Source organism: Corallococcus sp. RDP092CA (assembly GCF_041903675.1).
Lineage (GTDB): Bacteria > Myxococcota > Myxococcia > Myxococcales > Myxococcaceae > Corallococcus.
The window spans coordinates 1-114,329 of record NZ_JAYESI010000023.1 but is presented as its reverse complement, the minus strand read 5'-3'; the positions used below and the strand labels follow the sequence as shown (position 1 = coordinate 114,329).

General features: G+C 71.3%; 90 protein-coding genes and 1 pseudogene (1 of these 91 running past the window's edge). 39 read left to right on the top strand and 52 right to left on the bottom strand.

Going from position 1 to position 114,329, the window contains the following annotated elements; genetic code table 11:
• Both U8525_RS23675 and gluQRS read right to left on the bottom strand, forming a co-directional pair.
• A protein-coding gene (locus U8525_RS23675) for a hypothetical protein (RefSeq protein ID WP_374268569.1) crosses the window boundary here: on the bottom strand, positions 1-213 show its start. The gene continues 735 nt to the left of window position 1, outside the view; only the first 213 of its 948 coding nucleotides appear in the window; the start codon lies at positions 211-213; its stop codon lies off the left edge, out of view.
• A 156-nt stretch (positions 214-369) separates the two neighbouring features.
• Complete coding sequence (gene gluQRS / locus U8525_RS23670) at positions 370-1,308, bottom strand: tRNA glutamyl-Q(34) synthetase GluQRS (RefSeq protein WP_374268568.1); 939 nt, start codon at positions 1,306-1,308, stop codon at positions 370-372.
• Between the two features lie 88 nt (positions 1,309-1,396).
• Between gluQRS and U8525_RS23665 the strand changes: the two genes are divergently transcribed.
• Positions 1,397-2,251: a metallophosphoesterase gene (locus U8525_RS23665; RefSeq protein WP_374268567.1), complete on the top strand. Its 855-nt coding sequence runs from the start codon at positions 1,397-1,399 to the stop codon at positions 2,249-2,251.
• Between the two features lie 33 nt (positions 2,252-2,284).
• Positions 2,285-3,895 carry an adenylate/guanylate cyclase domain-containing protein gene (locus tag U8525_RS23660; RefSeq protein ID WP_374268566.1) on the top strand — a complete coding sequence of 537 codons (1,611 nt, stop codon included), beginning with the start codon at positions 2,285-2,287 and terminating at the stop codon, positions 3,893-3,895.
• 15 nt (positions 3,896-3,910) lie between these two features.
• On the opposite strand, the gene U8525_RS23655 is transcribed toward U8525_RS23660, so the two are convergent.
• Together U8525_RS23655 and rlmN are read right to left on the bottom strand one after the other, a co-directional pair.
• On the bottom strand, positions 3,911-4,297 hold the full coding sequence (locus U8525_RS23655; RefSeq protein ID WP_374268565.1) for a hypothetical protein: 387 nt from the start codon (positions 4,295-4,297) through the stop codon (positions 3,911-3,913).
• Between the two features lie 200 nt (positions 4,298-4,497).
• The gene (gene rlmN / locus U8525_RS23650) at positions 4,498-5,574 is read right to left on the bottom strand and encodes a 23S rRNA (adenine(2503)-C(2))-methyltransferase RlmN (RefSeq protein ID WP_374268564.1); all 1,077 of its coding nucleotides are present in this window, start codon (positions 5,572-5,574) and stop codon (positions 4,498-4,500) included.
• Between the two features lie 167 nt (positions 5,575-5,741).
• On the opposite strand from rlmN, the gene U8525_RS23645 reads away from it, so the two are divergent.
• Both U8525_RS23645 and U8525_RS23640 read left to right on the top strand, forming a co-directional pair.
• Positions 5,742-7,229, top strand: a complete 1,488-nt coding sequence (locus U8525_RS23645) for a glutamate--cysteine ligase (RefSeq protein ID WP_374268563.1) — start codon at positions 5,742-5,744, stop codon at positions 7,227-7,229.
• 105 nt (positions 7,230-7,334) lie between these two features.
• Positions 7,335-8,801 (top strand): hypothetical protein, encoded by a 1,467-nt coding sequence (locus U8525_RS23640; protein ID WP_374268562.1) that lies wholly within the window; start codon positions 7,335-7,337, stop codon positions 8,799-8,801.
• Between the two features lie 349 nt (positions 8,802-9,150).
• Here U8525_RS23640 and U8525_RS23635 read toward each other — a convergent pair whose 3' ends face one another.
• The 3 genes from U8525_RS23635 to hemG form a co-directional block, all read right to left on the bottom strand.
• On the bottom strand, positions 9,151-9,927 hold the full coding sequence (locus U8525_RS23635) for a LytR/AlgR family response regulator transcription factor (protein ID WP_374268561.1): 777 nt from the start codon (positions 9,925-9,927) through the stop codon (positions 9,151-9,153).
• Positions 9,924-10,982 (bottom strand): sensor histidine kinase, encoded by a 1,059-nt coding sequence (locus tag U8525_RS23630; RefSeq protein WP_374268560.1) that lies wholly within the window; start codon positions 10,980-10,982, stop codon positions 9,924-9,926. The genes U8525_RS23635 and U8525_RS23630 overlap by 4 nt, the downstream gene beginning before the upstream one ends.
• 255 nt (positions 10,983-11,237) lie before the next feature.
• Positions 11,238-12,638, bottom strand: a complete 1,401-nt coding sequence (hemG, locus tag U8525_RS23625) for a protoporphyrinogen oxidase (RefSeq protein ID WP_374268559.1) — start codon at positions 12,636-12,638, stop codon at positions 11,238-11,240.
• Positions 12,639-12,763: 125 nt separating this feature from the next.
• On the opposite strand from hemG, the gene U8525_RS23620 reads away from it, so the two are divergent.
• Complete coding sequence (locus tag U8525_RS23620; protein WP_374268558.1) at positions 12,764-13,453, top strand: SDR family oxidoreductase; 690 nt, start codon at positions 12,764-12,766, stop codon at positions 13,451-13,453.
• A gap of 148 nt (positions 13,454-13,601) precedes the next feature.
• Here the strand turns inward: U8525_RS23620 and U8525_RS23615 are convergent, their stop codons facing one another.
• Both U8525_RS23615 and pdxH read right to left on the bottom strand, forming a co-directional pair.
• Positions 13,602-15,431 carry a hypothetical protein gene (locus U8525_RS23615; RefSeq protein WP_374268557.1) on the bottom strand — a complete coding sequence of 610 codons (1,830 nt, stop codon included), beginning with the start codon at positions 15,429-15,431 and terminating at the stop codon, positions 13,602-13,604.
• Positions 15,432-15,490: 59 nt separating this feature from the next.
• Entirely contained in the window at positions 15,491-16,090 is a 600-nt protein-coding gene (pdxH, locus tag U8525_RS23610) for a pyridoxamine 5'-phosphate oxidase (RefSeq protein WP_374268556.1), read from the bottom strand.
• Positions 16,091-16,161: 71 nt separating this feature from the next.
• Here pdxH and glgA point away from each other — a divergent pair, with 71 nt between their 5' ends.
• From glgA to U8525_RS23595, 3 genes are read left to right on the top strand one after another with little or no spacing between them, the layout of a single operon-like run.
• Complete coding sequence (gene glgA / locus U8525_RS23605) at positions 16,162-17,595, top strand: glycogen synthase GlgA (protein ID WP_374268555.1); 1,434 nt, start codon at positions 16,162-16,164, stop codon at positions 17,593-17,595.
• A 35-nt stretch (positions 17,596-17,630) separates the two neighbouring features.
• A complete protein-coding gene (locus U8525_RS23600) occupies positions 17,631-18,548 on the top strand; it encodes a serine/threonine protein kinase (protein WP_374268554.1) in 918 nt (305 codons plus the stop codon).
• Entirely contained in the window at positions 18,548-19,039 is a 492-nt protein-coding gene (locus U8525_RS23595; protein ID WP_374268553.1) for a hypothetical protein, read from the top strand. Before U8525_RS23600 ends, U8525_RS23595 begins: the two co-directional genes overlap by 1 nt.
• A 4-nt stretch (positions 19,040-19,043) precedes the next feature.
• Here the strand turns inward: U8525_RS23595 and U8525_RS23590 are convergent, their stop codons facing one another.
• A complete protein-coding gene (locus U8525_RS23590; RefSeq protein ID WP_374268552.1) occupies positions 19,044-20,402 on the bottom strand; it encodes a hemolysin family protein in 1,359 nt (452 codons plus the stop codon).
• A 55-nt stretch (positions 20,403-20,457) separates the two neighbouring features.
• Here U8525_RS23590 and U8525_RS23585 point away from each other — a divergent pair, with 55 nt between their 5' ends.
• The 4 genes from U8525_RS23585 to U8525_RS23570 all read left to right on the top strand — a co-directional run bounded on the left by U8525_RS23585 (position 20,458) and on the right by U8525_RS23570 (position 23,332).
• A complete protein-coding gene (locus U8525_RS23585; RefSeq protein ID WP_374268551.1) occupies positions 20,458-21,258 on the top strand; it encodes a hypothetical protein in 801 nt (266 codons plus the stop codon).
• A gap of 60 nt (positions 21,259-21,318) precedes the next feature.
• Complete coding sequence (locus U8525_RS23580; protein WP_374268550.1) at positions 21,319-22,326, top strand: hypothetical protein; 1,008 nt, start codon at positions 21,319-21,321, stop codon at positions 22,324-22,326.
• A 79-nt stretch (positions 22,327-22,405) separates the two neighbouring features.
• The gene (locus U8525_RS23575; protein WP_374268549.1) at positions 22,406-22,606 is read left to right on the top strand and encodes a hypothetical protein; all 201 of its coding nucleotides are present in this window, start codon (positions 22,406-22,408) and stop codon (positions 22,604-22,606) included.
• A 126-nt stretch (positions 22,607-22,732) separates the two neighbouring features.
• On the top strand, positions 22,733-23,332 hold the full coding sequence (locus tag U8525_RS23570; RefSeq protein ID WP_374268548.1) for a hypothetical protein: 600 nt from the start codon (positions 22,733-22,735) through the stop codon (positions 23,330-23,332).
• A 1,111-nt stretch (positions 23,333-24,443) separates the two neighbouring features.
• On the opposite strand, the gene U8525_RS23565 is transcribed toward U8525_RS23570, so the two are convergent.
• Complete coding sequence (locus U8525_RS23565; protein WP_374268547.1) at positions 24,444-24,806, bottom strand: hypothetical protein; 363 nt, start codon at positions 24,804-24,806, stop codon at positions 24,444-24,446.
• Between the two features lie 165 nt (positions 24,807-24,971).
• On the opposite strand from U8525_RS23565, the gene U8525_RS23560 reads away from it, so the two are divergent.
• A complete protein-coding gene (locus U8525_RS23560; protein ID WP_374268596.1) occupies positions 24,972-31,814 on the top strand; it encodes an RHS repeat-associated core domain-containing protein in 6,843 nt (2,280 codons plus the stop codon).
• 10 nt (positions 31,815-31,824) lie between these two features.
• The gene (locus U8525_RS23555; RefSeq protein WP_374268546.1) at positions 31,825-32,241 is read left to right on the top strand and encodes a DUF6896 domain-containing protein; all 417 of its coding nucleotides are present in this window, start codon (positions 31,825-31,827) and stop codon (positions 32,239-32,241) included.
• A gap of 374 nt (positions 32,242-32,615) precedes the next feature.
• Here U8525_RS23555 and aat read toward each other — a convergent pair whose 3' ends face one another.
• Both aat and U8525_RS23545 read right to left on the bottom strand, forming a co-directional pair.
• Complete coding sequence (gene aat, locus U8525_RS23550; RefSeq protein ID WP_374268545.1) at positions 32,616-33,314, bottom strand: leucyl/phenylalanyl-tRNA--protein transferase; 699 nt, start codon at positions 33,312-33,314, stop codon at positions 32,616-32,618.
• Between the two features lie 14 nt (positions 33,315-33,328).
• Complete coding sequence (locus U8525_RS23545; protein ID WP_374268544.1) at positions 33,329-34,171, bottom strand: LEA type 2 family protein; 843 nt, start codon at positions 34,169-34,171, stop codon at positions 33,329-33,331.
• A gap of 56 nt (positions 34,172-34,227) precedes the next feature.
• Here U8525_RS23545 and U8525_RS23540 point away from each other — a divergent pair, with 56 nt between their 5' ends.
• The 4 genes from U8525_RS23540 (at position 34,228) to U8525_RS23525 (ending at position 38,112) form a co-directional block, all read left to right on the top strand.
• Positions 34,228-34,872 (top strand): hypothetical protein, encoded by a 645-nt coding sequence (locus U8525_RS23540; RefSeq protein WP_374268543.1) that lies wholly within the window; start codon positions 34,228-34,230, stop codon positions 34,870-34,872.
• A gap of 10 nt (positions 34,873-34,882) precedes the next feature.
• Positions 34,883-35,371, top strand: a complete 489-nt coding sequence (locus tag U8525_RS23535; protein WP_374268542.1) for a hemerythrin domain-containing protein — start codon at positions 34,883-34,885, stop codon at positions 35,369-35,371.
• A 741-nt stretch (positions 35,372-36,112) separates the two neighbouring features.
• Positions 36,113-37,291 carry a hypothetical protein gene (locus tag U8525_RS23530; protein WP_374268541.1) on the top strand — a complete coding sequence of 393 codons (1,179 nt, stop codon included), beginning with the start codon at positions 36,113-36,115 and terminating at the stop codon, positions 37,289-37,291.
• A complete protein-coding gene (locus tag U8525_RS23525) occupies positions 37,288-38,112 on the top strand; it encodes a hypothetical protein (RefSeq protein ID WP_374268540.1) in 825 nt (274 codons plus the stop codon). The genes U8525_RS23530 and U8525_RS23525 overlap by 4 nt, the downstream gene beginning before the upstream one ends.
• Before the next feature lie 105 nt (positions 38,113-38,217).
• Here the strand turns inward: U8525_RS23525 and U8525_RS23520 are convergent, their stop codons facing one another.
• The 8 genes from U8525_RS23520 to U8525_RS23485 are packed head-to-tail and all read right to left on the bottom strand — an operon-like array spanning position 38,218 to position 49,917.
• The gene (locus U8525_RS23520; protein ID WP_374268539.1) at positions 38,218-40,125 is read right to left on the bottom strand and encodes a tetratricopeptide repeat protein; all 1,908 of its coding nucleotides are present in this window, start codon (positions 40,123-40,125) and stop codon (positions 38,218-38,220) included.
• A complete protein-coding gene (locus tag U8525_RS23515) occupies positions 40,125-40,763 on the bottom strand; it encodes a hypothetical protein (protein WP_374268538.1) in 639 nt (212 codons plus the stop codon). The genes U8525_RS23520 and U8525_RS23515 overlap by 1 nt, the downstream gene beginning before the upstream one ends.
• Positions 40,760-41,266 (bottom strand): hypothetical protein, encoded by a 507-nt coding sequence (locus U8525_RS23510; protein WP_374268537.1) that lies wholly within the window; start codon positions 41,264-41,266, stop codon positions 40,760-40,762. The genes U8525_RS23515 and U8525_RS23510 overlap by 4 nt, the downstream gene beginning before the upstream one ends.
• Positions 41,257-44,523 carry a tetratricopeptide repeat protein gene (locus U8525_RS23505; protein ID WP_374268536.1) on the bottom strand — a complete coding sequence of 1,089 codons (3,267 nt, stop codon included), beginning with the start codon at positions 44,521-44,523 and terminating at the stop codon, positions 41,257-41,259. The genes U8525_RS23510 and U8525_RS23505 overlap by 10 nt, the downstream gene beginning before the upstream one ends.
• Entirely contained in the window at positions 44,520-46,133 is a 1,614-nt protein-coding gene (locus U8525_RS23500; RefSeq protein ID WP_374268535.1) for a tol-pal system YbgF family protein, read from the bottom strand. The genes U8525_RS23505 and U8525_RS23500 overlap by 4 nt, the downstream gene beginning before the upstream one ends.
• A complete protein-coding gene (locus U8525_RS23495; RefSeq protein WP_374268534.1) occupies positions 46,130-46,765 on the bottom strand; it encodes an outer membrane beta-barrel domain-containing protein in 636 nt (211 codons plus the stop codon). Before U8525_RS23495 ends, U8525_RS23500 begins: the two co-directional genes overlap by 4 nt.
• 59 nt (positions 46,766-46,824) lie before the next feature.
• Positions 46,825-49,467 carry an AgmX/PglI C-terminal domain-containing protein gene (locus U8525_RS23490; RefSeq protein WP_374268533.1) on the bottom strand — a complete coding sequence of 881 codons (2,643 nt, stop codon included), beginning with the start codon at positions 49,465-49,467 and terminating at the stop codon, positions 46,825-46,827.
• Positions 49,468-49,506: 39 nt separating this feature from the next.
• Complete coding sequence (locus U8525_RS23485) at positions 49,507-49,917, bottom strand: hypothetical protein (protein WP_374268532.1); 411 nt, start codon at positions 49,915-49,917, stop codon at positions 49,507-49,509.
• 230 nt (positions 49,918-50,147) lie between these two features.
• Here U8525_RS23485 and U8525_RS23480 point away from each other — a divergent pair, with 230 nt between their 5' ends.
• Entirely contained in the window at positions 50,148-52,499 is a 2,352-nt protein-coding gene (locus tag U8525_RS23480; protein WP_374268531.1) for an MtsA protein, read from the top strand.
• A 3-nt stretch (positions 52,500-52,502) separates the two neighbouring features.
• On the opposite strand, the gene U8525_RS23475 is transcribed toward U8525_RS23480, so the two are convergent.
• The 3 genes from U8525_RS23475 to U8525_RS23465 form a co-directional block, all read right to left on the bottom strand.
• Entirely contained in the window at positions 52,503-53,462 is a 960-nt protein-coding gene (locus tag U8525_RS23475) for a hypothetical protein (protein ID WP_374268530.1), read from the bottom strand.
• Positions 53,459-53,989: a hypothetical protein gene (locus tag U8525_RS23470; protein WP_374268529.1), complete on the bottom strand. Its 531-nt coding sequence runs from the start codon at positions 53,987-53,989 to the stop codon at positions 53,459-53,461. The genes U8525_RS23475 and U8525_RS23470 overlap by 4 nt, the downstream gene beginning before the upstream one ends.
• Positions 53,990-54,089: 100 nt before the next feature.
• Entirely contained in the window at positions 54,090-54,398 is a 309-nt protein-coding gene (locus U8525_RS23465; RefSeq protein ID WP_374268528.1) for a hypothetical protein, read from the bottom strand.
• Positions 54,399-54,653: 255 nt separating this feature from the next.
• On the opposite strand from U8525_RS23465, the gene U8525_RS23460 reads away from it, so the two are divergent.
• From U8525_RS23460 to U8525_RS23440, 5 genes are all read left to right on the top strand, one after another.
• Positions 54,654-56,291, top strand: coding sequence for a calcium-binding protein (locus U8525_RS23460; protein WP_374268527.1), 1,638 nt, complete (start codon positions 54,654-54,656; stop codon positions 56,289-56,291).
• Positions 56,292-56,462: 171 nt separating this feature from the next.
• Positions 56,463-57,788: a thrombospondin type 3 repeat-containing protein gene (locus U8525_RS23455; RefSeq protein ID WP_374268526.1), complete on the top strand. Its 1,326-nt coding sequence runs from the start codon at positions 56,463-56,465 to the stop codon at positions 57,786-57,788.
• 35 nt (positions 57,789-57,823) lie between these two features.
• Positions 57,824-59,809 (top strand): VWA domain-containing protein, encoded by a 1,986-nt coding sequence (locus U8525_RS23450; RefSeq protein ID WP_374268525.1) that lies wholly within the window; start codon positions 57,824-57,826, stop codon positions 59,807-59,809.
• Complete coding sequence (locus U8525_RS23445) at positions 59,806-61,596, top strand: VWA domain-containing protein (RefSeq protein ID WP_374268524.1); 1,791 nt, start codon at positions 59,806-59,808, stop codon at positions 61,594-61,596. The genes U8525_RS23450 and U8525_RS23445 overlap by 4 nt, the downstream gene beginning before the upstream one ends.
• Positions 61,597-61,616: 20 nt before the next feature.
• Positions 61,617-63,920, top strand: a complete 2,304-nt coding sequence (locus U8525_RS23440; protein WP_374268523.1) for a hypothetical protein — start codon at positions 61,617-61,619, stop codon at positions 63,918-63,920.
• A 59-nt stretch (positions 63,921-63,979) separates the two neighbouring features.
• On the opposite strand, the gene U8525_RS23435 is transcribed toward U8525_RS23440, so the two are convergent.
• Positions 63,980-64,417 carry a hypothetical protein gene (locus U8525_RS23435; RefSeq protein WP_374268522.1) on the bottom strand — a complete coding sequence of 146 codons (438 nt, stop codon included), beginning with the start codon at positions 64,415-64,417 and terminating at the stop codon, positions 63,980-63,982.
• 79 nt (positions 64,418-64,496) lie between these two features.
• Here U8525_RS23435 and U8525_RS23430 point away from each other — a divergent pair, with 79 nt between their 5' ends.
• Entirely contained in the window at positions 64,497-64,946 is a 450-nt protein-coding gene (locus U8525_RS23430) for a hypothetical protein (RefSeq protein WP_374268521.1), read from the top strand.
• A gap of 16 nt (positions 64,947-64,962) precedes the next feature.
• On the opposite strand, the gene U8525_RS23425 is transcribed toward U8525_RS23430, so the two are convergent.
• Positions 64,963-66,615: a GMC family oxidoreductase gene (locus tag U8525_RS23425; RefSeq protein ID WP_374268520.1), complete on the bottom strand. Its 1,653-nt coding sequence runs from the start codon at positions 66,613-66,615 to the stop codon at positions 64,963-64,965.
• Positions 66,612-67,265 (bottom strand): gluconate 2-dehydrogenase subunit 3 family protein, encoded by a 654-nt coding sequence (locus tag U8525_RS23420; RefSeq protein WP_374268519.1) that lies wholly within the window; start codon positions 67,263-67,265, stop codon positions 66,612-66,614. Before U8525_RS23420 ends, U8525_RS23425 begins: the two co-directional genes overlap by 4 nt.
• A 179-nt stretch (positions 67,266-67,444) precedes the next feature.
• On the opposite strand from U8525_RS23420, the gene U8525_RS23415 reads away from it, so the two are divergent.
• Positions 67,445-68,764 carry a hypothetical protein gene (locus tag U8525_RS23415; RefSeq protein WP_374268518.1) on the top strand — a complete coding sequence of 440 codons (1,320 nt, stop codon included), beginning with the start codon at positions 67,445-67,447 and terminating at the stop codon, positions 68,762-68,764.
• Positions 68,761-69,312: a hypothetical protein gene (locus U8525_RS23410; protein WP_374268517.1), complete on the top strand. Its 552-nt coding sequence runs from the start codon at positions 68,761-68,763 to the stop codon at positions 69,310-69,312. Before U8525_RS23415 ends, U8525_RS23410 begins: the two co-directional genes overlap by 4 nt.
• Before the next feature lie 51 nt (positions 69,313-69,363).
• On the opposite strand, the gene U8525_RS23405 is transcribed toward U8525_RS23410, so the two are convergent.
• The 4 genes from U8525_RS23405 to U8525_RS23390 all read right to left on the bottom strand — a co-directional run bounded on the left by U8525_RS23405 (position 69,364) and on the right by U8525_RS23390 (position 76,462).
• Positions 69,364-70,011 carry a DUF3332 domain-containing protein gene (locus U8525_RS23405; protein ID WP_374268516.1) on the bottom strand — a complete coding sequence of 216 codons (648 nt, stop codon included), beginning with the start codon at positions 70,009-70,011 and terminating at the stop codon, positions 69,364-69,366.
• Positions 70,012-70,069: 58 nt separating this feature from the next.
• Positions 70,070-71,434, bottom strand: coding sequence for a sigma 54-interacting transcriptional regulator (locus tag U8525_RS23400; protein WP_374268515.1), 1,365 nt, complete (start codon positions 71,432-71,434; stop codon positions 70,070-70,072).
• Between the two features lie 92 nt (positions 71,435-71,526).
• Positions 71,527-74,343: a right-handed parallel beta-helix repeat-containing protein gene (locus tag U8525_RS23395; protein ID WP_374268514.1), complete on the bottom strand. Its 2,817-nt coding sequence runs from the start codon at positions 74,341-74,343 to the stop codon at positions 71,527-71,529.
• A 433-nt stretch (positions 74,344-74,776) separates the two neighbouring features.
• Positions 74,777-76,462 carry a hypothetical protein gene (locus U8525_RS23390; protein ID WP_374268513.1) on the bottom strand — a complete coding sequence of 562 codons (1,686 nt, stop codon included), beginning with the start codon at positions 76,460-76,462 and terminating at the stop codon, positions 74,777-74,779.
• 218 nt (positions 76,463-76,680) lie between these two features.
• Here U8525_RS23390 and U8525_RS23385 point away from each other — a divergent pair, with 218 nt between their 5' ends.
• Positions 76,681-77,379: a class I SAM-dependent methyltransferase gene (locus U8525_RS23385; RefSeq protein ID WP_374268512.1), complete on the top strand. Its 699-nt coding sequence runs from the start codon at positions 76,681-76,683 to the stop codon at positions 77,377-77,379.
• Between the two features lie 9 nt (positions 77,380-77,388).
• On the opposite strand, the gene U8525_RS23380 is transcribed toward U8525_RS23385, so the two are convergent.
• Together U8525_RS23380 and U8525_RS23375 are read right to left on the bottom strand one after the other, a co-directional pair.
• Positions 77,389-78,102, bottom strand: coding sequence for a response regulator transcription factor (locus U8525_RS23380; RefSeq protein ID WP_374268511.1), 714 nt, complete (start codon positions 78,100-78,102; stop codon positions 77,389-77,391).
• Positions 78,099-79,628, bottom strand: coding sequence for a sensor histidine kinase (locus U8525_RS23375; RefSeq protein WP_374268510.1), 1,530 nt, complete (start codon positions 79,626-79,628; stop codon positions 78,099-78,101). The genes U8525_RS23380 and U8525_RS23375 overlap by 4 nt, the downstream gene beginning before the upstream one ends.
• Positions 79,629-79,881: 253 nt before the next feature.
• On the opposite strand from U8525_RS23375, the gene U8525_RS23370 reads away from it, so the two are divergent.
• On the top strand, positions 79,882-81,918 hold the full coding sequence (locus tag U8525_RS23370) for a c-type cytochrome (protein ID WP_374268509.1): 2,037 nt from the start codon (positions 79,882-79,884) through the stop codon (positions 81,916-81,918).
• Positions 81,919-82,041: 123 nt separating this feature from the next.
• Here U8525_RS23370 and U8525_RS23365 read toward each other — a convergent pair whose 3' ends face one another.
• Positions 82,042-82,830: a hypothetical protein gene (locus U8525_RS23365; RefSeq protein ID WP_374268508.1), complete on the bottom strand. Its 789-nt coding sequence runs from the start codon at positions 82,828-82,830 to the stop codon at positions 82,042-82,044.
• A gap of 185 nt (positions 82,831-83,015) precedes the next feature.
• On the opposite strand from U8525_RS23365, the gene U8525_RS23360 reads away from it, so the two are divergent.
• Both U8525_RS23360 and U8525_RS23355 read left to right on the top strand, forming a co-directional pair.
• A complete protein-coding gene (locus U8525_RS23360; protein WP_374268507.1) occupies positions 83,016-83,978 on the top strand; it encodes a hypothetical protein in 963 nt (320 codons plus the stop codon).
• A 35-nt stretch (positions 83,979-84,013) separates the two neighbouring features.
• Positions 84,014-85,021 (top strand): NAD(P)H-dependent glycerol-3-phosphate dehydrogenase, encoded by a 1,008-nt coding sequence (locus U8525_RS23355; protein WP_374268506.1) that lies wholly within the window; start codon positions 84,014-84,016, stop codon positions 85,019-85,021.
• Positions 85,022-85,036: 15 nt separating this feature from the next.
• Here the strand turns inward: U8525_RS23355 and U8525_RS23350 are convergent, their stop codons facing one another.
• Entirely contained in the window at positions 85,037-85,498 is a 462-nt protein-coding gene (locus tag U8525_RS23350) for a hypothetical protein (protein ID WP_374268505.1), read from the bottom strand.
• A gap of 50 nt (positions 85,499-85,548) precedes the next feature.
• Positions 85,549-87,204 carry a GTPase HflX gene (gene hflX / locus U8525_RS23345; RefSeq protein WP_374268504.1) on the bottom strand — a complete coding sequence of 552 codons (1,656 nt, stop codon included), beginning with the start codon at positions 87,202-87,204 and terminating at the stop codon, positions 85,549-85,551.
• Between the two features lie 170 nt (positions 87,205-87,374).
• On the opposite strand from hflX, the gene proB reads away from it, so the two are divergent.
• Positions 87,375-88,499, top strand: a complete 1,125-nt coding sequence (gene proB, locus U8525_RS23340; RefSeq protein WP_374268503.1) for a glutamate 5-kinase — start codon at positions 87,375-87,377, stop codon at positions 88,497-88,499.
• Positions 88,500-88,525: 26 nt separating this feature from the next.
• On the opposite strand, the gene U8525_RS23335 is transcribed toward proB, so the two are convergent.
• Complete coding sequence (locus U8525_RS23335) at positions 88,526-88,999, bottom strand: hypothetical protein (protein ID WP_374268502.1); 474 nt, start codon at positions 88,997-88,999, stop codon at positions 88,526-88,528.
• 359 nt (positions 89,000-89,358) lie between these two features.
• Here U8525_RS23335 and U8525_RS23330 point away from each other — a divergent pair, with 359 nt between their 5' ends.
• The 5 genes from U8525_RS23330 to acnA all read left to right on the top strand — a co-directional run bounded on the left by U8525_RS23330 (position 89,359) and on the right by acnA (position 97,153).
• Positions 89,359-90,387, top strand: a complete 1,029-nt coding sequence (locus U8525_RS23330) for a helix-turn-helix transcriptional regulator (RefSeq protein WP_374268501.1) — start codon at positions 89,359-89,361, stop codon at positions 90,385-90,387.
• Complete coding sequence (locus U8525_RS23325) at positions 90,384-91,313, top strand: helix-turn-helix transcriptional regulator (protein ID WP_374268500.1); 930 nt, start codon at positions 90,384-90,386, stop codon at positions 91,311-91,313. Before U8525_RS23330 ends, U8525_RS23325 begins: the two co-directional genes overlap by 4 nt.
• Before the next feature lie 7 nt (positions 91,314-91,320).
• Entirely contained in the window at positions 91,321-92,928 is a 1,608-nt protein-coding gene (locus U8525_RS23320; protein ID WP_374268499.1) for an FHA domain-containing protein, read from the top strand.
• A 101-nt stretch (positions 92,929-93,029) separates the two neighbouring features.
• The gene (locus U8525_RS23315) at positions 93,030-94,289 is read left to right on the top strand and encodes a phosphatidylserine/phosphatidylglycerophosphate/cardiolipin synthase family protein (protein WP_374268498.1); all 1,260 of its coding nucleotides are present in this window, start codon (positions 93,030-93,032) and stop codon (positions 94,287-94,289) included.
• Between the two features lie 128 nt (positions 94,290-94,417).
• Positions 94,418-97,153: an aconitate hydratase AcnA gene (acnA, locus tag U8525_RS23310; RefSeq protein ID WP_374268497.1), complete on the top strand. Its 2,736-nt coding sequence runs from the start codon at positions 94,418-94,420 to the stop codon at positions 97,151-97,153.
• 84 nt (positions 97,154-97,237) lie between these two features.
• On the opposite strand, the gene U8525_RS23305 is transcribed toward acnA, so the two are convergent.
• From U8525_RS23305 to U8525_RS23270, 8 genes are all read right to left on the bottom strand, one after another.
• On the bottom strand, positions 97,238-97,660 hold the full coding sequence (locus U8525_RS23305) for an HD domain-containing protein (protein WP_374268496.1): 423 nt from the start codon (positions 97,658-97,660) through the stop codon (positions 97,238-97,240).
• Between the two features lie 31 nt (positions 97,661-97,691).
• Entirely contained in the window at positions 97,692-98,318 is a 627-nt protein-coding gene (locus tag U8525_RS23300) for a hypothetical protein (RefSeq protein ID WP_374268495.1), read from the bottom strand.
• A 26-nt stretch (positions 98,319-98,344) separates the two neighbouring features.
• Positions 98,345-99,448 (bottom strand): PilW family protein, encoded by a 1,104-nt coding sequence (locus U8525_RS23295; RefSeq protein ID WP_374268494.1) that lies wholly within the window; start codon positions 99,446-99,448, stop codon positions 98,345-98,347.
• Complete coding sequence (locus U8525_RS23290; RefSeq protein ID WP_374268493.1) at positions 99,445-100,044, bottom strand: type II secretion system protein J; 600 nt, start codon at positions 100,042-100,044, stop codon at positions 99,445-99,447. Before U8525_RS23290 ends, U8525_RS23295 begins: the two co-directional genes overlap by 4 nt.
• On the bottom strand, positions 100,041-104,279 hold the full coding sequence (locus tag U8525_RS23285) for a hypothetical protein (RefSeq protein WP_374268492.1): 4,239 nt from the start codon (positions 104,277-104,279) through the stop codon (positions 100,041-100,043). The genes U8525_RS23290 and U8525_RS23285 overlap by 4 nt, the downstream gene beginning before the upstream one ends.
• Before the next feature lie 197 nt (positions 104,280-104,476).
• Positions 104,477-104,869 carry a peptide chain release factor-like protein gene (locus tag U8525_RS23280; RefSeq protein WP_374268491.1) on the bottom strand — a complete coding sequence of 131 codons (393 nt, stop codon included), beginning with the start codon at positions 104,867-104,869 and terminating at the stop codon, positions 104,477-104,479.
• A 55-nt stretch (positions 104,870-104,924) separates the two neighbouring features.
• Positions 104,925-105,638: a hypothetical protein gene (locus tag U8525_RS23275; protein ID WP_374268490.1), complete on the bottom strand. Its 714-nt coding sequence runs from the start codon at positions 105,636-105,638 to the stop codon at positions 104,925-104,927.
• An 84-nt stretch (positions 105,639-105,722) separates the two neighbouring features.
• Positions 105,723-106,754, bottom strand: coding sequence for a histone deacetylase (locus U8525_RS23270; RefSeq protein ID WP_374268489.1), 1,032 nt, complete (start codon positions 106,752-106,754; stop codon positions 105,723-105,725).
• Here U8525_RS23270 and U8525_RS23265 point away from each other — a divergent pair.
• Positions 106,753-108,129, top strand: coding sequence for a VWA domain-containing protein (locus U8525_RS23265; protein WP_374268488.1), 1,377 nt, complete (start codon positions 106,753-106,755; stop codon positions 108,127-108,129). The genes U8525_RS23270 and U8525_RS23265 overlap by 2 nt on opposite strands.
• A 6-nt stretch (positions 108,130-108,135) precedes the next feature.
• Here U8525_RS23265 and U8525_RS23260 read toward each other — a convergent pair whose 3' ends face one another.
• The 5 genes from U8525_RS23260 to U8525_RS23240 form a co-directional block, all read right to left on the bottom strand.
• A complete protein-coding gene (locus tag U8525_RS23260; RefSeq protein ID WP_374268487.1) occupies positions 108,136-109,800 on the bottom strand; it encodes a hypothetical protein in 1,665 nt (554 codons plus the stop codon).
• A complete protein-coding gene (locus U8525_RS23255) occupies positions 109,797-110,636 on the bottom strand; it encodes an ABC transporter ATP-binding protein (RefSeq protein ID WP_374268486.1) in 840 nt (279 codons plus the stop codon). Before U8525_RS23255 ends, U8525_RS23260 begins: the two co-directional genes overlap by 4 nt.
• A gap of 72 nt (positions 110,637-110,708) precedes the next feature.
• Positions 110,709-111,089, bottom strand: coding sequence for a response regulator (locus tag U8525_RS23250; protein ID WP_374268485.1), 381 nt, complete (start codon positions 111,087-111,089; stop codon positions 110,709-110,711).
• 102 nt (positions 111,090-111,191) lie between these two features.
• Positions 111,192-112,220 (bottom strand): amidohydrolase family protein, encoded by a 1,029-nt coding sequence (locus U8525_RS23245; protein ID WP_374268484.1) that lies wholly within the window; start codon positions 112,218-112,220, stop codon positions 111,192-111,194.
• Entirely contained in the window at positions 112,217-112,456 is a 240-nt protein-coding gene (locus tag U8525_RS23240) for a hypothetical protein (protein WP_374268483.1), read from the bottom strand. Before U8525_RS23240 ends, U8525_RS23245 begins: the two co-directional genes overlap by 4 nt.
• Positions 112,457-112,780: 324 nt before the next feature.
• On the opposite strand from U8525_RS23240, the gene U8525_RS23235 reads away from it, so the two are divergent.
• Entirely contained in the window at positions 112,781-113,056 is a 276-nt protein-coding gene (locus U8525_RS23235; RefSeq protein ID WP_374268482.1) for a hypothetical protein, read from the top strand.
• 146 nt (positions 113,057-113,202) lie between these two features.
• On the opposite strand, the gene U8525_RS23230 is transcribed toward U8525_RS23235, so the two are convergent.
• Both U8525_RS23230 and U8525_RS23225 read right to left on the bottom strand, forming a co-directional pair.
• A complete protein-coding gene (locus U8525_RS23230; RefSeq protein WP_374268481.1) occupies positions 113,203-113,985 on the bottom strand; it encodes a TatD family hydrolase in 783 nt (260 codons plus the stop codon).
• 21 nt (positions 113,986-114,006) lie between these two features.
• Positions 114,007-114,329, bottom strand: a pseudogene (locus tag U8525_RS23225) (hypothetical protein); the annotation flags it as partial.

Genomic DNA, 114,329 nt, shown 5'->3' with positions numbered 1-114,329 from the left:
GATGCCGGTGAAGATGCCCGCGGACTTCGCGCTCGCCGCGTTGGCGGGGTTCACCGAAGACAGGCCCAGCGCCAGCCCCAGCGTGTAGAGCAGGATCCAGACGCCCAGCGCGACGAAGGTGCCACCGAAGATGGCGCCCCAGCTCAGCTTGTACGCACTGCCCGGCACCGCTGGGATGATGCCGGCGCGTTCGCTCTCGACAATGGCTGCCATAGGACTTCACCCTCGCTTCCCGTGTGCCGTCCGGCCGCGCTCGGGCACGGCTGGGACGGACGTGTCTGGAGGGAAGGTGTGCACGGTGCACGGCCCTTCTTTCCACCGCCTCACGGTCGCTCCACCCCGGAGGGTGGGGTGGACGGCCGGGGCGCCTCAGCGCAGGCCGAGCGCGTCGAGGAGCAGTGCCTCGCGCGCCACCACCGGCGCGCGAGGCAGCGCGTCCGTGCGGTAGCGCGCGACGAGCGCGGGCAGGGTCACCGGGCCGCCGTCGCCCAGGCCGCTCCAGGCGGCGAGCAGGCCCAGGACCTGCTCGGGAGGCCGGCCGCGCGCCCGCAGCTCCGCGAGCGCGAACGCCCCGTCGCGCTTCGCCAGCCGCTTGCCGTCCTCGCCCAGCACCAGCGGCACGTGGAGGAACGCGGGCGCGGGCAGGCCCAGCGCGGCGTAGAGCTGGAGCTGCCGGGGCGTGGAGGGCAGCAGGTCGTCCCCGCGCAGCACGTGGGTGATGCCGCTGGCCGCGTCGTCCACCACCACCGCCAGCTGGTAGCTGGCCACGCCGTCGTTGCGGCGCACCACGAAGTCCCCCACCAGCGCCCGCACGTCCTGGACGTAGGGGCCCATCAGCTCGTCCACGAAGCGCACCTCGCCTTCGCGCGCGCGGAAGCGGTACGCGGGGGGGCGCGTGCGGGCGCGCTCCGAGGCCTGCGCGGCGGTGAGGCGCGCGCAGGTGCCCGGGTAGCGCGGGCCCTCGTCGGACAGGCCGTGGGGGGCGCTCGCCGCGCGGGCGATCTCCGCGCGCGTGCAGAAGCACGGGTAGATGAGCCCCTCTCGCGCGAGCTGCTCCTGGGCCTCGCGGTAGACGCCGTCGCGCTCGCTCTGGATGAGCGGCGGCTCGTCCCAGTCCAGGCCCAGCCAGCGCAGGTCCTCGTAGAGGTCCTGGAGGAACTGGGGGCGGCAGCGCGCGCGGTCCAGGTCCTCGATGCGCAGGAGGAACGCGCCGCCCGCGGCCCGCGCCTGGAGCCAGCCCAGCAGCGCGCTTCTCACGTTGCCCAGGTGCATGCGGCCGGTGGGGCTGGGGGCGAAGCGTCCTCGCATCGTGGCGGGGACCATAACGTCCCCGCCCGCGGGGCAGGGAGAGAATGCCCCGTTGCTTCCCTCCGTTGCTTGGGGTGTGACTCCCTCCATGCGCTTCCTGCACTGCTCCGATGTCCACATCACCGAGGACTACTTCGCCCTGCCGCTGCGCAAGCTGGGCTGGCGCCGCTGGGTGGCGCTCGTCGAGCTGACGGCGGGGGGCCGGGCGAAGGCCTACCGGAACGCGCGGGCCACGCTGTCCACCATCGCCCGCGAGGCGGGCGCGCACGGCGTGGACCACTTCATCCTCTCCGGCGACCTCACCGCCTACGCCCTGGAGGGCGAGTTCCGCGCCGCCCGCGTCGCGCTCTCGCCCCTGGCGCCCACGCCCGCGCGCTGCACCGTCATCCCCGGCAACCACGACGTCTTCACCCCCGGCGCCGCCCGCGAGGGCCGCTTCGCCCGGCACTTCGGGGACCTGCTCCAGAGCGACCTGCCGGAGTACCGCCGCGAGGGCGCGTTCCCCTTCGTGCGCCTGGTGGGCGAGGGCGCCGCGGTGGTGGGGCTGTGCTCCGCGCGCCCGCTGCCCACGCCGGGCCTGTCCTACGGCACCGTGGGCCCCGCGCAGCTCGAGGGCCTGGCGGCCCTGCTGAAGGACGCCCGGCTGGACGGCCGCGCCATCCTGGTGGTGGTGCACCACGCGCCCCGGAGCTCCGCGAACCACGCGGACGGCTGGCACCACGGCCTGCATGACGCGGACGCCCTCCTGAAGCTCCTGCCGGGCCCGCGCTTCGCGGTGCTCCACGGCCACATCCACCAGCGCTACCACCACCCGGCCACGCGGGACCGGCCCCACCTGTTCGGCGCGGGCTCCTCCACCCAGGCGGGGAAGGAGGGCTACTGGCTCATCGAGGTCGAGGGCGGCGTCGTGGTGGGCGGCACCCAGCACGTCCCGGCGCTGTGACAGTTCCCCCGGGCGGCGGTACAAGGGGCGCACATGACCCCGGCGCCCACGTCCCCACCCGCTGAGCTGTCCCTGGAGGAGCACCGCTTCCTGCGCGAGCTGGGCCGCGTCACGGACGACCTCCTGGAGGAGAGCCTCCGGGAGCGCGAGACGCTCACCCAGTGCTTCCGGCGCTGCTTCCCCACGCTGCTCTCGCGCCTGGGCGCGCGCGCCATCGCCCTCACCACGCGCGACGAGGAGCTGGTGGAGCAGACCTGGGGCGAGGGCGACTGGGGCGGCGTCTTCCCCGGCGGGCTGCTGGCGGGGCCCGTGGGGCAGCGCGTCCACGACACGGGCACGCTCATCACCCAGACGCTGGACGTGGCGGGCTCACCGGTGGGCACGCTGGGCGTGCTCTACGCGGGGCCGCCCGGCGATGCGGGCACCACCGCGGGGCGCCTGCGCGCGCTGGACGTGGTGGCGGAGGAGCTGGACACGGTGCTGATGCTGGTCCACACCGCGTCGGAGAAGCACCAGCTCATCCTCCAGTGCAACGAGCACCTGGCCAACCCCGTCTTCGAGGCGGGCATGGACCACGCGGTGCGCACGCTGTCGCAGCGGGTGCGGCTGCCGGGCTTCCTGCTCCTGTACCGCGACGCCGTGCAGCCGCAGGTGCTGCACTACCGCACGTACCGCCACGGGCAGCTGGAGTACGAGAGCGGAGAGCAGCCCAGCGCCCCGCTGGAGACGCTGCTGCACCAGCACGGCACGCGGCTGCTGCACGGGGACGCGGGCGTGCTCAAGCGCCTGTTCGACGGGCGCACCACGGAGGCGGTGCTCATCTCCGCGGCCGCGCGCAGCGAGCCCCTGGGCAAGATCATCGTCTGGAGCAACGAGGGCTTCTCCGCGTACGCGATGGACCTCATCCGCGTGCTGGCCTCCACGCTGAGCCAGCGCCTGCTGGACTACAACCGCGAGCGCATCCACCTGTCGCAGTTCTTCCCCACGGTGGCCATCGACGCGCTCCTGGAGGACCCGGACTACGCGCGGCACCTGCGCGCGCAGGAGCAGGAGGTGGGCATCCTGTTCGCGGACATCAACGGCTTCACCCGCATCTGCGAGCAGGGCTTCGACAGCCCGCGCAGCATCGGCCGCTTCGTGGACGAGTGGAGCGCGCGCGCCGTGGACCGCATCTGGGCGCACGGCGGCGTCTTCGACAAGATGGTGGGCGACTGCGTCATCGGCCTCTTCGGCCCGCCCTTCTTCCAGACGGACCGCGTGCGCCGCGCGGAGGCCGCCGTGCGCGCCGCGCAGGACATCCAGGCCTTCACCGCGGAGCTGAGCGGACGCGAGGAGGTGGCCGCGCTGTGCCGGCGGGTGAAGCTGCCGGGGCTGGGCGTGGCGGTGGGCGTGAACCTGGCCACCGCGAACTGCGGCCTCTTCGGGCCCAACCGCAACTACACCGCGTTCTCCAGCGGCATGAACCAGACCGCGCGCCTGCAGTCGCTGGCGGGCTTCCGTGAGACGCTGGTGATGGAGAGCGTGCACGAGGCGCTGAAGCAGTCCCAGGAGCCCTTCGTGCGCAAGCTCCACTTTGGCCCCCTCACGGAATCGCCGGTGAAGAACGTGGCCCAGCCGCTGCGGCACTACCGGCTGCTGCCGTAGCGCGCGCGGGCCGCTTCAGGCGAGCAGGTGCGTGCCCGCGTAGCGGCGGGAGAAGTGGATCCACCGGCGCTCGTCCACCTCCACCTGCCACTCGCTGTTGGGCGTCAGCGGCAGGCGCTGCTTGAGGAAGTTCTCCAGGTGGTCCGCCGCCTTGAGCGGCGTGAGCCCCGGCGCGCGGAAGGCGATGTGCAGCACCACGTCCAGGGACGGGGCCACGTCCACCGACGCACAGATGCGCAGCGGGCCCACGCGGCGCTGGTACTGGGTGTCCTGCGCCGGCCACGCGGCGGAGCCCTCGGGCTGCGCGGGCGCCTGCTCGAGCCAGTTGTCGGGGATCAGGATGAAGTCGAGCAGCTCGCTGCTCGCCTCTTCCACCGTGCCGTGCTCCTGGATGGAAAGCATTGCCCACCTCCGCCGGAGAAGCCGTTGGGGTTGCGTGGAAGCCGTCGTCAAAGAATGTGCCCACGAGCCCATGCCACGCAAGGGCCCACGAACATCCGCGTCCCGCACACACCTCGTGACGCACGTGCGGGCGGGGCGGACGCTAGCGCTTCAGGGTGACATGGCGGGGCGGGGGTGTGCCATGCGACCCCGCACGCTGCTCAGGAAGCGACGGGGAGGGAGCGGCGGGGCTTGCGCTCCACGGCGGCCTTGAGCTGGCCGCAGCCCGCGTCGATGTCGATGCCCCGACGCTGGCGCACGGTGCTGGGCACGCCGTGCGACGTGAGCACGGCCTGGAACGCGCGCACCGCGTCAGGGACGCTGGGCCCGCCGTCATAGCCCACCGTGGGGTTGAGCGGGATGACGTTCACGTGCGCGTCCATCCCCTGGAGCAGCCGCCCCAGGTGGTGCGCGTGCTCCGCGGTGTCGTTGCGGCCGGCGATGAGCGTCCACTCGAAGAAGATGCGGCGCCTGCGCCTGGCCACGTAGTAGCGGCACGCGTCCATCAGCTCCTGGAGCGGCCAGCGGCGGCCCGCGGGCACCAGCGCGGCGCGCTCGGCGTCCGTCGCGCCGTGGAGGCTCACCGCGAGCTGCACCGGGCGGGCCTCGTCCGCGAGCCGGAGGATGCCGGGCACCACGCCCACGGTGGACAGGGTGATGAAGCGCGGCGCGAGCGCCAGGCCCTTGGGGTCCACGAGGATGTCCACCGCGGCCATGGTGTGCTCGTAGTTGTGCAGGGGCTCGCCCATGCCCATGAGCACGATGTTGCGCAAGGACTCCCCTCGCGCGCGCAGCAGGCGCGTGACGTGGAGCACCTGTCCCACGATCTCTCCCGGCGTCAGGTGGCGCGACAGGCCCATCTGTCCGGTGGCGCAGAAGACGCAGCCCATGGCGCACCCGGCCTGCGTGCTCACGCACACGGTGGCGCGGCCCTTGAAGCGCATCAGCACCGTCTCGATGGTCTGCGCGTCGCGCAGGCGCAGGAGCAGCTTGTGGGTGAGCCCGTCGCTGCTGAAGCTCTCGTGGTGCGTGCCGAGCGCGCCCAGGTGCGCGCGCTCCTGGAGCGCGGCCTGGAGGTCCGGGCGCAGGCCCGCCACGTCGCCCAGCGCGGTGACGCCGTCGCGGTACAGGCCCGTCCACACGCGCTCGCGGTACTGGGGGCTGAAGCCCCAGCCGGCGAGCCGCGCGTCCAGCGCGGGGCGGGGCAGGTCGTAGAGGTTGACGGTGGCGTCCGGCATGACGGGACCTGGGATAACACACCCGACGCCCGCGCACCCGGGTCCGCCGGCCTGGGGGGCGGCCGGGGGAGCGCGGAGGCCGGGCGCGTCCCCGTGGAACGTGGCGGCGTCCAGCGGGTGACACCTCGCGTGCCAGCGCGCCGCGCCGTGCCAATCGTGGAGGGCCTATGGGTCTGGCCATCCAGCAGGAGGCGTTCACGCCGGAGGAGCACGAGCGGTTCGTGGCGCGGCTCGCGGAGAGCCTGGAGGCGCTGCGGCAGGTGCTCGTGCGTCCCGGCTTCGGTGCGGGGCCCGCGACGCTGGGCGCGGAGCTGGAGGTGGCGCTGGTGGACGGCGCGGGCTCGCCGCTGCCGGTGAACCAGCAGGTGCTGGCGCGGTCGAGGGACGACCGGCTGACGCTGGAGCTCGACCGCTTCAACATGGAGATGAACCTGCGCCCCTCGCCGCTGGCGGGGCGGCCGTTCACCGGGCTCCAGGCCCAGCTGGAGGACGTGCTGACGGAGCTCCGGCGCGCGGCGGCGACGGAGGGCGCGCGCGTGGCGGCGGTGGGCATCCTGCCCACGCTGCGGCAGGCGGACCTGGGCAAGAACGCGCTCACGCCGCGGCCGCGCTACCGGGCGCTGTCCGCGGCCATCCGCAAGCGGCGCGACGGGCCCTTCCAGGTGGCCATCGCGGGCGACGACACGCTCAACCTCGCCTGGGAGGACGTGACGCTGGAGGGGGCGAACACGTCGCTCCAGCTCCACCTGCGCGTGGCCCCGGAGGACTTCGCGCGCGTCTACAACGCCGCGCAGCTGGCCACCGCGCCGGTGCTGGCCGCGTGCGGCAACTCGCCGGTGTTCCTGGGCAAGCGGCTGTGGGAGGAGACGCGCGTGGCGCTCTTCCAGCAGGCCACCGACGACCGGAGCGAGAGCGACGAGGCCGCGCACCTGCACCCGCGCGTGACGTTCGGACACGGCTGGGTGCGCGAGGGGCCGCTCGAGCTGTTCGCGGAGGCCGTGGCGCTCTACCCCGCGCTGCTGCCGGTGCTGGGGCGGGAGTCCCCGCTGGAGGTGGTGGCCGCGGGCGGCCTGCCGAAGCTGGAGGAGCTGCGGCTGCACCAGGGGACCGTCTGGTCGTGGAACCGGGCCATCTATGATCCGCACGGAGCGGGCCACGTGCGCATCGAGTTCCGCGCGCTGCCCTCGGGCCCCACGCCGGTGGACATGGTGGCCAACGGCGCGTTCCTGCTGGGGCTGACGCTGGGGCTGGCGGAGCGCGTGGACGCGCTGTTGCCGGCGCTGCCGTTCTGGCAGGCGCGGCGCAACTTCAAGCAGGCGGCGCATCACGGCCTGGGCGCGACGCTGCTCTGGCCCGCGGAGACCGCGCCCAGCCCGCGGGTGATGCCGGCGGTGGAGCTGGTGAAGCAGCTGCTGCCGGTGGCGCGGCGCGGGCTGGTGGGGGCAGGGGTGGAGGCCTCGGAGGCGGAGGCGCTGCTGGACCTCATCGCCCAGCGCGTGGCGCTCCGGCGCACGGGGGCTCGCTGGCAGCGGGCGGTGCTGGAGCGGCTGGAGGCCCACATGCCCCGCCAGGACGCGCTGGCGGCCATGCTGGAGCGCTACCTGGAGCTGTCGGAGGAGGGGCTGCCGGTGCACACCTGGCCGGTGGAGCGCTGACGGCCCGGGGGCCTTGTCGGGACGGGGCGGTCGCGGTGAATAATCGCGGCCAGCCGTGGGTCAGCCTGCGGTGCCTCGCGCCTCGCGCTGAAGGGTGCCGTTCCCGTGATTGCTTCGCTCCTCGCTTCGTTCCGCTCCGGCGCGCGCCGGAGGCCCCTCCTCGCGCCCGCGCTCCTGTGCGCGGGCCTGCTGTCCGCGTGCTCGACCCTCCGGGGCAAGGCCAACGACCTGGCGGAGAAGGGCCGCTTCGTCGAGGCGGCCGAGGTCTACGTGAAGCTGGTGCAGGACGAGCCCAACAACCCGGAGTACCGCGCGTCGCTGGCGGACCTGCGCTGGCGCGGCCTGTCACAGCTGCTCACCCAGGCCCGCCAGGCGCGCGTGGAGGGGCGGGACGAGGACGCGGAGAGGGACCTGGAGCAGTTCTTCTCCTACAAGGTGAAGTGGAGCTCCAAGCTGGATGGCGGCATGGAGAGCTCGCTGCTGGAGGAGATGGCGGGCACGCACCAGCACCTGCGCCAGCTCATCATCGAGCCCGCGAGGCAGGGCCACGCGCTGACGGCGGAGTCGCACCTGGCGCGCAAGCGCGCGCTGCTGGCGAACCCGGAGATGGCGCCCATCCGCCGCGACGTGGAGGAGGCGGTGGCGCAGGGCGGCGTGGAGACGTGCGCGAAGCTGAAGCAGTCGCTGTCCGGCGGCGCGCAGCACTGGGCGGAGCTGGTGGCCCGCTACTGCGGGCACTACCAGCAGCCCGCGCCTCGCGCGGACATGTTCCCGGAGGCGCTGGGCGTGCCCACGTGGCAGGTGTCCGTGGAGGGCATCAGCGACGACGTGGTGCGGTACCTGACGACGCGGCTGTCGGGCGCGTTCGAGGCCTCGCCCTGGTACTCGGAGGCGTCCCCGCGCCACGCGCCGCTGACCATCGCCGGCAGCCTGAGCGAGCGGCGCATCAGCGAGCCGGTGACGCTGACGGCGCCGTGGACGGAGCAGGTCCCGTACACGGACCACGAGGACCGCACCGCGACGGCGGAGGTGCCGTACACGGTGGAGGAGTCCTACGAAGAGCAGGGCGTGATGAAGAAGCGCCTCGTCCGCCAGACGAAGACGGTGGAGTACAAGACGACGGTGGAGGTGACGCGGTACCGCGACGTGTCGCGCTCGTTCGACTACCACGCGCAGCTGCGGGGCGTGGAGTACCACTTCGCGGTGGTGGCCCAGGGCCTCCTCCAGGAGCGGCACGCGCCGCTGGCGGTGAAGGCCGAGCGGTCCCTGGCGGCCTCCGGCTACGAGCACGACATCACCTTCGAGCCCGGCGGCGTGCGGCCGCAGCGCTTCGAGCGGCCCGACAAGGAGGGCTGGCTGGACGGCCAGCTGCGCGGCTACGAGCAGACCTTCTTCGCGTCGCTCATCGAGCGCTGGCGGGACGCGTACTGCAAGGCGCCCACCTTCGCCGTGGAGGAGGCGGCCCGCTGCGCGCGCGGCGGCGTGGAGCTGCCCGGCCCCGCGAAGCTGGCCCTGATGGACGCGCTGGGCGACGACGCGGCGCAGGTGCACCGGCTGTTCGTCTGGAACTGAGGTGCGCGGCGCCGAGGGTGGGGCGCTCGCGGCGCCCGCCTCTCCGGTGCTGGCGCCGCCTTGGCTGGGGCCGCGAGAGGTGCTTGAGCAGGACGCCCGCGAGAGGGCTGCCGCATCGTGCGGGCCGGACTCGGCTCGGGTCCTCCGGGCCCGTGCGCGGGCCCCGGGGCAGCTGGCTCCCACGCCCCGCGGGTGCCCGCACCTCGGCTTTCGCTCTCGGGGCCCGTGCGCAGGCCCCGCGACATCCGGTTCCCGCGCTCCACGGGCGCCTGCACCTCAGCCTTCGTCCTCCGCGCCCTTGCGCAGGCCCCGCGACATCCGGTTCCCATGCTCTGCGGGCGCCTGCACCTCAGCCTTCGTCCTCCGCGCCCTTGCGCAGGCCCAGCATGCGGCGCAGCTCGCGCGCGGACTGACGGCTCACCTCCACCGCGTGACCTCTCGCCGTGCGCGCCAGGTAGCCGCCCGTCTCCAGCGGCTCCAGCCGGGTCACGTGCGCCAGGTTGAGCAGCGCGCGGCGGTGCACGCGGTGGAAGTGCTCCGCGGGCAGCTTGTCCGCCAGCTCGTTGAGCGTGAAGTCGGTGAGGAAGTCGCCCTGCGCGGTGAACACCGTCACCAGCTCGTCCTCCAGCGACGCGTGCGAGATGGCGTCCGGCGACACCAGCACCAGCCCCTGCCGCGTCGGGATGGGCAGCCGCGTCAGGGCCGGCTTCTCCGCCGCTGTCGCCACCGGCGCCGTCACCGGGACGGGCTTCAGCCGCGAAGGCAGCCGCGCCCGCGCGCGCTCCAGCGCCTTCTGCAAGCGCGCCGCCTCCACGGGCTTGAGGACGTAGTCCACCGCGCCGTGCTCGAAGGCGTTCACCGCGTGCTCCGCGTGGGCGGTGCAGAAGATGACGTGCGGCCCGCCTTCCGGCAGCAGCGCCATCGCGTCCAGCCCGCTCAGGCCCGGCATGTGGATGTCCAGCAGCACCACGTCAACGCCGCCCGCGCGCACCGCCGCGAGCACCGAGTCCCCATCCACCGCCTCGCCACAGACGCTCACGTCCGGCAGCGCGGCCAGCAGGCGCGTCAGGCGCTTGCGGGCCAGCAGCTCATCGTCGGCGATGAGGACGCGCAGGGGCTCTCTCACGTGAGGACTCCGGGTTGGGGGCCCTGGCGGGGCAGGGTGACGGTGACGCGGGTGCGCCCGTCGGCGCTCTCCAGGGACAGGAGCGCGCGGCCGCCATAGGCCAGCGCCAGCCGCCGCTCCACGGTGGGCAGGCCCACGCTGCCCTCGCGCGGACCCCTGGACGCCCCCGGGTTGTCGATGGAGACGACGACCGCCCCCTCGCGCGCGGCCACGTCCACGCTGAGTGCGCCCCGGTGGCCGGCCGCCGGGCCGTGCTTCACCGCGTTCTCCGCCAGGGGCAGCAGCACCAGCGGCGGCACGGGCACGTCCGAGAGGCCGTCCGCCACGTCCACGCGCAAGTGGAACAGGTCCGGGTCGCGCAAGAGGTGCAGGTCGAAGAGCGTGCGCATCAGCTCCAGCTCCTGCGACAGCGGCCAGGAGACGCTGCGCACGCCCGCGAGCACCGAGCGGAGCATCGTGGACAGCCGCAGCACGGCGGCCTCGGCGACGGCGCCGTCCTCGCGGCACCACTCCGCGATGGCGTTGAGCGTGTTGAAGAGGAAGTGCGGATCCAGGTGGCTGCGCAGCGCCAGCAGCTGCGCCTGCTCCGCCTCCCAGGCGAAGCGGGTGGCGCGGGCCCGCTCGCGGGCCAGCGTCTCCTCGAAGCCGATGTCCCGCCCCAGCCCCCAGCCCGCCACGAGGAACAGGCCGCCGCAGATGGCCAGGTTGTACGGCTCCGACAGGAACGTGGGCTGCATCTGCGTGACGCGCGGCAGGGCGTAGCCCACGGACAGCACCACGCCGCTGCCCACCGCCGCGTAGAGCAGCAGGCGGATGCCGCCATGGCTCAGGTCCAGCCCCTCGGGGAACAGCACCCGGTACGACACGGGCGCGACCGCGACGCACAGGAGGCACAGCAGGAGCCCGATCCAGATCGCGCGAGGATCCACGCTCCAGCGCACCTGCGCCGCGAGCAGCGGCAGCGACACCAGGACGATGGGGACCAGCCGCCACGGCGCGACGAGGGCGCGCAGCGTGGCGCGAACGATGGAGCCTTCCGACGGCGTCTCGGGCATGCGGAAGGCGGAGGCTACACCGTCCCGCGTCCTAGCGCCGGGGGACGGGCGCGGGGACGAGCTCCAGGACGAGCGTTCCGGCGAGGAGCGCGGGGAAGAAGACGACGGCGAGCATGGACAGGAGCGGCGAGTGAAGTGAGAACATGGGGGGCGCCTCCGGTGTCCATGAAACATGCCCACGCACTCTGCCGGCGACCCAGGGGCCTTTCGGGGAGGGAGGCCCCCGGCCGTCGCGGGGCCTGGGTGAGCGGTCGCTCAGGCGCTCCGGGTGGTTGCCGCCGCGGGCCCTCCCAGCACCTCCGCCAGCCGCGACGCCTCCCGGATGCAGTCGTTGACGCCCACGCCCCGGTACGCGTTGCCGGCGAGGTGCAGGCCGGGCCAGCGCTTCAGCCGCGCCTCCATCGCGGACAGGCGCTCCAGGTGTCCCACGGTGTACTGCGGGATCCCGAGCGGCCAGCGGATGACCTCCGTCAGCTCCGGCGTCGCGGTGAGGCCCGCCATCGCCTTCAGCTCCTCGCGCGCCAGCGCCACCAGCGCGGCCTCGTCCCACGCCACGAGGTCTGGCCGGCGCGCGCCGCCCATCAGGCACGTGAGCAGCACGCGCCCGCCCTCCGCGCGGAAGGGGAACGTGGTGGAGACGTGGATGGTGCCCAGCACCGCCTTGCCCTCCGCCGCCGGCACCAGGAACCCGAACCCGTCCGGCGTCGGCACCGTGCCCGGCGCGAAGCCCAGGTGCACCACGGCGATGGGCGCGTAGGGGATGGCGTCCGCCTTCGCCGCCAGCTCCGCGTCCAGCGGGCGCACCAGCGACGCCGCCACGGGCGCGGGCACCGCCAGCACCACGTGCGACGCGCTCAGCTCCGCCGGCTGGCCGCGCTCCAGGAAGCGCACCCTCCAGCCGTCGGCCGAGCGCTCCAGTCCCTCCACCTTCGCGTCCGTGCGCACCACGTCGCCCAGCGCCTTCGCCAGCGCGTCCACCAGCACGCCCAGGCCGCCGTCGAACGTGCTCATCTGCCCGCTGAGCCGGGGGCCCGCCTCCACCGCGCCCGAGGCCCTCGCCCGGCGCGCCGCTCGCTGCGCGCGGATGGCGCCGAGGATGAGGCTGCGGTGCTCGCGCTCGAGCTTCACGAGCTGCGGGAACGTGGCCTCCGCGCTGAGCTGCTCCATGTCTCCCGCGTAGGTGCCGGTCTGCATCGCGTCCAGCAGCACCGACGTCGCCTCACGTCCCAGGTGGCGCCGCCCCAGCTGCGCCAGCGACTCGTCCGCACCCGTGGGGTTGCGTCCGCTGAGCAGCTCCCCGACCACCCGCGCGCGGGAAGCAAGGGGGAGGATGTCGGATTTCAGGAACGCGGGGGGGGACGTGGGCAGGGTCCGCAGCGCGCCGCGCGTGAAGACGTAGCGGTTTTTTGCCGCTGCATCCGCCGGACGAATGCGAGCTGACACTCCCAGCGACTCCGCCAGTTCACGCATCGTGGGTTCGCGGTCCAGGAAACTGTTGGGTCCCGCCTCCAGCACGTAGCCCTCGCGTGCGTGGGTTTGCACGTTTCCACCCACGCGTGACGTCGACTCCAGCACCACGGCATCAGTACCGCGAGCCCGCAATCGATAGGCCAATGCGAGCCCGGTGATGCCTCCTCCAATGACCGCGACCGTCATGTCGTTCGACTCCTGCCGACGTCCTGGGTAATTCCTACCCGTGTCCTGGGGTGAGCATGTCCGGGCGCCTGGGTGCGAAGGCAAGAGCTTTGCCAAGGAGCGCCACCCGGCGCGTTAATACAGGCATGCGCTATGTCATCACGGGAGCGAGCCGTGGCATCGGTTTCGAGTTCGTGCAGCAGCTGCTGCGGCGGGGAGAAACGGTGGACGCGGGTGTGCGAGCTCCGGAGCTGGCGCGCCGGCTGGAGCCGCTGCTCCTGGAGGCCGGCAACCGCCTGAGGATCCACACGCTGGACGTCACCCACGGGGACAGCGTGCGGGCCTTCGCGGAGCGCGTCTGCCGTGAGCCGGTGGACGTGCTGATCAACAACGCCGGGGTGGCCGGCCAGTGGGTGGGGCTGCACGAGCTGGACTACGAGGACCTGGCGCGCACCATCGAGGTGAACGCGCTCGGGCCGCTGCGGATCACCTCCGCGCTCCTGCCCGCGCTGCGCCAGGGAATGGGGCGCAAGGTGGCGAACGTCACCTCGCGCATGGGGTCGCTCTCCAGCAACACGGAGGGCGGCGCGTATGCCTACCGCATGTCCAAGGCCGCGCTGAACATGGGCGTGCGCTCCATGTCCAACGACCTGCGACGCGAGGGCCTGGCGTTCGTGCTGCTGCATCCGGGTTGGGTGCAGACGGACATGGGCGGCCAGGACGCGCCGCTGCCGGCGGAGGAGTCCGTGCGCGGGATGCTGCAGGTGATCGACAGCATCTCGCTGGAGCACTCCGGCCGGTTCTTCGACTACGAGGGCGCGGAGGTGCCCTGGTAGTGATCCGCGGGACAGGGTCACTGTCGTCCGCGGCGCGCGCGCCTGCCCCTGGGGACAGGCAGGCAGCGGCCCCCGGGGACGAGGCCCGCGCTGGCGCTTGACCGCCCTCGTCCCCGGCTCGTCGTGCGCGGCGGTGGAGGGCGGAGGGCTACACCCAGGTCCGCTTCAGGTGGGTGTTGTCCATCACCCGGGTGGACAGCAGCCGGAGGCGGAGCAGCTTCGCGAGCTGGGCCTCGGCCTCGCCGGCGTGGGTGGCGGTGACGTCGATGCCGCGCATGACGAACCGGTACCACTTGAGGATCGTCTTGAGCTCCTTGTACTGCACGACGTTGAGCTCGCTGTCGCTGGTGGGCGTGGCCACGTCGTAGCCGCCCAGGGACATGGAGGCGGAAGGGGACATGGGCCACTTCCCCGCCCACAGCGCCTTCACCGGGGAGGTGTGGAACTTGGGGGGCGCCTGGTTCTTCAGGGTCGTGTCGAACTGATCCCAGCGGTCGGCCTTGTCCGCGTCGACGACATCCCAGCCCCCGCGCGGGTTCTCCTGGTAGCCCGTCTTGCGCTCGATGTACCGCGCCTCGCTCTCCCCGGTGTGGAAGTTCGAGCCGAGGATGAGGCTCCAGGTATAGGACTTGTCGTTGCCGTACTTGACCTCGTTCTCCACCAGGTCGAGCAGCATCAGGCCCACGCCATAGGAGCGGGGGTTGCGGGCCGTCTCCGCGCCCAGCATGGCCAGCGCGGCCTCCATCTCGATGTCGTCCACGCCGGTGAGGTCGCCGGTGAGCACCTTGCGGATGCCCTTCGCCCGGTCCTTCGCGCTCTTCACCAGGGCGAGGCCGTCACCCAGGTCGTTGTAGCGCGTGGCCCGGTCCGTGCGCCCGACCTTGACCCAGAGCTTCTCCTCGATGAAGTGCGGCTTGGTGCCGTTGATCTGCACCTGTCCGATACAGGGAAAGCTCTCGCCCGAGACCTTCGCGGGCTTGTCCCGCCTGTCCTGTGAGGCGTACAGGTCCTTCCACGCGAGCTTCGCCCACGCGGTCAGCCAGCCGTCCCGCGTGGGGTGCGTGTCCACCTGCACCAGGTGCTTGTTTCGCGGGATGGCGGGCTTGTGCGCGTCCTCGTAGAACAGCTTGAGCGTGTCCTTCACCACGGCGATGTAGACCGCCAGCACGCGGTGGCCCGGCAGCGTCACGGTGCTGTTGATCTTCAGCGCCGGGCTCTTGACGCTCCGCGAGTCCTCTTCCTGGTCGTCGTAGAACTTGAGGGTGGCCTGATACTTCTTGCGCTGGACCCACCCCCGGAACGCGGACTGGATGACGGTGGCGCTGTCGTTGCGCAGCTTCTCCTCCTTCAGCCGCGCGAGCTCACGCCGGGCCTCCCAGGCCCGCAGCTGGGCCTGGAGCTTCACCGTGGCGGTCTTCAGCTCCTGGAACTCCTTGCGCGCCTGATAGGACCGCACGAGCGCTTGGAGCTTCGTCGCGGCGTCCCGCTGCTCCTGGAGCTCCTTGCGCGCCTGATGCCCGCGGACGAGCGCTTGGATCTTCGTCGCGGCCTCGCGCTGGGCCTCCAGTTCCTTGCGCGCCTGATGCCCGCGGACGAGCGCTTGGATCTTCGTCGCGGCCTCGCGCTGGGCCTCCAGCTCCTTGCGCGCCTGATGCCCGCGCACGGCGCTCTGGATGACGGTGGCCGCCTGTTCCTGGCGCTCCAGCTCCCGGCGGGCCAGCCAGCCGCGGACGGCGGCCTGCACGGTGATGGCGGCCTGTCGCTGGGCCTCGCGCACGGCGTCCTGGATGTACTGGCCGAACAGCGCGGCCCGGTCCTCCGCGATGCACTGGACGTACATCTCCAGCCAGGCGACGGTCTCCTCCTCGCCGTCCCGCTCCACGCGCTCCAGGGCTTCCTGTACCAGGGCCTCCGCGCCCTCTTCCTCCAGGCCCGCGGCCCACGCGGCCAGCCTCGCCACCATGTCCATGTCCAGCATGGCGGCATGCTACGGGGAAGCGGCGAGCGCCTGGAAGCCAGGGCCTCCCGGTCCCCTGCTCAGGGAAAGAGCAGCTGCGTCTTCCAGCCCGCGCCGTCGCGCAGGTACACGTTGCGCTCGTGCAGCCGGCTGGGGCGGGCGTGCCAGAACTCGATGCGGTCCGGCACCACGCGGAAGCCGCTCCAGTGCGGCGGGCGCTCCACCGGGCGACCCTGGAAGCGCGCCTCGACCTCCGCCACGCGCTGATCCAATAGTTCGCGTGAGGGCAGCTCCTCGCTCTGGAGGCTGGCCCACGCGCCAATCTGGCTGCCGCGCGGACGGCTCTGGAAGTACGCGTCCGCCTCCGCGTCCGACACCTGCTCCACGCGGCCCTCGATGCGCACCTGCTGCTCCAGGGGCTGCCAGTGGAAGCACAGGGCCGCGAACGGGTGCGCGGTGAGCTGACGCCCCTTGCGGCTGTGGAGGTTGGTGAAGAAGACGAAGCCGCGCGCATCGAAGTCCTTGAGCAGGACCACGCGTGAGCTGGGGCGGCCCTGGTCGTCCACCGACGCCACCACCATGGCGTTGGGGTCCACGGGGATGGCCGCCTTCGCCTGGGCGAAGAGGTCCGCGAAGCGCTGGAGGGGGTCGGGAGGGATCGTCGTCACGCGGCGCACCATAGGAAACCGCGCCCCCGCGCGCACGTTCGCGGTTGACTCCCTGTCGGGACTCGCACGCAATGGCGGGCCTCATGAAGATCCTCTTCATCGCCTCGGAGGTCACCCCCTTCTCGAAGACGGGGGGACTGGGCGACGTGGCCGGGGCCCTGCCCACGGCGCTCGCCGGCCTGGGGCACGACGTGAAGATCGTCACGCCCCGCTACCAGGACGTGCGCAACACCGGCCAGCTGCTGCCCACCGGCCAGTCGCTGGTGCTGCGCTTCCCCTTCGGCGAGTCGGGCGGCCCCATCCTGTCCGCGCGCCTGTCCGAGCGCCTGGAGGTCCTCTTCCTGGAGAACGAGGCCTTCTTCGGCGGCCGCAAGGGCCTCTACGGCGACGCGGGCGGTGAGTTCGCGGACAACCCCCGCCGCTTCGCCTACCTGTGCGTGGGCGCGCTCCAGGCCGCGCAGCGCCTGCGCTTCTTCCCGGACATCATCCACCTGCACGACTGGCAGACGGGCCTGGTCCCCGTGGCCCTGCGCCGGGGCTTCCAGGGCACGCCGCTCGCCCGCGCGAAGTGCGTCTTCACCATCCACAACCTGGCATACCAGGGGCAGTTCCCCAAGCGGACCATGGAGGACCTGGGGCTGCCGTGGGACCTCTTCACCCCCGAGGGCGTGGAGTTCTACGACCACGTCAACTTCCTCAAGGCGGGGCTCGTCTACTCCGAGGCGCTCACCACCGTGTCGCCCACCTACGCGCGGGAGATCCAGACGCCGGAGCAGGGCTACGGGCTGGAGGGCCTGCTGCGCCGCCGCTCGCACGCGCTCACCGGCATCCTCAACGGCATCGACGCGCACGAGTGGAACCCCCAGACGGACTTCTTCCTGCCGGCGCGCTACGGCCCGGACGACATGACCGGGAAGGCCGTGTGCAAGCGCGCGCTGCTGGAGCGCTTCGGCCTGCCCACGCAAGGCACCGCGCCGGTGTTCGGCATCGTCAGCCGGCTGGCGTGGCAGAAGGGCGTGGACCTGCTCCTGGAGACGCTGCCCGCGGCGCTCCAGGCGGACCTGAGGTTCGTGGCGGTGGGCAACGGCGATCCCGTCCTGGAGGAGGGGCTGCGGACGTTGCAGGCCCGCTTCCCGAGGCAGGTGGGCGTGCGCATCGGGTTCGACCCGGAACTGTCACATCTGGTGGAGGCCGGATCGGATTTCTTCCTCATGCCCAGCCGCTACGAGCCGTGTGGGCTGAACCAGATGTATTCCCTGCGCTACGGCACGGTGCCCATCGTCCGGGCCACGGGCGGGCTGGTGGACACGGTGGAGGGGGGGCTGGACGGCAACGGCATCCTCTTCGAGGCCTTCCACCGCGCGGCGCTCCTCGCGGCCATCCGCCGGGCGCTCTCCCTGTACGCGGACCCCGCACGGCTGGGGAACTTCCAGGTGCGGGGCATGGGCAAGGACTTCTCCTGGACCGCGTCCGCCCGGAAGTACGACGCCCTCTTCCACGCGCTGGTGGATGAATAGTGGGGCCCCTCCTGGATCCGCGTTAAACTTGCTCCGTGGCGGAAGCTCCGGACCTGGGTGGCTATGAAGTGGTCGGCCGGCTGGCGGTCGGTGGCATGGCCGAGGTGTATCAGGCGCGTGCCCGTGAGACGACCCAGCGCTCCCCGGGCGAGCCCGAGGAAGTGGTCATCAAGCGGCTGCACCCGTCCTTCCGCAACGACCCCGCGTATGTGAAGGCCTTCGTCGACGAGGCGAAGCTGACGGTGCGCCTGCGCAACGCGCACATCGTGCGGACGTACCGGCTGTTCCGCGCCGGGCCGGACTACCTCATGGTGCAGGAGCTCGTGAGCGGCCGGACGCTGGGCTACATGCAGGAGCTGCTGATCAAGGCGGGCGCCGCGATGCCGCCGGAGTCCGCCTGCTACATCGCGTGGTGCGTGCTCAAGGCGCTGGACTACATCCACCGCGCCAAGGTGGGGGAGAACGGCGCCACCATCGTCCACCGCGACGTGAACCCCGCCAACGTGCTCCTGGGCGTCCAGGGCGACGTGAAGCTCACCGACTTCGGCGTGGCGGAGGTGGAGGGGATGATGCGCGGCGACTCGGGCGCGCTGCGCGGCACGCTGCCGTACATGAGCCCGGAGCAGGTGCTGGGGCAGGCGGTGGACGCGCGCACGGACCTGTACGCGGTGGGCGTCATGCTGTGGGAGCTGTGGGCCGGCCGCCGCCTCTTCACCGGCGACAACGAAGCGCAGCTCATGCACCAGGTGCGCGACGCGCGCGTGCCGCTGCTGTCCTCGCTGGCGCCGGACCTGCCGGACTACGCGGCGCGGGTGGCGCGCAAGGCGCTGTTCGCGGACCGCGCGCGCCGCTTCCAGACCGCGGCGGAGTTCATCAAGGCGCTGGAGGTGCTGGCGCGCCGCGCGGGCTGGCCCCTGACGGTGGAGGCGCTGCAGCCTCTGTTGGGCGGCTGATGCGCTCGCGCCGGGCGGTGCTCGGGCTGGGGCTGGGCTGCGCCCTGGGCCTCTCCGGCTGCCTGGGCGTGGTGCCCTTCAGCCCGCGCGCCTACGACGAGGCGGTGCGGGTGGAGGCGGTGGACGTGGCCTTCACGCGGGAGGGCGCCGGGGTGCTCACGCTGAAGCTCCAGGTGAAGAACCCGTCGTCGGACGCGGCCACGCTCGTCCGCGTGGACTTCGACCTGCGCGTGGACGGGCGGCGCGTGGCCACGGGCGAGCAGGTGATGGGCGTTCCCCTGGACGGCCACGGCGAGGTCCCCCTGGAGGTCCGCTTCCCGCTGGCGGTGGCGCGCGGCGGCGGCCGCCCGGAGCGGGGCTCGCACGCGGTGCGGGTGGCGGGGGGCGTGGTGCTGCGCTTCGGCGGCTCCGAGCGGCGCGCGCCCTTCCAGGACGCGCGCTCGCTGGACATCGCGTGGATGCCGGGCGGGGAGTCCAGCCCGGCGCCCTGAGCCCTCAGCCCTTGGCGTCCGGAGCCGCGCCGGGGTCGGAGGCCTGTCGCGGCGGGCCCGCCTGTCCGTCCCCGCCGGGGGCGAGGCTCTTGATGCGGGACATCCGCACGCGGTCGATGCGGGCGCCCTCCTTGGTGGCCACGACGAACTGCCAGCCGTTGTAGGTGAAGCGCTCGCCCACGTCCGGCAGGTGGCCCGCGAGCGAGGACAGGTAGCCGCCGAGCGTGTCGAAGTCGCCCTCCGGCAGGGGGAAGCCGAAGACCTGGGTGAACTGATCCACCTCCATGGCGGCGTCCACCAGCGAGCTGCCGTCGGCCATCTTCTCGACGAGCTTCTCCTCCACCTCGAACTCGTCGCCGATGTCGCCCACGATCTCGCGGAGGATGTCCTCCAGGGTGACGACGCCCATGAAGCCGCCGTACTCGTCGACGACCATGGCCATGTGGATCTTCCGCTTCTGCATGTCGCGCAGCAGGTCGCCCACGGGCTTCATCCACGGCACGAAGTGGGCGGGGCGGATGATGTCCTGCAGGACGATGAGCTCCGGGTGCTGGAGCAGCGGGATGAGGTCGCGCGCGTGCAGCACGCCGACGATGTGGTCCACGTCGTCCTTGTAGATGGGGATGCGCGAGTGGTTCTCCTCCGCCAGGATGCGCAGCACCTCGTCCGGCGGCGTGGTGACGTCCACGGAGACGACGTCCGTGCGGTTGACCATCACGTCGCGGCAGCGCTTGTCGGACAGCTCGAAGATGGAGCGGATGAGCTGCGGGGCGCTCTTGTCCACCTCGTTGCGCGCGGCCTGGGCGGCGAGCAGCTTCTCCAACTCCTCCAGGGGCGGCGGGGGCGGCTCGAAGCGCAGGGGGCGGCCCATGGTGCGGGCGCCCAGGTTGAGCAGGCCCAGCATCAGGCGCATGGGCGGGTAGAGCACGGCCACCAGCAGGGACACGAGCCCCGACAGGCGCAGGGCCCAGCGCTCCGCGTTGCCGTTGGCCAGGCCGCGCAGCGTCACCTCCATGAGGCTGGCGAGCACGCCCACGAAGAGGGCGCCCGCGCACACCGTGGCGACGGGCACCCAGGCGGCCTCGGCGTAGTGGCTGAAGTCCAGGAGGCGCGGCGGGACGAAGGCGCCGATGGCGGCGGCGAGGAAGCCGGACAGCACCATGCCCAGGCGCAGGGCGGTGGCGGCGGGTTCACGGTCCGTCTTGTGGCGGAGCACCCGGCGGGCGGAGACGCTCTGGCTCTCCTCCGCGAGCTCCTGGGCGCGCAGTTCGGACGTCCCATAGAGCGCGGACTCCGCGGCGGCGACCAGGGACCTCATGAAGCAGAGGGCCAGGCAGGCGACCCAGAGGGTCCAGGTAGGCATAGGGAGAGGTTCTTATCCCGTGCTAGAGGGGCATACCACCCTGGCGGGAGGCACCATGCGGGGACGTCGGATGTACGTCATTGGCGGACTGCTGGGCGCGCTGGCGGCGCCCTCGGCGGCCAGGGCCTGGCCGGTGGACCAGGCCCTGACGCTGGAGCCCGGCAAGGAGACCTTCCAGAAGCTCACCGCGGTGGACTGGGCGGAGTCGGACGCGCCCGGCGTGGTGACGGCGGAGGCGCTGCCCCAGAGCGGCGAGCTGCTGCTGACGCCCCACGCCGCGGGCATCGCGCGGGTGCTGCTGTATGCGGAGGGGCGCTTCGCCGTGTGGCGGGTGATGGTGGGCCCCATCGAGCTGCAGAACACCGGGGCGGAGCTGGCGGCGGCGAAGAAGGCGTGCCCGGACCTGAAGGCCACGGAGGGCGCGGAGCCGAGCCTGACGGCGACGGTGAACGACACCGCGTGTCGGCTGGCGCTGCGCACGTTCCTCAAGACGCACGCGTACCTGGCGAAGGAGCTGGAGCTGACGTTCGCGGTGCCGCAGCTCCAGGCGCAGCTGGAGGACTTCGCGGCGGGGATGCCGCCGGGGCTGACGGTGCGCTACAGCGGCGCGGGGCTGGTGCTGTCCGGGAAGACGGACCGCGAGGGCCACCGCAAGGCGCTGTGGGAGCTGTTCAACCGCGCGGTGGGCCGCGTGCCGCTGGAGGACCGCACGGAGGTGGAGGCGCCGCCGAAGCCGGATGACGCCGCGAAGCAGGAGGCGCTCGACGCCACGGTGGCGGACGTGCCGGCGGACGCCGGGGTGCCGCCGCCTCCAGCGCCGGTGAAGCGCAAGGCGGCTCCGAAGAAGCCGCGCTGAGCGAGGGGGCGCGCCGAGGGCTTCCGCTTGCGGTATGACCGGGGGTGGAGGTCCGACGGAATGACGAACGGAGTGAAGCGCGCGGGGCTCGCGCTGGTGCTGGCGCTGACGGTGGGGCCGGGGGCCGCGTGGGCGCAGACGGATGATGTGGATGACGGCTCGGCGGTGGTGGTGGACCTGCCGGAGCCGGACCGGGGCTGCCCGGCGAAGCCGGAGTTCCTGCCGATGACGCCCATGGGGCAGGTGGGCATCGACCGGCTGGGCTGGCTGGTGCACCAGGCCATCATCCCGCCCTCGAAGGACAAGTTCTTCCAGGCGGGGGCGCGCAGCCGCTCCGGGGTGAAGCCGGTGCCCATGGAGCAGGCGAAGAAGCTGGGCGCGCTGGACACCACGAAGGCGCCCATCTGGGTGTTCGGCAAGGAGAAGTCGAAGGCGTGCAAGGGCACGCCCATCGCGTACTGGGCGGTGCGGATGGGGACGGACGAGGATCGCCAGACGTACCTGATGGCGGAGCTGGCGATGGAGTGCGAGGTGCTGCCTCCCGGGCGGCTCGCGGGGACGCCCATCGCGCTGCGGCAGAAGGAGGAGCCCACGGGGTGCGTGCTGCGCCGGCCCAACCGGAGCGTGATTGGCAAGGAGTCGGACGGCATCCCGCCGGACTACGCGGAGCACGTGCCGCCGCAGGACTGCGCGGCGCCGGAGTGCGCGCGGCTGTGGGAGTACTTCGGCGTGACGGGCGACGAGGGCGAGGGCGCGTTCGATTTGACGGTGTCCTATCTGCACCGCAATGGCAGCAACCCGTGCAACTGGGCGACGGATGACCTGTCCATGCTGCTCCTGCGCACGCCGGAGGGCACGGCGCTGACGCCGCTCAAGCCGGGAGGGCAGCTCTTCGGAGGCCTCTGGGACTTCAGCGGCCTGCGCTACATCCTGAGCCGGGAGATGGGCGTGCTCTATGCGTACGACTACCAGAAGCTGAAGGCCGCGCCGAAGGCCGTGCGGTACGGGAGTCCTACGGAAGAGGACCTCATCCACGCGAAGCGCACGCTGTCCCCGTGCAAGAAGTAGGGGGGACGCGGTGATTCCGGCCTCGAAGCATCGGGCGGCGCTTCTAGCGATTCACAGTGCGATGAGCTCCGCCCGTTCCATGGCCTACGAGGGGCGGGGCCATGAGCTTGGGAACGTGCTCGACGTCATGGAATACCTGGCGGTGCTGATGCTGGACACGCAAGACCAGACGGAAACGTTCCGAGGCAATCTGGAAGACCTGCTCCGGTTCGACCCCTCGTTCGGCGAGTCGGTGCGGAAATTCGATACCACCGAGGGCCCCTTGCCGGGAGCAGAGTAGGTATCGGTCGTTTCGAAAATCCTGTCGTGACCTTCAAGCCCTTGGATGCAGCTGTCAGCATCCAGGGGCTTTTCGCGTGGAGCGGTCCGGAAGTGAGAGGCCCTTCTTCACATCGCAAGGCTCGCCATGCGCCTCTATCGTCCCGTCGGGCTTCAAGAGTTGTTGTTGATCTACCGGTCGGGCATGCGGCGCTTTCCGCCGCGTCTGCCGGAGCAGCCCATCTTCTACCCGGTGCTCAACGAGCCGTACGCCCGGCAGATCAGCCGGGAGTGGAACGCCACGAGCCCCGAGGGCGCCGGCTACGTCACCGTGTTCGATGTGGAGGACGCTTATGCGTCCACATTCGAGGTCCAGCAGGTCGGTGCACGGATGCATCAGGAACTCTGGGTTCCCGCCGGGGAACTGGAGACCTTCAACGAGCACATCCAGGGGCGGATCCGCGTGACCGCCGCGGACTTCGGTCCCCACTTCGTGGGCCAGGTGCCGACTGCGTTCTCGCTGCGCGGCCAGGACGCGCGGGCCCAGTTGGAGACGCTGATTCGAATCCACGGGTACAACGGGATGGACTTCCACGGAGAGGTTACCGCGAACCATGAAGCCGTGTTCGCGAACTTCCCCTGCTGGGCGCAGATCGCCAGCGGGAACGGGCCCCAGATGGTGGAAGCGATCCGCAAGGTATGGAGTATGGCTTTCCCAGAAATACCGTTAGGAGTCCGGCCTTCATGAATCCACCCACAGGCATTCACGCTGGCATGAGGCCTGATTTGACTTTCTGGACGAAATAATCAATAAGTTGTGCCGTCGCCGTTATACCTATGCTCGCCTGAAGTCAGTGCTCCCCCAGGCGGACTCACGAACGCACTTGGAGTGCTTCGAGCAGCCCTTTCATGGGCTGTACCAGCCCGTGGGCTGTCGAGGGGAGCGTATTCATGCAGTGGATTGGGTTGTTCCGCGAGCGTGCGAGAGCCGCACGCGTGTTGTTCGCGTTGTTGCTCATGGTTGGACCGACGGCCGTGTCCGCCAGCCCATGCAGCGCGAGCGATACGTCGCCCCATACATGCTCACAAGGGCTCTGCAAGGGCGTTGCTTTCTGCGAGGGGACTCGGCTGGGCGAGTGCATGCCCACGGGCGAATCGAGCGTGACCTGCAACGTCTGTGGTCGGACGGGCTACAGGACCTGCACGGACTTCACGGTGGATGGCCAGTCCTGCACGGCCTATCGAAGTGAGCTCTGCAACGGCTGTGATGATGACGGCGATGGCCTGGTGGACGAGGGGCTCACCGGAGCGCCCTGTACGATGCCGAATGGCTGCTCAGGTGTCGTCGCCTGTTCCGCCGCCGGTTCTACCTGTGTCTTGGCGCCAGACAGCCGAAAGGCTTGCGGAACCTGTGGCGCTGGAGGGAGTCAGGCCTGCCGGATGGACGGGTCGTTTGGGCCCTGCCAACCAGTGACTGCGACGCGGGAATTGCCCTGCAATGACTGTGATGATGACCGCGATGGCATTGGGGATGGGAATGCCAGCACCCTGGAGACCTGCAACGGTCTGGATGACGACTGCGACGGTCTCATCGACGAAGGCTCCGACGGTTGGGAAGGGGAGGTGTGCGGGCTGAGCTCGAGCGCTTGTTGCGCTGCGACCTGCGCGTCGCTGGGGAAGAACTGCGGAAGCGTCTCGGATGGGTGTGGAGGAACGCTGAATTGCGGCTCCTGCCAGGGGGGACAGGTCTGCGGAGGAGGAGGCGTGGCCAACGTCTGCGCGACCTGTTCCTACGTTTCGAAGGAAACCGCTTGTGCGGGGAAGAACTGCGGAACGGTCTCTGATGGATGCGGCAGCTTTCACACCTGCGGTTCCGGAGCCTGCACCAGTCCCCAGTCCTGTGGCGGCGGTGGCACGCCCAACGTGTGTGGCTGCACACCCACCCCCCAGTCCATGGCCTGCGCGGGGAAGAACTGCGGCACGGTACCCAATGGCTGTGGTGGCACGTACGCCTGCGGCACCTGCGTCTCGCCGCAGACCTGCGGTGGTGCTGGCACGTCCAACGTGTGTGGCTGCACCCCCATCCCCCAGGCCACGGCCTGCGCGGGGAAGAACTGCGGCACGGTCAGCAATGGATGCGGAGGCACATACACCTGCGGCAGCGCCTGCACGGGCGTCCAGAGCTGTGGAGGCGGTGGCACACCCAACGTGTGTGGCTGCACGCCATATCCGCTCTACGAGGCCTGCGGTGAGCGCGAGTGCGGCAGTGCCGCCAATGGCTGTGGCGGAGTGCTGAGCTGCGGGACCTGTGGCGCGGGCTCAACCTGCAAGTTCGGCATCTGCCAGACGAATGGTGGTGGCCTCAGATCGATGGAGGGGGACAAGTGATGGACACCCAATTTAAGCATGCGGCGCCGAACCGCTTGAAGCAGCTCCTCTCCACGACGATCCTATCCCTCTACATCGTGCAGTTGCTGGGAAGTTGCGGTCCTGTCCCGACGCAGGATGCCGCGCGCACGTTGGCGGGGGCGTCAGCCCGGCTGAATGGAGCTACGGGTCTGACATTGCCCGCGTTGACGGTCCTGCCCACGGAGACCGTGAACGGTGTCGCCACGGGGCTGACCGCAGGCCGTCTGGATGTCTCCCTGGACGGTGCCGCGACCTACGCCGTGCCCCTGTGGGTTCCTCCAGGACGGGCGGGTATCCAGCCGTCGCTGACGCTGTCCTACAACAGCCGTGGCGGCAATGGACCGCTGGGCATGGGCTGGGCAGTGAGCGGCTTCTCCCGCATCACCCGCTGCAATCCCTCGCTGGACGGGGCGGGGAAGCGACTGCCCATCCAGTTCACCCAGGCGGATGACCTTTGCCTGGACGGGGCGCGGCTGGTGCTCATCACCGGAACCGCGGGAGCCGTCGGCGCGCGGTATCGCACGGAGATCGACACCTTCTCGCAGGTGACGGTCATTGACGCGGATGCGAACGGCCCGAAACAGTTCGATGTCCGCACCCGCGACGGGCAGATGCTCACCTACGGAGGTTACGGCGGGACCGCGGAAGGCTCCGTGTTGGAGGGCCCGCAGGTGATTGTGTCGGCCGTTCCCCCGTCATCGGTCTTCGCGACATACACCGGGGCGCCGCGCGTCCGGTATGCTTGGTCCGTCTCGAAGGTCGAGGACCGCAGCGGCAACTTCATGCGCGTGCTCTACGCCCGCACGGAGACCGATGCCGCCGTCGAGCAGGTGCCCTCCGCCATTGAATACACGGGCTCGACGAGCACCGTTCCCCAGCTCCAGCCGCTCCGGCGTGTCACCTTCCATTACGAAGGCCGGCCGGACGCGGATGTCCATTATGTCTCGGGCCTGAAGCTGAGGTCATCACAGCGGTTGCTCAAGATCTCCATGTCAGCCCCGGTGGACTCCCAGGGTGCGGTCATCGAACGACTCCGCGAGTACCGCTTCACGTACCGCAACGATAGCGTTTCGAAGCGCAGCCTGCTGACCAGCGTCGAGGACTGCGACGGAAAGGACGTCTGCCGCAGCCCGCTCCAGTTCGAGTGGGAGAAGGGCCTCGAGGCGAACCCCGACAACATCTTCGAGAAGATCGACACAGGCATCACGGATGTGGCCGCCAATGGGGATGTCCCCCCGAGCGAGCCCCTCGAGAACACGGACTCCCTGGGCCGCGACTTCTGGACGCTCCAGACGCTGGATATCAACGGCGATGGCCGGGACGACATCCTCTACCGGTACACGGGCCCGAAGAGCAACGGACAGCGGCCACCTCCAGTCTGGAAGTATCGGCTCTCGACCGGGTTGGGCTTTGGCCCCCCACAGACCGCCAACAACCTTCCCAGGGCTGTGGTGGGGGATTCGCTGGATGAGTTGATCACCGTCGACATGGACATGGATGGAAAGACCGACGTCATCGGCTTGAACCGGACGAACTCCGGTCATCCCACGGCTCCCTGTGACGGGCACTACCAGCTCTACCGCTCCACAGGGTCTGGCTTCGAAGCGAAGTGGAACAACTATGAGGAGCTGTACGACATCTGCAACGACTCGGTGCAGGACGTGCCAGCTCCTATCATGCACGTCGCGGACCTGGACGGCGATGGCCGGCCGGACCTGCTGCGCTCGCGCCAGCCCGTCGCCTCCGCAACCGTCGCGAACTGGAGCTATCGCCTCAACACCACCACTGCCGCCGGGGTGACCTTCTCGGAGCCCAACCGCATCGGTGGGGACTTCGATCGGACCTCCTTGGTCGGCGGCTACGCGACGGACATGGACGGGGATGGCGCCGTCGATGTGCTGTTGCGGCAGCCTGCTTCCACCGCGACAGTGGATAGCTTCGAGCAGTTCTATTCAGCGGTGGAGGTCTCTCCGACGCCGTGTTCCGGTGGGCCTGCGGGAACGTCGTGTCCGTCGGCGACGACCGCTACCTTGGCGGCTCTGCCCTGGGACTACATCCAGCGGCCCCAGGGGCCCTACCACCACCTGCAGCGATGGTTCCTGGACGTCAACGGTGATGGTCTCCAGGACGTTGTGAGCATGGCGAAGGAGGCGAAGATCGGCGGGGTACGCACAGCCCGGGATCTCATGCTTTCTCTGAACACGGGCGCGGGCTACCTGCCGCCCGAGCACCTCGACATCCCTTTGGGGGCGATGCCCAGTCCTGTCCAAGTCAACGAGGGACGCTACATCGACAACGGGGTCCGCATCGTCGACTTCAACATGGATGGCAAGCAGGACCTCCTGTTGATGGACTCTTTCGTTGACACGAACTATCCCAACTCCGTGGGCCGTTCGAACGTGACGGTCCTCGAGTCGACGGGCAGTGGCTTCGTGCCGCGGACGCTGACCAACGTCCCCACTGGAATCACCACGGGCAGTGGCGGCACCGTCGAGCTCCGGCTCCGGCCGGGAACGGGCTTTGGTTACCGCCTGTCGCGTCTGCTGGATATCGACGGTGATGGGCTGACGGACCTGGTGCAAGCCGAGCCCACCGACATCCCCAACGAGTACCGGCTCAAAATCTACCGCCGTCAGGGAGGCCGGCCTGACCTGATGAAGGCGGTGGTGGACTCCAATGGCAACCGGACGACGGTGGGCTACAGGGCGTTGACCGACTTCCGCTTTGGCACCGGGCTCTATACGCCGGGAACATGCACCTATCCCCAGTACTGCGTCGCGTCCGCGCTCCCGGTCGTTGGAACCCTGCAGTCGCCGGATGGCAAGGGGGGAATCCGTTCCGCGCAGTTCAGCTACGCGGACAGCCGCTATGCGCTTCGAGGTCAGGGGTGGCTGGGTTTCGCCTCTAGGACCACCTTTGACTCGACTACCCAGCAGACGACCACGGTGCGGATGGACAACGCCCAACCGGCCGGGTCGCTCTACCCCTGGGCGCGCTTGCCATATCTGGAGACGTCATCGATTCCCGCGACCAGCAGTGTGACTCTTTCGCGGCAGACCACCCGGCAATGGGAGCTGCGGAACGCGCCGGAGAATCGGACGAAGTTCCTGTGTCCGACCCGCGAGTACTCTGGGGAGTCCGACAGCCAGCAGGGCCAGTTCCGGGACGTCGTCACCGAGCGGGACTGTGATGCCTACGGCAACATCGTGAGCGAAGAGACCTTCACCGCGAATGATGCCCAGGACATGAACCCCCACCGCCACAAGGTGGTGGTGAGCTACTCGAACTACACGTCCAACTGGACGCTGGGCATGCCGATGTCCAGGACGGAGACGGACAGCATTCCTGCGGATGCTCGACACCCATCGGGAGGCATTGCCTCTCGCACCGTGCGCTACAGTTACTGCACGCAGTACGACTACCAGGAGGAGGAGACGGAGCAGTGTCCGTGGTCCAACCGGTTGTACAAGGTCGTTGTCGAGCCGAATGCGACGGGGACGGCGGGAGCGGACGTCTGGTTGGCGACGACGTGGAGTCGGGACACGACAGGGCAGGTGACATCCCAGACGCAGCGGGCACGTCAGGGTATCGTCAAATCATTCTCGACTCGCGAGTATGACCCGGTGGAACGCATCTTCCCGGTCGTGGATCAGACCTTCCTGGGCGAAGACGTCTCGACTCCGTCACATCGCACGGAGCGGCTGTATCACCCGGGGCTGGGTTTGCTGGCCATCCAGGAAGACGCCAATGGAGCGCGCGAAGAGTGGCGATACGACGGGTTCGGCCGTCTGAGAAGGCAGAGCGCCCCGTACCGTGTGGGAAGTCAGGCGGCTGCGTCCGCGGCGCACACGACCGTAAGCTACGGAAAGGAGCAGTCGCGGACGAGCATCACCGTGAAGCAGGATGGCGGCGGGGAACATGTCAGCCTCCTGGATGGCTTCGAGCGCCTGGTCGAGGAACGCGAGCGGGCTTCGGACGGGAGTTGGAGTCATGCGACCCGCGAGTACGATGCCTTGGGGCGCCTGTGGAAGCAGTCCTTCCCCTATGCAGACCGGGAAGCGCCTGCGTTCACGATTTTCACCTATGACAAGGCGGGACGGCTGTCCCAGCAGGAGGCCAGCGGCACCATCAAGGAGGTGCGCACGTATGAAGGGCGCAACGTCCGGCAGCGAAGTGGATGGACCGAGCGACGGCTCCTGGTGAATGCCCGAGGGCAGGTGGTGGAAAGCCAGGACTTCAAGACGGTGGGAAGCCCCCAGAGTGCCGTCAGCACGCGCCTGAGCTACGGCCCCTTCGGGGTGGTGGACTTCGTGGAGGATGCCAAGGGCAATCTCACTACGATGAGCTACGACGTCCTGGGGCGCCGCACGCGGCTCGTTACGCCGGAGGCAGGTGCATCTGAAACCCGGTACGACGCCTTGGGCGCCGTCCGCGAGCAGACCGATTCCCTGGGCAACGTCACCACCTTCGCTCGTGACTTCCTGGGGCGGCCCGTGTCGGTGCAGACGCCGGAGGGCGTCACGCGCTTCGAATGGGACACAGCTCCCAACGGCGTGGGAGCCCTGGCCTGGGCCAGGTCCGGTCCTTCCGCTGTCTCGAGTCCGACGGATGTGGTGCTGACGTACGGCTATGACGCCCTGGGCCGTTCACTGTGGGAGACCACGAGCGTGGATGGGGGAGCCAGCACGTACCGGGTTGACCGGGGCTACGACGCCTACGGGCGCATGGCTGCGCTCATCTATCCGCAGGTCGACTCCCAACTGCGTCTGGGGATGACGCTGGAGTACAACAGCCACAACGGGAGGTTCAGCGGGATCCGCAATACGATGACGGGCCAGCTCTACTGGAGCGCCTTGGAGAGCAATGCCGCGGGGCAACTGACCAGGGAACTTTATGGCAACGGGGTTTCGTCCCTGAGCCGTTACGACAGGGAGGGGCAGCTCCGCTTCATCGAGTCGCAGGGTGGCCAGGGAACGCTCCAGCGGATCGCCTATGCGTGGAATACGGCGGGGAATCTCCAGCTCCGGAATGACCTGCTGGCCAACGTCCACGAGAGCTTCTCCTACGACGCGCTGAACCGGTTGACGACGTGGAACGTCAAGACGGCCTGCGACACCTCGACGACGAACTTCGACTACGACGATATCGGAAACCTGTTGAAGCGCACTGTGAGCCAGCAAGGGGCGGACGCGTTCACCGAGCAGCAGGACTACCGGTATGGCGAAGCAGGGGCAGGGCCCAATGCGATGACCGGGCTGGGCGGGGAGGTGTTTGGGTATGACGCCTCCGGCAATCAGCTCTCATGGGCGGCGCCCAACGGGGACTACCGCCAGGTGACGTACACGTCGTTCAGTCTGCCCAAGGTCCTGGAGTCGGCGCAGGCAGGGCGGTTGGACTTCAAGTACGACGCCTTCCAGAAGCGGGTCTTGAAGCTGCGCAACAACGGGGACTCCACGCTCTACGTGTCAGGGCTCTACGAGAAGCGGCAGACCGCGGGAGTCGTCTCGCACGTCTTCCAGATTCCCGGTGCGGGCGGGCCGGTGGCCCAGGTGCAGTGGACGGCGGCAAGTGGTGGTTACAACGTCGAGACCCTGTACCTCCACGGCGACCACCTGGGTTCCATCGAGACCCTCTCGAACCAGGCGGGAGGCGTGGTCCAGCGGCGGAAGTATCAGCCCTTCGGCGCGCAGGCGAACCCCGCCAATCCGACCCAGCGGGTGCTGCCGACGACGGGCTCCATCCGCATGGGTTTCACGGGCCATGAGGACGACGCGGAGTCCTCGCTGGTGAACATGAAGGGACGGCTCTACGACCCGAGCGCTGGCCGCTTCTTGTCGGCGGACCCGTTCGTTTCCGCGCCGTTCTCCAGCCAGGGGTATAACCGGTACAGCTACGTCTTCAACAACCCCTTGTCCATGACGGACCCTTCAGGCTTCACCGCCGAAGGCATCTCAGGATGCTACGGGTGCGGTGGGCAAAACGGAGCCGGGCTGGAACTGCCCCGTCCTGCAATGGCCATCATCAATTGGGTGGCAGATATTGTCGTTCGTGCAGGTCGTGTAATTGCTGAGACGTTTACCGGTAGCTCGGATGTGAATGGCACCGTGCAGAAAGCGGAGGACGTGAGCGACGGCGCCAGCCACGCCATCTCCACTATGGCGAGCGCCGCCTGGGAGCATGAGGCAAATCGGTCGCTTTCGAATCGGGTGATGTGGGCTACCTATCCGCATGTTGTGTTTTACTCCGAGATGTATGGCTCGGCACTTGACGGCGCGAGTGCTGGCTACGCAAGATGGGGTCTCGGTGGAGCTGTAGCGGGAGCGGTTGATAGCCAAGTTCCAGTCTTCAGTTCATGGACTGCCATCTCCAAGGCGCAGGACGATTGGTACAATGGAAATTACCAAGGCCTTGGTTTCAATGGCACCATGGCCGCCGTTTTGACCTTCTCTGCCGCTGGGACTCTGGCGGATGGTCTCAATGCTACAAAGCTCGCAGGCGTGGGTAGCCTTCGGCGAACGCATTCCATTGAAGGTGGGGCGTCATCCAGGAAGGTCATTCAAATGGCGGAGGCTATTAAACAGGAGGGATACAGGCTGCCGCCTATTGATGTTGTGGTACATGAGGGTGAGATGTTTGTTGTTGATGGGCACCACCGACTTTCGGCGGCCAGGATGGCGGGTTTGTTGGAGGTGCCTGTTAATGTGATTGAGGATATTGCTTCACACTTCAGTTCTTGGAAAACGGTTGAAGAGGTTGTGCAGGATGCCTCGTCGGTCGGTCCGAACGGTCTCCGGGTCAAGGGGCAAAAGGTAGGGTTCTGAGGGAGGGTGTGTGCAAGGTGACGAATGGATTTTGGACCTGATTGAGCAGTACTTGGAGTCTGCCCGCTCTTTCTCGGATCGGCTCTGCCGCGCATTTGGGCAGAAGGACCTGTTGTCAGGGCGCAGGAGCAAGGTAATACCTAGAAAAGGTATCGTGCCTGGAGGGCTGGAGTTCGATTTTCATGGCATCGGATGCCGATTCTCAGACGGGAGCTTCAGCGTGGATGTGGACTTCACGCCAGAGGGGAAGGTGAGTGGATTTGATAGTTGGCGACTCCATGCTTTTTCTGCGGAGAACGCTTCCTTTGGAGGGGTGCGGTCTCATGAGGACGTTGCGGTAGCTCTCGAAAACCTCCTGGCTCAAGGTCTCATTGAACGACTCCCGGGCTCCCATCTTTATCGGCTTCGTGCGATGGATGGGGCATAGGGCTGTCCAAAGCAGTGGCGACACCAGCCGGACGGTAAGCTGTCGGCTGGTGCCGCATGAGGCCGTCTCTGAGAGAGTAAATAAAGGCCAGACTCCCGAGTTCATATGCTGCGGCGGTGCCACTGCTGTGAACCACCGTTAACCGGCGCGCGCCTGTCGCCTTGCCAGCAGATGTGTGACCTGGGCGTGCTCTGGCTTCATGGCAAGAGCTAAGTGCTCAAGAGTTGAGCTCATGATAGGGCCAGCCCAGGTTCAGACTTCAGTCATGCCACTGGGGTAGACTTGGGCGAGGGAATGGCCCTCCTGGAAATCAGCGACGGATAGCCGGGTCGTCCTCCGGACCATTGATGCCGTCTTTGAAGAGTCGGGTCGCGCTACGTCTCCGCTCCTTCCGTCCACGGCCCACGCCGTGTGGGCTCCTTCAGCGCCTGCGCGAGCGCCGTCAGGAAGCGCTTGCGCGGCCAGGACTCCGCGCCGAAGCGCTCCAGGTGCTCCGTCTCCACCTGGCAGTCGATGATCTGGAAGCCCCAGCCCTTGAAGCGCTCCACCGCCGTGGCGAACGCCACCTTCGACGCGTCCGGTGCCAGCGCGAACATGCTCTCCCCGAAGTACGCCGCGCCCAGCGACACGCCGTACAGCCCGCCCACCAGCACCTCGCCGTCCCACGCCTCCACCGAGTGCGCCAGCCCCAGCTCGTGCAGCCGGATGTACGCCTGCTTCATCGCGTCGGTGATCCACGTGCCGTCCTGCCCCGGCCGGTGCACGCGCGAGCACGCGTCGATGACCTTGGGAAACGCCGTGTCGTAGCGCACCGTGTACGTGCCCCGGTTCATCACCTTGCGCAGCGAGCGCCCCACGTGAATCTTGTCCGGCTCCAGCACGAAGCGCGGGTCGGGCGAGTGCCACAGGATGGGCTGCCCTTCGCTGTACCAGGGGAAGATGCCCTGCGAGTACGCGGCCACCAGCCGCTCCGGGCGCAGGTCGCCGCCCACCGCGAGCAGGCCACTCTTGTCCGCCTTGGAGGGCGGGGGGAACAGCTCCGGCTCGTCGTCACTCAGCAGGTAGATGGGCACGCGTGCGCGCCAGTCTAGCGGGACACGTTCAGCTTCACGTCACCCTTGAGGACGTAGGGGACCTGCAACATGGGCCCTTTCAGCTCGCCCTTCACGCTGTAGGGCAGGACGCCCTTGCCGATGAGCGCCTTGACGCCCGGGCCCCAGGACTGGGCCGTCACCGCCACCTCCACCGGGTACACGCCCGTGGCGGACGCATCCACCGTGTCCGCCTGGGCGGCGGTGCCCTCCTCCAGGGGCCGGTCCGCGACGGCGACCTGGTAGGTCAGCGAGTCCAGCCGCAGCGGGAACGGGTTCGGGTTGCGCACGCCCAGCCGCAGGTTCATCTGCACCTCCTCCGGCGAGTAGCGGGCGGCGTCCAGGCTCTCCACGATGATCTCCGGCAGCCGGGGCACGCGCACGGCGCGGCTGGCGGCGAAGGGCAGGGTGTCCTCGCTGTCGCCCGTGCGCACCACCAGCGTGCCGCGCAGCGCGATGAGCACCGTGCCGCCCTGGGCGCTCAGTCGCGCCAGGTCCTCCGGGCCCTTCACGTAGGCGGACTTCTCCTCGATGGAGAAGTCCGCGGGCGTGCCCGGCGCGAACGGCACCCCCAGCTTCGCGGAGCCCGTCTTCACCACCTGCCCGTCGGCGACGAGCTCATAGTCGGCGCGCTCCACGACGCCGTTGGCGGTGCCGGTGATTTGTCCGGTGTAGCGCACGGAGGCGTCGGTGAGCCCCTGGGAGACGACGGTGGTCTCCTGGGCCGTCAGGGCGGGGGGGCTGCCGGAGCGGACCGGAGCGGAGGCACACCCGAAGTGGAGGGCGATCAGCGCGGACACCAGGGCCATCAGGCAGGTCGAGCGATTCACAAAGGACATATTGGGGAGGGCAAGGCCTGGCCCCAAGGGGTTTTCCGCTAGACTGTCCACCAACCGTGGCTCCCCGACGTCCCAACTTCAACCGGACCCTGCGCTCCCTCATCCGGGACATCTCCGCGCGCATGCCCGAGTTCAGCCACGTGAAGGTGGGCCGCATCCTCATCGTCGCGGGCGAGGCCCGCCGGGCGTCGCGAGGCACCGTGAAGCCCCTGTGCTTCAAGGGGGGCAAGAGCATCGACAAGGCGGGGCGGCGCAAGCCGGTGGTGCGCATCCGGGGCCGCCGCATCCTGTACTGCATCACGCTGCGACCGCTCTTCTTCCGGGGCTCCACCGCGAAGTCGCGGCTGGAGACGCTGATGCACGAGCTCTTCCACATCTCGCTGCGCTTCGACGGCACGCTCCACGCGGGGCGCCGCCACGCGAAGCTGGGCGCGGAGTTCGGGCGCCGCCTGCGGCCGCTGGTGCGCCGCTACCTGAAGCTGTGCCCGGAGGCGCTGCTCGCGGCCCTGGCCCACACGGGCGAGGTGCGGGTGCTCCAGTGGCTGGAGCGTCCGGGCCCGGCCTACCACCCGCGCGCGTCGCACCGCCGCGTGCGCAAGGTCTACACGGAGGAGCAGCTCTACTTCGGCGTGGCCCGCATGGTGACGCCGCGTCCGCGCGTGGCCCGCGAAGCCCACGTGCGCGACGACAAGGTGCACTGAAGGGCTTGGGATGTCCGGGCCCTCCGACTTCGTCAGCCTCGGCGCGCTCCACCGCGAGCTGGAGGAGCTGTTCCTCCAACATCAGGAGGCGCTGATGGGCATGGACCTCCCCGCCGCGCGCGAACGGCTGGCGCGGTATCGCGAGGAGCTGACGCGACACCTGGAGGCGGAAGAGGCGCTGCTGCTGCCAGAGCTGCCACGCGCCGGAAGGATCCGGGGCGCCGCGCCAGCGCTCTTCACCGGCGAGCACCAGCGCATGCGGGAGCTGCTGACGAAGTGCCAGGAGGCCGTGGACGCGCTGGATGCGAGCGCACCGGACTACCGCCGCGCCGTGCTCCGCGTGTTCGACATGGAGAGCACGTTCAAGCACCTGGAGCACCACCACTCGCTGCGAGAGGAGACGTACCTGTTCCCCGCGCTGGATGGAGTGCTGGGGGAGGAGGAGCGGCGGGCCCTGCTGGCCGCGTTCCTCGCGCGCACCGAGCCGACAACCCGCTGAGCCCGGAGGACTCCTTCGGCCCTCCCCCCACCCGCCGGACGCGGTCGTCCAGAACCTGTCCGACAGTCGGACAAGTGCCCGCGCGTCCCGAATGAAGCGCCAGTCGTGGCCGCGCCGGTCCAAACCTGTCCGACAGCAGGACCGGTTTTCAGGGTCCGGAGAGCGGGCGGGCAGGGGGGCCATCGCCCTCCTGGCTCTGCCTGGGTTCAAAGGGGGCGTGCTGTCCTCGCGTGCGCATCCAGCCCCGCTGTGGGGCGCTGGCTCGAACGAGGTTTCCTCCAGGTGGGACGCGGGTTCTGGGCGTGGAGCGGAGCGTTCGTGGCGCTGGCGCTCGCGGGCTGTGATTCGGGCGTCGAGCTGAGGCCCTGTGCTGTTGACTGCGAGGGCGCGGCCTGCGCGGCTTGCGTCACCTCGCTTCCCGAGGAGACCGTCCGGCCCGCGCTCGCGTGTGATCAGCGCCCCGCGCCGTCGCGGTGTCTGGGGCCTCGGGTGCTGGAGCGCTGTGCAGGGGGCGCCGTGCACCGGGAGGACTGCGCGGAGGACACGGTCTGTGTCGAGTCTCCCGTTGTTGCCTGTGTCACGGGCACCGCGTGTGTCGACGGCGTCTCTCGGTGCACGGAGTCCCGCGCGTTGCAGCTGTGCACGAATGGCCGGTGGGTCGCGCGTTCCTGTGACGTGGATTGTGAAGCCGCTCCCGGCCGGGGCTTCTGTGGTCGGCCCGGGCCTACGTTGAGCGGCTCGGTGCGCTACGCGCGCCGCTTCCCGGATGCGGAGTTCCGCGCGTGGACGCCGGACCTGGAGCCGGTGCCGGCGCGTGGCTTCCTCATCGTGTCGTTCCAGGGCTCGAAGGTGCTGGACTCGCAGGTGACCGATGATGACGGCCGCTTCACGCTGAAGGTGCAGCCCTCTCCCGGCGAGGACGACCGCATCGTCGTATACGCCGCCGGACGAGGGCGGGACGGCGCGGTGGCCTACGCCGTGGCGGACCCAGGCCTGCCTGGCGCTCAGTCCGTGAAGACGTCGCCGGGAGACGCCGCTCGCATCTGGAGTTGGTCCCGCACGACGCGCGAGCTGTCCGAACAGCCCGTGTTCACCCTCGCGGAGTCCGAGGGCTCCGGCGCGGCCGCGGTGTTCGACGTGCTGGGCACGGCGTGGCGCCGGATGCGCGAGCGCTACGACGGACGCGACGGCCTGTCCGTGGTGGCGTGGCTGGGCTTCGAGACGACGTGGTCCTGCGGCGCGTGCTTCGCGCCCTGGCCGGTGACGGCGGTGGGACGGAGCTGGGAATCGCAGGTGTGGCTGCCGGGGAACTCGGATGCGGCGTGGTGGTCCGACGCGATGGTGATGCACGAGCTGGGGCACTGGGTGATGGCCAGCCGGGGCACCCCCCCGGAGGAGGGCGGTCCGCACTACGTGGGCGTGCCCACCTTCCCGGGGCAGGCGTGGAGCGAGGGCTGGGCCACGTGGTTCAGCGCGGACGCGCGCCGCAGTCCCCGCTACTTCGACCGGCAGGGCGGGACGATGTTCTGGGTGGACCTGTCCGCGCGAGCCTCCACGGTGAGCCCCTGGACACGGCCCCGCGCGCAGGAGGGCCTGCTCCAGAACGTGGACGAGAACGAGGTGGCCGCCATCCTCTACCGCACGGCCACGGGCACCCGGTCGAGCCAGCCGCTCTACGACGCGCTCGTCACGCCGGCGATGAACAGCGCTCCCTGGGCCCGCGGCTACACGCGGCACACCTGGAAGCGCGATGAGCGGGGCGCGCTCACGGACGTGGTGGACACCGGCAGGCCGTCACCGTGTCTCGCGGACTTCCTGGACGCGCTCAGGTGCCAGGGCTTCCCGAGCACCCTGGTGGACGCGGCCACCGAACCCGCCTCCGCCTTCCCGTACCCCAGCCACGAGCCCCTGTGCCCATGACGCTCCCCCGTTGGATGCAGCGCAGCCGGCGGTCCCTCCTGCGCCCCTTGATGCGGAAACGCGTGGTGGGGGCCGTGCTGGCGCTGGCGCTCGTCGGAGCCCTGTCCGCGAGCATGGCATCCAGCGTGGACCGAGTGCGGCGCAAGAAGCCGCCACGGCCTTCCGGGTCACCTCCCCAGGCCCAGCGGAAGCCGGTCCACGCGTCCGCGCCAACGCCCCTCGCGTCCGCGCGGTCGGTGGCGCTCTCCGCGCACGGCCTGGACGCGTGGAACCTGAAGTCGCGCGAGCGTCACGGCTCGCGGCCCGTGCTGGTGAAGACGCTTCCCACGGAGACGACAGCCCCCCGCGCCATTGAACCCCAGCAGGGCCCGGAGGACGGCGTCTCCGCGACGGACAGCGCGTCGCCGCCGTCCACGGTGCCTCCCGCCACGGCGCGCATCCCCGCGCCGCTGCACGTCTCCTGGAGCGTGGTGGACGCCAGCGCGGACACGGTGCGGCTCATCGCGCGGTTGGAGCGGAGCCCGGGCTTCACCGCGCCCGTGCAGGTCACCCTGCGCCTACCGCCGCGAACAGTCCTCCGAGAAGGGCCCACGTCGCCCTTCGTCCTGAACGGCGACACGCGGGAGGTGCCCTGGACCCTGGGGCTGCCAGACGGCGCGAGCCCCGATGACGACCTCGTGCTGCTGGCGAGCGCGGAAGGCGCGTCCTTCGGCGTCCACGCGGAGGCGCGCTACCACTTCGGTCGAGCGCTCGCGGAGCCACCCCGGCTCGCGCCCACCGGACCTCCGCTGCCAGACACCCTCATGCGCTCCCGCGAGTAGGCCCAGGTCCCAGCGTCCGTCCTCGTGGTGCACCTCCCGCCGACGCGGCACGAGCCTGTCCGACGATCGGACCGCTTCGCGCGGTGCGCTGCGGGCATCGCCTGACTACGGCGTGTCCACGGCCAGCTTCTGGAGCGCGGACTTCGCGTCCGCGTGGTCCGGCTGTAGCTGCACCGCGGCCTCGTACTCCTTCTTCGCCTCGGCCTTGCGGTTGACGGCCTCCAGGAGCTGCGCCAGCGCGTAGTGCGGCTCTCCCGCGCTGGCGTCCACCTGCGACGCGCCCCGGAAGGCCTTCTCCGCCTCCGGCAGCTTGCCCTGCCGGTACAGCGTGTGCCCCAGGTACAGCAGCCCCAGCGAGTTGCGCGGCTCCACCGCCAGCACGTCGCTCAGCACCTGGAGCGCCTTGGCGTCGTCACCGCCGCGCAGGTACAGGAAGCCCAGCTCCGCGCGGGCCTCCAACTGCGCGGGGTCCTTCGCCACCACCGCCTCCAGCTCCGACACCGCCAGGTCCGGCCGGCCGCGCCTCGAGTGCAGGATGCCCAGCCGCGCCAGCGACGCCGTGTCCGCCTCCTCGCCCTCGGCGGGCTTCAGCAGCTTCTCCGCCGCCACGTAGTCGCCCATCGAGAGGAGCAGGTCCGCCAGCCCCAGCTTCGCCGCGCGGTGCTTCGGATCCTCCTGGAGCACGGCCTCATAGAGCGTCCGCGCCTGGGCGCCCACGTGCTTCTTCGCGTAAGCGTCCGCCAGCATCAGCCGGTTCTCCACCGTGGGCTGGAGCTTCACGCACGCCGTGTACTGCGCGATGGCGCCGTCCAGGTCGCCCTTGGCCTTCAGCGCGTCGCCGTAGCCCGCGCGCACGCCGGGCTCGTCCGGGAAGGTCTCCACCGCCGTCTTCAGCGTGGCCACCGCGTCGTCCGCCTTGCCCAGCTCCAGGTACGCGCGCGCCAGGCCCTGGTACGCCTCCGTCGTCTTCTTGCCGTCGTCGGCGCTCTTCTCGATGGCCTTCTGGAACGCGGACACCGCCTGCGTCTTCTTGCCCTGCGCCAGGTACAGCTGGCCCAGCTGCGTGTACGGGCCGCTCGCGCGCCGGGGCTCCAGCAGCAGCGCCTTCTCGAAGGCCCTCGTCGCCCGGGCGTTCTCCCCCAGCTGGAAGCACGCGAGCCCCAGGTTGAAGTGCGCCTCCGCGTACTTCGGATCCAACGTGATGGCCTTCTGGAACGCCTCCGCCGCCTTGCGCGCGTTGCCCTGGCCGTCCAGGACCACGCCCAGGTTGTTCTGCGCGCGCGCGTGCTTCGGGTCCGCCTTCAGCGCCGCCTGGTACTCCGCGAACGCCCCCGTGACGTCGTTCTCCCGCATCAGCACGACGCCCAGGTTGTAGTGCGCCTCCGCGTCGGTGTCCTTCTGGCGGATGGCCTCGCGCAGCGTCTCCTTCGCCTCGGCGGCCAGCCCCTTCTCCGCCAGCGCCTTGCCCAGGTTCACCCGCGCCACCTGGAGCCCGCCGTCCAGCTTCAGCGCCTCGCGGTACGCCTCGATGGCGTCATCCGTGCGGTTAGCGCGCTGGAGCACCTCGCCCAGGTTGAAGCGCAGCTCCGCGTCCTTCGGCGAGAGCTCCGTCGCCACCGAGTACTGCGTGATGGCCTCGTCCGTGTCGTCCTGGATGCGCGCCAGCAGGCCGCGCTCCGAGCGCAGCGTGGCCTCGTCCGGGAAGGCCGCCAGCGCCGTGTCCAGCACCGCCTTGGCCTTGGGCACGTCCCCGGACAGCCGCAGCGCGCGCGCCAGCGCCACCTTCGCCGGCACGCCGTCCGGCGTGAGCCCCACCAGCTTCGTCAGCGGCGCCACCGCGCGGCGCGGCTGGTTCTGCGCCAGGAAGGCCGTGCCCAGCTTGTAGAGCGCGTCCGGGTCGTCCGGGAGCTTGTCTGCGCGCGGGGCCGCTGCGGGCTTCTCCGCCGGAGGCGCCGCCGGGGCGGGAGCCTGGGCCGTCAACAGCTGGAGGAGGAGGACGCCGGCTTTCGTCATCACAGGTTCTCCACGTACGGGCTGGCGCGCGCGTCGAAGGTCTTCTTGGCCAGGGCGGCCTTCTTCGCCTCCCACGCCTCCTTCGCCGCCTGCGCTTCCTTCGTGTCCCCCGCCAGGCCCGCGCGCTCTTCCTTCACCGCGGCCTCGCACTCGGACACCTGCTCCTCGAACGCCTTCAGCTCCAGGCGCTCACTGCCCTGCACCTTCGCCTTGCGCGCCGCCGTCAGCCGCGCCAGCTCGAAGCGGGCGAACGCGCAGCGCAGCGACAGCTTCTCCACCTCGCGCAAGCCGACGTTGAGGCGCTGGTGCGCGCGCAGGTACTCCACGCGGGCCTCGGACTCCGCGATGGCCAGCTGCGCCACCTCGCGGGACGACGCGTCCGGGGCGCGGTCCTCCTCGTCCTCGGCGGCCTCCTGGCGGCTCTTCGCGCGGCGGATGTTGTCGCGCGCGCGGTTGACCTCGTTGTCCGCCTCGTCCACCCGGTCGATGGCCAGCGCCAGGTCGTTCTCCGCCTCCAGGAGCTCGATGCGCGTCTCGTAGGGCAGCTTCTTCACCAGCGAGTCCGGCACGCGCATGCCGTAGCTCGGGCCGCAGGCGGCGGTCAGGAGGGTCAGGCTGAGGAGCAGGGGGCGCTTCATGGAGCGGTGGCCTCGAAACGGCTGAAGAGGGTCCGGCCGGAGTAGACGTCGGTGCCGTTGGTGAACGTGACGCTGAACTCGCCCGACACCCGGTCTCCGGAGTTTTTCGGTAGGGACTTCACGAAGAGATTGCCGCGCTGGAGCAGCGGGAAGGGGCGCACCGGCTCGTCCAGCACGCTGCGGTCCACGCTGCCCCGCTGCGAGCCGTCGTCCAGCGCCTCCGCCAGGTCGATGTCCAGCGAGCCCGCGTACTCGTCGTCCGGCAGCATGTCCGCCACCCGCGCGCTCACCTTCAACACCACGTCCTGTCCGCTGCCCTGCGCGTTGACGAAGCTCACCGCCAGCGTGCCTTCCGCGAGCGCCGCCTCCGTGCGCTGGTAGCGCAGGTCGAGCAGCTCCGTCACGCTGCCCTCCAGCCGGCCGCTGCCGCCCTCCCCACACGCGGAGGCGGCGAGCAGCGCCAGCACCGGGGCGATGCGGCGCAAGGGCGCGCTCACTTGCATGCCTTCCACCCCGCGTCCACGTCCGGGCCGTTGAGCGTGCCCATGTCCTTGAGCACGGCCAGCTCGCGGCGCGCGCCGTCCGTGTCGCCGAAGCGGCAGCGCAGCGCGGCCAGGTTGAGGCGGGCCTTGTCGTAGGTCGGGTCCGCCTCCAGCGCCTTGGCGTACGCCGCGCGGGCGCCCATGGCGTCGCCCAGGTTGAGCATGGCCCAGCCCAGCGCCGCGTGCGCGGACGCGCGCGTGTCCTGCAGCTCCGTCACGCGCCCGAAGGTCAGCTGCGCCATGCCGTACTGGTGCGCGTCCAGGTAGCCCATGCCCAGGGCCTCCAGCGCCTCCGCGGTGAGGACCTTCTCCGCCTTCTTGCGCAGCTCCTCCAGCGCCGCGGACTGCGTGGGCGCGGCCGGCGGCGGCACCGGCAGCGCGGCCACGTCCGTGCGGTTGCGGCAGCCCACCACCGCCGCGCTGAAGACCTCCAGCGACTCCGCGCGGGACAGGCACGCCTTGAAGGCCTCGTCCGAGCGGGCCTTGAGCGGCGCCACCTGCTGCTTCACCGCGTCGTTGAACTGCTTCGTCTCCGCGGCGGACAGCCCGGCGGGCACCGGCGTCTGGTCCACCACGTCCGCGATGTGGCCGTACGCGAGGGCGATCTTCCACAGCGACGCCACCGCCCACTCCGGGTACCCGAGCGACGCGGCCTGCGTGTAGACGCCCTCCATGGCCTGGAGCGCGGCGACCTTCTCCTCCACCTTGTCCGCGGGCAGGTCCTTGTAGCCGCGATAGAGGATCTCCCCCAGGTACCAGAGCCCCCTGGCCGCCTCCTCCGTCTGGCCGTTGGGGCCCTGCACCGCGGCGGTGAGGGTGGAGATGAGCGCGTCCGGGCTGGCCGTGGGCGCGGTGGTGGCCTGCACCTCCGCGAGCACCGCCGCGGCGGCCACGTTGTTCTTGTCCTGCTTGAGCGCGGCCTCCGCCGCCGCCTTCGCGCGCGAGTAGTCCTTCTGCTTCAGGCGCGTCTCCGCGAGCAGCGCCAGCACCTCGCCCTTGCGCGCGCCCGCGGCCTCCGCGGCCGTCTCCAGGTTGCGGGACGCCTCCGGGTACTCCCCCAGCGCGATGCGCAGGCGGGCGCCGGCCATCCAGCCGTCCACCGACGCCAGGTCGCCCGTCAGCTTCTGGCCCACCTGCTCGAACCAGCTGGCCGCCTCGTTGAAGGCCGCCGCCTCCGCGGCGTGGCGGCCCAGCGTCAGCAGCACGTCCGACAGGTACTGGCTCTTGGGGTAGGCCTGCACCAGCTTCGCGCCCAGCTCGCGCTCGCGCGGCAGGTCGCGCTTCTCGCGCGCGGCGGTGAACGCGCCGTAGAGCGCCTTCTCGCCGATGTCGCTGTTCTTGTTCTCGTCCGCGACCTTCATCAGGCCCTCGATGACGTCGCCCGTCTCCTGCGCGCTCTGGAGGGCCAGCTCGTCCAGAGCCTCCGCCTTGCTCTGCGTGAGGATCTTCTGCACCTCCCCGCGGAAGCCGGGGGGCAGCGCGGACGCGAGGAACTTGCGGCCCGTCTCGTCCAGCTTCTTGAAGTCGTTCACCTGCCGCAGGCTGTCCAGGGCCAGGTTGCCCGCCACCGGCGCGTCCTTGTACTGCGGGTGCGCCAGCGCGAACGCGGTGAACAGCTCCGCCGCCTTCGGGTACTCGCCGTCCTCGTAGTAGGCGCGCGCGATGTTGAACTTCACGTCCAGCACGTGCGGGCTCTGCGGGTAGCGCGACACGTAGCTGGCGCCCAGCAGCTTCAGCGCCTGCCGCGCGTCGGCGACCTCGAAGGCGTTGCGCTTCAGGGCCTCCTCCGGCTTGAGCGTGGAGAAGTGGGCCAGCAGCGCGCCGTACAGGGCGGAGTCCACGGCCTTGTCGTCCCTGGCCTTGTCCTCGTAGCGGGCCAGCTCCTCGAACTGGCGCGCGGCCTCCGGGAACTCCTTGGCGGCGAAGAGCGCGTCCGCGCGGTTCTTCATGATGGGCCGCACGTACTGCTCCGGCCGGAACAGCCCCAGGTACTCGCGGTAGGCGTCCGCGGCCTTCACGTACAGCTCCCGCGAGTCCGCCTTCTGCGCGGCCAGGTGCACCTGCGTGGACAGGTCGCGCGCCATCTCCTCCAGCTCCGCGAGCTGCTTCTTGCGCTCGGGCTCCGCCAGCTCCGGGTCCGTCTTGCTCTGCACCGCGGCGCGCACGAGGAAGCGGATGTCCTCCGGCTCCGGCATCACCTTGCCCTTGGCGGCCTTGAGCGAGTCATACAGCTTCTGCCCGCGCTCCAGGTCCATCTCCGGGTCGGGCTGCACCTCCATCAGCTTGCGCAGCGCGGGGATGGCCCACTCGTACTGCTGCTTGATGAAGTAGCGGTTGCCCAGCTTGTCCAGCGCGAGCGCGTAGGTGGCGCGGCTGTCGCTGAGCTTCTCGAAGTAGTTGAGGGCGCCCTTGGGCGGCTTGGCCTCCGTGTAGCTGTAGACCAGGTCCAGCAGCGCCTCTCGCTTGACGTTGAGCGCCTTCTTCACGTCCACGCCGGGCAGGGGCGCGCTGGCGGCGGCCGCCTCGAAGAACGTCACCGCCTCCGCGTGCTTGGCCTGGTTCACGCGGATCCACCCCATCTTGTAGCGGGCCAGGTCGTGCACCGGCGAGGGCGGCAGCTCCAGGATGGCCTGGTAGTGCTTCTCCGCCTCGCCGAGGTCCGCCTTGTCGAAGAAGTGGTCGCCCAGGATCTGCTCGGCCTCCAGGCGCAGCGGGCTGGTGGGGTACTTGCGCGTCAGGTCCCCCAGCGTCTTGAGCATCTCGTCGAACTGGCCCAGCTCGCGCTGCTCGTGCGCCAGGTAGAACGTCACCTGGTCCCCGTCCTTGAAGTCCGGGTACTCGCGCAGGAGGCGGTAGTACATCTGCACCGCCTTCTGCTTCATGAGGCGCGTCTCCGGGGAGACGATGGCGCCGGTGGCTCCCTCCGGCCGGGACTCGGCCTGGAGGTAGTACACGTAGCGGCTCTTCTCCACGTAGAGCTCGGCCAGCCGGAACTGGAGGTCCGGCAGGTACGGCGCGTTGCGGCTCTTGGAGATGAGCCGCTCCGTCTCGCCGATGGCGCGGTCCACCTTGAAGATGTCGCGCTTCAGCTTGGCGATGAGCTCCTCGCGCTCCTTCGCCTTGGACACGATGGGGTTGGCGTTGGGGCCCACGCGGGGGCCTGGGGCCGCGGCCGCGAGCAGCGCGGCGGTGATGAGGCCGGTGAACGGGCCGGTCATGGGGTTTCCTCGATGCAACGGCTCTCGATGCGGACCCGGTAGGACTTGAGCTCGTCGTTCCAGTATTCGTTGTCGAACTTGAAGGCGACCTGCGCGGGAGACAGCAGCTCCTCCTCTTCCGCCGCCACCACCTGCGCGCCCTTCTTCACGCGCTCGTACAGCTTGAGGCCGACCTCGTACTCCATGAGGCGCACCTGCTCCGCGGCGCGCAGCAGGGTGTCCGCCTCCTGGCGCACGGCGTCCTGGAGCCGCGCGTCGTACACGCGCACGGCCTCCGCGTGGGACAGGTCATACAGGCGCGTCAGGTGCCCGAAGAGCCGGTCGCCGAAGCTACCGGCGTAGCGACCCAGGCGCTCGCCCTCCAGGTCCAGGAGGGACACGAACCTCGCGGCGCGCTGGGTGCCGCCGTGGGCGTTGGCGGCGCGGCGCAGGCGCAGGTCCTGGCTCAGGTCCTCGCGGCTGCGCACGGCCTCCAGCGAGTCCGCGTACCGGCGCGTCAGCTCCTTCGCCGCGCGCTTGGCGGGCAGGTAGTGGCACAGGTCGCGGAAGATGAGCGCGCGCAAGAGGTACTTGTCCGGCATGAACTCGTCGCGGAAGGACGGCGCGTCCAGCGTGGTGAGGATGCCCAGCGCCGCGCGCAGGTCGCCCAGCTTGTAGCGGGTCCACGCCTCCTCCAGGTAGAGGCTGGCGCGGCCGGGGTCCAGCTCCGGCAGCTTCACCTTGCCGTAGGCGTCCAGCGCGCCGGAGAAGTCCTTCTTCTCATAGCGCAGGCGGGCCACCGCGAGCGCCGCCTCGTTGCGCGCCTCGCGGGTGAGCTTCTCGTCCTGGGACAGGGCGAGGAAGTCCTTCACCATCTCCTCCGGCGGATCCTTCACCTGCTTGAGCCGGGTGACGAGCAGCGCGAACTTCGCGCGGCTGGCCTCGGCGCTGGTCTCCGGCAGCTTGGAGAAGTGCGTGTTGGCCCAGCGCTCGTTGCCCACGCGCAGGTCCACCATGCCCTGCTGGTAGTGCGCGTAGGCGCCGGTCTCGTCCGGGAGGAAGCCCAGGTCGAGCGCGCCGAAGACCTGCTCGTCGATCATCACCTCGTCGTGCGGCCGGTCCGTCAGCCCCTTCAGCGCGTCCAGCGCGCGCGGCAACACCTGGGGGTTGGTGCGCTCACGGGCGATGCGTGCCAGGTACGTCGCGCCCGCGTGCGTGAGGCCCAGGTCGATGAGGCTCCTGGCGAGGAAGTACTGGCCCCACGCGTAGTTGTCGTCCGTGCGGGGCGTGGCCTCGAGCCACGCGTACAGGGGGCCGGCGGCGTCGCGCGGCTTGCCGTCGAAGTACGCCTTGAGCGCCTTGTCGAAGGTCTCCGGGGGCACCTTCTGCGGCGGGGGCGGCGGCGCCTCCGCGACGGCGGCCCTGGCGGGGGCGGGCGCGCCCGCGACGGTGCCCGCGTCCGTGGGGCCGGCGGTGCCCGCGTCCGTGGGGGCGGCGGGCGCCTTCGCGGCGGCGGCCGGTGGGGGGGGCATGGGCAGCGCGCCGCCGTCCGGTGCCGCGTGGGCGACCGCCGGGGACACGAGGAGCGCGGCGCTGGCGAGCGCGGCGGCGATGAGCGGGCGTGACGTCATTCCGTGGCGCCGAAGTTGAAGGCCGTCCCAATCTGCACGGTGGGCACGTTGATGATGCGCGACGCGCCCGCGAAGACGGTGTTGTTGGTCACGTCCAGCCGGAAGGACACGTTCTGGCTGGAGAACACGCGCACGCCCAGGCCCAGGTTGACGGCGGGGCGGAAGCCGTCGCTGCGGTCCACCTTCACCACGGTGCCGCCGGCCAGGAGGAAGACCTCGAAGTGGATGACGTTCGTGTTGAGGAGGGACGTCTTGCCGTACAGCGGGCTCCACATCAGGTCGCTGCCCACCATCCACTGCACCTGGTCCTCGAAGGCGGCGGAGACGGGGGACACGTCGAAGTCGCGCTCCAACTGGCGGCGCAGGCTGGTCTGCACGTTGTAGCTGTACGTGCCCCGGGCCACCTGCCACGCGAGCGTGTCGCTGAAGTGGTACGCGTAGCCGACGGTGCCGATGAGCCCCTTGTAGTAGGCGTCCGCGGGCAGCACGCCCACGCCGAGCGAGAGCTCGTGGTGCATGCGGTAGAGCCGGTCCTGCACCGCGGAGACGGTGCCGGGGTTCTCGAGTTCCTCGGCCTGGGCACGAGCGAGGCCGGGCACCAGGCACAGGAGGGAGAGCAGGAGGAATCGCACGGGGACTATTTCCTGTCAGGAGGCGGGGACGGACGCGAGGCTGGGGGAGCGCCCCCGCGTCAGTAGCCGACCGAGTTGAAGAGGAACGGGTACGTGATGATGACGAGGCCGCCCTTGGGGGCGGGGAACTGCCAGCCCTTCAGGCTGCTGAGGATGCACGCCTCGACGGAGGCGTTGCGGAGGGTGGAGGACTTCGTCTTCGCGGAGGCGACGCGGCCGTTGAGGCCGATGGACCACTCCAGCACCACCTTGCCGGCGAGGCCGGGGTCCTTGAGCAGCGCGCGCTCGTAGCAGCCGTGCACCTCGTTCAGGTGGCTGTTGATGACCTTGGCCACGGCCTCGCGGTCCACGGTGCCCTGCGTGGAGGAGATGCTGCGCGCGGTGGCGCGCGTGACGGTGCCGCCCACCGCGCCCTTGCCCACGCCGCCAGCGCCCAGCGCGCCGATGCCGCCGCCGCCCTTGCCGCGCAGCAGCTCCGCGCCCAGCGTGGCGCCGCCGCCCTTGCCGCCGCCGCCCAGGCCGAAGGTGCCCAGGCCCGCGTTGGCGATGGGGGCCTTGCCGATGAGGCCGGAGAGTTTGTAGTTGGTCTGCTTGACGTTCTTGCTGCCCGGGCCGCTGCCCAGCTTGTCCACGGCGGCCAGCAGGTCGTTGGCGGCGGGGCCGGCGGCGGACAGCTTCGCGATCGCCTTGAGGGCCTTGCTCTCCGGCGCGGCGGCCACGGCCTTGGGGACCTGCACTTCCTTGACGGGCTTGGGCGGGGCCTTCTCCGCGACGACGGGCTTCTCCTTGACGGGCTCCTTCTTCTTCAGGGACTCGAGCTTCTTCTTGGCCTCTTCCTTCTTCTTGGGCTCGGGGGCGATGAGGCGCAGCGCGACGGGCGGCAGGTTCTTCTGGGTGAAGTCCGCGGTCGCGGGCCCCTGCGGGCGGGTGGCGATGAACCAGCCCAGGCCGCTGCCGAAGAGGGCGAGGAAGAAGAGGGTCAGCCAGGGCAGGCCCTTGAGCGGGTTGACGAAGACGCGCTCGGGGGCGGGCGCCGCGTAGGCGACGAGCGACATCTTGCCCTGGGTGAGGCGGGCGGCGGCGCCGTCGCGCAGGGTGACGAAGCGGCGGCTGCCGTCGGACTCGAGCGCGGCGGTGGTGACGGGGGTGAAGCGGCCGTCGCCGTTGGCCTTCTCCACGTCGGTGCCGGGGGGCACGAAGAGGCGGTAGTTGCCGCTGACGGACTCGGCGAGGGTGAAGTCATCGCCTTCGGGGAGGGTGAAGCCCCACAGCGGCATGGGGGCCTGCTCCTCCAGGGCGGCCTTCACGGGCTTCTTCGCGTCCGGGGCGAAGCGGCGCGCGTCGCGGCGCACGGCACCCCAGTACAGCTCCATGTAGAGCTGGGCCGCGCCCTTGCCCGGGCCGATCTTCGGCGCGTGCGTGGGGCGGCTGGCCGGGGCCGCGCCGAGGACGAGGGGGCCGGAGTCGGACGCGGCGACGTCGGTGTCCACGCCCGCGAGCAGCTCGTCCGCGACGAGCAGGCTGGGCATGGCCTCCGAGGGGGGGCGGCGCCGGGCGGAGGGGACGGTGCCCGCGGGAACGGCGGGGGCCGGAGCGGCCTTCGGGGCGGGAGCGTGAGCCGCGCGCGCACCGGGCTGCGCGTGCGCGCCGTGTTGCGCCTGCGCGGCTTGGTGCTGCGCCAACGCGGCCTGCTGCGCTTGCTGCTGTGCGTATGCGGTCTGTTGCGCCTGCTGCTGTGCGTATGCGGCCTGCTGCTGGGCGAACGAGGCCTGCTGCTGTGCGTATGCGGCCTGTTGAGCCTGCGCGGCTTGTTGCGCTTGCTGCTGGGCGAACGAGGCCTGTTGCTGCGCGTGGGCGGCCTGCTGGGCCTGTGCGGCTCGCTGCGCCTGCTGCTGGGCGAGCGCGGCCTGCTGCGCTTGGTGCTGCGCCAGTGCGGCCTGTTGCGCTTGTTGCTGCGCCAGAGCGGCCTGTTGCGCTTGCGGCTGCGTCAGTGCGGCCTGCTGCTGGGCGAACGCGGCCTGCTGCGCTTGCTGCTGCGCCAGTGCGGCCTGCTGTGCCTGCTGTTGGGCGAACGCGGCCTGCTGCGCCTGCTGCTGGGCCAGCGCAGCCTGCTGCGCCTGCTGTTGAGGGAACGCGGCCTGCTGCTGGGCGAACGCGGCCCGCTGCGCTTGCTGCTGGGCCAGCGCGGCTTGCTGCGCCTGCTGTTGGGCCAGCGCGGCCTGTTGCGCGTGCGCGGCCTGCGCGCCGTGCTGCGGCCCGAACGGGTGCGTCGCCCCGTTCCCGGCGTGCGGAGGCCCGAACCCGTTCGGCGGCGCGGCGGGCGGAGCCCCGGCGCCACCGAGGAGCGCGGCGACCTCGGGCGGCGGCTGCGGCTTGGTCTCGACGGGGCGCTGGTTGAGGATCCGCGTCTTCAGGACGAACGGCCCGCACAGCACCTCATCCACGGAGCGGATCTCACAGGCGGTGACCTGGTGTCCGTTGACGAAGATGCCGCTGGTCCCTCCGCCCGCGTCCTGGATGGCGGTGCGACCGTTCTGGAAATACAGCAGCGCGTGGCGCGGCGACACGGAGGCATCGTCCAGCCGCAGATCCGACGACGCATCGGAGCCGAGCGCGTAGGTGCCGGGGACGAAGACCTCCGTCCCCACCAGGAGGCCGTCGCGGAGGATGACGACTTGCAGGACGCTGGGCTGGCCGCTCAACGGTGACGCTCCCTTCGAGGGGTGATGGGCGGTACGGCCCTACTGATCGTAGACGGTGGCGAGCGTCTCCGAGCGGAAGCTGTCGCGCTCGCGAAGCATGGACCGCGTCTTCAACTCCTTGCGGTCATACAGGTAGACAGCGCCGGACTTGTTCGTCTGGCCCTGGATGAGGCGGTCATCGAAGTCGATGCGCGACGGCCCGCGCTGCGGCGGCGCGGACGACGCGGTGGCGGCGGCGTCTCCCGTCACCGGATCCGTCACGACCGTGCTCGCCTTCGTCTCGATGCGCGGCGGCGCCTTGCTCGAGCCCTTCTTGGCCCGGGCCGGCTTCGCGGCCTTCGTCTTGGGGGCACGTGCCCGCCCCTGGGCCCAGGCATCGTTCGCGGGGGAGAGGGGACCGAAGCCGAGCACGCTGGCGACGGCACAGAAGAGGAGGAAACGTCGCATCATCAACAGGTTAAGCGATGCGTGCCCCGACCTGTCAACGCACACTCCTGCCGCATGGCATGGCCCGTGGCGAGCAGGTGTGGGGGGCAGTCCACCTCACCTGGGGCGGGCACTCCACGCCCTGTCCCGCCTCGTGCCGGCACGCTGGAAACGTCCCGTGGGATTCCCTCCGCGCGGTGCCTCCCGAGCATGCGAGCAGCCGTGGCGCGAAGTCATCGTGACTCGGTGGGCGAATGGAGGATGCTCGCGCGCGGGAGGCATGCACACGCGTGAGAGGTGTCACTCGCAAGCGGGGATGGATCGTGGCCGGGCTCGGAGCCCTGGTCCTGCTGGGCCTCCTGACCTTCGCGCTGAAGCCCCGGAGCGCGCCCCCGCCCCCGCCCGCTCATGCCCGGCCCGCCGCGCCGCGCCCCATCCTCCAGTCGGTTGGTCCGAAGCTGACCAGCAACCAGACCTCGCAGCCGCTCTCCCTCTACGGTGAGGACCTGGTGCCGGGCCTGCGGCTGGTGCTCGGCGCGCCCCTGGCGCGGGAGGTGCCGCTCACGGTGGTGGACGCGCGCCACGCCTACGCGCGGCTGCCCCCCGACCTCGCGCTCCCCGCGGGCACCTTCCAGGCGGACGTGCAGCTGTCGCTGGCCGCGAGCACCGGCCCCCAGCCCACGGGCACCGCGCGGCTCACGGTGGTCAACGACAAGGCCTTCCCGGACCTGATGGCGATGGCGCTGTCCCCGGACGGGCGCACGCTCTTCGTCGCGTCGCCGCCCACGGACACGGTGTTCGCGCTGGACGTGGCGTCGGGGCGCGTGGAGGCGATGGCGGTGGGGGACGGGCCTTCCGCGCTCGCGACGTGGACGGACGCCGGCGGGCATCCCTGGCTGGGCGTGGCCCACCAGTGGGACGCGGGGCTCTGGCTGTACGCGCTGGACGCGCCGGAGCGCCAGGCCCGGGTCGTCCCCGCGCCAGCGGGCGCATGGGGCCTCGCGGTGGATGGCGCGAAGGGCGTGGCCTTCGTCGCCGAGCACATCCGCGACGCGGTGCACGCGCTCGCGCTGGAGGATGGCCGCGAGAAGTGGGTCCGGGCCGTGGATCCGAACCCGCGCGCCATGGCGGTGCGCGGGGGGCTGCTCGCGGTGGGCAGCCTCCAGACGGGGGAGGTGGTGCTGCTGGACACCCTCCAGGGCCGGGAGCTGGCGCCCCTGGTGCCCGGGCCGGGCGTCCCCATCATCGGAGGGCCCACGGAGGCCTTCTCCGCGCAGGTGATGGGCGGCAAGGCGGCTCGGGCGCTGGTCGTGAGCGACCGGCTGAATCGCGTCTTCATGTCGAGCCTGGGGCCGAACGTGGGGCCCAACGCCCAGCGCATGGAGGTGAGCGCGAACAGCGGCGTCGCGGTGCTGGACCTGGACCGTCAGCAGGTGGTGCGGCACCGCGGCTTCGGCGCGGGCGTGACGGAGGGGCTGGCGCTGGATGACCGCGCCGGGCTGCTCTACGCGGCGGACGTGGGCCTGGGGCAGGTGCGGGTGCTGGACGCGAGGGCGCTGGTGAAGAGCGACGCGGCGGCTCGCGAGGCGGTGCTCCAGACGCTGCCCATCCCGGCGCCCGAGGGCACGCCGTTCATCCGCCCCGCGGAGGACCTGGGGACGAAGGGCCGGGCGGGGCTGGAGCTGCACTCCGGGCCGCGCTCCCTGGCGCTGTCCCCGGACGGGCGCACGCTCTACGCGCTCAACCGCTTCACGGGCACGGTGGCGGTGGTGGACGTGCGCGAGGCGCGGGCGGGCAAGGCGCGCGTGGTGCGGCAGTGGCCGGTGGTGGACGTGCGCCCGAACGAGCAGCGCCGGCGGGGCCAGGTGCTCTACTTCACCGACGTGGGGCGCACCGGGATGAGCTGCGACGCGTGCCACATCGAGGGGCACACCGGCGGCGTCTTCTTCGAGAAGACGCGCCCCATGCGCATCTACCGTTCGACCACGGCCCTGGGCAGCCGGGACACGCCGCCCTACTTCACGCCCGCGAGCACGCGCAGCATCGCGGAGACGGTGGAGACGGTGGGCGGGCGCAACCGCTACCACAACCCGGATCCGCTGCCGTCGGAGGTGGAGGCCCTGGCGCTCTACACCTCGCTGCTGCCCACGCCGCCCAACCCCTACCGGGGCGCGGACGGCGCGCCGCTGGAGACGGTGACGATGCCGGACGGCGGGACCGGCCACCCCCTGAAGGGGCTGGCGCTCTTCGAGGGCAAGGCCCGGTGCGCGGCCTGCCACCCCGCGCCCCTCTTCACCCTGGATCAGGACCCCTCGACGCGGGGCCAGTACCAGGACGTCGGCACGCCCATCGCGCTGGAGCTGCGGCTGGAGCAGCAGCAGCTGGTGGCGGGCGCGGCGCCGCCATCGCTGGTGGGGACCTGGGACGTGTGGCCCCTCCTGACGAGCGCCACGATGGGCTACGCGGTGCAGGGCGACCGGCTCGTCGTGGGCTCGCGCTTCCCGCTGCGCACGCTGCTGGAGCGCTCGGGGCCCCAGCACGGCGCCGCGCGGGAGCTCACCCCCGAGGAGCGCGACGACCTGCTCGCCTACCTGCTCACGCTGTGAGCCCTACCGCGCGGAGCCGGAGTGGAAGGGGAGCAGCACCGCGGCCCGGACCCGCGTGACCATCGACTCGGCGACCAGCGGCCACCCGAACGCCGCGAACGTGAGCACGGCCATCATCGCGCTGAACATCCACAGCCCCATCATCACCGCGATGCCCAGGTGCATGCCCAGCGTCAGCGCCACCCAGAGCCCCCGCGTGCGCCGGGGCCAGACGCAGAACGCGTAGCCCCCCTCCACCACCAGGGTGCCCCACGTGGCCAGCTTCACCAGCCACGGCACCGCCGCCAGCCACGCGAAGTCGAACTGGCCGTACTGGGGCTGCATCAGCACCTCCCAGATGGCCGTGCCGTCCCGCCACACCGGCCCCAGGAGCTTCTCCAGCCCCGTGGACAGGTAGATGAGACACAGGTGTACCTGCAACACGCGCAGCGACAGCGTGGCGAGCGCGGAGTGCACGACCGAGGTCCTCCCCGCCCGGGCGTCCAGGGAGAACGCCGCGCCCACCGGCATCACCGCGCAGTAGAAGAGGCTGATGTGCGCGAAGGTCTCCACGCCATAGGAGAAGAAGCTGATGCTGTTGAGCAGCACCGTGTGGAGGATCCACGCCACCACCGCCGACAGCCGCGTGTGCAGGCCCAGGAGCAGCCCCAGCAGCGCCACCACGTAGGCGAACGCGAGGGCCTGGATGCCGGCCACCTGGGAGATGCCCAGCGGCGCGAGCGCGGCCACCACCGCGTCCACGCGGGGCACGGCGGGGGACGCCATCGCCTCGGAGACGCTCCACGGCACCCAGCCCCGGTCGCCCAGCAGCTCCGGCAGGCTCTCCGACAGGCTCCAGGCCTGGATGAGCAGCAGCGCCGCCACGCCCATGCGCAGCACGCCCAGGGGCTGCGGCGACGAGGGCGCGCTGACGAACGCCGCCAGCCGCTGGCCCACGGAGGTCCTCCAGGTCGCGGCGCTCATGGCGTCACCTCGCCGGCGGACAGGGGCGCGGGCACCCGCCGCTCGAACACCGCGCGGTAGGCCTCCGTCCAGAGGGGCCGCGACCCCTGGAGGTGCGCCTCCATGCTGGGCAGCTGGAGCGACTCCACGCGCACCGTGACCGAGCGCGCGTCCGGGTGCCGGCCGAACATCGCCGCCGCCCACGCGCGGGCCAGCGCGTCCCGGCTCTCCTCCAGGTTGAAGCGCAGGTTCATGGAGTGGATGCGCAGGCTCACCGCGCCGTTGTCGGACCGGAAGTCGTCGTGCAGCGGCGCGCCGGACGCGCCCTCCAGGTCGAAGGAGACGCGCACCGCCGGGCTCACCCCGGGGGCGAAGAAGCTGAAGCCACTGCTGGAGCCCGTCCAGTGCCCATAGGCCCGCGCCCAGGGGCTCACGGCGCCCGCCATCCCGGAGAAGGGCACGTGCAGCGCGCCACAGGCCACCATCAACAGGTGCAGCGCCGCGAGGCCGGTCAACAACCCGTGCCGGGGAGTCAACGTGTGTCGCATGGGGGCTCCAGTCCCGAGCGCCGGAGGACGGACCTCCGGCGCCGGGTGCGTCGTGAAGGGGCTGCTGCTTTGCTTCAGGGGGTCGTGACTTCGGATGGCCTCAGTTGCAGTTGCCGGTCACGCTGCCGCCGCCGGTGAAGAGGCCCAGCAGGTTACCCGTGGTGTTGCCGAGGATGTTGCCGCCACCGAGGATGTTGCTGAGGATGCCGCAGTTGCCGCCGCCGCTGCCGCCGCCAGAGCCACCCGCCAGCGGGCCCGTCTTCGACACCAGCACGACCTCTTCCATCGACACCGCCATGCGCGGGTCGTGGCTCTTGACCTCGCGGTTGTTCGCCATCGCACCCGTCGCGCCCAGCGCCAGCACGAACATCGCCACGGTCCCACCGACCTTCATGTGCGTCTTCTTCATGGCCTTGCTCCTTGGGGTTTGGAGGACTGCATGGGCAATGTCTTTCCCCTCCCTGGAATCGGAACCATCCCGGCAAGACCAGGATTTTGTTGCCGGTTGTTTCCAGGGAGGATGTGGACATTCCAGCCTGGCTGGCGGCAGCCTTTCTTCGCCTCCATGGGGGCGGCCCGTTGGACCTGGGTCCATGCCCTCGCGAGGGGCCGTTCCGCGGGTTGCTTGCGTCGGGTGGGGGAGCTGAGGTCTACAATCCGACGGATGCGTTCCTCCCCCCGGGTCGCCTGGCTCCTGCTTTCAACGCTGTGCCTGTCGTGCACCGACTCGGGGCTCTATTCGATTGATGACCGCGCGGGCGGCACGAAGGACCGCGTCAACTTCGAGGGCGACCTCTGCGTGCCGGAGGCCACCGGCGACGCGTTCCCCGTGAAGGTCGTGTTCGCGCTCCAGGGCGGCACCGGCGTCGAGCCGGAGGTGGTGGGCTACGCGGTGGACGGCCTCACCACGCTCACCTCGCGCTTCACCGGGCCGCAGGTGCGCTTCGGGCTCGTGGCCTTCCACTCGGTGGCCACCGGCCTGCAGGGAAGCTTCACGGACGCGGCCGCCTTCCAGTCCGTCCTGCCCCGCTACGCCAGCTACCAGCAGCAGGGGCCCATCAGCATCCGCTCCGCGCTGCGGCTGTCCAAGAGCCTCCTGTCCGGCGACATGCAGGCCTCCTGCAAGGGCGAGGTCGCGCGCACGCGCTACGTGGTCGCGCCCGTCATCCGCAGCGCCGACGTGAGCTGTGACAACCCGGCGTACAACATCGGCATCGACAGCCGCTGCACCGCGCTGTCCCAGGCCGCCGGCTGCAACACGACCCCCGAAGCCCAGACCCAGTGCAACGCCGCGTGCAGCCAGTGCGAGCTGACCGCCGTGGTGGGCGAGCTCAAGGGCCTGGTGGAGCAGCTGGGCGCGGGCGGCGTCAGCGTGCAGCCCGTCTACGTCCGCGGCGACGTGCCGGACGCCGTCGCCCGCCTCCAGGTGGCCGCCATCGCCAACGCGGGCGGCAGCGCGCCGGTGGAGACGGACTTCCCGGGCCTGCCCAACGCGCTCGCGCGGCTGGACTACGGCGCGCTCGACAACGCGCTCAAGCTCAAGCGCTTCCTCGCCTTCAACCGCAACGTGCAGGTGCGCAACGGCCAGATGTTCACCGACAGCGACGGCGACGGCGTGGGCGACGACGACGAGCGCGCCCTGGGCCTGGACCCCACCTCCCCGGACACCGACCAGGACGGCCTGATGGACGGCGTCGAGCTGCGCATGGGCCTGGACCCGCTCGCCGTGGACGTCATCAACGGCTGCAGCGTGGTGCAGGACACCGACGGCGACCGGCTCAACGACTGCGAGGAGCGCGTGCTCGGCACCGACCCCTGCGTGGGCGACACCGACGGCGACGGCCTGCCGGACCTCGTGGAGGCCCTGTCCCAGACGAACCCGCTCGTCGCCGAGGACCTGCTCGACAGCGACCGCGACGGCCTCTCCAACGTGGAGGAGGTGGAGGCCCACGGCGACCCGCTCAGCGCCGACCTCGACTTCCACCGCGAGCGCGGCTACGGCTACTCCATCGTCCCGCTGCCCCCCACCGCCACCAGCGACCGCGCCTGCTACCGCACCCGCGTGGAGAACGTCTCCCTGGTCCCCACCCTGGAGCGCCCCCACCCGCTCATCCCCGGTGAGGTGATCCCTGCGGGCACCAACGAGGTCTACCTCTACCTCCAGGTGGGCCGGGACAATGATCCGCGCGGCGCCGGCGTGGGCTCCCTCTTCATCCAGGAGATGCACTACGACCCCGCCACCGGCCGCACCCCCGCGGGCATGGTCCCCCTCGTCTCCAATGACTTCATCGTGGGCACCTGAGCCCGGCCCCGGGCGTGGGGTGTCCCCCACAGTCTCAATGGGGTGTCCCCCCCACACCCTTCCTGTAGCAGCCCCTTCCGAACGCGCAAGCCCTTGAAGTTCCTGACCCTGAAACTCCTACAGACGCGGGATCGCCTCTTGCTAGGGCGGGGGGTTGTGAAAGGAGTCACCATGACTATCGGTCGCATTGCCCCCATGCTGGCGCTCGGCGCCTTCCTGGTGCTGAGCCCCCGCACCGTGCAGGCCCAGGAGCAGAACCCGGACAACCCGGAGTGCCTCGGAGACGAGTGCGGTCGCCCCAAGGAGGAGGGCGGCGGCTGCGGTTGTGGCTGCGGCTGTTCCATCTGGGTGGCGTACACGGACGACGGCAAGACGCTGTCGTACACGGACGACGCGGACGGCGACGGCAAGGCGGACGACAAGGACAACTGCCCGTTCACGTCCAACCGCGACCAGGACGACATGCCTGACAGTGACGGCGTTGGCTCCGCCTGCGACAACTGCCCGACCGTTGCCAACGCCAACCAGCTGGACGGGGATGGCGACGGCATCGGCGACGCGTGCGACCCGGACGACGACAACGACGGCAAGCCGGACGGCGAGGACAACTGCCCCACCATCCCCAACGCCAACCAGGCGGACAACGACCAGGATGGCATTGGCGACGTCTGCGACGATGACGACGACAACGACGGGTACAAGGACGGCGAGGACAACTGCCCGCTCATCGCCAACCCGGACCAGGAGCTGCCGGCGGACGTGAGCCTGTGCCGCGTGGACGCGGACGGCGACAACATCTCCGACAACCTGGACAACTGCCCCGGCCTGTCCAACCCGGACCAGAAGGACGCGGACGCGGACGGCATCGGCGACGCGTGCGACCCGGACCGGGACAACGACTCCGTGCTCAACGACGTGGACAACTGCCCGCTGGTGGCCAACCGCGACCAGGCGGATGACGACGGCGACGGCATCGGCGACGCGTGCGACACGCGCTACTGCGTGGTGCTCAACAAGGACAACCCCAACGACTGCCTCGACCCGAAGTCGCCCTTCAGCGTGGGCACGGGCGGGGTGCTGAGCGTGGAGAAGACGGGCATCTCCGTGCGCCCGCCCCTGTTCGCCAACCGCAACGGCGCGGCCATCGAGTACACGTGGACGGTGGTGAAGCGTCCCTCCGGCTCCACCGCGGTGGTGGAGAACCCCAAGGGCGCCGTCACCTACAGCCGCCACTGGGAGTACCAGTACGTGGACGGCAGCGTGCCCAACTTCCAGCCGGACAAGGAGGGTGAGTACGAGCTGCAGGTGTCCACGCGCCTGGCCTTCGCGGACCGCGTGTTCCCCGACCAGCGCACCTCCGTGTCCAGCCTCTTCCTGAAGGTGGGCGAGCAGGACTCCGACGGCGGCGGCTGCACGTCGCTGCCGGCGGGTGGCAGCGCCGCGGCCCTGGGCGCTGGCGTGCTCGGCCTGCTGCTGCGCCGCCGCAAGAAGGCGTAAGAAGGATGTCCCCCATGCCAGGAGGCCCGCATCGCATGCGCCGTCTGCTCGTCGTCCCGCTCCTTGCGACCGGCCTCCTGGCCCTGGGTGTGCTGTCCTGCTCCGACACGCTCCTGGAGCCGCGCGCCCAGGAGCAGTCCCAGATGGATGACCGGCTGACGCTCACCGGACGGGTGTGCACGCGTCCGGCGAACCCCACCGGCTTCCCGGTGAAGGTGGTGCTCGTCGTGGACGAGTCCGGCAGCATGTGCGTGTCGGATCCGCCGGGCTCGCAGGAGGGCAGCGGCTTCTGCGAGCGCGCGGAGGTGCAGGCCATCATCCCGCCGGGCGTCACCGAGCCCGCGCGCGTGCGCGCGCTGAAGAACCTGGTGAGTGGCTTCAAGCGCATCAACGACGCGCGCCAGGGCAACATCAGCATCGCCATCGCCCCGTTCGAGACGAACGTGAAGAACACCTGGCCGCCGGCCTCCACGGGAGACCGCTTCGCGCCGCCGGGCAACATCAACAGCTACATCGAGGGGCTCCAGTCCCAGCTGGGCAAGGGCACGGACTACCAGGGCGCGCTCAGCTACGCGTACAGCCTCATCGCCAGCGACATTGAAGCGGTGTCCCAGTCCACGCCGGAGCTCTTGCCGCGCACGCGCTACGTCGTCGTGTTCCTCACGGACGGCACGCCGTACCCGCGCTGCTCCGCCAACGACGACCTGTCCGTCTACGCGGGGCCGGACACGCCGGACCTCACCTGGCGCGACTCCATCTCCAGCTTCTGCAACGCCACCAGCACCACCGACGCCATCAACGGCTTCGAGGTGGGCACGGACCGCAACCAGAACTACCAGCTCTTCAGCTACGTGCGCAGGCTGATGGAGCTGAAGACGCAGTACAACGTGGGCGACGTGCGCATGCACACGGTGCTGCTCTTCAACGAGGAGGCCGTGCGCGCCTGCGGCCCCATCTGCCAGGACATCTACGGCACCTACCCGGGCGTCCCGGAGGCTCAGTACCCGGCCGCGGCGAAGAAGATCGCCTCGTACCTGCTCAAGCGCTTCGCGGAGATGGGCAACGGCGTCTACCAGGAGTTCAGCGACACGGCGGAGATCTCCGAGCTGGGCCTGGGCGCGCTGGACTACTCGTCGTTCGCGTCGCCCAACGTGATGAAGACGCTGCTGGTGGAGCCGCTGAGCTCCGCGCCGGGGGATGACGGCCGCGTGCTGGACAGCGACGGCGACGGCGTCCCGGACTCGCTGGACAACAGCTTCACGCTGAAGACGAACCCCTTCACCCTCGACAGCGACGGGGACTGCCTGAGCGACGGCTTCGAGTACCGGCGCATGGACCAGGGCTTCAAGCCGGGCAACGACCTGGACGCGCGCGGCTGCGACCCGCAGTCCCCGCTGACGCCCGACTGCGTCTGCCGCGACACGGACGGGGACGGGCTGTCGCAGTTCGCCGAGGACTACCTCAAGACGCGCCAGGGCATCGTGGACAGCGACGGCGACGGCGCGCCGGACGGGCTGGAGGCGAAGTACGGCCTGAACCCGCTCCAGTCCAACGTGGCCGGCCTGGACACCGACGGCGACGGCATCCCGGATGACGAGGAGCTGAAGGCGGGCAGCGACCCCACGCGGCGCGACCGGCTCTTCCACGACAAGTACGGCATCCAGTACGAGGTGAAGAAGGTCGAGGGCGGCAACGACACGGACGGCGTCTGCTACGACTTCACCGTGTCCAACCTGCAGCTGGTGACGCCGCCGGACCGCTCGGGCGTGAAGCAGGGCTACAACCTCTTCAAGGTGTGGTTCGCGGAGGCGCCGGAGAGCGGCGTGGCCACGGACTACGGCGTCTGGCGCACCGCGTGCGCGTGGGCCCAGTACGCGCCGCCCAGCGTGCGCGTGCCGCTGGGGCCGGACCTGGCCATGGAGGACGGTGACTTCCGCCGGCCGGATCAACTGGCGGACCCCTGGAGGACCCAGGGCAGTTGCGTCGGCGTGTCGCCGTCGCAGGGAGGCGCGTCGCCGTGAGCCGCGCGGGACGTTGGTGGATCCTCACCCTGGTGGGGCTCGCCGTGGTGGTGGCCTGTACGGATACGTACCTCTACGACCCGCGCCGCGACACGGAGGTGCCCGCGGACCGGGCCGTGTCGCTGGACGGGCGCTTCTGCACCCTGGGCGCGAACGAGGTCATCCGGCCCATCAAGATCATCGTCGCCATGGACGCCAGCCAGTCCATGCGCGTGAGCGACCCGGACGGCACGCGCGCGACGGCGCTGGTGGACCTGATCGAGAACCTCCCGCAGGACGACGAGGTCTCCATCGCGGTGATGCTCTTCGCGGGCAGCACCACGGCGTTCCTCACGCAGAACCCCGGGCCGCCGCTGGAGGACGGCTTCGTGCAGGTGTCGAAGCTGGACGCCACCGCGAAGGCCATCCTCACGGAGAAGCTGCTCACCTTCCGCAACACGGACACGTCGCCGAACCGGGACTCGACGGACTTCGTCAAGCCGCTGTCGGACATCTACTCGCTCATCAACACGGACATCGCGCGGGCGCGGCAGCAGCCCAGCGGAAGTGACGCGCTGGCGCAGGCGCGCTACTCGGTCATCTTCCTGTCGGACGGCAAGCCCACCAACGACCAGGACGACGAGCTCATCCGCGGCGACGCGGTGGTGCGCATCCGCCAGCTGCGCGACCTGGTGGAGGACGTGCGCTTCAACACCGTGCACGTCTTCAACCCCATCCAGCCCGTGCCGTCCGTGTGCGACCTGGTGGCGGAGGACGGCGGCTTCGGCGACGGCGGCTGCCCGCTGCTCATCATCAACCAGAACGCGGACCGCCTGGAGAAGATGGCCACGCTGGGCGGCGGCAACTTCCGCGACTTCCGCAACAACGAGCCCATCAACTTCCTCAACTTCCAGTTCGGCCAGGTGCGCCGCGCCTTCGTCGTGAAGGAGTTCGTGGCCTCCAACTTCTCCGCGCCGCCGGGCAGCCCGCTGGACGAGGCGGACACCGACGGCGACGGCCTCACCGACGCGCGCGAGTACGAGCTGGGCACGAACCCCAACCTGCGCGACACGGACGGCGACGGCTTCAGCGACGGCGTGGAGGTGTACTTCCGCGACCGCGGCGTGGACTTCAATCCCACCCAGGTGGCGCTGCCGGACGGCGGCGGCCTGGACAAGGGCTGTCCGCCCGCGCTGCGCGGCGTGGACACCGACTGCGACGGCCTCCTGGACTGCGACGAGCAGTTCATCGGCACCAACGCCACGCTCCAGGACAGCGACGGCGACGGCATCCCGGACGGCATGGAGTGGCGCGGCGGCACCCAGGGCTCCAGCAAGGACCTGGACGAGGACCCGGACACGGACGGCCTCACCAACCGCAGCGAGCTGCGCATGCACATGCGGCCCCTCCAGGTGGACACCGCGAACCTGGCCTCGGACGCGTACCGCTACAGCCTGGAGGCGGACGGCCCGGTGGATGCGGACGGCCGCCAGTGCTACCGCTTCCGCGTGGACAACGTGCTGCTGGCGCCCACCGTCGCGATGATCGCCGACGGCGGCGTGGACGGGGGCGTGGACGCCGGCACCGTGCAGCGCGGCGCGGGCTACAACGACATCTACCTCTCCGTGTCCATGCTGCCCGCGGACGACCCCACCGCGCGCACGCTGGTGCGCACCTTCCGCGTGGACTCCGTGCGCTACCCGGTGGGCGGCATCAAGTCGCCGCCGGACGGCGTCGTCCGCGTGAACCCCGAGGACTTCGTGGACGGCTGCCCCGGCGTCGCCCCGACCCTCTCGCCCGTCCCCTGATGCCTCCTCACGAGTCCCCCATGCGCCTCCGCACCCGACTGCTCCCGCTCGCGCTCCTGCTCCTGGCCGCCTGTTCCTCCGGCGGGGACGACACGCCGGACGCCGGCACGGCCGTGGTGGAGGACCTCTGCAACAGCCGCGAGGAGGCCCTGTCCAACGCGGACTGCGAGCTGAAGCCCGGCGTGCCGCTGGAGCGCTTCCTGGCGCTCACCGGCGACGTGAAGGCTGGGGACGAGGACTGGTACAGCATCCGCGTCCCGGCCTCCGCCAACGCGCGCACGCTGGTGCACGTCACCGGCACGTACCTGGCGTCCAGCACGCCGGTGAACCTGTCCGTCACGGTGATGGAGAAGGACAAGAACACGGCGCTGGCGGCGAAGTCGGACCAGCACGGCGCGGGCGCCCCGACGCCGGTGGACCTCATCCTGCCGTACGGCACGCCGGACACGCAGCTCATCGTCGTGGTGCGCGACGCGCCCACGAACCCCGCGCGCCCCAACTACGACGCGCGCAACGCCTACCGCCTCACCGTGGAGCTGTTGGAGAACCCGGACGCGAACGAGCCCAACGACGTCACGCCCACGCCCATCGCGCTGGCGGCGCAGGGGGCCGTGCAGGTGGGCACCGCGAAGGGCTACCTGGCCACGGACAACGACGTGGACCGCTTCAGCTTCCCGCTGCCGGAGGGGAAGGTCGCCTACGTGCGCATCACCGCGCCGGACCAGGGCTTCGTGCCCAACTACCGCCTGTCCTACGAGCTGCTGCGCCCCAACGGCACGGACAAGGAGTCGGAGGGCAGCGTGCTGCCCAAGGTGCACCCGGGCGTGCTGGCCACCGCGCGCAAGGTGAAGCTGCCGGGCACCTGGACCCTGGTGGTGAAGGGCTACCGGGGGACTAATGATCCCGTGCCCGCGGGCGACCTGCGCCAGCCCTACGAGGTGGAGGTGCGCGTGGTGGACGAGGCGGACCCCAATGATCAGTCCGGGGACAACGACGCCTACGCTCGGGCGTTCGCGCGCAGCCTGGTGGGCTCGCCGGGGACGTCCACGGCCTTCACCGGCCGCCTGGGCTACGTGTCCGACCGCGACTGGTACGCGCTGACGCTGCCCGTGTACGCGAAGCCCAGCGTGCTGCGCTACCGGCTGGTGGAGGTGCCCACGACGACCCGCTTCGACCCGCTGCCCCTGCCCCTGGGGCAGCTGGCGGACCGGCAGGTGCTGGTGTTCACCACGGTGAGCACGTCCGTCACCGCGGAGCAGCGCGCCACCTGCACCAGCGACGCCACGGTGTGCCCGCGCGACGTGCGCGAGTTCCCCGACGCGCCGGGGCTGGTGCAGGCGTACTGCAACAACGCGGAGGCCGTGCTCTGCATCCAGTCGCTGCGCGAGGAGGCGGACCCCGCGCGCTTCCCCAACCTGAGCAACTTCCAGGGCGCGCTGCCGGTGCCGGCGCACGCCGCGACGGTGACGTACCACTTCGTGGTGCAGGACGACGGCAACAACTGGGCGGATGACCGCGACTACCGGCTGGAGGTGTCCTGGGACGACGACGACGCGGAGGAGGTCGCCGCCTACAGCGGGGGCGTGGAGCAGCCGCGCGCCAAGACGCTCGGCGGCGTGGGCACGGGCGACCTGCCGGCGCCGGGCAACGCCACCTTCGAGGCGAAGGGCCAGCTGTCCTACGGCCACGGCCGGCTGCGCGGCAACGACCGCGCCACGGGCCTGGGCGTGCGCGGCCCCACGGACTACGACGCGGTGCCCTCCGACACGGACACCTTCCAGTACCAGCTGCCCTCGCTGAGCGCGCCGGAGGACGCGGCGTGGCTGGTGCAGTGGGAGGTGGACAACCTGCCCGACGGCGGCACGCCGCACGGGCTGGCGCTGGACCTGACCTTCTGCGACGGCACCTCCACGGACGGCGGCACCGGCCCCTGCGCGCCGGTGACGACCACCAGCACGGGCGGCGCGCTGACGCTGGCGTACAGCGCCTCGGTGATGCGCGCGTGGCACACCTCCGCGAGCGCGCCGCTCAGCAGCTACCAGGCGCTGTACCAGTTGGAGAAGACGGCCACCACCACGCGCGTCACGGTGGCGCCCTACGCGTGCTCCTGCCTGGAGCGGCGCTTCATCCAGGGCGGCACGCTCAAGGTGGCGGTGAGCGCCACCGAGCGCACGGACTACACCCCGGTGGGCTACACGCTGCGCACCGCCTACGGCGACTACCCGCGCAGCTACACGGCGGCGGATGGAGGCGCGCCCACGTCGTGCCCGGCGCCCGCGCAGGATGGCGGCACGTGGGTGGGCGGTTGCCAGTTCACCCGGTAGCCGCGCCGGGCGGGCGGCGGGGCTCCACGCCTCCGCCGCCTCCGGGGGCGCCGCCGGGACTACGGCGCCTCGACGCCCTTGCCCTTGAGCGCCAGCTCGCGCGTCTCGCCGTTGGCGGCGTTGGACTTGAGGGTGAGGGTGCCGGTGAAGTCCTCGGCGGCGTTGGGCTTGAAGGCGACCTCGATGAAGGTGCGCTGGTAGGTCTCCAGCTTCATGGGGCCGTTCTCCGGCCAGGTCTCCGGCTTCTTCATGGTGAAGACGCTGGGGCCGGAGAGGGAGGCCTCGTTGAGCTCCAGCGTCTGGAGGCCGCGGTTCTCGATGTAGAGCGTGTTGAAGGTCGTCGCTCCCACGTAGGTCCCCGCGGAGAACTCCGTGTCGAAGCTCAGCTCCGTGCGGTCGATGATGAGCTGCGGCGTGTCGGGCAGGTCCTCGGATTGGTCCCCGCAGCCCGCCAGGGCGATGATGGTGAGGGGCAGCCACAGGTTGCGCAGGCGCATGGACATCCACTCCTCGGTGAGGTTCAGAAGAATGTCTGGTGTTGTAACACGGAAGGTCTCGCGACTGGCGGGCGCGGTGATGGGATTGATGCTGTTCGCGTGCGGCGGCTCGCGCGAGGACTTCATCGGCGCGCGCGTGTTGGACACCTGCAACGCGTCCTGGCCCGTGTGCGGTGAATACGCGGGCTGCATCCTCGGGCCGGAGAGCTACTCCGAGGGGCGCTTCCCCGGCCGCGGCAAGGTGCTGGTGCGCGTGCCGGAGGCCTCCACCCTCAAGGTCAGCTTCTACCTGGAGGACGTGACGGCGGCGGGCGAGGAGACGGCCATCACCGTGCACGAGGAGGGCTGCCGCGCGCGGCAGCGCAAGGCATCCACGGGCCGCGCGGCGCTGGACCAGATGGAGAAGTTCGGCATCTTCACGCAGCAGGCGGACGTCACCGGCGTGGGCGACCACCTGGTGGAGTTCGACTCCGACATGCAGGCGCGCTACGTGGTGAAGGTGGACGTGACGCCGCTGCGCATCCAGTAGCGGGCGGCGCCGCGCCTCAGCCCTTCAGCGTGCGCACCAGGTGGTCCGCCACGCGGAAGCTGTTGGCCGCGATGGTGAGCGTGGAGGGCACGCTGCCGCCGGTGGGCATGAAGCTGCCGTCCACCACGTAGAGGTTGGGCACCTCGTGCGCGCGGCAGTGCTTGTCCAGCACGGAGGCCGCCGGGTCGTCGCCGAAGCGGCAGGTGCCGTGCTGGAGGATGGTCGTCTCCCCCTGCGTGCCCACGCGCTCCACGCGGTCCGGGTCCAGGCGCAGCAGCACCTCCTCGCCGCGCTCCACCAGGAAGCGCGTGGCGGCGAAGTCCGCCGGGTGCCGGTCCAGGGTGATGGCGGCCACGGGGATGCCGTACTTGTCCTTCACCCCGGGCTCCACGGTGACGGAGGTGCCGGGCGTGGGGAGGAACTCCGCGTAGACCTCGAACTCGAGGATGCGCGAGTCGCGGTACGCGCGCATGCGGTCCTTCAGCTCCTTGCCGAACACGCCGGCCTTGCCGCTGCCCGCCAGGCCCACCGCCGCGTAGATGGGGTTGGGGTGCGCCCACATGAAGCCCAGCGTGCCGCCCTTGCGGAAGCCGTGGCGCGCGTCCGGCATCAGGTAGAAGTCCTGGAGGCTGCGGTTGACGAAGGGCGCCGGGTCCGTGAGCCACGGCCGCGCGGCCTTCTGCCTGGACACGCGGAAGTGCGCCCGCGAGCCGCCGAAGGAGCTGAAGAGGAGGTTCCTGCCCACGAGCCCGCTGCCGTTGGCGAGCCCGTTGGGGAAGCGGCTGGAGGTGGAGTTGAGCAGCAGGCGCGCGCTCTCCACGGCGGTGGCGGAGGCGATGATGACCTTCGCGGGCTGCTCCTGGGTGACGCCCTCCGGGTCCAGGTACACCACGCTCTTCGCGCGGCCCTGCTTGTCCACTTCAATGGAGCGCGCCATGCAGCCCGGGCGCACCTCCACGTTGCCGGTGGCGAGGGCGTTGGGGATGAGGCTCGCGAGCGTGCTGCTCTTGGCGCCCGTCTCGCAGCCGTAGCTGCCGCACAGCGCGCAGTAGGCGCACGGCGCGCGGCCCTGGTAGGCCTTGCTGAGGATGCCGCGCGCGGTGGGCAGCGCGTGCCAGCCCAGGGCCGCGCACACCTTGTCGAGCTCGGACGCCACCGGGTGCACGTCCAGGGGCGGCAGCGGGTAGGGGCCGCGGCGGGGCTCGGCGAAGGGGTGGGGGACGGCCTGGCCGGACACGCCCAGCTCGGCCTCCGCCTTGTCGTAGAAGGGGGCCAGCTCCTCGTAGGAGATGGGCCAGTCCGCCACGGTGGTGCCGGGCACGGCGCCCAGCGTGGAGCGCAGGCGGAAGTCCACCGGCTTGAGGCGGTAGAAGAAGCCGCTCATGTGCACCGTGCCGCCGCCCACGCAGTTGGCGGTCCACGCGGCGTTGCTGCGCTCGTAGCGGCCCTTCGCGCCCTGGCGCACCAGGTGCGGCTCCTCCCACGGCAGCGGCATGAAGAAGTTGCGGCGGCTGTTGAGGATCTCGTCGTGGACGAAGTCCTTGGGCTGGTAGTGGCGGCCCTTCTCCAGCACCACGACCTTGAAGCCCGCGCGCCCCAGCTCCAGCGCGAGCGGCGCCCCGCCCGCGCCGCTGCCCACGATGCACACGTCCACGGAGGGCCGGCTCACGGGTGGTGGCCTCCGCACTCGCGCAGGCACCGGGGCCCGTCGTAGCCCTCCGGGGGCGCCATGGCGAGCGTGCCCACGGTGTCGAAGCCCATCAGGCGCCAGCCCACGCGGCCCTTGTTGCCGCCGTAGGACGGGTCGCCCAGGAAGCCCTCCAGGCTGAGCGTCATCAGCAGCTCGTAGAAGTGGGCCTCGCCGCTGCCGGCCGGGCTGTCCTTGAAGATGCCGAGCAGCTCGTCCTGCTGGGCGGGCGTGGCCTGCGCGAAGCCCTTCTGGAACATGCGCTGCGCGCGGCGCTCCAGCGCGGACAGGCCCTGGAGGAAGTCGCGGTGCATGGACCCCAGCCCCTGCGTCTCCAGGATGCGGTCGATGTAGAGCGCCACGTCCGCGTCCTGGGCGCCCGGGTCCTCGTCGCGGGGGAGGAGCCGCTCCGTGGCCGCGGCGACGACGGCGTACTCGAAGGCGGAGAAGGTGCGCAGCGCCTGCCCGGCGGCGGTGGTGCCCGTGGGCCCGGCCGGCTTGGGCGCTTCCGCCTCCTTCGAACGTTTACACGCGGCGCCGCCCAGCAGCACGACGCCACCGCCGAAGAAGGTGAGCCGCTGGATGAAGGTGCGCCGGGACAGCTTCGGGGGGAGCGAACGCGCGCGAGCCATGGCGTGCGAGCCTAACCCAGGTGCGTGTGTTTCACGGCACCGGAGGTGGGGCCGGGGTCGGCTGTCCGCCCACCGCGCGCGTGCGACACGAATGCACCGTGAGGCGTGACGGACAACGCGCGCGGCTGACATAGGATGGCGCCCTCAACCCGGCCGACTGGACCAAGGAGAAGAACCGCATGAAACGGCACGCGTGGCTACTGGGGGCGGCGCTGGCGCTGGGATGTGGCGGCGGCAAGCCGGCCAACCCGGACGCGGGCTCGAAGCCGCAGGACGATGGCGGGACGACGGAGACGCCCTTCGTGCGGCTGACGGTGGACACGGCGCCGAGCGAGCAGCCGGCCATCTCCAACATCGCGATGGCGGTGGGCCCGAACGACCGCATCGGCATCGCGTACTTCGTGAAGGTGAACGACAAGGACTTCGAGCTGCGCTACCGCGAGGTGCAGGACGGCCAGGTGCAGGCGACGGCGGAGAAGATCGCCACCGTGCAGCGCATGTACGGCGTGTCGCTGGCGTTCAGCCCGTCCGGGCAGCCGGCGGTGAGCTACCTGGGCGGCGGCAGTGACGACTCCGTCTACTGGCTCCAGAGCGACCTCGCGGTGTCCTACCGCGACGCGAGCGGCACCTGGACCGAGCGCATCGCCGTGACGAAGGGCGACGAGGCCGTGGCGGGCAATCCGGTGAGCGACACCGGCTACCTGGTGGGGTTGAACCCCTCCATCGTCTTCAGCGGCAGCCAGGCGCTGGTCGTCTACCGCGACGGACACAACGGGCAGTTCCCGCAGCAGGACTGGGCGGGCAGCGACGTGGAGCTGGCCAGCGGCGGCCCCACGGCGTGGCAGCACCGGGTGGTGGCCTCGGGCGGCGACCAGAAGACCGCGTACGGCGGCCGGCTCCAGATGATCATGGCGGGTGAGCAGCCCGTGCTCGTCTACGACCAGGCCTTCGGGGCCGCGGACGCGAAGGGCGCGAACGTGTACTTCCAGCGTCGCAACGCGGACGGCGCGACGTGGACGCCGCCCACGCAGGTGCAGGCGGTGGGGGACACGATGCTGGGCGCGTCGCTGGCGTATGACCCGGTGGCGGGCCTGGGCGTCGCGGTGGTGGACCGCTCCAACAGCCGGCTCACGCTCATCACCTGCGCGGGCACGACGGGGACGAAGTGCGCGGCGGCGGGGGACTGGACCACGCCGGACCCCGTGTACCAGACGGGCTCTGGCGGCTGGTACCCGTCGCTGGCGTTCGACCCGAAGACGCACGACCCGTCCATCGCGTTCCACGTCTGCTCGCTGGAGGCCGGGCGCAACGAGGGCAGCTGCTCGCCTTCGGACGACGCGCTGATCATCGCCACGCGCGTGGAGGACCAGTGGCGCGAGGTGACGGTGGACACGGCGGGCGGCTGGTCGCCGAAGCTGGCGTTCCTGTCCACGGGCCAGCGGGTGGTGCTCTACCGCGCGGGCGGCACGCAGGCCCTGACGCTGGCGGTGGAGCGGTGAGCCTCGCGGGACGCGCCGTGGCGGCGCTGGGGCTGGCGGGCCTGCTCTGCGGCGCGGGCGCCGTCGCGTGCCGGGGCGACAACGAGCTGTCCGGCAGCGTGTCGGAGCTGTTCCCCGTCACGGACGTGTCCAGGGTGGAGATCCGCCGCAACCCGGAGGCGCTCCAGGTGAGCTACTTCCGCAACAACGGCCTGGACGTGGACCTGGTGGCGCGGCTCACGGTGGACACGGAGGGCGTGGACCTGAAGCCGGGCACGAAGGTGCCGCTGGGCGGCACCACGCCGTCCGGCCGGGACCGCGCGGCGGTGGTGCACGTGGCCGCGGGCGAGCCGGCGCGCGTCTTCACCCAGGTGGAGCGCGGCGACCTGGTGCTGGACGAGGGCGGCAACCCGGGCGAGCTCACGCGCGGGGACTTCTCCCTGTCGTTCAAGAAGGGCGACGGCTACGGCGCGGGGCGCAGCATGGAGGGGACGTTCAAGTCCGAGGCGCTCGACGCGGGCTTCGGCCCGGACCTGGGCGACGTGGTGGTCGACGAGCCCGCGCCCTGACGCCCCCCAGGGCTTCCGGTGGGTCGCGCCGGAAGCCTCGGGGGCTTCGCCTCACGGCGTGCAGGCGTCGAGCGAGGCCAGGCCCTGGGAGAGCTGTCCCTGGTGCGTGGCGAACTGCGCGAGCGCCGGCGCGCCGCCGTCCAGGAAGAGCTGGCGCGCGGTGTCCACGGCGTCCCGCGCGTGCACCGTCACGGTGGCGCCGCGGGCGTCCGTCACCTTCACCGCGCCGTCCGCCTGGCCCTGGGCGCGGAGGAGCAGGGCGCCCGCCTCGTCGCGCGCGACCAGGCCGTCCTCCAGCGGCTCGAAGTAGCGCACCAGGGGCTCCTGGCCCTCGCGCCGCAACTCCAGCCGCATGACGCCGGACTCCGCGTCGCGGGACATCTTCAGCGTGTCCGTGGGGCTCAGCCTCACGAGGCGCGTGCCCGGGTCCTCGCCCTCCACGCTGCTCACCGGGTTGCCGCCGGTCCAGAACTCGATGCTGTTGACGACGAGCGCGTCCACCAGCGTGCCGATTTCATAGACGGGCACCACGACGAAGACGAGGAACACCAGCCACTGGACGAACTTGTTGCCGGAGACGCCCTTGTTGAACTGCCAGATCTTCTGCGTGAGCTTGAACGAGCCGAAGCAGCCCGTGGCGTGCACCATCAGGACACCCGCGCACAGCACGCCGAGCCAACGGGACGGACGCATCTGCATGAAGCCCTCCTGGGGAATGGGGACCGCGTGAAAGCGGCCACCACCATGCCACGAAGGCTCAGTCCGGCTCGCTCTGAACGAGCCCGTACTTGTGCAGGAGCGAATAGAGGTGCTTGCGGTCCAGCTCCGCCTCGCGGGCGGCGCGGGCGATGTTGCCGCGGGCGCGGCCCAGGAGGCGGGTGAGGTACTCGCGCTCGAAGGCGCGGACGAGCTCGTCCTTGCACACCTTGAAGGGCCCGGTGAACTCCACCGGCAGGAAGTCGCCGGCGGGGGTGGGCACGTCGCGGGTGAACTCGCGCAGGAGGTTGTCCCCGGCGAGCCCCGGGATGTCCACCATGTGCCGGGCGCGCTCCAGGGCGTTGCGCAGCTCGCGCACGTTGCCCGGCCAGGTGTGCCCCAGGAACTGCTCCTGGATCTTCTCCGGCAGCCGGGGCCACAGGCCCTCGCCCGCGAAGGCGTCCACGAGCAGCGGGATGTCCTCCTTGCGGTCGCGCAGGGGCGGCAGGCTGACGGTGAAGACAGACAGGCGGAAGTAGAGGTCCTCGCGGAAGCGGCCCGCCTGCGTCTCCGCCCACAGGTCCTTCTTGCTGGCCACGATGATGCGCGCGTCGAAGGAGATGGGCGACGAGGAGCCCAGGCGGCGGAACTCGCGGTCCTCGATGGCGCGCAGGAGCTTGGGCTGGAGGTCCAGGGCGAGGTCGTCGATCTCGTCCAGGAAGAGGGTGCCGCCGTGGGCGCGCTCCAGGCAGCCGATGCGCTGGCCCACCGCGCCGGTGAAGGCGCCCTTCTCGTGGCCGAACAGCTCGGATTCGATGAGCGAGTCGGACACGCTCGCGCAGTCGAAGACGACCAGGGGCCCGGCGGCGCGGGGGCTCAGCTTGTGGATGGCCTTGGCGCCCGCGCCCTTGCCGGAGCCCGTCTCGCCCACCAGCAGCACGGTGGAGTCCGTGGGGGCGATGCGCTGGAGGAGCGCGAAGATCTGCCGCATGGGCACGCTGCGGCCCACGAGGTCGCCCAGCCGGTCCTCGGCGGTGGGCTCCACCTGCACGGGGGTCATCTGCGGGCTGAAGCGCAGGCGCACGTCGCCCACTTCCAGGAGGGCGCCGGGGCGCAGGTAGGCCTCGCGCACCTGGGCGCCGTCGAGGAACGTGCCGTTGGTGGAGCCCAGGTCCTGGACGAGGAAGCGGTCGCCCTGGCGGCGCACCACCAGGTGGTTGCGGCTGACGGTGGGGTGGTCGATGACGACGTCGTTGTCGGTGGCCTTGCCGACGCGCAGGTCCTCGGTGGCGAGCGGGTACACGGTGCCGGCGCGCTCGGTGTCCAGCAGCACCAGGTGGAAGCGCTGCGCGGACAGCCGCTCTCCCTGCGCCCGCGCGGCGACGACGGTGTGCGTGGGGATGGGGGCGGGAGGCACGAGGGGCATGAGCGGGCGGGGATTCTAGACGGCTTCGGGCCCGCGCGGGCTGTCTGTCGGTGCGGGCCGTGCCCGGCCGGTGGGCGGCCGGGCTCGGCGCGTCATGGCGTCGTGGCGGGATACTTCGTCCACCATGCATCCACCCCTCCCCGGAGGGGGGCGAAGAGGTCGCTGCCCGTCTCCCCCCCGAGGTAGGCGTTCCCCTGGGCGTCCACGGCCAGTCCCCGGCTGAGCGTGGTGAGGTCGGTGTCGCTGGGATGCAGGGCCACCCAGCGCAGGGTCCCCTCCGGGGACACCTTCCACAGGCCGCGGTTGCGGCTGTTGCGCCCGGCGATCAACACGTCGCCCCGGGCGTCGCACGCCAGCCCGCCGAAGGCGACGCCGGGCTCCGCGAAGGTGGTGCGCGTCCAGGCCTCCCGGCCGGAGGCGTCCAGCTTGAGCAGCCACGGCGTGAAGCGCTGGGACGCGGGGACGAAGGCGCCCAGCGCGTAGACGTTGCCCTCGGCGTCGGTGGCGAGCGCGGTGCCCTGGGCCCGGTTCAGGCTGTACTGGCGCTGCCACACCCGCGTCCCGTCCGGCGTGAAGCGGGCCACGAAGAGGAACTGGTTGCTGACCTCGCCCAGCACGTACACGCTGCCCCGGGAGAAGGTCACGGCCTTGAGGACCTCGTCCTTCTGGAGGCCCCACACGCGGATCCACTCGGTGTTCCCGTTCGCGTCGAGCTTCACGAGCAGCGCGTCCCCGCCGGAGGAGGGGTGGTGCGGCTGACCTGGGAAGCCGCCGGTGGTGGTGCCGGCGGCGTACACGGCGGCGCCATCCGTGGCCACGCCGAAGAAGGCGTCCATCCCCTCCGAGCCGAGCTGCCGCACCCACTGCCTCACGCCGTCCGGCGAATACTTCGCGACGAAGCCGTCGCTCTCGCCGACCAGGGGCCCCCAGAGGGCGCTCCCGGTGGTGCCCGCGACGAACACCTGGCTCCGCGCGTCCAGCGCCAGGGCCCAGGCGAGCTCGTCGCCCGGCCCCCCCAGCGCGCGCGACCAGGCGAGGCGCCCGTCCGGCGAGCGCCGCCCGACGATGGCGTCCCAGCCTCCCTGCGGCGTGTAGCTGAAGGCGCCCCGCGTGGCCCCGGTGAAGAACAGCGCCCCCGTGTTGCCCACCGCGAGCGCGGAGACGAGGTCGTCCTCCGGGGTGCCCTCCTGGACGCCCCACACGGGGGCCGGCGGTGGGGCGGCGGGGGACTGCGGGCCGCCGGTGCAGCTCTCCTTCGCGCCCACGTCCGGGCCGCCCTCGCAGGCGGGCTCCCCCGCGCCGTCGTCCAGGGCCATGTCGCGGGCGGGCGAGCCGGGCTCCGTGTCGCGCGCCGTCGAGGAGAACAGGGGATCCCCCACGCGGCTGGTGCCACCGGCGTCCAGGGGCGGGAAGCCGGGGCAGGCGCTCCAGCCCTCCAGGTCGACGGGGTCGAAGTTGCAGCGCAGCAGCTTGCCGGTGTTGTTGGCGAAGAGGTTGTAGCCGCTCTCCAGGCCGATGACGCCGGCGCGGTTGGCGCCCAGGTAGTAGCCCTGGTCGCCCTTGAAGAGGTTGTTCCAGATGTCGACGTCGACGACGTCGGGCGTGGTGATGTCCTCGCCCACGGAGACCGCGCCGCCTTCGAAGCCGTCGAAGGTGTTGTGGTACAGGTCCACGCCCTTCACCTTCGTCATCCGCACGCCGTCGGACGTGCAGCGCGTGCCGCGAGGGGTGGGGTCGTGGAAGACGTTGCGGCGGATGACCACGTTGGCCAGCTGCTCGGTCGCGCCGGTCCGTCCCAGGCCCATGACCCGGCAGGCGTCGGATACGTCCACCCCGTCGATGAGCACGCCCTGGGCGTCGAAGTGGATGAGGATGGCCTCGCCCTGGCTGGAGTTGCCGCGGGCGTTGCGGGTGGGGCGGAAGTGGTGCATCCGCCCGCCGCGCAGCGTGACGCGGTCGCAGTCCTTGATGTCGACGGCGTTCTCCGTGTTGCCGTCGAAGCGGGCGCTGTTCGCGAAGGTGTTGCGGACCATGAGCACGTCGTGGGGGCGCCGCGTCCCCGTGCCTGGAGGCTCCACGTAGGCCGGCCCCACGCACTGCACGCCGTCCCCGGAGTTGTTCTGGAAGACGTTGGACGTGAGCAGCACGTGGTGGCTGTCCGGGTAGATGCTGACGCCGTGGCCGTCCTCCCGCGTGGCGCAGTGGCCCCCGGAGGCGCAGACCAGCCCCACGGCCGGGTCGGGCTCGTAGGCGGCGCAGTCCGCGGTCGTCTGGCAGGTCGTGTCCTCCCGCAGGTCGCTCCAGTTGAACGTGCCGGACAGGGTGGTGCGGTCCACCTGGATGTGGTGGGCGCCCTCGGCGATGAAGAGGGCCGTGCCCCCGCCGCCGCCGGACAGGGTGGAGCGGCGCAGCAGCACGTGGTGCGTGGACTCGCCGGTGAAGCGGACCAGGGGGCTGCGCACGCCCGCGCCGTCCAGGTCGAAGCCGTCGATGATCCAGTGGCTCCGCGTCACGTCCATCAACGGGCGGGTGCCGACGTTGCGCAGGAGCGGGCGGTCGCCCGGGCGCGCCTGGAGGAGGATGGGCGCGTCCTTCGTCCCATCCGAGGCCGTGGCCCAGGTGAGGTTCTCCTCGTAGAGCCCGCCGGCCACGTACGCGAGCTGTCCGGGCTGGAGCCGGGAGACGGCGTCCTGGATGCGCCGCCAGGGATGCGCCTTGCTGCCGTCCGCGGGGCCGGTGTTGGACGCATCCACGTACCGCACGGCGTCTGGCGGAGGCGTGGGCCGGGAGGAGAACACGGTGAAGTCCTCCGAGCCGGCGACGATGTCCCGGTCCAGGCCCGCGTAGGCCGGGAGGACGGGGAGGAGGACGGTGACGAGGAGGCGGAGACAGGCAGGACCACACTTCACGGAAGGGACTCCTGGCGGATGACGATGGTGGCCGCGCCACTGCGAAAGCCACGCCGGGGCAGGGGGTGTCCTGTCGCGAAAGGACGTCTCGTCCGCGGGGGAGGCGCGCGGACGCGGCGCGGCCCATCGAGGGGAAGCCGGTGGCTCCGACTGGGTGCGGGGCTGCCCAGGCATGGCAGCGCCCGAGCCATGCCGTGGTCCCGCGCTCGCCCGCGTGGGGCGTGGGAGGGCGGCGTTGCCCGGAGCGCTTCCTGTCCTGGCGAGGGGACTTCCGGGGGAAGGCCTCGCGGCGGCCCTGGAGGGGGCCGAAGCCGGGAGCCCCGGGGCGTTGACCCCGAGCGTTGGCGGAGCCGCCTCGCGCGTTCAAGGACGACGGCCGCCCTCCCCAGGGTGGGGAGGGCGGCCGGGTCAGGACTTCGGTGTGGAGGGGGCGTCAGTCGCCTTCGTAGATGCCGATGAGGCCCGGGGTGACGACGCCTGTCTTCGCGTTCTTGGCGCCCTCGAAGGAGACGAGGACGCGGCGCCTGCCGGAGGAGCGGTCGAACTGGATGTCGGACACGCTGCTGGCGGAGGTCAGCACGTTGCCGAAGACGTCTCCGCTGTACTTCACCGTGCCGCTGCCCTTCAGGCGCGTGATGCCGCCCCACCAGTTGGCGCCCACCCAGAGGCTGCCGTCCCACGGGTCCGTCGCCACGGCGGACGTGGGCGCCATCGCGGGGTTGCCGCCGCTGGCGGGCGTGTAGTTGACCAGGTCGCGCATCACCTGTGCCTCCACCGCGCCGTCGGCGCTCAGTCGCGCGAGGCCGTAGTAGAAGGAGCTGACCCACACGCCGTCGTTGGACGCGGGCGCCATGCCGGAGACGTTGTCGTCCACGCGCTGCGCCGGGGTGGGGTAGCTGGGCACCGCGTCAGGCCAGATGTCGACGCGGTTCCAGTCGTAGCCCGGGTCCTCCGTCTGGCTCTGGGCCGCCCAGTAGTTGTCCCCGTTCGTGCCGTAGCGGAAGCGCGTGGAGCGCAGCTGCCCCCCGAAGAAGACGTCGTGGTTGTCCGCGATGGAGATGCCGTAGTAGCGGTCCGACAGCAGCTCGCCCTTGGAGCCGGAGATGGCGGGGTGCACGTGCTCGTAGAGGCCCGCGCACTCGAACTCCCACTTGAAGCCGTCCGTCTCCCAGGGCCGCGGGTCCCAGCAGTACGACGGGACGATGCCGTTGAACTTCGCGTCACCCATGGCGAAGCCGTGGTTGCCGCCGAACCAGACGAGCTCCTTCACCGGGTCGTAGGCGATGCGGTAGATGGTGCAGAGCTTCTCGCGCCCGCGCGGCTCGGCCTTCACCTTCTTGGGGCCGGTGTGGATGTCGTAGTGCACGACGTCGAGGGTGCCGTCGGCCTTGAGCGTCACCTTGTCCGCGTCACCGCTCTTGTAGACGCTCGCGTCCGGCTCGCGGTGGGCGTTCTCCGCCTGGTCCCACTCGTCCTCGCAGGAGGGCATGCCCGGCTGGGGCGGCTTGCCCGCGTAACCGACGAACACCGTGCCCGCGGGGCCGCCCGCCACGGAGATGACCTTGAGGTACGGAACGCCCGGCGGCGCACCGCCCACGCCGTCGCGCATGCGACCGAAGGGGCGCAGGCCCTCGGACATCGTGAAGCGCTGAATCGTGTCGGAGCCCTTCTTGATGAGGAACAGGCCCTCCTCACCCCCGGCGATCCAGACGTTGCCGCCCTGGTCGGCCGTGATGCCGTACACGTAGCGCGGCGCGCCCTGCTCCTGGTTGTAGAACGTCCACCCCGGCGCCGAGGGGCGGGGATAGGTCTGCACCTGCTCCGGCGTGCCCGCGTCGGTGCCCGTGCCGGCGTCGGTGCCCGCATCCGTCCCCGTGCCCGCGTCGGCGCCCGCATCCGTGCCCGTGCCCGCGTCGGGCGCCTGCGTGCCCGCGTCCGTCCCGGTGCCCGCGTCCACCTCGCCCGTGCCGGCGTCCGCCAGCTGTGGGTCCTCCACGGGCGTCACCGGGACCTCCGGCTCGTCCACCCGGCGCGTGTCACCGTCGTCCCCGCCACACCCCATCCACCCCAGCGTCCCCGCCAGGAGGAGCGCTCCCGTCCACCGCCACCCGTGCCTCATATCGACGCCCACCTCACCCCTGTCCGGGGGAAGGTCCCCCGGCGCGAAGCCATTGTTCACGGCCATCAAAGCAAGGAGGGTGCCAGCCCCTGGGGGTCGGCCAGCGTCGGAACACGGGCAGTGTGCGTCGGCTGCGCGACAGCGGATGGGCAACCGCGTACCCACTGTGTGAACGCCGGAGTCCCGGGAGGGGGGCCAACCGTGCTAGGGCCTGGGCAATGGCTGGGAACGACGCACGCGGCCGCACCCCGTTGTCCCTGGTGGGACAGGAGCCGGACCTCGTCTTCTACACACGGCATGCCTCGGAGCACGGCGGGCCCGTGCTCGTGCTGGGCGCCGCCAATGGCCGGGTGCCCTGGGCGCTGGCGGGCCACGGCTTCTCCACCGTGGGCGTGGACCCCTCGGAGGCGATGATCCGCTCCGCCGAGGAGCGCCGCGCCTCCGAACCCCCGGACGTCTCCGAGCGCACCCGCCTCATCGCCGGGGACCCGCGCGCGCTGCGGCTGCCCGAGCAGTTCCCGCTGGTGCTCGCCCCGCAGCACGCGCTGGGCCTGATGTCCGGCCGCGACGACCTGGAGGCGTTCCTCGCCACCGTGCGCCACCACCTGGCCCCCGGCGGCACCTTCATCTACGACGTGCTCAACGCCCCGCGTGAACCCGTGCTGCCCCGCGACGACGACGAGCCCGGCGCCGCGGTGGAGCCGCGCCGCCCCCTCTTCGCCCTGCACCTGCGCGAGCGGCGCCCCGCCGGAGGCCCCAGCCCCATCCGCCGCCTCAAGCTGCGCCACTTCCTCCCGGAGGAGCTGGAGACCGCCCTCACCGCCAGCGGCCTCACGCTGCGCGAGCGCTACGGCCGCTTCGACGGCAAGCCCTTCGACCTGGAGGACCTGCGCCAGATTGGCGTCGCCGGGACTTGAGCGCCGGCGTCAGCGCTCGAAGCGGTAGCCCAGGCCGCGCACCGTGAGGAAGTGCCGGGGCGCCTCCGGGTCCGACTCGAACTTCAGCCGCAGCTGGCGCATGAAGTTGTCCACCGTGCGCGCGCTGCCCTCGTAGTGGTAGCCCCACGCGCCGGACAGGAGCTCCTCGCGGGTGAAGATGCGGCCCGGGTGCGCCAGGAAGTGCGCCAGCAGCTTGAACTCCTGCGCCGTCAGCTCCACCGGCTGTCCGTCGCGCGCCACCGTGCGCTGCGCGAGGTCCACCTTCACGTCTCCGAACGTCACCGGCGGCTGCGTGGTGCCCGTGGCCCCGAACCTCCGGCGCAGCACCGCCTTGATGCGCGCGAGCAGCTCCTGGAGCCCGAAGGGCTTCACCACGTAGTCGTCCGCGCCCAGGTTGAGGCCCAGGATCTTGTCCGCCTCCTGGCCCCGCGCGGACAGCACCACCACGGGCGTGTCCCGGCCGCGCTTGCGCAGCTCGCGGATGAGCTCGTAGCCGTTCAGCTCCGGCAGCATCACGTCCAGCACCAGCAGGTCCGGCGCCTCGTCCAGCGCCTTGGCCAGGCCCGTGCGGCCGTCCTGGGCCTGGAGGACCTCGTAGCCCTCGAAGCGCAGGTTCATGGACACGCCGGTGAGGATGGACAGGTCGTCCTCCACCACCAGGATGCGCTGGGGCTTCTCCTCTTGAGGGACGGACGTGCTCATGCGTGGCCCACCGGAAGCTGGATGGTGAAGCAGCTGCCCTGGCCGGGCTCGCTCTTCACGGTGATGCGGCCGCCGTGCGCGTCCACGATGCGCTTGCTGATGGCGAGCCCCAGGCCGCTGCCCTCCGTCTTGCGCGTGAGCAGGTTGTCCACCCGGTAGAAGCGCTCGAAGATGCGCTTGCGGTCCTTCCTGGCGATTCCCACCCCGTTGTCCTCCACCGACAGATTCACGTGTCCGCCGTCCCTGCGTGCCCGGAGGGCGATCTTGCGGTGCGTGGGCCCGCTGTACTTGTAGGCATTCTGCAACAGGTTGAGCAGCGCGCCCGCCACCGCGACCCGGTCCACCTCCACCCTGGGCAGCCCCTCGTCCACCTCCACGGTGAACTCCATGCCGTCGCCGTGCCGCTGCGTGCGGAAGGCCGCCACCGCCGCGTCCACCACGGTCGCCACCGGCAGGGACTCGCGCTGGTACACCTTGCGGCCGCTCTCGATGCGGGCCCAGTCCAGCACCCGGTCGATGAGGTCCGACAGCCGCTCGGTCTCCTTCGTGAGCAGGTCCAGCACCTCCTGCTGCTGCGCCGGGTCCTTCAGCCGGCCCAGGGCCAGCGTCTCGATGAACATGCGGATGGAGGTGAGCGGCGTGCGCAGCTCATGGCTCACCAGCGACACGAAGTCCGTCTTCATGCGCGACAGGCGCGCCTCGCGGTAGAGCACGCGGGCGGTGTAGCCCACGCCGAAGGTGAGCGTCAGGTAGAACAGGCCCAGCAGCACGCCGTACACGGCGCGGTTGCGCGTGGAGGCGCTCGCCACCGGGTCCTCGCCCATGGGCAGCACCACCAGGCGGAAGTCCTGCAGCGGCGCGGACAGCACCCGCTCCGCGAGCACCGGCGGCCCCAGCGCGTTCTGCCGCGCCTGGGCCACCTCCGACATCAGCCGGTTGACGAGCCCGCCCTCGCTGGACGTGTCGCGCGGCACGGGCAGCAGCGTGAAGCGCACCGGCTCCGACGTGGCCCGCCCCTGCGCCTTGTCCGACAGGAGCGCGTCCAGCGCGGCGTTGGACAGGCGCACGCCCCGCACGGTGGAGCCCTGGCGCTCGGCGGCCACCATCACCGCGCGGCCGCTGGTGGCGAGCGAGAAGACGGTGGGCACGGTGGGCAGCGAGGCGGCCTCCGGCACCAGCGCCGCCAGGGCCTCCGCCAGCTGCGGGTCCTTCGTGCGCACCAGCCCGTTCTCCACGTGGAAGGTGCCCTCCGGGTCGGACAGCTCCTGGTCGTCCGGCAGCAGGAACGCCAGCCGGTCACCCCACTGCACCAGCCGTCCGCTGTTGAGCGCGCGGGGCACCTCCGCGGACAGGTCCGCCAGCGTCCCCCGCCACGCGGCCTCCAGGCGCTTCTCCACGGCCGCGCGCTCGTTGATGATGGCCACGACGCCGAAGCCGGACAGGCCGGCCGAGGGCAGCACGACCAGCAGGATGAGCAGCGCGAACGTGCGCCGGAAGCTGAGGATGACGGGCGCGGGACGGGTCACGACCCTGGAGTGTCTACACGCGATGGCGCCCGGGTGCTCGCGGCTTTTGGGGGAGGGGGGAGTCTTCCCGACATGGTCTGGAGCCGCACGGAGGGTGTGGAAGGCGTCGACTTCGGAGGGCGGCTGGGGGAGCATGCGGCGCGCGGGAAGGCGTGTGAGCAGGGCCGGCACGCTCCCGCCAGGCCGTGGGCTTGCGCGCGGGGTGGGGCCGGAGGAACGCGCGACGCCTTCACGGCAGGGGAGGGCAGTTCCGATGCGACGGCAGGGATGGGCCGCGCTGTGCGCGGTGACGACGCTGGTGCTGTCGGGATGCAAGGAGCGCGAGGTGGCGGGCACCTGGAGCAACGCCTCCGGGTCCGTGGCGCTCAGCCGGGATGACTCGCTGCTCTACGTGGTGGACGCGGACAACGGCATCCTCGCCGTGGTGGACACCGCGCGCTGGGAGAAGGTGTCCGAGGTGCGGGTGGGCCCGCGTCCGGAGCGCGTGACGGTGGGCCCGGACGACACCGTGTACGTGACGAACCGGGGGGGCAGGAGCGTGTCCGTTATCCGCAAGGGGGACGCGGTGGAGGCCGCGCGCGTCCCGGTGGGCGTGGAGCCCACGGGGCTCGCGGTGTCGCCGGACGGGCGCACGCTGTACGTGGTGAACAGCGCCACGCGCGAGTCCGCCGCGCGGGGCAGCCTCACCGCCATCGACACGGACTCGCTCACCGCGCGCTGGGAGCTGCCGCTGGGCGAGGAGCCGCGCGGCATCGCGCTCCTGGAGGAGGGTCGCAAGGCGGCGGTGACGCTGTTCCGCCAGGGCGACGTGATGACGGTGGACCTGTCGGACGCGGACCAGCCCCGGCTGCTGCGCGCAGGCACGGACCTGCTCGCGAAGGCCAACCGGCCGTCGGCCGCCAGGGCCGTCGGGACTCCTTCGTCGTTCGACGCGCCGCTGCCCGTGGAGACGGGGCCGCGCGTGTTCCGGTCGCGCGGCATGGTGGACCTGTTGAGCGCTCCGGACGGACGGCGCCTCTTCGCGCCGGTGCTGTGGTCGCGCGAGGACCCGCTGGGCGGGCCCGTGGACGGCAGCGCTCCGGACCTGGGGGGCTCCATGTACGGCGGCGGGACGCCGTGCGGCGCCGCGGCGGGCGGCGGCGTGGTGGCCGCGGGCCTCGTCACCTTCGACGCGGAGGACGAGGCGCCCCGGCCGGTGGTGGACGACCTGGACGAGTGCAGGCCGCCGCCGGAGGAGAAGCCGGACTATCCCACGTCGCTCATCGCGAGCCCGTCGTTCACGAAGCCCCTGCAGGGGCCGTCAGCGGCGGTGGTGGACCCCACGGGCGCGTGGCTGTTCCTGGTGAACCAGGACTCGAACAACGTGGCCATCCTGCCGTCGTATCGCCGCTCGGGGTCGGACCTGGAGAGCGAGTCGAGCCCGGTGCGGCAGCTGGTGGACGTGGGCGCGGGCCCCAACGGCATCGCGCTCACGCGGGACGGGCGCAAGGCGTACGTCTACAACGCGTTCGACCACACGGTCAGCGCGCTGGGGTCCAGCGGCGACGCGCTCGGGGACATCCGCGAGGTGGGCGAGCGCCTGGTCATCGCGGGCGACACGCTGGCGCCGATGGCGGCGGCGGGCCGGCGGCTGTTCTTCTCCGCGGTGGATGCGCGGATGACCAGCCCGTTCGTGGCGGTGTCCTGCGCGTCATGCCACCTGGAGGGCCGCGAGGACGGCCACGTGTGGGGCTTCCCGGACGGGCCGCGCCAGACGCCCAGCCTGGCGGGGCGCATGACGACGGCCACGGCGCCCTTCCACTGGAGCGGCGAGTTCTCCGCGCTGGGCGACTTCATGAGCGCCACGGTGAAGGACCGCATGGGCGGACAGGAGCTGGACGAGGACACGGTGGCGAAGCTGGGGGCGTTCATCGACGCGATCCCCGCGCCGGACAACGCGTTCCGGGGCGAGCCGCTGACGGCGCAGCAGGCGCGCGGGGCCGCCCTCTTCGCGCAGGCGAAGTGCGACACGTGCCACTCGGGCGTGGCGTTCACGAACAACACCAACGTGGACGTGGGCACGTTCGTGCGCTCGGGCGTGCTGCAGGACGCGGTGGCGGTCATCCGGTCGGGGCTCAACACGCCGTCGCTGCTGGGCGTGGGCCGCACCGCGCCGTACCTGCATGACGGCAGCGCGCCCACGCTCAAGGCCCGCCTGATGAACGGCCGCGAGTCGAACCTGCACGGCATGACGTCGCAGCTGTCCGACGCGGACATGGACGACCTGGTCGCGTACCTGGAGACGCTCTAGCGGGAGAGGGGGCACGGCGCAGCCCGTGCCCCGCTTCCGGTCGTGCCGCTCGCTGAAGTCCACCCGCGACTGGCGCTGGAGCGGGTCGAGGCGTGCGGCAGGGACGGGGTGAAGCGTCGCGGGCTACCGCGGCGCGGACGCAGCGGGCTTCGGTGCGGCTGGCGCGGGCGCAGGGGGCACGGGCTTGTGCGGAACCGGAGCCCCGGGACGCGGGGCGGGGACGGGCGGGGGCGCCAGGGGCTTGGGGGCCGAAGGCGCGGAGAGCTGATCCGTCGTCCCCGTGCGCGGGGCGGTGAGGCTGTCCAGCGGCTCCAGCGGCGCGTCCTGGAGGAGGCCGTCCCCCGCGTCGACGGGAGGCTCGGTGCCCGCGTCCGCCGTCGGCTCCCCCACGCCGTGATTCGACGTCACCGCGAGCCGGGCCACGTCCATCGCGCGGTCGGGGTCCTCGCCCAGCCAGGTCACGATGACGACGCACGGCGTGTCGTCATCCCACGCCACCACCTGCGTCATGCCCTGCACGGGGTTGCGGCGCGCGGCGGCCCGGCCCAGGCCCGGAATCTCCTCGCCGCCCGCGTTCAGCATGGGCGCGAGCAGCGCGCGCACATCCGCGTTCGCGTAGCTCGGCTGGCAGTCATACGCCACCGACACGGTCACGTTCGCCTGCGCCGTCGAACGCAGCGAGCACAGCGGCCCGCATGTCGGACACGCCCGCTCCTCCTTCATCGTGAAGCCGTTCAGCGTGAGGTCGCGCAGGTCCGCTGGCAGCAGCTCCTGGCACGAAGGCAGGGCCAGCGTGGACGGCCGCCCCGGCAGCCCGATGCTCCCCGCGTCCGACGCGTCCGTGCCCGCACCGGGCCTGGTGCACGCGCCCAGGGCGAGCGCCATCAGCAGTGCTCCCCGTCCGACCCTCATCCCGTTGGTTCTCCTCGCCGACGCCATGCGCGCGGGCGCGGATGGTAGACCGTGCCCGCCCTCCGTCATCAGCATTGTGGCGTGGCTGCCGCTTTCCGGACGCGCCCGGAGGGCGGACGGGAGGAAGGGCAGGCCGGCCTCGTTCACGGCCGGAGCGTGGGCTAGGCTGCCTGCCGTCCTTCACCATGCGCCTCCCCGGTCTCCTCAGCCTGACGGTCCTGGCCCTGTCGCCGGCCGTGCCCGCCCGGGCCCAGACGCCCCCACCGCCCCGGAGCGCGGTCCCCGACGAGTCCTGGAGCGGCCCCGGCAAGGCCGCCGCCGAACCGCCCGCCACCCGTCCCCAGGCCACACCCGCGGAGGAGGTCCCCGCGCCCACCCCCGAAGTCGAGGGCTGGGAGTCCTTCCCCGGCACCTCCGCCCCCGTCCCCGCGCCGCCGCCTCCTCCGCTGCCCGAGGCACCGCCGCCGCCGTCGTCCGGGGCGCCGCCGCTCGACGAGCCCCCGCGCCGCCGCGTGAGGGCCCCGCGCCCGCCCCTGGCCCCGAACCGCTACGGGCTCTACGGCGGGCGCTCGCTGGGCTCCGGACACATGGGCGTGGGCATGGAGCTGGGCTTCCCCTTCGTGTCCGCGCGCGGCGTGTACGGCGTCCTGGAGCGCCTGGACCTGGGGCTGGGCGTGGACACCGTCTACGGCCTGATGACCGAGCTGCGCGCCAGCGCCCGCCTCACCCTGCTGGAAAGCGACAACGTCAGCCTCGCCTTCGGGGTGGACGGCGGCCACGCGTTCTTCCTGCGTCCCCCGGACACGGAGGACAAGGGCGCGCGCTACCTGAGCGGCCGGCGCGACTGGAACGTGGCGCCGGGGCTGGTGATGTCCTTCCAGGGCGACGGCCCGCGCGCGTGGCGGCCGTACCTGGACGTCCGCGCGCTCATGGCCTTCGACATGGACCCCGTCCAGAAGGATCCGCTGTCCGGCGTGCCGCCCGCGTGGAAGCTGGATGCGGCCGTCCTCGTCCGGATGGGCGCGGAGTTTCCCGTCGGAGAGAAGACGTCCTACGCTGTCTCGCTGGGCGGCGACTTCCGCAGCCGCTCCACGGACGCGGAGTTCATGCCCACGCTCTCCGTGGGCGTGGTGTCCACCCTGTTCTGAAGTCCCCCTCCCCCGTCTCGACCCGAGGTCATCCCATGCGCGGCAGTGTCATTGGTGCAGGTTCGTTCGGTACGGCGCTCGCCAACGTGCTCGCGGTGAATTGCGAGGAGGTCCGCCTGTGGGGCCGTGAGCCCGCCACCGTGGAGGCCATCAACACCCGCCACGAGAACGCCACCTACCTCAAGGGCATCCCCCTCTCCGAGCGCGTGCGCGCGACCACGGACCTGGAGGAGGCGCTCGCCGGGTCGGAGATGGTGGTGCTCGCCACGCCCAGCCACGCCACGCGCGAGGTGCTCGCGCGCGCCAAGGCCTTCCTGCCCAAGGGCGTGCCGCTCGTCACGGTGTCCAAGGGCATCGAGAACGGCACGCTGCTCACCATGACGGAGCTGCTGGAGGACTGCCTGCCGGAGGAGTTCCACCCGTACATCGCGGTGCTCTCCGGCCCCAGCTTCGCCAAGGAGCTGGCCCGGCGGATGCCCACGGTGGTGACCATCGCGTCGCACTGGGACAAGGTGGCCCAGCGCTGTCAGAAGGCGCTCCAGACGGACACGTTCCGCTCGTACACGTCCACGGACGTGGTGGGCGTGCAGTACGGCGGCGCGCTGAAGAACGTCATCGCCATCGCCGCGGGCATGGCGGACGGCCTGGGCATGGGCCACAATGCGCGCGCCGCCATCATCACGCGCGGCCTGGCGGAGATCACGCGGCTGGCGGTGCGCAAGGGCGCCAACCCGCTGACGCTCTCCGGCCTGTCCGGCATGGGCGACCTGGTGCTCACCTGCACGGGCGAGCTCAGCCGCAACCGCCATGTGGGCATGGAGCTGGGCAAGGGCCGCAAGCTGCCGGACATCCTCGCGGAGATGAAGGAGGTCGCCGAGGGCGTGAAGACGGCGAAGAGCGCGCGCGACCTGTCCCTCAAGACGGGCGTGGAGCTGCCCATCTGCGAGCAGGTCTACCTCATCGCCTACGAGGGCAAGAACGCCAGGACGGCGGTGGTGGACCTGATGACGCGCCAGCCGAAGTCGGAGCTGTCCGGCGGCTGAACGGCGCCGCGGGGGTTAGTAGCGGCGCGGCCTGGCCTCCGGGCCGGCGCCGCGCACGCGCCACACGGTGAGCCGCTCGGAGTTGGTGTGGCTCAGGACGAGCCCCTCCGACTGCATCTCCTCCAGCAGGCGGTTCGTCTTGAGGCGGTCCAGCCCGATGCTGCGGCCCAGCATGTCGCCGGGCATGCCGCTCAGGTTGTGGCGCAGCTCGTTGATGATGGCGCGCTTGAACTCGTTCTTCTGCAGGCCGTCCAGGTCCTGCGACCGCCACGCGGACAGGATGCCCCAGCCGATGAGCAGCAGCGTCACCACGGCGATGACCGGGTAGACGATGTGGCTGTTCTTCTCGAGCAAATCGATGTAGCCGGTGGTGATGGACGAGACGGGCCGGTCGTAGTCCGGCCCGGAGTCCTGTCCGGGCAGGCCTTCGATCTGGGCCGTCAGCAGCGGGATGAGCAGTTTCAGCGCGGGAGCCAAGGCCCCCCGACTCTACGGGGAGGGCCCCCGCGCCGACAACCCGCCCGCCGTCACACCACGCCGATGGACTCGGACGCACCCTCGGCGAACAGGGTGGTGTCCGCCTTGGCCAGGAGCGCCGCCAGCCCCTCGCGCTTCACCGCGCTGATGGCCACGCCGCCCTTGGAGCGCAGCAGCGACTCCACCTCCTCGGCGGACAGCTGGTCCGCCTTGTTCCAGACCATCAGGCGCGGCTTCTCCATCAGGCCCAGCGAGTCGAGGATGTTCTCCACCGCCTCCACCTGGTCGTCGCGCGCGGGGTCGCTCGCGTCCACCACGTGCAGCAGGAGGCTGGCGTCGTACAGCTCCTCCAGCGTGGCGCGGAAGGCCGCCACCAGGTCCTTGGGCAGGTCCCGGATGAAGCCCACCGTGTCCGTGATGATGACCTCGCGCTCCTGCGGGAAGCGCAGGCGGCGGCTCGTGGGGTCCAGCGTGGCGAACAGCTTGTCCTCCGCCAGCACCTCCGCGTTGGTGATGGCGTTGAGCAGCGTGGACTTGCCCGCGTTGGTGTAGCCCACGATGGAGATGACCGGCACCTCGCGCCGGTTGCGCTGCGCCCGGCGGACGCTGCGCTCGCGGCTGATGAGGTCGATGCGGCGCTCCAGGTGGGTGATGCGCTCGCGCACGCGGCGGCGGTCGATCTCCAGCTTCGTCTCACCCGGGCCGCGGCCGCCCACGCCACCGCCCATGAGGCGGCTGAGCGAGTCATCCCCCTGCACCAGCCGGGGCAGCCGGTACTTCAGCTGGGCCAGCTCCACCTGGAGCTTGCCCTCGGCCGTCTGCGCGCGCTGCGCGAAGATGTCCAGGATGAGCTGGGTGCGGTCCAGGATCTTCAGGCTCGTCGCGTCCCCGATGTGGCGGCCCTGCGACGGGGTGAGGTCCTTGTCGAACACGAGCAGGTCCACCATGGACTGCATGGAGCGCAGGTTCAGGTCCTCCAGCTTGCCCCGGCCGATGAGGTAGCGCGGATCCGCCTCCCGCTTCATCTGGAGCACGCTGTCCACCACCTCCACGCCCGCGGTGCGCGCCAGCTCCTTCAGCTCCGCCAGGGACGCCTCCGCCCGGGCGCGGTTGCCGTCCAGGCACACCGCCACCAGGATGGCGCGCTCCTTCCCGGACACCGTGCGCGCGGCCGCCTTGCGGTTGAACTCCTCCTCCAGCGCGTCCAGCGTGGCCAGGAGGTCCGGCTGCTCGCCGTGCACGGAGGGCAGGGTGGACACGTGCCAGAACTCACCCGAGCCGTTCTCCGGCACCAGGTAGGCCCAGTGCAGCACGCCGGGCAGGCCGCCGCTCCCCACGCCCACGGCCGCCACGCAGTCCAGGCGCAGGAGCGCGAGGTCCGTGAGGTCGTCCTTCGTCAGGGGTTCGCTCTTCAGGTGCGTGTGCACCAGCCGCAGGCCGCGCAGGCGGATTTGACCCGCGCGCGCACGGCCGATGTCCGGCAGCTCCAGCTTGTGCGCGTTGCCCACCACGACGTGCTCGATGTCGCCCTTGCGGTTGATGAGGACGCCCACCTGGCGGTTGAGCTCGTGCGACAGCTCGGTGAGGTGGCGGGCAAGCTCCGCGGACACGATTTCGCGCGGATCCACGCGGCGGCGGAAGGTGTTGCGCAGCCGCTGCTGCTCGCTCGACTTCAGGCCCAGGGTGTTGCCGTAGATTTCCTTCAAACTGTCTCTCCTGGCGCGGGCATCGGACCGCCCGCGCCGCATTCAAGGCATTGGATGGACCGGGGCCGCTCGCGTTTCATGACAAAGACCTCCTCCAGTCCCGCGCCGCGAAGCCTGGTGAACAGCCAGCCGCCGCGCGTCCCTTCCCGTTCCAGCCTACGCTGCTTCCCGTGACTGATTCCGTACGCAACGCCCTGCGGGGGGCCCGCCGCGTGGTGGTGAAGATCGGGACCAACGCGCTGACGAGCGCCACGGGCCGCTTCGACCGCGCCCACTTCGAGTCGCTGGGCCAGGACCTGCTGTGGGCCGCCGGAGGCCGGGAGCTGGTGGTGGTGTCCAGCGGCGCCATCGCGCTGGGCATGGAGCGGCTGGGCCTGCCCGCGCGCCCCCGGGACATCCCCGGCAAGCAGGCGTGCGCGGCGGTGGGGCAGAGCCGCCTGATGCAGGCGTACGAGGAGGCGTTCGGCCACGCGCCCCGCACGGTGGCCCAGGTGCTGCTCACCCACGAGGACGTGCAGGAGCGCCGGCGCTACCTCAACGTGAAGCACGCGCTGGAGCGCCTGCTGGCCGCGGGCGTGGTGCCGGTCATCAACGAGAACGACACCGTGTCCGTGGACGAGCTGAAGTTCGGCGACAACGACACGCTGGCCAGCCTGGTGGCCGGCGTCGTGGAGGCGGACGCGCTGGTCCTCCTGTCGGACGTGGAGGGGCTCTACACCGCCGACCCGCGCAAGGACGCGCAGGCGCGCCTGCTGCCCGCCGTGCCGCGCGTCACCGCGGACGTGCTGGCCCTCGCCGGCGACGCCACCAGCGCGGCGGGCACCGGCGGCATGGCGTCCAAGGTCCGCGCCGCCGCCCGCGCCGCGGAGCTGGGCATCCCCTGCGTCATCACCTCCGGCGCGGTGCCCGGCCGCCTGCGCGGCGTGCTCCAGGGCGAGGCCGTGGGCACGCTCTTCGAGCCCGCCGGACGCCGCAGCGCGCGCACCGCGTGGATCGCCCACGCCCTGCGGCCCCGGGGCCGGCTGGTGGTGGACGCGGGCGCGAAGGAGGCCATCGTCACCGGCAAGCGCAGCCTCCTGCCCAGCGGCGTGACGGGCGTGGAGGGGGAGTTCGGCCGGGGAGACCCGGTGGACCTCACGGACGCGGCCGGGACGGTGTTCGCCCGGGGCCTGTCCACCTATGACGCCAACGAGCTCAAGCGCATCGCCGGGCGGCGCAGCGCGGACATCGAGGCGGTGCTCGGCTACCGCTACCTGGATGAAGCGGTGCACCGCGACGACCTGGCGGTGCTGTAGCCGCGGTCCGCGCAAGGCCGCCTTCGCTAGATGGAGCAGGAGACGGACTTCACCGTGCCGGGCGTCGGCTCCGTCAGGCGCATCAGCGCGCGGAACTCCGGGGAGTCCACCCTCATCAGGAGCAGCGACACCTCCAGCTCCCCCGGCACCCGGCCCAGCTGGAGCTTGCGCTCCTGGCCGTGCAGCAGCGCGAGCTGCGAGTGGCCTTCCCCCTCCGGCAGGGCCAGGTCCACCTGGAGCTGGAACGAGTCGCCCTCGCCCTTGGGCGTGAGCACCAGCCGGTAGTCCGGCACCGTGGCGCCCGGACGGCGGCGCTCGGCGCGCAGCGTGCGGCCCGCCTCCCCCAGCAGCTTGGGCTGGGCGATCAGCCGGCCGTCCCGCCGGACCTCCAGCGCGAAGTAGAGCGGCTCGTTGCGGGCGTGCGCCGGGGTGGAGACGAAGGCCAGCAGCACCAGCGCCAGCCCGGGAAGCCACTTCTTCAACAGGGAGGTGCGGTCCATGGTCGAGCCCTCGTCAAAGCTTCTGTCCGCCGCGTCGGCCCCATGGCGGACAGCGGAGCTTCCAGGAAGCCCTCTGTCGCTTCTCACCCAAATCGACAAGGTCCAAGGAATAACCCAGACGCGCCCCGAGTGCGAGCCCCACGCCCGGGGTTGTCTGCTGGCTTGCGGACGAAACGAGGGGTACATGGCGGTACCTGCTTGCCTGTTCAGTTGAGGGCGGCTATCCCTCCTTGGACGGAGCCGTCCCTCTCCCGTGTTCCCTTTCTGTTCGTTTCAAACCCTGCTCCCTTCTCCCACCCCGGAAGTCCCCGGTCTCTTGATCTCCCGGGTCCTGTCCGCCATGGTCACCGATCACCTGAATGGACCGCACGGAACGCATCCTTGATCTCGTGGCACTGCTGCTCGACGCGCGGGAACCCATCTCGTGGGCCGAGCTGCGTGAGCACTTCCCCGCGGACTACGGCGGCTCGGATGACGCCGCCGAGCGCAAGTTCGAGCGCGACAAGGCGGAGCTCGTCGAGCTGGGCTTCCCGCTGAGCTACGTGCAGGGCGACGACGAGCGGCGCGACGGCTACCTCGTCGACCGCAACGTCTACTACCTGCCGGAGGCGGACCTCACGAAGGAGGAGCTGGCCGTGCTCTACGCCGCCGGCTCCGCCGCGCTCGCGTCCGGCGCGTTCCCCGGCCGCGACGACCTGGCGCACGCGCTGCGCAAGATCGGCTTCTTCGCCGGTGAGTCCCTGCCCACCCCGCGCGTGCGCATGGAGCTGGGCACCGGCCAGCAGGGCCAGGAGAAGGAGGTCTCCGCCCGCCTGGAGCAGCTCTGGGATGCGTGCTCCGCGCACAAGTGGGTGCAGCTGACCTACGGCAGCCCCCGCAAGGACGGCGTCACGGAGCGGCGCGTGGACCCCTACGGCCTGGCGCTGCGGCGCGGCGTCTGGACGCTGGTGGGCCACTGCCACCTGCGCCAGGGCCTGCGCACCTTCCACGTCCACCGCATCCGCGAGCTGAAGGTGAACACCGCCCGGCCGCGCACGCCGGACTTCGAGGTGCCGGCGGACTTCTCGCTGGACGCCCACGTGGCGTACTTCCCCTGGCAGTACCGCTTCCACGAGCCGCTGGAGGTGACGCTCCAGCTCACCGGGCCGCAGGCCTCGCGCGCGGGCTCGCTGTTCCCGGGCGCGGCGCTGGAGCCGGTGTCCGAGGGCGTGGTGCGGGCCCGCTTCCCGGTGACGTTCCTGGACGGGCTGACGCGCTTCGTCCTGTCCCTGGGGCAGGACTGCCGCGTGGAGGGCCCCCCGGAGGCGCGCGAGCGCCTGGAGCAGATGGCGGCGAACATCCTGGCGAAGCACGCGCCGGTGGAGGAAGGACCGCGGGTGAGCGCATGAGCAACGTCCACGAGCGGCTGCGCCGCCTGCTGTTCCTCGTCCCCTACGTCTCCAAGCACCCCGGCGTCACCGTGGAGGCCCTGGCGAGGGCCCTCAACATCAGCCGCGAGGACCTGCTGGAGGAGCTGGACCTGCTCACCTGCGTGGGCCGGCCGCCCTTCAACCCGGACGACTACATCGACATCTACGTGGACAACGACCGCGTCTACGTGGACCTGGATCAGCGCCTGTTCGCGCCGCCCCGGCTGACGGCGGGCGAGGCCGCGGCCCTGGCCGCCGCCGCGGAGCTCCTGCGCCCGGCCACCGGCGACGCGCTCCAGAGCGCCCTCACCAAGCTGGAGGGCATCATCCCGCCCGCGGCCCGCGAGCGCTTCCGGGACATGTACCGGAAGATCGACGCCTCCGCGGACGCGCCCCCGGCGCTGGGGCCCCTCACCCGGGCCATCCTGGAGCGGCTGGAGGTGACGTTCGGCTACGCCAGCCCCGGCCGCCCCACGGAGCCGCGCCGGGTGCGCCCCTACGAGCTGCTCAGCCACCGGGGCCAGTGGTACCTCCAGGGCTTCTGTCACACCCGCCAGGACGCGCGCCTGTTCCGGCTGGACCGCATGGAGGACCTGGCCGTCACCCCCACCGCCTTCCAGCCCCCGCCGGATGCCCGCGCGGACGTGCCCAACCCGGCCCGGAGCGCCAGCGAGGCCTCCGTCCGGGTGCGCTTCACGCCCACGGCGGCCCCGTACGTGAAGGAGCGCTTCGGCCAGGACGCCCGCCCGCTTGCTGACGGAGGGGTGGAGGTGCGGGTGGCCGGAGACAGTGAGCGCTGGCTCACGCAGTGGGTGCTATCCTTCGGCGGAGAGGCGGAAGTGCTGGAGCCGGCGAGCGCGCGCGCCGCCGTTGCCCGAGCCGTGCATGCCTCGATAGGCTCCTAGGACCCCCATGGCCTTCCAACTGACGATCTCCGAGGGAAAAGACGCCGGCAAGGAGTTCGTCTTCGACCAGGACTCCGTGCTCATCGGGCGCACCTCCGAGTGCGACGTGGTGCTGTACGACCCCGGCATCTCCCGCCGCCACTGCCGCATCTTCAAGGACGCGGACGGCTACGCCGTGGAGGACCAGAAGAGCGCCAACGGCACGGTCGTCAACGGCGCCGCCGTGCAGATGCAGGCACTCACGGACGGCGACACGCTGACGCTGGGGCCGGTGACGTTCCTCTTCGCGATCGCGGCGGAGGACGCGCCCACCGGCGAGGACGAGAAGCCGGCGGAGGACGGCGCCAACAGCACGCGCATCGTCTCCATCGACTCCGTGCGCAAGCAGCGCAACAAGAAGGCCGCCGTGCTCGTGCCGGAAGGCGCGGACGAGGAGGACCTGCAGGGCATCCGCGCGGAGTCCACGCGCATGAACATGCGCGCCATCCGCCGGCCCACCTCCTCCGCCCAGCGCGCGGTGCCGCAGGAGCCGCCCCCGGAGGAGGACGCTCCGGCCGCCATCGAGAAGCCCGCGCCCGCGCCGCCGCCCGCGCGCCGCACCGGCGCGCAGTCCTCCCGCGCGGTGGCCCGCACGCCGCGCGGCGGCGGGGCCTCCAGCGGCGGCGGGCTGTCCGCGGCCGAGCGCGCCCGCATCCGCCGTGAGACGCCGGGCCTGATGGCCAACCTGCGCCTGTTCTGGGCGGAGGCGAACTCCAAGGTCCGCGCGGGCGTGATGGCCGGCGGCGGCGTGGTGGTGCTGGGCCTCTTCGCGCTCCTGTACTGGCTGGTGCTGGGCGGCGAGACCCAGGTGCAGAAGGGCGAGGAGCCCGTGCGCCTGTCCAACCAGCCCATCACGGACTCGTTCGGCCTGGGGGACGGCGTCACCTGGAACCGGCCGGACATGAAGGTCTTCGAGTGGGAGTTCGTCGCCGCGACGCGCGCGGTGGTCATCCTCCACTACCAGGCCCAGGGCATCTCCAAGGACGAGGTGGTGGTGAGCGTCAACGGCGTGGACGTGGGCAAGGTGCCCCCGGACACGCTGGCCAGCCAGGAGCGCTCGCTGGAGCTGATGATCCCGCCCCAGCAGCTGCGCAAGGGCGAGCCCAACCGCATCATCTTCGACAACACCCGCAACCCGCCCGGCGAGGACACCTGGCGCATCTGGAACGTCTGGGTGGAGCGCGCGCTCCTCCCCGAGCAGCTGTCCACGCAGCAGCTGCTACAGACGGCCAACGAGTCCTTCAAGAAGGGCCGCAAGAACTTCGACACGCCGGACATCGGGGCGCGCAACCGCTACGAGGCCTGGAAGGCGTTCCGCGAGGCGTGGCTGATGCTGGAGGCCCACCCGGACCCCAAGCCGGACCTCTACTACGAGGCCCAGGAGGCCATGAAGCGCGCCCAGCAGGAGCTGGACCGCACCTGCTCCAAGCTGCTGCTGGAGGTGGAGGGCTACTACAACCAGGGCCACTTCAAGCAGGCCGCCTCCACGCTGGATCACATGCGCGAGTACTTCCCCGAGTACGACCAGCCGTGCGCCACGCGCGCGGAGAACAAGCGCATCGAGTACGGGCTGTAGCGAAGCCCGTCGTCTAATGGACGGTGCAACCCCACCGGAGAGGCAGGTGGGGCCCGCCCCGGTTGCCGCTCCCCCTCCCCGTTCCCACCCTGAATGGGGTGATGCCTGAGCGGGGAGGGGAGGAGGACCGGACGGAAGGGTGGGCGCCCGCGGCGCGCTCACAGGGGCTGGTGCCCGAGCACGGCCCGGTGTGGAGCCCCGGGGTGTCCCGGCGCCTGCTCGCCCGGTACTACCTGCCCCGGCGCCACAACACCCTCCAGGGCAATGCGTGCCGGCTCCTGCGCGACGGCGTGGAGGCCTACCCGGAGATGCTGGAGGCCATCCGCCGGGCGCGCCGCTCCATCCGCCTGGAGACGTACATGTTCGTCACCGACGCGGTGGGCGAGCTCTTCGGCCAGGCGCTGGCGGAGGCCGCCGAGCGCGGCGTGCACGTGAAGGTGCTCTACGACGCGGTGGGCTCGTGGACCAGCCGCAGGAGCTTCTTCGAGTCCCTGCGCCAGCGCGGCGTGGACGTGCGGGCGTTCAAGCCCTTCAGCCTCCAGCGCGGGCTGCGCCACCTGCTGCGCCGGGACCACCGCAAGATCCTCGTGGTGGACGGGACGGTGGCCTTCACGGGCGGCGTGAACATCGCGGCGCACTGGGCCCCGGAGGGGCAGGGCGTGGCCTGGCGCGACGACGTGCTGCGGATTGAAGGCCCGGCGGTGCACGCGCTGGAGCGGCGCTTCCTGGCCACGTGGCGGATGATGTTCCGCGACCGCCTGAGCCGGCTGCGCCGGCGCATCCGCGGCGGGGGCCGGACGCTGGAGGCCCTGCCCCCCAAGGGCGACGTGGGGCTGGCGGTGTTGTCCAGCCGCCGCAGCATCCACCGCGCCTACCTGCACGCCATCCAGCGCGCGCGGAAGAGCGTGCTCATCGCCGCGGGCTACTTCGTGCCGGACCGGCGCATGGTGGCCGCGCTCAAGGACGCGGCCCGGCGGGGGGTGGAGGTGCGTCTGCTGCTCAACGGCGGCAAGAGCGACCACCCCTTCCTCGAGCACGCGACGCGCGCCTTCTACGAGCCGCTGATGGGCGCGGGGATCCGCATCTTCGAGTGGCGCCGGGGCGTGCTGCACGCCAAGACCGCCGTGGTGGACGGCGTGTGGGGCACCATCGGATCGTTCAATCTGGAACGGCTGTCGCTGGCCTTCAACCACGAGGTCAACGCCGTCTTCGCGGACCCCCGGCTGGGGCGTGACCTGGAGGACTCGTTCCGCCTGGATTGCGGCGACTGCCGCGAGGTGGACCTGGCCGCCTTCCGCCGCCGCCCCCTCTGGCAGAAGGCCGTGGAGCGCGTGCTGTACTTCTTCCGCAAGGTGCTCTGAGCGCGTCTGTAAGGCCGGGGTTCCAGCCAACCGTCCACCGCCTTCAACGCGGTGCAGGAACCCTTTGCATGCCGGGGGGGACGCGCCTAGAAGTTGCGTCATTCCGGCACGGAAGGACGGCAACGCACATGACGGACAGTTTCGGCACCAAGGCCCAGCTCAAGGTGGGCTCGGCCACCTACGACTATTTCAGCCTGGCCACGCTGGCGAAGGCCCACCCGGCGGTCAACCGCCTCCCGTTCTCGCTGAAGGTCCTGCTGGAGAACCTGCTGCGCAACGAGGACGGCCGCGTCGTCAAGCGCGAGCACATCGAGAAGATGCTCGCCTGGGACCCCAAGGCGGCCCCGGAGACCGAGATCTCCTTCCACCCCGCGCGCGTGCTGCTCCAGGACTTCACCGGCGTGCCCGCCGTCGTGGACATGGCCGCCATGCGCGAGGCGCTCGCCGCCATGGGCGGCGACCCCGCGAGGATCAACCCGCGCAACCCGGCGGACCTGGTCATCGACCACTCGGTGCAGATTGACGCCTTCGCCACCACCGCGGCCTTCAAGGAGAACGCGGAGCTGGAGTTCGAGCGCAACCGCGAGCGCTACGCGTTCCTGCGCTGGGGCCAGAGCGCGTTCAAGGGCTTTGGCGTGGTGCCGCCGGACATCGGCATCTGCCACCAGGTGAACCTGGAGTACCTGGCGCAGGTGACGTTCCGCCAGGGCAGCACCGTGTACCCGGACACGCTGGTGGGCACGGACAGCCACACCACGATGATCAACGGCCTGGGCGTGGTGGGCTGGGGCGTGGGCGGCATCGAGGCGGAGGCCGCGCTGCTGGGCCAGCCCATCACGATGCTGATTCCGCAGGTGGTGGGCTTCAAGCTCACCGGCAAGCTGCCCGCGGGCGCCACGGCCACGGACCTGGTGCTCACCGTCACGCAGATGCTCCGCAAGAAGGGCGTGGTGGGCAAGTTCGTGGAGTTCTACGGCGAGGGCCTGAAGGGGCTGTCGCTGCCGGACCGCGCCACCATCGCCAACATGGCCCCGGAGTACGGCGCCACCATCGGCTTCTTCCCGGTGGACGAGGAGAGCTGCAACTACCTGCGCTTCACCGGCCGCCCGGATGACGTGGTGGCGCTGACGGAGGCGTACGCCAGGGCGCAGGGCCTGTGGCTGGACGCCGGCGCGCAGGACCCCCTCTTCAGCGACACGCTGGAGCTGGACCTGGCCGCCGTGGTGCCCAGCCTCGCGGGCCCCAAGCGCCCGCAGGACCGCGTGCCCCTGAAGGACATGAAGGCCGGGTACGAGAAGTCCCTGGTGGAGATGCTCGCCGCCGGCAAGAGCAAGGGCGAGGACGACGAGGGCCCCAAGGGCGGCGCCAAGGCCCCCGCGGCCCCGGTGCCCCCGGAGCGGCTGGCCCAGACCGTCAGCGTGAAGGCGGGCCGCCAGAGCTACCAGGTGGGCCACGGCGCGGTGGTCATCGCGTCCATCACCTCCTGCACCAACACGTCCAACCCGGCGGTGCTGGTGGCCGCGGGCATCCTGGCGAAGAAGGCCGTGGAGAAGGGCCTCAAGCCGCAGCCCTGGGTGAAGACGTCCCTGGCCCCGGGCAGCCGCGTGGTGACCGAGTACCTGCGCGACGCGGGCCTCCTGCCGTACCTGGAGGCCGTGGGCTTCCACGTCGTGGGCTACGGCTGCACCACCTGCATCGGCAACTCCGGCCCGCTGCCGGAGCCTGTCGCCAACGCGGTGGTGGAGGGCGACCTGGTGGTGGCGGCGGTGCTGTCCGGCAACCGCAACTTCGAGGGCCGCATCAACCCGCACGTGCGCATGAACTACCTGGCGAGCCCCCCGCTCGTGGTGGCGTACGCGCTGGCCGGCGAGGTGGGCCGCGACCTGGACCACGAGCCGCTGGGCACGGACCCCAACGGCCGCCCGGTGTTCCTCAAGGACATCTGGCCGTCCAACGAGGAGATCAAGGAGACCATCCGCACGGCCGTGAAGCCGGAGCAGTTCCGCCGCCAGTACGCCAACGCCATGGAGGGCGACACGCTCTGGCAGCAGCTGCAGGTGAGCAAGGGCTCCACGTTCAAGTGGGATGAGAAGTCCACCTACGTGCGCAAGCCGCCCTTCTTCGAGAACCTCCCGAAGGAGCCCAAGGCGGTGCAGGACATCAAGGGCGCGCGCGTGCTGGCGCTCCTGGGGGACTCCGTCACGACGGACCACATCTCCCCGGCGGGCAACATCGCCAAGACGAGCCCCGCGGCGAAGTACCTCATGGCGGAGGGTGTGGAGCCCAAGGACTTCAACTCCTACGGCGCGCGCCGCGGCAACCACGAGGTGATGGTGCGCGGCACCTTCGCCAACATCCGCCTGAAGAACCTCCTGGTCCCCGGCGTGGAGGGCGGCGTCACGGTGCACATCCCCACGCGCGAGCGGATGAGCATCTACGACGCGTCCATGAAGTACCAGGCGGACGGCACGCCGCTGGTGGTGCTGGCGGGCGCCGAGTACGGCACGGGCTCCAGCCGCGACTGGGCGGCCAAGGGCACGCAGCTGCTGGGCGTGAAGGCCGTCATCGCCAAGAGCTTCGAGCGCATCCACCGCTCCAACCTCGTGGGCATGGGCGTGCTGCCCCTCCAGTTCGAGGCGGGCCAGGACGCGCAGTCGCTGGGCCTCACCGGCCACGAGACGTTCGAGATCACCGGCATCGCGGACGGGCTGGCGCCGCAGAAGAAGCTCACCGTGAAGGTCACCGGTGAGAACGGCACCCGCGAGTTCACCGCGCTGTGCCGCATCGACACGCCGAACGAGCTCGACTACTACCGCAACGGCGGCATCCTCCAGTTCGTGCTCCGCCAGCTCGCCAAGGCGTAGGCCCTGCGGACGTCGCCCGCTGGTCTCGCGGCCCGGCCGCCCTCGCTTCACGGGAGGGTCGCCGGGCCGCCGTGTCTCTTGAGGCTACTCGGCGCGCAGGCGCGTCCAGGCGGCCACGTAGCGCGACAGGCGCTCCGCGTCCCTGGGCGTCACGTCCTTCAGCCGGCGCACGTCCATGTTGTCCTCCAGGTCCGCCAGCTTCACGCGGCGGGCCAGGGGGTGGGGGCGCAGCCGTTCGATGAAGGCCTCGTAGGTCTCGCCCTCGCGCTTCGTGAGGCAGTCCAGCGCGGAGAGGACGTCCTCCGGGTAGCCCAGCTCGCGCAGGCGCTCCAACGTGTAGGGCGTGTCCTCCACCACGTCGTGGAGGATGGCCGCGGTGCGCTCCGCGTCCGACGACAGGCGCAGCATCACCCGCAGGGGGTGGAGGATGTAGGGCTGGCCAGCCTTGTCGCGCTGACCCTGGTGCGCGGCCACCGCCAGGGCGATGGCGTCTTCGAGCGTGGGCATGGGAGAGAGCTTCGCACGCCCGGCGGCCGGCTCAACGGTTGAGGTTGCCGGAGCCCGTGCCGCCCGCCGACTGCGCCGTGTAGGCGTGGCCGCCGCCGTTGTACTGGAGGATGCCCTCCACGGCGAGCGCGTTGGGGTCCAGCTGGTTGCCGGCCCCCCGGCGCGGGATCAGCGTCTCGCTGATGCAGATGGCGCCCACCACCACCTGCTGATCATTGTCGCGGTCCCACGCCGGGGCGAGCGGCTTGAACTCGTCCTCGTTGTCCCGGATGTAGAGGTACACGTCGTCCTTGCCGTCGCCGTCCAGGTCCGCGAACAGCGCGGGGTTGGCCGTCTTGATGGCGGCGCGGCCGGCGGCGGTGCGCGGCTCGGCGGGGGACGGGTTGGTGGGCGAGGCGATGGGGTCGTAGATGGACGGCGCGCTCAGGAAGGCGTTCCACTGGCTGTAGTTGCGGCCGAAGTAGCCGCGCGCCAGCTGCAGGCCGCTCTCCGCGCAGCCCTGGCGCTGCCCCGTGCGGCTGAAGGTGACGGCGCGCGTGCGCTCGCTGCTGGCGTAGGCCATCACGCCCGCCACCAGCCCCAGCAGCACGGTGACGAGCAGCACGACGAGCAGCAGCGTGGCGCCTCGGGTGGCGCGGGAAGAAGGGCGCGGGGGCATGGCGGAGGGCCTCATGGGAGATGGGCTCACAGGCTGGCCGAGGCCAGGTTGGGCAGCTCCGCCCGGCGCGAGAAGAGGCTGCGGAAGTAGCCGTCCGCGGGGCCCGCGGCCGGGAGGTGGTTCTCCACCGAGAGGGGCAGGTCCTCGGAGAGGACGGCCTCGTTGCGATTGTCGCGCCGGGGCGAGCGGCCGGTGGCCACCACGCTGACGCGCACGGAGCGCAGGCCCGGCGTGAACTCAGGCTTGAGGCCGTTCTGGAAGTCGTAGCGGGCCGGGTCGCCCGTGCTCGCGGCGTCCAGGCCGAAGGCCACCTGGAAGTCCTCCACGAAGTCCTGCACCACCACCGGGTCGCCCATGTCCACGAAGGGCCGCCCCGCCACGTCGGCGCCGGGCCTGCCCTCCGCGCGCATCAGCGCCTTGCGGCCGGTGCTCGTGTTGGTCCCGATGAAGAAGTGCAGCAGGCGCACCGGGTACACCAGGTCGCCGCGCTGGAAGCCGCCCTTGTGGGGCGCGTTGGAGAAGCCCGGCACGCCGGTCTCCAGGTAGCTCACCGTGGCGGTGGGCGGGGTGCTCGTCACGGACGCCTGGGTGAGCAGCGCGGCGCTCTTCATGTTGCTGGCCACCAGCATGGGGTTGGCGGGCTCGGCGCCGCTGGGCACGCCCACGCAGTTGACCTCCAGGGCGCCGGTGCCTGGCTTCACCACCGTCATCGCCGCGCCCGGCGCGCAGTCGCGGCCCAGGTAGTTGCGGTCCGGCACGACCAGCCACAGGTCGTCGCTGCCATCCACGCTCGGCACGTTGCCGGCCGTGGTGGCGGCGAGCACGCCCGCGCCCCCGCCGTCCCCGCCGAAGACGGGGTTGATGCGCTGGGGCGTTCCGTTGGACACCACCCAGAGGCCCTCGGACATGCCCGCGCCGGCCTGGCGCACCGCGGACAGCAGCGTCTCGCCCGCGAGCCGCGCGTTGTCGTGGCTGTCCGCCACGTGCTCCGTGTTGTGCACCACGCGCCCGCCCGCGAGCAGCAGGGCCGTGGCCGCCGCGAGGATGATGGTGGCGAGCGCCGCCGCGACCATCGTCTCCAGCAGCGTCATGCCGCGCGCCCGCGCGCCGGCTCCCGGGTGGCGGCTCATAGGACGAACACCTCGCTGTGCACGATGGCGCGCTCCAGGCTGTCGTTCTTGCGGTACGCGCGCGTCCAGAAGGTGAAGGGCAGGGCGCCCGCGGGCACCAGCGCCTGGGCCGCGGGGGGCAGGTCCTTGGGGAGCCCCTGCGTCACCAGCACCTCGCGGCAGTAGACGTCGCGGGGCAGCACGGAGTCCGGCGTGGAGGCAGTGCAGGGCGTGCCGGCGGGCACGTCCAGCGCCGGCTCCACCTGGCCCGTGGGGCGCACGCGGAAGTAGGCGCCGGTGCCCACGTCGCCCGGCAGGGGCGCGCTGGGGTCCAGCTGCCAGGGCGCCGTGCCCAGGGCCAGCTCCGGCGGGAAGAGGGCGGGCCGGGGGATGGCCTGGTTGGCCAGGTCCGCCTTGGACGCGAGCCACAGCCGCTGCACGCGCGCCTCCAGCAGCATGCGCCGGCCCTGGAGCACCTGGCCGTCCTTCACGTCGCGCGTGGCGGCCACCATGCCCATCACCGCGCCCACGGCGGCCAGCGCCAGGACGCTCATGGAGATGAGGACCTCCAGGAGGCCGCTGCCCCGCCGCGAGGCGGAAAGAGGAGGGGGGCTCATTCGAGGAACCTCTGGCTCCAGTTGAGGAGCTGGTAGAGCACGCCGTTCTCGCCGTTCACGGAGTCCAGCGGGTTGGGGCTGGAGGCGCCGGTGTTGCTGCCGTTGTCGATGCGCGTGACGCGCAGGGCGCTCACCTCCGCGCCCACGACGTAGTCCGTGGACGTGCCGCCGTTGTCGCGGTGGTAGACGGCCACGCCGCCGTAGTTGGCCAGCGACGCGCCGCTCATGGGGCGGATGTCCTGCTGCGACGCCGCCGTGTTGCCCAGGTCGATGCTGTACGTGTGCCCGCCGACGGACGCGCTCAGCAGCATGGGGTCGTTCACGGACTCCTCGGCGGTGCTGAAGTACGCGGTGCGCCCGGCGATGGTGATGTTGCCGTAGACGTGCTCGGGCGCGGCGAAGACGAGCGGGAAGGGCGAGGGCTCCTGGAGCACGCCGTAGGTGGTGGCCTCCGTGTGGGCCAGGCTCGCGTTGATGGCCGTGCCGTCCAGCCGCTTGCCGTCCGTGCCCAGCGGCAGCCGCAGGTCCGCGTCCAGCAGCAGCGCGTGGAAGCGGCCGCCCACGGTGTCCGGCACCCAGTCCATGCCGGCGGTGCCCACCAGGGCCACGGTCTTGCCCTTGTACTGCCCGAAGGCGGAGGCGTCCGCCGCGTCGCGCGGGATGCGCGCCAGCCCCACGTTGGTGCTGATGGGCTGGCTGGTGATGGGCAGCCCGCCGATGTTCATCGCCGTGTACTTGCAGGGCGCGGTGTCCGTGCACACGGGGCCCAGGCGCGACACGTTGACGTTCACGCCGGTGGACGCGTCCAGCTCCCAGAGCCGGCCCTCCATGTCCCCCACGTAGAGGCGCGAGGCGCCGCTGGAGTCCTGCGCCACGGTGGGGGCGGCGGGCGCGCTGTTGTCCACGCTGCTGCCGTAGGCCTTCTGCCACTGCCACAGCTTCTGGCCGGTGGCCACGTCGATGGCGAACACCTGCACGCCCTTGGCGGGCGAGGCCGGCGAGTCCGGCGCCGCCAGCACGCCGGAGCTGCTGGAGGCGACGAAGACGGCGTACACGGGCTCCAGGCCCAGCCGGCCCACGCCCACGGACAGCCCGCGCGAGCCGCCCAGGCCGCTGTAGTCATAGAGGCCGCTGGCCTGACGGCCGGGGTCGATGCTCGGCGGGAGGAGGAAGTGGCTGGAGTCCTCGTCCCAGGTGTACGTCCAGTCCGTGCCGCCCAGGCTCTTGTCCGCCAGCGCCACCGCCGAGTACGGCGCGCCGGCGGTGGCGAAGTGGCTGCCCACCAGGTGCCACAGCAGCACGGGCTTGAGCGGGTTCGTCACGTCCAGGGCGAACAGGTCGCGCCCCGTCTGGCCCACGTTGGCGACGAGCACGGTGTGCCACTCGCGGCTGCCGGTGCCCACGAAGTCCGCGAACACGTCGAAGACGACGGGGGCGCTGTTCACCCGCGCGGTGTTGTTGCGCAGCCCGGCCAGCTGCGTGGCCGGCAGGAAGCTCCAGAGCTCCGTGCCCGCCGCCGGCGGGGAGCCGGTGCGGAAGCGCTGGGCGAAGTCCGTCTTGAAGCGGGAGGTGGCGTCCGGGTTGGGGAACTGGAGGTTCTCCGCCGGGCCGTCGTAGCGCGCGCCCCCGGAGACGTAGAAGGCGTGGACCTGGCCGTCCAGGCCCGCCGCGTAGGCCACCGTGGGACGGGGGGCGCCCCGGTCCGCGATGAAGGGGCTGGCGGTCACCACCACCGGCGACGAGTGGATGAAGCCGCCCAGGTGCGCCTTGTTGTCCGCGTCCTCGTTGTTGCACTGGCTGGTGGTGGGCTGGAGGATGGGCGTCTCGCTGGCGCCGTCCCGGCCGGACACCGTGGCGTAGCAGTAGCCGCGCACCCGCTGGAGCATCATCGCCACCGCGTTGAAGTCCACGTACAGCTGGGTCTTGTTGATGAGCTCGTTGGTGACGCCGAAGTCCGTGCCGCCCGCCTGCGGCGAGTACTGCGTCGCCTGCTGCAGGTCGCAGACGCCGTCCGGGCCCTTCACGAAGTCGTAGACGTCGGTGCCGTCGCGCGCCTTGGCGCGGCCCAGCTTCAGCACGTCCACGCAGCCGGGGTTGGGCGCGGCGCCGTAGTCGCGGTTGATGCGCGTGCCGGAGACCTCCTCCGGCTGCCAGCCCACCTGCAGCACCCCGTGCGGCGCCGTGCGGTTCGGGCCCAGGGGCGGGTTCTCCGTCACCTCGCCGCCGAAGTAGGTGAAGAGGTTGCGGTCGCCGGGGGCGGGCATGCGCGCGTCCGCGTTCCACAGGGTGCCGTCCGACAGCGAGTTCTCCCCCGCGGAGAGCGCGTCCCCGCCAATGAGCGAGTGCGCGCGCAGCGTGCCCGGGTAGTAGGGGAACACCCAGTGCGAGCCCTGCGCGGGCGTGTACGTGTCCGCGCCGGGCGGGTAGCCCGTCACGGCGTTGTAGGAGGTCTTGAAGAGCAGGGCGCGCGAGCCGTTGGAGTCCGTGCCGTTGGTGTCGTCCAGCGCGACGGGCGCGGACACGGTGCGCTCGCTCTGCAGCGGCTCGCTTCCCAGGTTGAGCAGCGTGTTGAGCACGATGCGCGTGCCCGCGACGCTCGATTTGAAGTCGTGGCCCGCCAGGTAGACGATGGTCGCCTTCTGCGGATCATTGTCCTTCTGGTTGAAGGTGAAGAAGTCGTGTCCGCGCTGGTTGTTCGCCGCCACCTGCGTCGCGTTGTCGTACTGGTGGCCGGGCGCGTAGTCCTTCCAGCTCACCGCCAGCCGCCGCACGCCGTTCTTGTAGGTCGTCCGGTAGTTCTCCGTGTGGCCCACCACGTTGTTGAAGCGGAAGTCGCCCAGCTGGGAGAAGGGGTCGCCCGGGTTGGGGTAGAGGACGCACGCGGGGCGGGGCGAGGCCTCGTTGCCGTAGTCCGGGTCCGTGCAGTTGCGGCCGTTCCAGGTGGAGCCGCCGGAGAGCTTGTTCTTCTCGAAGTTGCCGTCGCCCTGGAAGCGCGAGGACGGCACGAGCCCGCCTCCCACCCGGTCGGTGTGCTCGTAGGACCAGATGCTGGCGCACTCGGCGAACAGGCCGTTGCCGCGCTGGTTGGTGAAGTACGCGATGTTGTTGAGGACGTTCTCCGCCTGGTTGCCGGCGCCGTCGCCGTTGCTCCGGTACTCGGGCCGGGTGCTGTTGCCGATCTCCCAGTGCGGCGCCCAGAACACGCGGTAGCGTGGGCGCTGGGTGACGGGGTCCACGGCGTTGAGCAGGCCGTGGGGGAAGGCGGCGGTGGAGATGAGGTCCGCGTTGGCGTGGAGCGCGTCGTAGATGAGGCCGGGGCGCTTGCCGTTGAGGGTGCAGCCGCTGGTGGTGCCCTCGGGGCAGCCGCCCGCGCCCGGGAAGTCCAGGCCCGCGTTGCGCAGGTAGTCGTCCAGCATGCCGCCCTTCACGTAGGAGCGGTCCCCGGCGTTGTTGTCGTCCAGGTCCAGCAGCGCGATCTTCGGGGGCACGCGGTTCAGGCGCCGCCCGATGGGGGCGTTGAACTCGATGGTGGCCTGGTGCATGCGCACGTAGAAGCAGCCGCTGTTGTTGGTGAACGTGTCGCAGTTGCACGGCCTGCGGAACTTGTTCGGCGCGTCCGGCCCGGCGGACGAGTTCAGGAAGTCGAGCGCGTTCTTCGCGTCCTTCGCGTCGATGATGAACGCGCCGCCCATGTACTGGACGTCGCGGAAGCCGGCGGCGGAGGTGAGCGTCGCGCGCGCGAAGTTCGGCCGCGCCTCGCCCGTGCTGGTGGCGAAGTTGTCGACGGCCGCCTCCGGGAACAGGCCGCTGGCGGGCAGCGCCTGAAGAGGGGGCACCGGCACGACGGGCGCCGCGTCCGCGCGGGAGACGTGGAAGTCGCAGCCGTCATTCCAGCTGGGGTCGTTCCACCGGCCGTTGTTCGGCGCGGGCGGCAGGTGCTTGTTGGTGGGCACGCACCGGTTGGGGGACTGCTTCGTGTCGTCGATGGCCAGGTACACCGTCACCGGGTGGTTGGCGTTGAAGCCGCCCGCCTCGTTGGACTGCAAGAGGCGCCACACCAGGCCGTAGGCCGACAGGCTTCCACAGCCCTGCTGGAAGGTGGCCTGCTCGGGGATGATGAGCGCGCCCTGGCTGAAGGTGACGATGTCCGTGGCGGACGCCGGCAGCGCCGTCAGCAGCGCCAGTCCCAGCAGGATTCGCCGCGTCGCGGAAGCTCTGGGGGAGAAGGGGGCCAAGGGTTCACCGGGGGTTGGGGAGCAATGGACCCGGTCGGGGTCAGGGTCCACCCCTGGCTTGTGCACACCGTGTGCCCCGGCATGGGGGGCTCCGGTACGGGGAGCCTCATGGAAAGAAACCGTGTGGCTGTGGGCGGGCGGCGTGGATGGCTATGCAAACCTTGCGAGGTCCGCACGTCCTGCATAGCGCCGGACGCTCAGTCGCCCAGCCTGCCGCCCCGGCCGGCCTTCTTCTCGGAGGTGCGCTTCTTGTCCTCCAGGCGCCTGCGCTTGGAGCCCAGGGTGGGGCGGGTGGCCTTGCGGACCTTGGGGACGAAGGTGAGGGCCTGCAGGCCGGCGCGCAGCCGGCGCACGGCGGCGTCCTTGTTCTGGGACTGGCTGCGGCGCTCGGTGGCGGTGACGGACAGCTCCGTGGGCGGGTGGGTGAGGCGCACGCCGCTGGCGGTGGTGTTGCGGTGCTGGCCGCCGGGACCCGAGGCGATGAAGAACTCCACGTCGCAGACCTTCAGCAGGGCCTCGTCATCCAGGGCGAGGGCCTCCCGGGCGGCCTGGCGTCGTGCGGGGGCGATGGGGGTGGTCGGCGGCGGCATGGCGGTCCTCGAAGTTAGCGCCGCCGGGACGCCGCCGGTACCCCGCGCCTGACACTCAGCGCGGGTTCAGGTTGAAGGTGAAGCCCGTCTTGGCGGTGCGCCCCTGCTCGTCGGTGGCCACGAGCTTCACCACGTAGGGCAGGGTGTCGAGGGAGCGGTCCGTGGTGACGCGCACCTGCGCGGTCGTCTCGCCCGGGGCCAGGGTGATGGCGTCGACGCCGAGCCGCTTGGTGTCGGAGGGGGTCTCCATCGAGAGGGTGAGCGCGCCGGTGAAGCCCTCCACGCGCGTCACCGTCACCGTCACCTGGGCGGACTGGCCGGGCGTCACGTTCACCTGGCGGGGCTCCACGGCGATGGAGAAGTCCTTGTAGGGCTCGGGGGGCTCCAGGATGACCAGGGAGATGTTGCCCTGGGCGGTGACGTTGTTGGCCGGGTCCTCCGCGACGAGCTGCAGCGCGTTCACGCCGTAGCTCGTGACGCCGGGGTCCACCGTGATGGTGGCGGTGGTGCTGACGATGGTCTCGCCCTCCGGGAGGGAGAAGTCCGGGCCGAAGGTGACGCCCTGGGGCGCGACCGCCGCGCGCACGCGCACCTCCCCCAGGTTGTCCGCGATGCGCTGGAGGGCGATGTCATAGGGGACGGAGTCGCCGGGCGCGGCGGTGACGGTGTCCTGACCTCCCCAGTCCAGGTGGTAGTAGGGCGTGTTGCCACCACAACCCAGGGCCAGCGCACTGATGAGGACGGCGAGACGGGGGAACGAACGTGGCATGGGAGGGCTCCAGGGAGGACACGGCGGGGCGGATCATGAAGCTGGGGCGCGCGGGCCCGCAAGCGGCCCCGGGGACGGCGGGCGTCAGCGGAACAACGAGCAGGCCGAGAGATAAGTCCCGACGTGGGCCTCCAGCGTCGGCGCCAGCGGCCGCGCGTAGCCACCGCCCAGCGTGAGCACCACGGGGAGTCCGCGCTCCTTCGCCGCGCGCATGACGCGCAGGTCCCGCTCGCGCAGCCCCGCGTGGGTGAGCGACAGCCGACCCAGGGTGTCCTCCGCCAGCGGATCCACGCCAGCCTGGAAGAAGAGCAGGTCGGCGTGGGCGGACTCCAGGACATGGGGCAGGTGGGCGTCGAGCGTGGCCAGGTACTCCGCGTCGCCCACGCCGTCCTCCAGCCCCAGGTCCAGGTGCGAGGGCTGCTTGCGGAAGGGGAAGTTGTTCTCGCCGTGCATGGAGAAGGTGAAGACGGACGGGTCCCCCGCGAAGACGGCCGCGGTGCCGTTGCCCTGGTGCACGTCCAGGTCCACCACCACGGCGCGGCGGATGGCGCCTTCGGCCTGGAGGACGCGGATGGCCACGGCGATGTCGTTGAAGACACAGAAGCCCTCCCCGTGGTCCGGGAAGGCGTGGTGCGTGCCGCCGGCCAGGTTCGCGCCGAAGCCGTCCCGCAGGGCGGCGCGGGCGGCGGCCAGGGTGCCGCCCACGGACGCGCGCGCGTTGTCCACGAGCCTGTGCGACCAGGGGAAGCCCAGCCGGCGCAGCTCCGCGTCGGTGAGGCCGCCGCCAAGGAAGGCGTCCAGGTAGCGCGGGGTGTGGACGTGCTCCAGCTCGCTCCGCTCCGCGCGAGGGGCCTCGTGGAAGACGGTGGGAGGGAGGACGCCGCGCGCGAGCAGGAGCTCCCGCAGCAGGCGGTACTTCTCCATGGGGAAGCGGTGCCCGTCGGGCAGGGGGACCGGGTACCGGTCGATGTGGAAGACGCGCACGGACCCGGGGCGTAGCGCCCGCTCCGGAGGGGCGCAACCGGGGGCGTAGAACTTCTGGAAGGCCCGTCCGTTACAGGAGCAGGCGGCGCGGATGAGCCCGCCCGCAAGGTCCGTCTTCCGGAGCCCACCCATGAACCTGAAGCCCCTCTCGCGGGCCGTCCTGACGGCCGCGCTCGCCACCGGTCTGTTCGCCACCTCCGCCTGGGCCGCCACGCCCGTGCCCACGACGGCGTCCACGCCCACGAAGCCCGCCACCGAGAAGCCCGCCGCCGAGAAGCCCGCCACCGAGAGCCCCGCCGTGGAGAGGGCGCCCGTCAAGCCTACGCGGCCCACCTACACGCCGGACACCGGACCCCAGACGCCCACGGCGCAGGGCACGCAGGCCCAGGGACAGGACGCGCAGACGCAGACGCGGGCCCAGGGACAGGACGCGCAGGCGCAGGCCCAGGGCCCTCGGCCTGAAATCGAGGTGGCGTTCGTGCTGGACACGACGGGGTCGATGGGCGGCCTGCTGGAGGGCGCGAAGCAGAAGATCTTCTCCATCGCGTCGCGCATCGCGAAGGGCAAGCCCACGCCGCACCTGAAGGTGGCGCTGGTGGCGTACCGGGACCAGGGGGACGCCTACGTGACGAAGCGCTTCGACCTGAGCGACGACATGGACTCCATGTTCACGGAGCTGCGCAAGCTCCAGGCGGACGGGGGCGGGGACTTCCCCGAGCACGTGGGCCGCGGCCTGGGGGAAGCCGTGTCGCTGCTCAAGTGGAGCCAGGACCGCGAGGTGATGAAGGTCATCTTCCTGGTGGGCGACGCGCCCCCCGCAAAGCGCGAGGCCGCCTGGGATTTCAAGCTCTGGTCCAAGCGCGCGAAGGAGCGCCACATCGTGGTGAACACGGTGCGCTGCGGCGCGGACTCCTCCACCGAGGAGTCCTGGCGCTACGTGGCGAAGCTGACGGACGGCACCTTCGACTCCATCGACGCGTCGGGCGGCATGGTGGCGGTGGCCACGCCCTATGACGCGGAGCTGGCGCGCGTGAACGCGGAGCTGGCGTCGAAGACGCTCTACGGCGGCCGCGCGGAGGCCCAGGCGGTGAACCGCGCCCGCGCCGAGGCGACCAAGGGCATGGCCGCGGAGGCCGTCGCGGACCGCATCAGCTACATGAAGACGAGCCGGAGCGCGGGCAAGAGCGCCCCCAGCGCCGGGGCGGTGAGCAGCGCGCCCGCGGCGGTCGCGGGCGGCGTGGACCTGCTGGAGGAGCCGGCGGCGCTCGACAAGCTCAAGGACGACGAGCTGCCCCAGGAGCTCAAGGGCCTCGAGAAGGAGGCCCAGGCCGCGAAGGTGAAGCAGATGGCCGCCGAGCGCAAGGTGCTGGAGGAGAAGGTCGCGAAGCTCGCCACCGAGCGCGACCAGTGGCTCACGAAGAACGCCCCCGCCAAGGAGGACGCCTTCGACGCGAACGTGATGCGGAGCGTGAAGACCCAGGCCGCGAAGTTCGGCGTCACCTACTGAGCGCGGCTACTCGCGCGTCACCGCCCGGAGGACGAGCTCCCGGCGTTGCTCCAGCAGCCGCATCGCCCAGGGGCGCGTCACCCGGTACACGCCCAGGTGCAGCACGGCGAAGCCGAGGATGAAGGCCACGGACTGCCAGCCCGGTCCGTCCTTCCCCGCGGCCCGCAGCGCGTGCCCGAAGGGCATGCAGCCCACGCTGGCCGCGAGGATGCCCAGCATGGACGCGGTGAGGGGGACGCGGTCGCGGCGCTTCAGGCTCGCGTGGAACTTCACCGGGAAGTACAGCGACAGGAAGTTGCCCGCGGCCAGCAGCATGGGCACCACCGCCGCCACCGCGGCCATGGCGCACAGGAAGTCCACCAGCGAGCCCGCGCCGAAGTACACCCGGTAGAAGATGCCCACCAGCACCGCCATCCCCAGCGCGGCCACGCCCTGCACCCGGTTCTTCGCGCGCAGCACGTCCGCCAGGCTCATGGGCGCCGCCAGGAACACCGCGAAGCCGTGGCCGTCGTACGCGAAGGTGTTCTGCGAGAACGTGGACGCGATGACCACCGCGCCATAGATGCTCAGGCCGCCCATCACCCACGCGTCCGCGCTGCCGCCCAGCAGGTACACGAAGAGGTCCCGGCCGGAGAGCAGCTTCAGCAGGATGGCCAGGATGAAGGGCACCGCCGCCAGCAGCCGCGCGCGCGGGTTGCGCCACAGGTCCAGCACCTCGCGCCGCAGCAGCGTGTCGAAGCGCGAGCCCGTGGTGGCGAACGGGTCGTGGTCGCTTCCATCGCCCCGGTCGCCGCCGGAGCGGCCGCCCGCCTGCCGGTGGAAGCGCATCAGCAGCGCGTAGGCGACGCCCATGCCCAGGCCGGTGAAGAACAGGAGCCCGAAGGCCTCCAGCATCGCGATGCCCACGCGCCCGTGCGCCAGCTGCCCCAGCCCGTCGCCGAAGAAGCCCGGCGGCACCTGGCTGAGCGCCACCGCCGCGTTGATGATGAGGCTCATGTCCAGCGCGCCCACGCCCGCCTCGCCCACGCTGGTGAGCCACGACGTGTCGATGGGCGGGATGAACGACGCGGCGACGAGGAACGCCACCATGCCGCCGCCCATGATGCGCGCGCTGTGCTTCTCCCGGAGCACGTTGATGACCGTGTAGAGGCCGACCCGGCTCCACGCCGCGCAGAAGAGCGCGAACAGCACGTAGAGCACCGCCGCCAGCCACGGCGCCGCCAGCCGGTGGCGCGACGCATAGCCCACCGCCGCGCCGGTGAGGGGCGCGTAGAACACCAGCGCGCGCGGCTCGAAGAGGCTTGCCACCGTGGAGCCCATCAGCAGCCGGAACGGCGAGATGGGGAACGCGGCGTAGCGCGACAGCTCCGAGTGGTCATCCACGCCCGCGGACAACAGCGGCCACGTCACCCAGGTGGCCGCGGTGACGAAGCACAGCAGGTTGAGGATGAAGTACGGCCACACGTTGCTGTGCACGATGAGCGGCAGCCGCATCAGCTTGAAGAAGCTCAAGCCCAGCAGCACGCCCGGCGCGCTGGAGCCCACGAACGCCGCCACCGCGAGCAGCCGGCTCCTGCCCGGCCCCTGGTTGAGGCCCAGGTGCAGGCGCAGCCCCCAGAGCAGCAGCAGGTGCTGGAGGAAGCCGGGGACCTTCGGACGCGGGCGGCTCACGCGGACTCCCGGCGCAGCGGCACCACGTTCGCCGCGGGCTCGCCGTAGAACGACAGCCTCGCGTTGCGCGCGGCCGGCACGGCGATCAGCTTCTCGAACACCGCCTCCAGCGTGGCCACGCCGTGGCGCTGGCGAAGCGCCTCCACCGGGCCCTGGTCCAGCATGCGCCCGCCCCGGATGACGCCCGCGTGCGTGGCCAGCCGCTCGGCGATCTCCAGCACGTGCGTGGTGAGCAGCAGCGTGACGCCCCGGCGGGACAGCTCGCGAAGCAGCTCGCGGATGACGCCCGCGGCGAGCACGTCGATGCCCTCGAAGGGCTCGTCCAGGAGCACCAGCTCCGGCGCGTGGATGAGCGCCGCGGCGATGGCGAGCCTGCGGCGCATGCCCTTGGAGTACTCCGCGACCAGTGTGCCCGCCTTGTACGTGAGCTCCGTCAGCTCCAGCAGCTCCACCGCGCGCGACGCGGCCTCCGCGCCGTCCAGCCCGTACATGCGCGCGCAGAAGGTGAGGTACTGCCGGCCGGTGAGGCGCTCGAAGAGGCTCAGCTCCTCCGGCACCACGCCCACGCGCTGCTTCACCTCCAGCGGCCTCGCCACGGCGTCCACGCCGAGCATGCGGATGGTGCCCTGGTCGGGCCCGTACACGCCGGTGAGCAGCGCGATGGAGGTGGACTTGCCGGCGCCGTTGGGACCCAGGAACGCGTAGAAGGCGCCCTTGGGGATCTGGAGCTCCAGGCCGTCCAGCGCGGTGAAGGTGCCGAAGCGCTTGACGAGGCCGCGGGCGTCGATGGCCAGCTCGGCCGGTTCAGCAGGAGGGGGCGTCATGAAGGACGCCATCACACCATGCTCCCAGGGGCTGCCGGCAATCCTCGGGTTGACGGATGGTGCGGCCCGCCGGGCGCTTGCGACTCAATGCACCATGGCCACCTCCGGCGGCCCGACGATCTGCTGCACGGTGGCGCGCACCTTGTCCAGGTCCACCGGCTTGGAGATGTAGCCGGCGGCGCCCACCAGCTCCGCCTCCCACTCGAAGCCGTAGCCGGAGATGATGATGATGGGCAGGTTGCGCGCCCGCGGCATCTTCTTGAGCGCGTCCAGCAGGCCCCAGCCGCTCATGACGGGCATGCGCAGGTCCAGGAGCACGGCGCCCGGGATGTCGTCCTCCAGGAGGTCCAGCGCCTCGCGGCCGTTCTGGGCCTCGATGGTGGCATAGCCCATCTCCTGGAGGGCATCGCAGATGAGCGTGCGGTGACTCGCGTCGTCGTCGACGACCAGGATGAAGTTCGACATGGGCTTGAGCCTCTGGAGTGGCGGCGTCTTCTTGGGGACCGCGATTCTATGGGGACGAAGATGGGAATGCCCTCCTCATTGCGGAAGGGCCTTCGTTTCTTTTCAACATCTGGACGCGCCGGGGGGCGGTGATCCGCCCTCGCCGTAGAGCTGCAGCGTATTGCCTCCCAGCACGCCCGCGAGCGCGGCCTCGTCCAGCCCCAGCCCGGCCAGCGCCCGGAGCTCCCGGTCCCACGCGTAGGGGATGTTGGGGAAGTCCGTCCCGTAGAGGATGCGCTCGGGCCGCGCCTCCAGCGCCTTCCTGGGGAAGGGCACGGGGAAGTAGCCGCCCACCGCCATGGTGGTGTCCAGCCAGAGCGTGTCGTGGCGCTCCAGCAGGCGCGCGTACGCGTCGAACTCGTCCGCTCCCAGGTGCGGCACGCATAGCTTGAGCGTGGGGTGATCCCTCAGCACGCGCTCCACCCGCTCCGCGGCGCAGAGCTGATGCGGATCCACCGGGTACTGGGGACTGGAGGGCTCCCGCCCCGAGTGCATCACGAGCGGCTTGCCCGCCCGCGCGCACGCCTCGTAGAGCTCGTGCAGTTGGAGCGCGTCCGGCGCGAAGGCCTGCACGTGGCAGTGCAGCTTCACGCCCCTCAGCCCCAGGGCGAACGCCTCCTCGAGGATGCCGACGGCGTCGGGCTCGCCTGGATACACGGTGGCGAGGCCGATGACGCGGGGCTCGGCCTTCGCCACCTCCGCGACGAAGGCGTTGAGCGCGCGCGCCATGCCCGGCTTGTGGGCGTAGTGCAGGGCGACCACGCGCTGGACGCCCCGCGACAGCAGGAAGGACAGCACGCGCGGCGTGTGCAGCTTGTAGCGGATGGGCCAGCCGTACCGGTCGAACCAGCGCCACACCGCCTCGAAGACGCGGTCGGGGAACAGGTGCACGTGCGCGTCCACGACGGGCGGCAGGCCGGGGTCCACGCGGGGCCCTTCCTCGTCCGCCAGCGCGGGCATGGGCATCTGGATGCCCTGCTCCCGCCAGGTCGCGGCCGGCGAGGACGCCAGGCAGGGCACCGGCGCGTCGGGGTCCTCGTGCGCGTGCTCGCCCGGGCCAGGCCCGGCGCGGGGCCCTGGGGGCGCCGTCATCCGCCCGTGCCCGGCCCGGAGGGCTTCTTCGCGTCCTCCTCGTCCAGGCGCCGCAGGTAGCTGTTGTGCGCGTAGCCCTGGCGCTCCAGCCGCTGCGCCTCGATGGCGTCCGCGACCTTCGAGCACACCTGGCCGAGCATGCGCAGGGACTCGGCGATCAACCGCTCCGCGTGGTCCTGCGCGTTGGCGGACGGAATGACGGGACGATCGCGACGGAACGGCAGGGGCAACTTCATCCGCTGGAATCTAAGGGATGCCCCGCGCCGCCGCCACGCGTCCGTCCCACCCCGTCCCCCGGCCGCCCCTCCCGGCCGCCCGGGATCACCGAGTGTTGACAGCGCGACGCGGCATGCGACCCGGGGCCGGGTTAACCGCGTTGACAGTGTCCCACTTTACATTTTGCGCCGGGCCGGCCGCCGGGCGGGCCCGGCGCACGCCCTTGAGTGTTGGCAACCACTCGGAATCCCGGGGGGTTTACGAATTTTCAGGCGGGGGGATGACAGCGGGCGGATTCACCTCTACATTGCGACCGTCGGATTTCACGCAAGAGGGTCCTGCCCATGGCTTACGACGGCGAGCTTGTGAAGATGCAGAACGGTCGCTGGGCCCGGTTCCAGCGGTGCCAGGTGTACCGGCCGGGCGTGACGGACGCTGGTGAGACCATGCTCCTGATCGCGGTGGAGCTGGAGGAGCGCTATCAGCAGCTGCTCGACGAGGCGGCGGACTCCCTGGCGGAGTACCGCTCCCAGGGCGTGCCCGTGCAGGTGCGGCTGGCGCCGGACGCGCAGGGGCTGACGCTGCACCCGGAGGCCCCGGCCTCCATGTCGGTGAACTAGTCCCTCTTCCAGAGGTGAAGGTGTAAAGCCCCGGGCCTCGCGCTTCACCGCGCGGGGCCCGCTGCATTTACAGCGCTGACACGGGCGGGCGGCCGTCCACTTTTCAACGCGCCGCGCGCCACCCGCACGGCGCGCGAATGGCGCGCTCAGTCGTGGATCTGGAAGAAGCGGGCGGCATTGTCCCGGGTGACCCGCCGCACGATGCGCTCGGACAGCCTCGCCTTGCCCAGGAGGTTCGCCGTGCGCGCGAGCCCCAGGATGTCCCCCGCGCCGTCGCCCGCGTCCGAGTCCAGCACCAGGCGCTCGCTGCCCAGCCGCCGCACCAGGGCCACCGCCCGGTCCGCCTGGAGGGCCTCCGGGTGCAGGGTGAGGCCGGCCCAGTGGCCCACCTCCAGGATGGTCCGCACGGTGCGCGCGTTGGCGTGATCCACCAGCGCGCGCGACGGCAGGAGCCCGGACTGGCGCAGGAGCGTGAGGATGCGCCGCGTGTGGCGCTCCTTGTCCTTGAGCGGCGTGTGCACCACCACGCGCAGCTTGAGCTGGCGGGCCAGGGCCAGCTGCTCCAGGAAGGCCTCCTCCTCCTCCTCGCCGCCCACGTGCAGCCCCGTCTCGCCCAGGGCCACCACCCGGCCGCCCTCGAAGTAGTCCGGCAGGTGGCTCAGCACCTCCGACAGGCCCCGGCGCGGGATGCAGCGCGGGTGCACGCCCAGGGCGGCCCAGGCGCGGATGCCCAGCCGCTCCAGGCGCGGCAGCTGCTTCTCCACCAGCTGGTCGAAGTGCTGGCGCAGCCCCTTGGCCGTGGGCTCCGGGAAGTGATGCGCCACCACCAGGGCCCGCTCCACCCCGAAGAAGCGCATGGACTCCAGGTCCTGGTCCGTCAGGGCCTCCGGGTGGAGGTGCGCATCGAAGAGCGGAATCGGCTCGGCCACGGGCAGCGGTCCTCCTTCGCGTCAGTCCTGGCCCGTCGCGGCGCCCTCGTTGCGCGGGTCACTGGAGGAATAGCGCAGGTGGGTGCGCGGGTCGCTGTAGACGGCCTCCGCGTCGCCCCAGGCGTCCACCCGGCGAACCTTGTGGCCCTTGGCCTCCAGCACGGACAGCGTCGCTGGCTCCAGCCCCCACTTGTCCACCCACAGCTCGTCCGGGAGGTACTGGTGGTGCAGCCGGCCCGCCCCCCCCCCCCCGGCCCCCCACGCCGCCGGCCATGCGCCCCGCCCTGATGGCCGCACCGGCCGCCAGCGCGATGCCCCGACCGAGGGGCAGGGCCACCAGGAAC

What these genes read in the sequence shown, in the direction of transcription:
- gluQRS (WP_374268568.1), bottom strand. Translation starts at nt 1,308, where the DNA reads ATGCGAGGACGCTTCGCCCCCAGCCCCACCGGCCGCATGCACCTGGGC.
- U8525_RS23665 (WP_374268567.1), top strand. Translation starts at nt 1,397, where the DNA reads ATGCGCTTCCTGCACTGCTCCGATGTCCACATCACCGAGGACTACTTC.
- U8525_RS23660 (WP_374268566.1), top strand. Translation starts at nt 2,285, where the DNA reads ATGACCCCGGCGCCCACGTCCCCACCCGCTGAGCTGTCCCTGGAGGAG.
- U8525_RS23655 (WP_374268565.1), bottom strand. Translation starts at nt 4,297, where the DNA reads ATGCTTTCCATCCAGGAGCACGGCACGGTGGAAGAGGCGAGCAGCGAG.
- rlmN (WP_374268564.1), bottom strand. Translation starts at nt 5,574, where the DNA reads ATGCCGGACGCCACCGTCAACCTCTACGACCTGCCCCGCCCCGCGCTG.
- U8525_RS23645 (WP_374268563.1), top strand. Translation starts at nt 5,742, where the DNA reads ATGGGTCTGGCCATCCAGCAGGAGGCGTTCACGCCGGAGGAGCACGAG.
- U8525_RS23630 (WP_374268560.1), bottom strand. Translation starts at nt 10,982, where the DNA reads ATGCCCGAGACGCCGTCGGAAGGCTCCATCGTTCGCGCCACGCTGCGC.
- hemG (WP_374268559.1), bottom strand. Translation starts at nt 12,638, where the DNA reads ATGACGGTCGCGGTCATTGGAGGAGGCATCACCGGGCTCGCATTGGCC.
- U8525_RS23620 (WP_374268558.1), top strand. Translation starts at nt 12,764, where the DNA reads ATGCGCTATGTCATCACGGGAGCGAGCCGTGGCATCGGTTTCGAGTTC.
- U8525_RS23615 (WP_374268557.1), bottom strand. Translation starts at nt 15,431, where the DNA reads ATGCTGGACATGGACATGGTGGCGAGGCTGGCCGCGTGGGCCGCGGGC.
- pdxH (WP_374268556.1), bottom strand. Translation starts at nt 16,090, where the DNA reads ATGGTGCGCCGCGTGACGACGATCCCTCCCGACCCCCTCCAGCGCTTC.
- glgA (WP_374268555.1), top strand. Translation starts at nt 16,162, where the DNA reads ATGAAGATCCTCTTCATCGCCTCGGAGGTCACCCCCTTCTCGAAGACG.
- U8525_RS23595 (WP_374268553.1), top strand. Translation starts at nt 18,548, where the DNA reads ATGCGCTCGCGCCGGGCGGTGCTCGGGCTGGGGCTGGGCTGCGCCCTG.
- U8525_RS23590 (WP_374268552.1), bottom strand. Translation starts at nt 20,402, where the DNA reads ATGCCTACCTGGACCCTCTGGGTCGCCTGCCTGGCCCTCTGCTTCATG.
- U8525_RS23585 (WP_374268551.1), top strand. Translation starts at nt 20,458, where the DNA reads ATGCGGGGACGTCGGATGTACGTCATTGGCGGACTGCTGGGCGCGCTG.
- U8525_RS23580 (WP_374268550.1), top strand. Translation starts at nt 21,319, where the DNA reads ATGACGAACGGAGTGAAGCGCGCGGGGCTCGCGCTGGTGCTGGCGCTG.
- U8525_RS23575 (WP_374268549.1), top strand. Translation starts at nt 22,406, where the DNA reads ATGGCCTACGAGGGGCGGGGCCATGAGCTTGGGAACGTGCTCGACGTC.
- U8525_RS23570 (WP_374268548.1), top strand. Translation starts at nt 22,733, where the DNA reads ATGCGCCTCTATCGTCCCGTCGGGCTTCAAGAGTTGTTGTTGATCTAC.
- U8525_RS23560 (WP_374268596.1), top strand. Translation starts at nt 24,972, where the DNA reads ATGGACACCCAATTTAAGCATGCGGCGCCGAACCGCTTGAAGCAGCTC.
- U8525_RS23545 (WP_374268544.1), bottom strand. Translation starts at nt 34,171, where the DNA reads ATGTCCTTTGTGAATCGCTCGACCTGCCTGATGGCCCTGGTGTCCGCG.
- U8525_RS23535 (WP_374268542.1), top strand. Translation starts at nt 34,883, where the DNA reads ATGTCCGGGCCCTCCGACTTCGTCAGCCTCGGCGCGCTCCACCGCGAG.
- U8525_RS23525 (WP_374268540.1), top strand. Translation starts at nt 37,288, where the DNA reads ATGACGCTCCCCCGTTGGATGCAGCGCAGCCGGCGGTCCCTCCTGCGC.
- U8525_RS23520 (WP_374268539.1), bottom strand. Translation starts at nt 40,125, where the DNA reads ATGACGAAAGCCGGCGTCCTCCTCCTCCAGCTGTTGACGGCCCAGGCT.
- U8525_RS23515 (WP_374268538.1), bottom strand. Translation starts at nt 40,763, where the DNA reads ATGAAGCGCCCCCTGCTCCTCAGCCTGACCCTCCTGACCGCCGCCTGC.
- U8525_RS23510 (WP_374268537.1), bottom strand. Translation starts at nt 41,266, where the DNA reads ATGCAAGTGAGCGCGCCCTTGCGCCGCATCGCCCCGGTGCTGGCGCTG.
- U8525_RS23505 (WP_374268536.1), bottom strand. Translation starts at nt 44,523, where the DNA reads ATGACCGGCCCGTTCACCGGCCTCATCACCGCCGCGCTGCTCGCGGCC.
- U8525_RS23500 (WP_374268535.1), bottom strand. Translation starts at nt 46,133, where the DNA reads ATGACGTCACGCCCGCTCATCGCCGCCGCGCTCGCCAGCGCCGCGCTC.
- U8525_RS23485 (WP_374268532.1), bottom strand. Translation starts at nt 49,917, where the DNA reads ATGATGCGACGTTTCCTCCTCTTCTGTGCCGTCGCCAGCGTGCTCGGC.
- U8525_RS23480 (WP_374268531.1), top strand. Translation starts at nt 50,148, where the DNA reads ATGGAGGATGCTCGCGCGCGGGAGGCATGCACACGCGTGAGAGGTGTC.
- U8525_RS23475 (WP_374268530.1), bottom strand. Translation starts at nt 53,462, where the DNA reads ATGAGCGCCGCGACCTGGAGGACCTCCGTGGGCCAGCGGCTGGCGGCG.
- U8525_RS23470 (WP_374268529.1), bottom strand. Translation starts at nt 53,989, where the DNA reads ATGCGACACACGTTGACTCCCCGGCACGGGTTGTTGACCGGCCTCGCG.
- U8525_RS23465 (WP_374268528.1), bottom strand. Translation starts at nt 54,398, where the DNA reads ATGAAGAAGACGCACATGAAGGTCGGTGGGACCGTGGCGATGTTCGTG.
- U8525_RS23460 (WP_374268527.1), top strand. Translation starts at nt 54,654, where the DNA reads ATGCGTTCCTCCCCCCGGGTCGCCTGGCTCCTGCTTTCAACGCTGTGC.
- U8525_RS23455 (WP_374268526.1), top strand. Translation starts at nt 56,463, where the DNA reads ATGACTATCGGTCGCATTGCCCCCATGCTGGCGCTCGGCGCCTTCCTG.
- U8525_RS23450 (WP_374268525.1), top strand. Translation starts at nt 57,824, where the DNA reads ATGCGCCGTCTGCTCGTCGTCCCGCTCCTTGCGACCGGCCTCCTGGCC.
- U8525_RS23440 (WP_374268523.1), top strand. Translation starts at nt 61,617, where the DNA reads ATGCGCCTCCGCACCCGACTGCTCCCGCTCGCGCTCCTGCTCCTGGCC.
- U8525_RS23435 (WP_374268522.1), bottom strand. Translation starts at nt 64,417, where the DNA reads ATGCGCCTGCGCAACCTGTGGCTGCCCCTCACCATCATCGCCCTGGCG.
- U8525_RS23430 (WP_374268521.1), top strand. Translation starts at nt 64,497, where the DNA reads ATGGGATTGATGCTGTTCGCGTGCGGCGGCTCGCGCGAGGACTTCATC.
- U8525_RS23420 (WP_374268519.1), bottom strand. Translation starts at nt 67,265, where the DNA reads ATGGCTCGCGCGCGTTCGCTCCCCCCGAAGCTGTCCCGGCGCACCTTC.
- U8525_RS23415 (WP_374268518.1), top strand. Translation starts at nt 67,445, where the DNA reads ATGAAACGGCACGCGTGGCTACTGGGGGCGGCGCTGGCGCTGGGATGT.
- U8525_RS23405 (WP_374268516.1), bottom strand. Translation starts at nt 70,011, where the DNA reads ATGCAGATGCGTCCGTCCCGTTGGCTCGGCGTGCTGTGCGCGGGTGTC.
- U8525_RS23400 (WP_374268515.1), bottom strand. Translation starts at nt 71,434, where the DNA reads ATGCCCCTCGTGCCTCCCGCCCCCATCCCCACGCACACCGTCGTCGCC.
- U8525_RS23390 (WP_374268513.1), bottom strand. Translation starts at nt 76,462, where the DNA reads ATGAGGCACGGGTGGCGGTGGACGGGAGCGCTCCTCCTGGCGGGGACG.
- U8525_RS23385 (WP_374268512.1), top strand. Translation starts at nt 76,681, where the DNA reads ATGGCTGGGAACGACGCACGCGGCCGCACCCCGTTGTCCCTGGTGGGA.
- U8525_RS23380 (WP_374268511.1), bottom strand. Translation starts at nt 78,102, where the DNA reads ATGAGCACGTCCGTCCCTCAAGAGGAGAAGCCCCAGCGCATCCTGGTG.
- U8525_RS23370 (WP_374268509.1), top strand. Translation starts at nt 79,882, where the DNA reads ATGCGACGGCAGGGATGGGCCGCGCTGTGCGCGGTGACGACGCTGGTG.
- U8525_RS23365 (WP_374268508.1), bottom strand. Translation starts at nt 82,830, where the DNA reads ATGAGGGTCGGACGGGGAGCACTGCTGATGGCGCTCGCCCTGGGCGCG.
- U8525_RS23360 (WP_374268507.1), top strand. Translation starts at nt 83,016, where the DNA reads ATGCGCCTCCCCGGTCTCCTCAGCCTGACGGTCCTGGCCCTGTCGCCG.
- U8525_RS23355 (WP_374268506.1), top strand. Translation starts at nt 84,014, where the DNA reads ATGCGCGGCAGTGTCATTGGTGCAGGTTCGTTCGGTACGGCGCTCGCC.
- U8525_RS23335 (WP_374268502.1), bottom strand. Translation starts at nt 88,999, where the DNA reads ATGGACCGCACCTCCCTGTTGAAGAAGTGGCTTCCCGGGCTGGCGCTG.
- U8525_RS23330 (WP_374268501.1), top strand. Translation starts at nt 89,359, where the DNA reads ATGGACCGCACGGAACGCATCCTTGATCTCGTGGCACTGCTGCTCGAC.
- U8525_RS23325 (WP_374268500.1), top strand. Translation starts at nt 90,384, where the DNA reads ATGAGCAACGTCCACGAGCGGCTGCGCCGCCTGCTGTTCCTCGTCCCC.
- U8525_RS23320 (WP_374268499.1), top strand. Translation starts at nt 91,321, where the DNA reads ATGGCCTTCCAACTGACGATCTCCGAGGGAAAAGACGCCGGCAAGGAG.
- U8525_RS23315 (WP_374268498.1), top strand. Translation starts at nt 93,030, where the DNA reads ATGCCTGAGCGGGGAGGGGAGGAGGACCGGACGGAAGGGTGGGCGCCC.
- acnA (WP_374268497.1), top strand. Translation starts at nt 94,418, where the DNA reads ATGACGGACAGTTTCGGCACCAAGGCCCAGCTCAAGGTGGGCTCGGCC.
- U8525_RS23305 (WP_374268496.1), bottom strand. Translation starts at nt 97,660, where the DNA reads ATGCCCACGCTCGAAGACGCCATCGCCCTGGCGGTGGCCGCGCACCAG.
- U8525_RS23300 (WP_374268495.1), bottom strand. Translation starts at nt 98,318, where the DNA reads ATGCCCCCGCGCCCTTCTTCCCGCGCCACCCGAGGCGCCACGCTGCTG.
- U8525_RS23295 (WP_374268494.1), bottom strand. Translation starts at nt 99,448, where the DNA reads ATGAGCCGCCACCCGGGAGCCGGCGCGCGGGCGCGCGGCATGACGCTG.
- U8525_RS23290 (WP_374268493.1), bottom strand. Translation starts at nt 100,044, where the DNA reads ATGAGCCCCCCTCCTCTTTCCGCCTCGCGGCGGGGCAGCGGCCTCCTG.
- U8525_RS23280 (WP_374268491.1), bottom strand. Translation starts at nt 104,869, where the DNA reads ATGCCGCCGCCGACCACCCCCATCGCCCCCGCACGACGCCAGGCCGCC.
- U8525_RS23275 (WP_374268490.1), bottom strand. Translation starts at nt 105,638, where the DNA reads ATGCCACGTTCGTTCCCCCGTCTCGCCGTCCTCATCAGTGCGCTGGCC.
- U8525_RS23265 (WP_374268488.1), top strand. Translation starts at nt 106,753, where the DNA reads ATGAACCTGAAGCCCCTCTCGCGGGCCGTCCTGACGGCCGCGCTCGCC.
- U8525_RS23270 (WP_374268489.1), bottom strand. Translation starts at nt 106,754, where the DNA reads ATGGGTGGGCTCCGGAAGACGGACCTTGCGGGCGGGCTCATCCGCGCC.
- U8525_RS23255 (WP_374268486.1), bottom strand. Translation starts at nt 110,636, where the DNA reads ATGGCGTCCTTCATGACGCCCCCTCCTGCTGAACCGGCCGAGCTGGCC.
- U8525_RS23250 (WP_374268485.1), bottom strand. Translation starts at nt 111,089, where the DNA reads ATGTCGAACTTCATCCTGGTCGTCGACGACGACGCGAGTCACCGCACG.
- U8525_RS23245 (WP_374268484.1), bottom strand. Translation starts at nt 112,220, where the DNA reads ATGACGGCGCCCCCAGGGCCCCGCGCCGGGCCTGGCCCGGGCGAGCAC.
- U8525_RS23240 (WP_374268483.1), bottom strand. Translation starts at nt 112,456, where the DNA reads ATGAAGTTGCCCCTGCCGTTCCGTCGCGATCGTCCCGTCATTCCGTCC.
- U8525_RS23235 (WP_374268482.1), top strand. Translation starts at nt 112,781, where the DNA reads ATGGCTTACGACGGCGAGCTTGTGAAGATGCAGAACGGTCGCTGGGCC.